103 protein-coding genes and 1 pseudogene (2 of these 104 only partly in view) are annotated in these 113,061 nt (G+C 58.9%); 58 read left to right on the top strand and 46 right to left on the bottom strand.

Features of this window, described 5'->3' with window-relative positions; genetic code table 11:
- On the bottom strand, positions 1-188 hold the 5' portion of the coding sequence (locus AC3IUE_RS21840; protein ID WP_008154823.1) for a hypothetical protein. It extends 61 nt beyond the left edge of the window; only the first 188 of its 249 coding nucleotides appear in the window; its start codon is at positions 186-188; its stop codon lies beyond the left edge, outside the window.
- Between the two features lie 161 nt (positions 189-349).
- Here AC3IUE_RS21840 and AC3IUE_RS21835 point away from each other — a divergent pair, with 161 nt between their 5' ends.
- Positions 350-700, top strand: a complete 351-nt coding sequence (locus AC3IUE_RS21835; protein ID WP_008154821.1) for a hypothetical protein — start codon at positions 350-352, stop codon at positions 698-700.
- Positions 701-860: 160 nt separating this feature from the next.
- On the opposite strand, the gene AC3IUE_RS21830 is transcribed toward AC3IUE_RS21835, so the two are convergent.
- Positions 861-1,292, bottom strand: coding sequence for a GNAT family N-acetyltransferase (locus tag AC3IUE_RS21830; RefSeq protein ID WP_489263738.1), 432 nt, complete (start codon positions 1,290-1,292; stop codon positions 861-863).
- A gap of 147 nt (positions 1,293-1,439) precedes the next feature.
- Between AC3IUE_RS21830 and AC3IUE_RS21825 the strand changes: the two genes are divergently transcribed.
- Positions 1,440-1,877 (top strand): hemerythrin domain-containing protein, encoded by a 438-nt coding sequence (locus tag AC3IUE_RS21825; RefSeq protein ID WP_046049422.1) that lies wholly within the window; start codon positions 1,440-1,442, stop codon positions 1,875-1,877.
- Positions 1,878-1,938: 61 nt separating this feature from the next.
- Positions 1,939-2,532, top strand: a complete 594-nt coding sequence (locus tag AC3IUE_RS21820; RefSeq protein ID WP_056743878.1) for an NUDIX domain-containing protein — start codon at positions 1,939-1,941, stop codon at positions 2,530-2,532.
- A 168-nt stretch (positions 2,533-2,700) separates the two neighbouring features.
- Here the strand turns inward: AC3IUE_RS21820 and AC3IUE_RS21815 are convergent, their stop codons facing one another.
- Complete coding sequence (locus AC3IUE_RS21815; protein ID WP_489263737.1) at positions 2,701-3,216, bottom strand: methylated-DNA--[protein]-cysteine S-methyltransferase; 516 nt, start codon at positions 3,214-3,216, stop codon at positions 2,701-2,703.
- Between the two features lie 150 nt (positions 3,217-3,366).
- On the opposite strand from AC3IUE_RS21815, the gene ggt reads away from it, so the two are divergent.
- Positions 3,367-5,094, top strand: coding sequence for a gamma-glutamyltransferase (ggt, locus tag AC3IUE_RS21810; protein WP_489263736.1), 1,728 nt, complete (start codon positions 3,367-3,369; stop codon positions 5,092-5,094).
- A gap of 255 nt (positions 5,095-5,349) precedes the next feature.
- On the top strand, positions 5,350-5,883 hold the full coding sequence (locus AC3IUE_RS21805) for a cysteine hydrolase family protein (RefSeq protein ID WP_489263735.1): 534 nt from the start codon (positions 5,350-5,352) through the stop codon (positions 5,881-5,883).
- Positions 5,884-5,954: 71 nt separating this feature from the next.
- Here AC3IUE_RS21805 and AC3IUE_RS21800 read toward each other — a convergent pair whose 3' ends face one another.
- The 4 genes from AC3IUE_RS21800 to AC3IUE_RS21785 all read right to left on the bottom strand — a co-directional run bounded on the left by AC3IUE_RS21800 (position 5,955) and on the right by AC3IUE_RS21785 (position 12,299).
- The gene (locus AC3IUE_RS21800; RefSeq protein ID WP_489263734.1) at positions 5,955-7,484 is read right to left on the bottom strand and encodes a multiheme c-type cytochrome; all 1,530 of its coding nucleotides are present in this window, start codon (positions 7,482-7,484) and stop codon (positions 5,955-5,957) included.
- Between the two features lie 401 nt (positions 7,485-7,885).
- Positions 7,886-9,214 carry a TolC family outer membrane protein gene (locus AC3IUE_RS21795; protein WP_056743870.1) on the bottom strand — a complete coding sequence of 443 codons (1,329 nt, stop codon included), beginning with the start codon at positions 9,212-9,214 and terminating at the stop codon, positions 7,886-7,888.
- Position 9,215: 1 nt separating this feature from the next.
- Positions 9,216-10,556 (bottom strand): HlyD family type I secretion periplasmic adaptor subunit, encoded by a 1,341-nt coding sequence (locus tag AC3IUE_RS21790; RefSeq protein WP_489263733.1) that lies wholly within the window; start codon positions 10,554-10,556, stop codon positions 9,216-9,218.
- Positions 10,557-10,562: 6 nt separating this feature from the next.
- Complete coding sequence (locus tag AC3IUE_RS21785; protein WP_056743866.1) at positions 10,563-12,299, bottom strand: type I secretion system permease/ATPase; 1,737 nt, start codon at positions 12,297-12,299, stop codon at positions 10,563-10,565.
- Positions 12,300-12,981: 682 nt separating this feature from the next.
- On the opposite strand from AC3IUE_RS21785, the gene AC3IUE_RS21780 reads away from it, so the two are divergent.
- From AC3IUE_RS21780 to AC3IUE_RS21770, 3 genes are all read left to right on the top strand, one after another.
- A complete protein-coding gene (locus tag AC3IUE_RS21780) occupies positions 12,982-24,024 on the top strand; it encodes a peroxidase family protein (protein ID WP_489263732.1) in 11,043 nt (3,680 codons plus the stop codon).
- A gap of 430 nt (positions 24,025-24,454) precedes the next feature.
- Positions 24,455-25,921 (top strand): ArnT family glycosyltransferase, encoded by a 1,467-nt coding sequence (locus AC3IUE_RS21775; protein ID WP_489263731.1) that lies wholly within the window; start codon positions 24,455-24,457, stop codon positions 25,919-25,921.
- Positions 25,922-26,449: 528 nt separating this feature from the next.
- The gene (locus AC3IUE_RS21770; RefSeq protein ID WP_489268920.1) at positions 26,450-27,145 is read left to right on the top strand and encodes a tRNA (adenine(22)-N(1))-methyltransferase; all 696 of its coding nucleotides are present in this window, start codon (positions 26,450-26,452) and stop codon (positions 27,143-27,145) included.
- Between the two features lie 46 nt (positions 27,146-27,191).
- Here AC3IUE_RS21770 and AC3IUE_RS21765 read toward each other — a convergent pair whose 3' ends face one another.
- Both AC3IUE_RS21765 and AC3IUE_RS21760 read right to left on the bottom strand, forming a co-directional pair.
- On the bottom strand, positions 27,192-27,614 hold the full coding sequence (locus tag AC3IUE_RS21765) for an MAPEG family protein (protein ID WP_489263730.1): 423 nt from the start codon (positions 27,612-27,614) through the stop codon (positions 27,192-27,194).
- Positions 27,615-27,695: 81 nt separating this feature from the next.
- Positions 27,696-28,649, bottom strand: a complete 954-nt coding sequence (locus AC3IUE_RS21760; protein ID WP_489263729.1) for a hypothetical protein — start codon at positions 28,647-28,649, stop codon at positions 27,696-27,698.
- Between the two features lie 199 nt (positions 28,650-28,848).
- On the opposite strand from AC3IUE_RS21760, the gene AC3IUE_RS21755 reads away from it, so the two are divergent.
- Positions 28,849-29,805 carry an AraC family transcriptional regulator gene (locus AC3IUE_RS21755; protein ID WP_489263728.1) on the top strand — a complete coding sequence of 319 codons (957 nt, stop codon included), beginning with the start codon at positions 28,849-28,851 and terminating at the stop codon, positions 29,803-29,805.
- Positions 29,806-29,849: 44 nt separating this feature from the next.
- Here AC3IUE_RS21755 and AC3IUE_RS21750 read toward each other — a convergent pair whose 3' ends face one another.
- On the bottom strand, positions 29,850-31,133 hold the full coding sequence (locus tag AC3IUE_RS21750; protein ID WP_489263726.1) for an MFS transporter: 1,284 nt from the start codon (positions 31,131-31,133) through the stop codon (positions 29,850-29,852).
- A 138-nt stretch (positions 31,134-31,271) separates the two neighbouring features.
- Here AC3IUE_RS21750 and AC3IUE_RS21745 point away from each other — a divergent pair, with 138 nt between their 5' ends.
- Together AC3IUE_RS21745 and AC3IUE_RS21740 are read left to right on the top strand one after the other, a co-directional pair.
- Positions 31,272-31,730 carry a winged helix-turn-helix transcriptional regulator gene (locus tag AC3IUE_RS21745; protein ID WP_489263724.1) on the top strand — a complete coding sequence of 153 codons (459 nt, stop codon included), beginning with the start codon at positions 31,272-31,274 and terminating at the stop codon, positions 31,728-31,730.
- 195 nt (positions 31,731-31,925) lie between these two features.
- Positions 31,926-32,672 (top strand): tetratricopeptide repeat protein, encoded by a 747-nt coding sequence (locus AC3IUE_RS21740; protein ID WP_489263723.1) that lies wholly within the window; start codon positions 31,926-31,928, stop codon positions 32,670-32,672.
- Between the two features lie 67 nt (positions 32,673-32,739).
- Here AC3IUE_RS21740 and AC3IUE_RS21735 read toward each other — a convergent pair whose 3' ends face one another.
- Together AC3IUE_RS21735 and AC3IUE_RS21730 are read right to left on the bottom strand one after the other, a co-directional pair.
- Positions 32,740-33,135, bottom strand: a complete 396-nt coding sequence (locus tag AC3IUE_RS21735) for a hypothetical protein (protein WP_489263722.1) — start codon at positions 33,133-33,135, stop codon at positions 32,740-32,742.
- A gap of 362 nt (positions 33,136-33,497) precedes the next feature.
- Complete coding sequence (locus tag AC3IUE_RS21730; protein WP_047882404.1) at positions 33,498-34,415, bottom strand: LysR family transcriptional regulator; 918 nt, start codon at positions 34,413-34,415, stop codon at positions 33,498-33,500.
- Between the two features lie 125 nt (positions 34,416-34,540).
- Here AC3IUE_RS21730 and AC3IUE_RS21725 point away from each other — a divergent pair, with 125 nt between their 5' ends.
- The 8 genes from AC3IUE_RS21725 (at position 34,541) to AC3IUE_RS21690 (ending at position 41,584) form a co-directional block, all read left to right on the top strand.
- On the top strand, positions 34,541-35,299 hold the full coding sequence (locus AC3IUE_RS21725; protein ID WP_489263721.1) for a 5-oxoprolinase subunit PxpA: 759 nt from the start codon (positions 34,541-34,543) through the stop codon (positions 35,297-35,299).
- Between the two features lie 94 nt (positions 35,300-35,393).
- Positions 35,394-35,639, top strand: a complete 246-nt coding sequence (locus AC3IUE_RS21720; protein ID WP_095079351.1) for an acetyl-CoA carboxylase — start codon at positions 35,394-35,396, stop codon at positions 35,637-35,639.
- Between the two features lie 10 nt (positions 35,640-35,649).
- The gene (locus tag AC3IUE_RS21715) at positions 35,650-37,023 is read left to right on the top strand and encodes an acetyl-CoA carboxylase biotin carboxylase subunit (protein WP_489263720.1); all 1,374 of its coding nucleotides are present in this window, start codon (positions 35,650-35,652) and stop codon (positions 37,021-37,023) included.
- Positions 37,020-37,892 (top strand): 5-oxoprolinase subunit B family protein, encoded by an 873-nt coding sequence (locus AC3IUE_RS21710; RefSeq protein ID WP_415757034.1) that lies wholly within the window; start codon positions 37,020-37,022, stop codon positions 37,890-37,892. Before AC3IUE_RS21715 ends, AC3IUE_RS21710 begins: the two co-directional genes overlap by 4 nt.
- Positions 37,889-38,863 (top strand): 5-oxoprolinase subunit C family protein, encoded by a 975-nt coding sequence (locus AC3IUE_RS21705; RefSeq protein WP_489263719.1) that lies wholly within the window; start codon positions 37,889-37,891, stop codon positions 38,861-38,863. Before AC3IUE_RS21710 ends, AC3IUE_RS21705 begins: the two co-directional genes overlap by 4 nt.
- Before the next feature lie 111 nt (positions 38,864-38,974).
- Positions 38,975-40,297 carry a purine-cytosine permease family protein gene (locus tag AC3IUE_RS21700; RefSeq protein ID WP_489263718.1) on the top strand — a complete coding sequence of 441 codons (1,323 nt, stop codon included), beginning with the start codon at positions 38,975-38,977 and terminating at the stop codon, positions 40,295-40,297.
- Between the two features lie 288 nt (positions 40,298-40,585).
- Positions 40,586-40,915 (top strand): DHCW motif cupin fold protein, encoded by a 330-nt coding sequence (locus AC3IUE_RS21695; RefSeq protein WP_056744797.1) that lies wholly within the window; start codon positions 40,586-40,588, stop codon positions 40,913-40,915.
- A 96-nt stretch (positions 40,916-41,011) separates the two neighbouring features.
- Positions 41,012-41,584 (top strand): eCIS core domain-containing protein, encoded by a 573-nt coding sequence (locus tag AC3IUE_RS21690; protein WP_489263717.1) that lies wholly within the window; start codon positions 41,012-41,014, stop codon positions 41,582-41,584.
- A gap of 4 nt (positions 41,585-41,588) precedes the next feature.
- Here AC3IUE_RS21690 and AC3IUE_RS21685 read toward each other — a convergent pair whose 3' ends face one another.
- The 11 genes from AC3IUE_RS21685 to AC3IUE_RS21635 all read right to left on the bottom strand — a co-directional run bounded on the left by AC3IUE_RS21685 (position 41,589) and on the right by AC3IUE_RS21635 (position 49,880).
- Entirely contained in the window at positions 41,589-42,263 is a 675-nt protein-coding gene (locus AC3IUE_RS21685) for a class I SAM-dependent methyltransferase (RefSeq protein WP_489263716.1), read from the bottom strand.
- A 64-nt stretch (positions 42,264-42,327) separates the two neighbouring features.
- Positions 42,328-42,924: a cytochrome c3 family protein gene (locus tag AC3IUE_RS21680; RefSeq protein ID WP_033059988.1), complete on the bottom strand. Its 597-nt coding sequence runs from the start codon at positions 42,922-42,924 to the stop codon at positions 42,328-42,330.
- Between the two features lie 9 nt (positions 42,925-42,933).
- Entirely contained in the window at positions 42,934-43,419 is a 486-nt protein-coding gene (locus AC3IUE_RS21675; RefSeq protein WP_046046763.1) for a nitrate reductase cytochrome c-type subunit, read from the bottom strand.
- 11 nt (positions 43,420-43,430) lie between these two features.
- Entirely contained in the window at positions 43,431-45,935 is a 2,505-nt protein-coding gene (gene napA, locus AC3IUE_RS21670; protein WP_489263715.1) for a nitrate reductase catalytic subunit NapA, read from the bottom strand.
- Positions 45,932-46,192 carry a chaperone NapD gene (locus AC3IUE_RS21665; protein ID WP_056744788.1) on the bottom strand — a complete coding sequence of 87 codons (261 nt, stop codon included), beginning with the start codon at positions 46,190-46,192 and terminating at the stop codon, positions 45,932-45,934. The genes napA and AC3IUE_RS21665 overlap by 4 nt, the downstream gene beginning before the upstream one ends.
- Before the next feature lie 37 nt (positions 46,193-46,229).
- On the bottom strand, positions 46,230-46,397 hold the full coding sequence (gene napE, locus AC3IUE_RS21660) for a periplasmic nitrate reductase, NapE protein (RefSeq protein ID WP_223430521.1): 168 nt from the start codon (positions 46,395-46,397) through the stop codon (positions 46,230-46,232).
- Between the two features lie 170 nt (positions 46,398-46,567).
- Entirely contained in the window at positions 46,568-47,260 is a 693-nt protein-coding gene (arsH, locus tag AC3IUE_RS21655; RefSeq protein WP_489263714.1) for an arsenical resistance protein ArsH, read from the bottom strand.
- 11 nt (positions 47,261-47,271) lie between these two features.
- Positions 47,272-47,742 (bottom strand): arsenate reductase ArsC, encoded by a 471-nt coding sequence (locus AC3IUE_RS21650; RefSeq protein ID WP_008154752.1) that lies wholly within the window; start codon positions 47,740-47,742, stop codon positions 47,272-47,274.
- 29 nt (positions 47,743-47,771) lie between these two features.
- Positions 47,772-49,055 carry an arsenic transporter gene (locus tag AC3IUE_RS21645; protein ID WP_489263713.1) on the bottom strand — a complete coding sequence of 428 codons (1,284 nt, stop codon included), beginning with the start codon at positions 49,053-49,055 and terminating at the stop codon, positions 47,772-47,774.
- Positions 49,056-49,078: 23 nt separating this feature from the next.
- Complete coding sequence (locus tag AC3IUE_RS21640) at positions 49,079-49,426, bottom strand: metalloregulator ArsR/SmtB family transcription factor (RefSeq protein ID WP_489263712.1); 348 nt, start codon at positions 49,424-49,426, stop codon at positions 49,079-49,081.
- A 154-nt stretch (positions 49,427-49,580) separates the two neighbouring features.
- Positions 49,581-49,880, bottom strand: coding sequence for a hypothetical protein (locus AC3IUE_RS21635; RefSeq protein WP_489263711.1), 300 nt, complete (start codon positions 49,878-49,880; stop codon positions 49,581-49,583).
- Between the two features lie 191 nt (positions 49,881-50,071).
- Between AC3IUE_RS21635 and AC3IUE_RS21630 the strand changes: the two genes are divergently transcribed.
- From AC3IUE_RS21630 to AC3IUE_RS21605, 6 genes are all read left to right on the top strand, one after another.
- On the top strand, positions 50,072-51,094 hold the full coding sequence (locus tag AC3IUE_RS21630) for a helix-turn-helix transcriptional regulator (RefSeq protein ID WP_489263710.1): 1,023 nt from the start codon (positions 50,072-50,074) through the stop codon (positions 51,092-51,094).
- A 324-nt stretch (positions 51,095-51,418) separates the two neighbouring features.
- Positions 51,419-53,287 carry an amidohydrolase gene (locus AC3IUE_RS21625; protein ID WP_489263709.1) on the top strand — a complete coding sequence of 623 codons (1,869 nt, stop codon included), beginning with the start codon at positions 51,419-51,421 and terminating at the stop codon, positions 53,285-53,287.
- Between the two features lie 18 nt (positions 53,288-53,305).
- Positions 53,306-55,048: an amidohydrolase gene (locus AC3IUE_RS21620; RefSeq protein ID WP_489263708.1), complete on the top strand. Its 1,743-nt coding sequence runs from the start codon at positions 53,306-53,308 to the stop codon at positions 55,046-55,048.
- 111 nt (positions 55,049-55,159) lie between these two features.
- The gene (locus AC3IUE_RS21615) at positions 55,160-55,900 is read left to right on the top strand and encodes a TorF family putative porin (protein ID WP_489263707.1); all 741 of its coding nucleotides are present in this window, start codon (positions 55,160-55,162) and stop codon (positions 55,898-55,900) included.
- 50 nt (positions 55,901-55,950) lie between these two features.
- A complete protein-coding gene (locus tag AC3IUE_RS21610) occupies positions 55,951-57,354 on the top strand; it encodes a purine-cytosine permease family protein (protein WP_489263705.1) in 1,404 nt (467 codons plus the stop codon).
- A 143-nt stretch (positions 57,355-57,497) separates the two neighbouring features.
- The gene (locus tag AC3IUE_RS21605; protein WP_489263704.1) at positions 57,498-57,956 is read left to right on the top strand and encodes a GNAT family N-acetyltransferase; all 459 of its coding nucleotides are present in this window, start codon (positions 57,498-57,500) and stop codon (positions 57,954-57,956) included.
- Positions 57,957-57,971: 15 nt separating this feature from the next.
- Here AC3IUE_RS21605 and AC3IUE_RS21600 read toward each other — a convergent pair whose 3' ends face one another.
- On the bottom strand, positions 57,972-58,832 hold the full coding sequence (locus AC3IUE_RS21600) for a phosphotransferase (protein WP_489263703.1): 861 nt from the start codon (positions 58,830-58,832) through the stop codon (positions 57,972-57,974).
- A 552-nt stretch (positions 58,833-59,384) separates the two neighbouring features.
- On the opposite strand from AC3IUE_RS21600, the gene AC3IUE_RS21595 reads away from it, so the two are divergent.
- Positions 59,385-59,744, top strand: a complete 360-nt coding sequence (locus AC3IUE_RS21595; RefSeq protein WP_489263702.1) for a DUF6124 family protein — start codon at positions 59,385-59,387, stop codon at positions 59,742-59,744.
- A gap of 212 nt (positions 59,745-59,956) precedes the next feature.
- Positions 59,957-60,298 (top strand): annotated as a pseudogene (locus AC3IUE_RS21590) (cysteine hydrolase family protein); the annotation flags it as partial.
- A gap of 242 nt (positions 60,299-60,540) precedes the next feature.
- Here AC3IUE_RS21590 and AC3IUE_RS21585 read toward each other — a convergent pair.
- Positions 60,541-61,101 carry a lipid-binding SYLF domain-containing protein gene (locus AC3IUE_RS21585; RefSeq protein ID WP_489263701.1) on the bottom strand — a complete coding sequence of 187 codons (561 nt, stop codon included), beginning with the start codon at positions 61,099-61,101 and terminating at the stop codon, positions 60,541-60,543.
- A gap of 583 nt (positions 61,102-61,684) precedes the next feature.
- Between AC3IUE_RS21585 and yiaY the strand changes: the two genes are divergently transcribed.
- Positions 61,685-62,833: an L-threonine dehydrogenase gene (yiaY, locus tag AC3IUE_RS21580; protein ID WP_489263700.1), complete on the top strand. Its 1,149-nt coding sequence runs from the start codon at positions 61,685-61,687 to the stop codon at positions 62,831-62,833.
- A gap of 154 nt (positions 62,834-62,987) precedes the next feature.
- Here the strand turns inward: yiaY and AC3IUE_RS21575 are convergent, their stop codons facing one another.
- The 4 genes from AC3IUE_RS21575 to AC3IUE_RS21560 form a co-directional block, all read right to left on the bottom strand.
- Positions 62,988-63,449: a hypothetical protein gene (locus AC3IUE_RS21575; protein ID WP_489263699.1), complete on the bottom strand. Its 462-nt coding sequence runs from the start codon at positions 63,447-63,449 to the stop codon at positions 62,988-62,990.
- 134 nt (positions 63,450-63,583) lie between these two features.
- Entirely contained in the window at positions 63,584-64,054 is a 471-nt protein-coding gene (locus AC3IUE_RS21570) for a hypothetical protein (RefSeq protein WP_489263698.1), read from the bottom strand.
- Between the two features lie 356 nt (positions 64,055-64,410).
- Complete coding sequence (locus tag AC3IUE_RS21565) at positions 64,411-64,698, bottom strand: hypothetical protein (RefSeq protein ID WP_489263697.1); 288 nt, start codon at positions 64,696-64,698, stop codon at positions 64,411-64,413.
- A 211-nt stretch (positions 64,699-64,909) separates the two neighbouring features.
- A complete protein-coding gene (locus AC3IUE_RS21560) occupies positions 64,910-65,812 on the bottom strand; it encodes a LysR family transcriptional regulator (protein WP_489263696.1) in 903 nt (300 codons plus the stop codon).
- A gap of 106 nt (positions 65,813-65,918) precedes the next feature.
- On the opposite strand from AC3IUE_RS21560, the gene AC3IUE_RS21555 reads away from it, so the two are divergent.
- From AC3IUE_RS21555 to solA, 3 genes are all read left to right on the top strand, one after another.
- Positions 65,919-67,316: an MFS transporter gene (locus AC3IUE_RS21555; protein WP_489263695.1), complete on the top strand. Its 1,398-nt coding sequence runs from the start codon at positions 65,919-65,921 to the stop codon at positions 67,314-67,316.
- Positions 67,313-68,587 (top strand): glucarate dehydratase family protein, encoded by a 1,275-nt coding sequence (locus tag AC3IUE_RS21550; protein WP_056743766.1) that lies wholly within the window; start codon positions 67,313-67,315, stop codon positions 68,585-68,587. The genes AC3IUE_RS21555 and AC3IUE_RS21550 overlap by 4 nt, the downstream gene beginning before the upstream one ends.
- 109 nt (positions 68,588-68,696) lie before the next feature.
- Positions 68,697-69,875 carry an N-methyl-L-tryptophan oxidase gene (gene solA / locus AC3IUE_RS21545; protein WP_489263694.1) on the top strand — a complete coding sequence of 393 codons (1,179 nt, stop codon included), beginning with the start codon at positions 68,697-68,699 and terminating at the stop codon, positions 69,873-69,875.
- Here solA and AC3IUE_RS21540 read toward each other — a convergent pair.
- Positions 69,865-70,167, bottom strand: a complete 303-nt coding sequence (locus AC3IUE_RS21540; protein ID WP_489263693.1) for a DUF7693 family protein — start codon at positions 70,165-70,167, stop codon at positions 69,865-69,867. The genes solA and AC3IUE_RS21540 overlap by 11 nt on opposite strands.
- Positions 70,168-70,262: 95 nt before the next feature.
- Positions 70,263-70,832 carry an acyl-CoA thioesterase gene (locus AC3IUE_RS21535; RefSeq protein WP_489263692.1) on the bottom strand — a complete coding sequence of 190 codons (570 nt, stop codon included), beginning with the start codon at positions 70,830-70,832 and terminating at the stop codon, positions 70,263-70,265.
- Positions 70,833-70,937: 105 nt separating this feature from the next.
- On the opposite strand from AC3IUE_RS21535, the gene AC3IUE_RS21530 reads away from it, so the two are divergent.
- The 3 genes from AC3IUE_RS21530 (at position 70,938) to AC3IUE_RS21520 (ending at position 73,570) form a co-directional block, all read left to right on the top strand.
- Positions 70,938-71,903 carry a GlxA family transcriptional regulator gene (locus tag AC3IUE_RS21530; protein ID WP_489263691.1) on the top strand — a complete coding sequence of 322 codons (966 nt, stop codon included), beginning with the start codon at positions 70,938-70,940 and terminating at the stop codon, positions 71,901-71,903.
- Between the two features lie 38 nt (positions 71,904-71,941).
- A complete protein-coding gene (locus AC3IUE_RS21525; RefSeq protein ID WP_046046740.1) occupies positions 71,942-72,331 on the top strand; it encodes a c-type cytochrome in 390 nt (129 codons plus the stop codon).
- Between the two features lie 96 nt (positions 72,332-72,427).
- Positions 72,428-73,570, top strand: coding sequence for a sterol desaturase family protein (locus tag AC3IUE_RS21520; protein WP_489263690.1), 1,143 nt, complete (start codon positions 72,428-72,430; stop codon positions 73,568-73,570).
- Here the strand turns inward: AC3IUE_RS21520 and AC3IUE_RS21515 are convergent.
- Entirely contained in the window at positions 73,465-75,180 is a 1,716-nt protein-coding gene (locus AC3IUE_RS21515; protein WP_489263689.1) for an amidase, read from the bottom strand. The genes AC3IUE_RS21520 and AC3IUE_RS21515 overlap by 106 nt on opposite strands.
- Before the next feature lie 171 nt (positions 75,181-75,351).
- Complete coding sequence (locus tag AC3IUE_RS21510; RefSeq protein WP_489263688.1) at positions 75,352-76,287, bottom strand: LysR family transcriptional regulator; 936 nt, start codon at positions 76,285-76,287, stop codon at positions 75,352-75,354.
- 93 nt (positions 76,288-76,380) lie between these two features.
- Here AC3IUE_RS21510 and AC3IUE_RS21505 point away from each other — a divergent pair, with 93 nt between their 5' ends.
- Positions 76,381-77,391 (top strand): MBL fold metallo-hydrolase, encoded by a 1,011-nt coding sequence (locus AC3IUE_RS21505; protein WP_489263687.1) that lies wholly within the window; start codon positions 76,381-76,383, stop codon positions 77,389-77,391.
- Positions 77,392-77,463: 72 nt separating this feature from the next.
- Here the strand turns inward: AC3IUE_RS21505 and AC3IUE_RS21500 are convergent, their stop codons facing one another.
- The 3 genes from AC3IUE_RS21500 to AC3IUE_RS21490 form a co-directional block, all read right to left on the bottom strand.
- A complete protein-coding gene (locus AC3IUE_RS21500) occupies positions 77,464-77,892 on the bottom strand; it encodes a nuclear transport factor 2 family protein (RefSeq protein WP_056743778.1) in 429 nt (142 codons plus the stop codon).
- A 36-nt stretch (positions 77,893-77,928) separates the two neighbouring features.
- Complete coding sequence (locus AC3IUE_RS21495) at positions 77,929-78,501, bottom strand: chorismate mutase (protein WP_489263686.1); 573 nt, start codon at positions 78,499-78,501, stop codon at positions 77,929-77,931.
- A 153-nt stretch (positions 78,502-78,654) separates the two neighbouring features.
- Positions 78,655-79,056, bottom strand: coding sequence for a hypothetical protein (locus AC3IUE_RS21490; protein ID WP_461999099.1), 402 nt, complete (start codon positions 79,054-79,056; stop codon positions 78,655-78,657).
- A gap of 184 nt (positions 79,057-79,240) precedes the next feature.
- On the opposite strand from AC3IUE_RS21490, the gene AC3IUE_RS21485 reads away from it, so the two are divergent.
- From AC3IUE_RS21485 to AC3IUE_RS21475, 3 genes are all read left to right on the top strand, one after another.
- Entirely contained in the window at positions 79,241-80,914 is a 1,674-nt protein-coding gene (locus AC3IUE_RS21485) for a hypothetical protein (protein WP_489263685.1), read from the top strand.
- 24 nt (positions 80,915-80,938) lie between these two features.
- On the top strand, positions 80,939-81,127 hold the full coding sequence (locus tag AC3IUE_RS21480) for a hypothetical protein (RefSeq protein WP_489263683.1): 189 nt from the start codon (positions 80,939-80,941) through the stop codon (positions 81,125-81,127).
- A gap of 180 nt (positions 81,128-81,307) precedes the next feature.
- The gene (locus tag AC3IUE_RS21475) at positions 81,308-81,748 is read left to right on the top strand and encodes a hypothetical protein (RefSeq protein WP_489263682.1); all 441 of its coding nucleotides are present in this window, start codon (positions 81,308-81,310) and stop codon (positions 81,746-81,748) included.
- 193 nt (positions 81,749-81,941) lie between these two features.
- Here the strand turns inward: AC3IUE_RS21475 and AC3IUE_RS21470 are convergent, their stop codons facing one another.
- A complete protein-coding gene (locus tag AC3IUE_RS21470; RefSeq protein WP_489263681.1) occupies positions 81,942-82,268 on the bottom strand; it encodes a barstar family protein in 327 nt (108 codons plus the stop codon).
- 426 nt (positions 82,269-82,694) lie between these two features.
- Here AC3IUE_RS21470 and AC3IUE_RS21465 point away from each other — a divergent pair, with 426 nt between their 5' ends.
- Both AC3IUE_RS21465 and AC3IUE_RS21460 read left to right on the top strand, forming a co-directional pair.
- Positions 82,695-83,393, top strand: a complete 699-nt coding sequence (locus AC3IUE_RS21465; protein WP_489263680.1) for a hypothetical protein — start codon at positions 82,695-82,697, stop codon at positions 83,391-83,393.
- A gap of 32 nt (positions 83,394-83,425) precedes the next feature.
- On the top strand, positions 83,426-83,965 hold the full coding sequence (locus AC3IUE_RS21460) for a hypothetical protein (RefSeq protein WP_489263679.1): 540 nt from the start codon (positions 83,426-83,428) through the stop codon (positions 83,963-83,965).
- 438 nt (positions 83,966-84,403) lie between these two features.
- Here the strand turns inward: AC3IUE_RS21460 and AC3IUE_RS21455 are convergent, their stop codons facing one another.
- Entirely contained in the window at positions 84,404-85,750 is a 1,347-nt protein-coding gene (locus AC3IUE_RS21455) for a 2-hydroxycarboxylate transporter family protein (protein ID WP_489263678.1), read from the bottom strand.
- Between the two features lie 129 nt (positions 85,751-85,879).
- On the opposite strand from AC3IUE_RS21455, the gene AC3IUE_RS21450 reads away from it, so the two are divergent.
- On the top strand, positions 85,880-86,797 hold the full coding sequence (locus AC3IUE_RS21450) for a LysR substrate-binding domain-containing protein (RefSeq protein WP_489263677.1): 918 nt from the start codon (positions 85,880-85,882) through the stop codon (positions 86,795-86,797).
- 52 nt (positions 86,798-86,849) lie between these two features.
- Here AC3IUE_RS21450 and leuD read toward each other — a convergent pair whose 3' ends face one another.
- From leuD to AC3IUE_RS21430, 4 genes are all read right to left on the bottom strand, one after another.
- Positions 86,850-87,455, bottom strand: a complete 606-nt coding sequence (gene leuD, locus AC3IUE_RS21445) for a 3-isopropylmalate dehydratase small subunit (protein WP_489263676.1) — start codon at positions 87,453-87,455, stop codon at positions 86,850-86,852.
- Between the two features lie 3 nt (positions 87,456-87,458).
- Positions 87,459-88,880, bottom strand: a complete 1,422-nt coding sequence (gene leuC / locus AC3IUE_RS21440; protein WP_489263674.1) for a 3-isopropylmalate dehydratase large subunit — start codon at positions 88,878-88,880, stop codon at positions 87,459-87,461.
- A 154-nt stretch (positions 88,881-89,034) separates the two neighbouring features.
- Positions 89,035-89,529 carry a PaaI family thioesterase gene (locus tag AC3IUE_RS21435; protein WP_489263673.1) on the bottom strand — a complete coding sequence of 165 codons (495 nt, stop codon included), beginning with the start codon at positions 89,527-89,529 and terminating at the stop codon, positions 89,035-89,037.
- A gap of 65 nt (positions 89,530-89,594) precedes the next feature.
- Complete coding sequence (locus AC3IUE_RS21430; RefSeq protein ID WP_489263672.1) at positions 89,595-91,193, bottom strand: winged helix-turn-helix domain-containing protein; 1,599 nt, start codon at positions 91,191-91,193, stop codon at positions 89,595-89,597.
- Positions 91,194-91,451: 258 nt separating this feature from the next.
- Between AC3IUE_RS21430 and AC3IUE_RS21425 the strand changes: the two genes are divergently transcribed.
- From AC3IUE_RS21425 to AC3IUE_RS21410, 4 genes are all read left to right on the top strand, one after another.
- Complete coding sequence (locus tag AC3IUE_RS21425) at positions 91,452-92,204, top strand: SDR family oxidoreductase (protein ID WP_489263671.1); 753 nt, start codon at positions 91,452-91,454, stop codon at positions 92,202-92,204.
- 42 nt (positions 92,205-92,246) lie between these two features.
- Positions 92,247-92,660: a cupin domain-containing protein gene (locus AC3IUE_RS21420; protein WP_489263670.1), complete on the top strand. Its 414-nt coding sequence runs from the start codon at positions 92,247-92,249 to the stop codon at positions 92,658-92,660.
- A gap of 95 nt (positions 92,661-92,755) precedes the next feature.
- Positions 92,756-93,853 (top strand): HlyD family secretion protein, encoded by a 1,098-nt coding sequence (locus AC3IUE_RS21415; protein ID WP_489263669.1) that lies wholly within the window; start codon positions 92,756-92,758, stop codon positions 93,851-93,853.
- Entirely contained in the window at positions 93,850-95,445 is a 1,596-nt protein-coding gene (locus tag AC3IUE_RS21410; RefSeq protein ID WP_489263668.1) for an MFS transporter, read from the top strand. The genes AC3IUE_RS21415 and AC3IUE_RS21410 overlap by 4 nt, the downstream gene beginning before the upstream one ends.
- Positions 95,446-95,520: 75 nt before the next feature.
- Here AC3IUE_RS21410 and AC3IUE_RS21405 read toward each other — a convergent pair whose 3' ends face one another.
- Positions 95,521-96,282, bottom strand: coding sequence for a helix-turn-helix domain-containing protein (locus AC3IUE_RS21405; protein ID WP_489263667.1), 762 nt, complete (start codon positions 96,280-96,282; stop codon positions 95,521-95,523).
- Between the two features lie 133 nt (positions 96,283-96,415).
- Positions 96,416-97,006 carry a helix-turn-helix domain-containing protein gene (locus AC3IUE_RS21400; RefSeq protein WP_489263666.1) on the bottom strand — a complete coding sequence of 197 codons (591 nt, stop codon included), beginning with the start codon at positions 97,004-97,006 and terminating at the stop codon, positions 96,416-96,418.
- 248 nt (positions 97,007-97,254) lie between these two features.
- On the opposite strand from AC3IUE_RS21400, the gene AC3IUE_RS21395 reads away from it, so the two are divergent.
- From AC3IUE_RS21395 to AC3IUE_RS21360, 8 genes are all read left to right on the top strand, one after another.
- The gene (locus AC3IUE_RS21395) at positions 97,255-97,908 is read left to right on the top strand and encodes a hydrolase (RefSeq protein ID WP_489263665.1); all 654 of its coding nucleotides are present in this window, start codon (positions 97,255-97,257) and stop codon (positions 97,906-97,908) included.
- Positions 97,909-98,031: 123 nt separating this feature from the next.
- Positions 98,032-98,616 (top strand): antibiotic biosynthesis monooxygenase, encoded by a 585-nt coding sequence (locus AC3IUE_RS21390; protein WP_489263664.1) that lies wholly within the window; start codon positions 98,032-98,034, stop codon positions 98,614-98,616.
- 136 nt (positions 98,617-98,752) lie between these two features.
- The gene (locus AC3IUE_RS21385) at positions 98,753-100,591 is read left to right on the top strand and encodes an amidohydrolase (RefSeq protein ID WP_489263663.1); all 1,839 of its coding nucleotides are present in this window, start codon (positions 98,753-98,755) and stop codon (positions 100,589-100,591) included.
- 192 nt (positions 100,592-100,783) lie between these two features.
- On the top strand, positions 100,784-101,215 hold the full coding sequence (locus tag AC3IUE_RS21380) for a DoxX family protein (RefSeq protein WP_489263662.1): 432 nt from the start codon (positions 100,784-100,786) through the stop codon (positions 101,213-101,215).
- 25 nt (positions 101,216-101,240) lie between these two features.
- Positions 101,241-101,522, top strand: a complete 282-nt coding sequence (locus AC3IUE_RS21375; RefSeq protein WP_489263661.1) for a YtcA family lipoprotein — start codon at positions 101,241-101,243, stop codon at positions 101,520-101,522.
- A 16-nt stretch (positions 101,523-101,538) separates the two neighbouring features.
- A complete protein-coding gene (mdtN, locus tag AC3IUE_RS21370) occupies positions 101,539-102,591 on the top strand; it encodes a multidrug transporter subunit MdtN (RefSeq protein WP_489263660.1) in 1,053 nt (350 codons plus the stop codon).
- The gene (locus tag AC3IUE_RS21365) at positions 102,588-104,630 is read left to right on the top strand and encodes an FUSC family protein (RefSeq protein ID WP_489263659.1); all 2,043 of its coding nucleotides are present in this window, start codon (positions 102,588-102,590) and stop codon (positions 104,628-104,630) included. The genes mdtN and AC3IUE_RS21365 overlap by 4 nt, the downstream gene beginning before the upstream one ends.
- Positions 104,627-106,141 (top strand): efflux transporter outer membrane subunit, encoded by a 1,515-nt coding sequence (locus AC3IUE_RS21360; protein WP_489263658.1) that lies wholly within the window; start codon positions 104,627-104,629, stop codon positions 106,139-106,141. The genes AC3IUE_RS21365 and AC3IUE_RS21360 overlap by 4 nt, the downstream gene beginning before the upstream one ends.
- Here AC3IUE_RS21360 and AC3IUE_RS21355 read toward each other — a convergent pair.
- Entirely contained in the window at positions 106,071-106,982 is a 912-nt protein-coding gene (locus AC3IUE_RS21355; RefSeq protein WP_489263657.1) for a LysR family transcriptional regulator, read from the bottom strand. The two genes, AC3IUE_RS21360 and AC3IUE_RS21355, sit on opposite strands and share 71 nt — an antisense overlap.
- Before the next feature lie 146 nt (positions 106,983-107,128).
- On the opposite strand from AC3IUE_RS21355, the gene AC3IUE_RS21350 reads away from it, so the two are divergent.
- Positions 107,129-108,013, top strand: coding sequence for a pirin family protein (locus AC3IUE_RS21350; protein ID WP_489263656.1), 885 nt, complete (start codon positions 107,129-107,131; stop codon positions 108,011-108,013).
- Between the two features lie 107 nt (positions 108,014-108,120).
- On the opposite strand, the gene AC3IUE_RS21345 is transcribed toward AC3IUE_RS21350, so the two are convergent.
- A complete protein-coding gene (locus tag AC3IUE_RS21345) occupies positions 108,121-108,999 on the bottom strand; it encodes a LysR substrate-binding domain-containing protein (RefSeq protein ID WP_461999069.1) in 879 nt (292 codons plus the stop codon).
- Positions 109,000-109,146: 147 nt separating this feature from the next.
- On the opposite strand from AC3IUE_RS21345, the gene AC3IUE_RS21340 reads away from it, so the two are divergent.
- The 4 genes in view from AC3IUE_RS21340 to AC3IUE_RS21325 are tightly spaced (at most 29 nt apart) and all read left to right on the top strand, a layout consistent with a single transcriptional unit that may run on beyond the window.
- Entirely contained in the window at positions 109,147-110,199 is a 1,053-nt protein-coding gene (locus AC3IUE_RS21340) for an agmatine deiminase family protein (RefSeq protein WP_489263655.1), read from the top strand.
- A gap of 4 nt (positions 110,200-110,203) precedes the next feature.
- The gene (gene aguB, locus AC3IUE_RS21335; protein WP_489263654.1) at positions 110,204-111,112 is read left to right on the top strand and encodes an N-carbamoylputrescine amidase; all 909 of its coding nucleotides are present in this window, start codon (positions 110,204-110,206) and stop codon (positions 111,110-111,112) included.
- A gap of 1 nt (position 111,113) precedes the next feature.
- Positions 111,114-112,217: an extracellular solute-binding protein gene (locus AC3IUE_RS21330; RefSeq protein ID WP_489263653.1), complete on the top strand. Its 1,104-nt coding sequence runs from the start codon at positions 111,114-111,116 to the stop codon at positions 112,215-112,217.
- 29 nt (positions 112,218-112,246) lie between these two features.
- Positions 112,247-113,061, top strand: partial view of an agmatine deiminase family protein gene (locus AC3IUE_RS21325; protein WP_489263652.1) — the 5' portion only. 310 nt of this gene lie beyond the right edge of the window; only the first 815 of its 1,125 coding nucleotides appear in the window; it begins with the start codon at positions 112,247-112,249; its stop codon lies off the right edge, out of view.

Here is a 113,061-nt window from a genome sequence, read left to right as displayed (position 1 = left end):
TCGGGGTAGGTCATTTGAATCGGCGTGGTTTCACCTTTGACGGTTCTTTCGCCGTCGAGGATGTAACGAATCCGCTTGTCGGTGACGCCAATTCGCTTGGCAATCCAGGACGGCGTCTGACCGATCTGGCTGATCAGCTTGTCGGCATATTCAGCGGTCGGTTTGTAATATTCGGCGTTGGGTGTCATGACCTTTCCAGAAAATGAGCCCGGAAAAACGGGCGATGCGGTGTTATTGGCGCGACAGGGTGCGCGAATCGTCACTCGGTGTCGCGGTATAAATGAAGTAAAGCAGAACGATACGCCGTGCCGCGGTGATACAGTCCGCTTTTTCTTGATGAGCGAACGCAATGCGAATTCTGATGGTGGCGCTGGCCGTAACGTTGCTGGCGGGCTGCGCGGGCTCGGCGATGAACGACGCCCGCACTGGAACCCCCTACAAAACCCTGACGTCGGACAAGCCGGAAAAAGTCGTCGCCCAGTGTGTGCAGTTTTCCTGGCAGGATGAGGCAGTGTTCGGTGTCGATGCTGGCGCGTATTTGCAGCCTGGCGAGAAGGGCGGCACCACCGTTTACACGCGCTCGGCGGAGTCCTTTGTGGACGTGAAGACTGACGCTTCCGCCACCGTGCTGAATTATTACGCGCAGCACGACGACTTTGTCGCCAAGCGCCGACTGGCGGCATTGGCAACCTGCTTGTAAGCAGGCTGATGAGCTGCACAGTCCCCTGTGGGAGCGAGCTTGCTCGCGATAGCGGCGGGTCAGTCGACATCAATGTTGAATGGAAAACCGCCATCGCGAGCAAGCTCGCTCCCACAGTTGTTCTGTGTCGATCATGAAAATGGGGTCTGCTCCCACCGGGTTATGTGTTGTTGATCAGGCGCTTCTGGAAAAAGAAGCGCTTGTGGCCAGGCGGGTAGTCAGCGATCTCGCCCAGTTCGCTGTAGCCGTGCTTCTTGTAGAACTCCGGCGCCTGGAAGTCGAAGGTGTCGAGCCAGATCCCCACGCATTCCTTCTCCCGTGCCAGGTCTTCGGCCATCTGCATCAGCTTCGAGCCCATGCCTTGTCCCCGAGCCTGTTCAGGCACCGAAAGCAATTCGATGAATAACCACCGGTAAAACACCCGTCCATAGAGCCCGCCGAGAATCTCGTCGTTGTCATCGCGCACCAGTAAGGCAATCGGCTGCGAGTTCGCCTCTCCCGCCTGCGCGGCGTTATAGGCGCGCAACGGCGTGAGGATCGCTTCGCGGTCTTCATTCGTGGGGTTTTGCGACAACTCGATTCGCAGGGTCATGGCTATATCCTTATGGCGGTGAAGTGGCAGCCTATCTCGGTTGCACGTCTTGTTCTATCCCCCCCGAGAACAAGTGGAACCGTCGCCATCGCGCAGATGTCTAGCCTAAACAGCGTCATTCCAGAACACGGCCTATGAGGACACTCCGTGAATATTTTCGAAGCCTTGCGCGAAAGCCACGACCGCCAACGCACCTACGCCGATGCGCTGATCCAGACCAGCGGCGACACCCCCGAGCGGGTCGAGGCTTACAAGCAGCTCAAGTCCGAACTTCAGGCCCACGAAACCGCTGAAGAGCGGCATTTCTACATCCCGCTGATGGAGTTTGATAATGGCGTCGACCTCAGCCGCCATGCCATTTCAGAACATCACGAGATGGACGAAATGATGGAGGAACTGGACGAGACCGAGATGTCCAGCCCGGCCTGGCTGGCGGTCGCGAAGAAGCTCGCCGAGAAGGTTAATCACCATCTGGAAGAGGAAGAGCAGAAGTTCTTCCAGATGGCCGGCAAGTTGCTCGACGACAAACAGAAAGAAGCGCTGGCGGGGCAATATGTGAAGGAATACAAGGCTCAGCTTTCTTAGCGCCAGGCTTTCGTTTTCGCCTAACATATGCACCTTCTGACGAAAAAAGGGATGCGTTGTCATGTCGAACACAGCCGAGCGGGTCAACCTCATCGAGTCCCAGGTGTTGTCCCACGACTGGTACCTGCTCAAGAAAATTACCTTCGATTACCTGCGCAACAATGGCGAATGGCAACGCCAGACCCGCGAGGTCTATGACCGTGGCAACGGCGCGGCGATTCTGCTGTTCAACCGTGAAAAGAAAACCGTGGTGCTGACCCGGCAATTCCGGCTGCCGGTGTTCGTCAATGGCCACGATGGGTTGCTGATCGAAGTGGCGGCGGGGCTGCTCGAAGGTGCGGCGCCTGAAGAGCGCATCCGCGAAGAAGCCGAGGAAGAAACCGGTTATCGCGTGCACCACGTGCACAAGGTGTTCGAGGCTTACATGAGCCCCGGTTCGGTGACTGAAAAACTGCACTTCTTCATCGCTGAGTACGATGCCGCTTCCAAGGTCAGTGATGGTGGCGGACTGGAGGAGGAGACTGAAGAACTGGAGGTGCTGGAGTGGAAGTTCGACGACGCGCTTGAGGCGTTTTATCGCGGGGAGATCTGCGATGCGAAGACCATCATGCTGTTGCAGTATGCGGCGATGAAAAACATCTTCACCGCGGGCTAATCGATGTAGCAGCTGTCGAGCCTGCGAGGCTGCGTCCGGCTGCGCAGCAGTCGTAAAACCATTCACTGCGCTGTTCCGGATAAACCATGGCGCCTGGGTTTGCGACTGCTGCGCAGCCGGACGCAGCCTCGCAGGCTCGGCAGCTGCTACAGATCGTGTTGCGGCTGATCAGAACAATTGGCCTGTCCTGACGGCCCCTGACCATTCGCATCCTTCCAGCGTCAGCAGCTGCTCCTTCGCCTCAAGCCCACCGGCAAACCCGGTCAACTTCCCCGAAGCGCCAATCACCCGATGACACGGCGCAACAATCGATATCGGGTTTTTGCCGTTGGCCGCACCCACCGCCCTCACTGCACTGGGATTACCGATCTGCCGGGCAATCTCGCTATAGCTGCGGGTCTCGCCAAACGGAATGGTCAGCAACGCCGCCCAGACCTTCTTCTGAAATTCCGTCCCGACAAAATCCAGTTCCAGCTCGAAACGATCGCGCGTGCCCGCAAAGTATTCTCGCAGCTGCTGAGCGGTGCGCATCAGGATCGGATTATCCGGCGCCTCGCGCATCGGCCCAAGTCGCACCCGTCCCGGTTTGTCGTTTTCCCAGAGGATGGCTGCCAGTCGTGAGCCGTTCGCGACCAGCTTCAGCTCGCCCACCGGCGTGGCGAGGGTGATGAAGGTGTAACTCATGCCGGTGGACTCCGTAAAAGTGCTGAGCAGAGGGCAAGCATACTGCCTCGACGGGGAGGCGCAATACGCAATCCCAGCCATACTTGCCTCTGCTCTTGAAGCCTTCCCTCTGTTTGTGTACAGAGCCTAAAAACAAAAAGAGACCGACTCATGAAGTTCGAACCTTTTGCCAAATCGCTGATTGCGACCTCATTGGCGCTCAGCTGCCTCAGTGCTTACGCGGCCTCCGTGGCGCCGGTTGCGGCCGAAAACGGCATGGTCGTCACCGCCCAGCATCTGGCCAGTCACGTGGGCGTCGATGTACTCAAGAACGGCGGCAATGCCGTCGATGCCGCGGTAGCGGTCGGTTATGCGCTGGCGGTGGTTTATCCCGCGGCGGGCAACCTGGGCGGCGGCGGTTTCATGACCATTCAGTTGGCGGACGGGCGCAAGACCTTCCTCGACTTCCGTGAAAAAGCACCGCTGGCCGCCACCGCCGACATGTACCTCGACAAGGCGGGCAACGTCGTCCCTGACCTGAGCACCCGTGGCCATCTGGCCGTTGGCGTGCCGGGCACCGTGTCCGGCATGGAACTGGCGCTGAAGAAATACGGCACCAAACCGCGTAAGGAAGTGATCGCCCCGGCCATCAAGCTCGCCGAAGACGGTTTTATGCTGGAGCAGGGCGATGTCGAATTACTGGAATACGCCACCGACGTGTTCAAGAAGGACATCAAGGATTCCGGCTCGATATTCCTGAGCAACGGCGAGCCGATGAAAGTCGGTCAGAAACTGGTGCAAAAAGACCTCGGCAAGACCCTGCGGGAAATCTCCGAGAACGGCGCCGACGGCTTCTATAAAGGCTGGGTGGCCGATGCCATCGTCACCTCCAGCCAGGCCAACAAGGGCATCATCACCCAGGCCGATCTCGACAAATACAAGACCCGCGAACTGGCCCCGATTGAATGCGATTACCGCGGCTACCACGTGGTTTCAGCGCCACCGCCAAGCTCTGGCGGCGTGGTGATTTGCGAGATCATGAATATTCTCGAAGGCTATCCGATGAAAGACCTGGGCTATCACTCAGCCCAGAGCATGCACTACCAGATCGAAGCGATGCGTCACGCCTATGTGGACCGCAACAGCTACCTGGGCGACCCGGATTTCGTGAAGAACCCGATCGCCCATCTGCTGGATAAAAATTACGCCACCAAAATCCGCACTGCCATTGACCCGAAAAAGGCCGGTGTGTCCCGCGAGCTGAAACCCGGCGTAGCGCCCCATGAAGGCAGCAACACCACCCATTACTCCATCGTCGATAAATGGGGCAACGCGGTCTCGGTGACCTACACCTTGAACGACTGGTTCGGCGCCGGCGTCATGGCCAGCAAAACCGGGGTCATCCTCAACGACGAAATGGATGACTTCACCTCGAAAATCGGCGTGCCAAACATGTACGGTCTGGTTCAAGGGGAGGCCAATGCCATCGCGCCCGGCAAGGCACCGCTGTCGTCCATGAGCCCGACCATCGTCACCAAGGACGGCAAAGTGGTGATGGTTGTCGGCACCCCCGGCGGCAGTCGCATCATCACCGCCACCTTGCTGACCATGCTCAACGTGATCGACTACGGCATGAACATCCAGGAAGCGGTCGATGCACCGCGTTTCCACCAGCAGTGGTTGCCGGAAGAGACCAACCTTGAGACCTTCACTACCAGTCCTGATACGGTGAAGATGCTCGAAAGTTGGGGGCACAAGTTTGCCGGGCCACAGGACGCCAACCATGTGGCGGCGATTCTGGTCGGTGCACCTTCCCTGGAAGGCAAACCGGTGGGCAAAAACCGCTTCTATGGGGCGAACGATCCACGTCGTAACACCGGGTTATCGCTCGGTTATTGAGGCAGATCCGAGGCCATTCCAACTCTTGAGGGTGGCCCCCGATCCCGTAGCAGCTGTCGAGCCTGCGAGGCTGCGTTCGACTGCGTAGCCGTCGTAAATCGGTTGGCCGCGTTCATTCAGGTAGACCGCGTTTGCTGGATTACGACCGCTTCGCGCTCGAACGCAGCCTCGCAGGCTCGGCAGCTGCTACAAGTTAAAAGGGGAACGGATTCGAAATCCGTTGCCGATTCACCGACCCATCCAGGAAGGAAGCTCATGGCTACCGCACTGCTGATCATCGACGTCCAGCGCGCCCTGTGCACTGGCGAGTACGCCTGCTTTGAGATCAAGCGAGTTATCGAGAACATCAATGGCCTCAGTGCCAAGGCTCGCGCAGCAGGCATCCCGGTCATCCTCATCCAGCACGAAGAAAAGGGCGACCTGCTGCAACACGGTTCCGAAGGCTGGCAACTGGCCGAAAGCCTGAAGACTTCGCCGCAAGACCTTCGCGTGCGAAAAACCACTCGAGACTCGTTCTACCAGACCCACTTGCAAGCCCAACTGCAAGATTTTGGCACTGACCGCCTGATTATCTGCGGCCTGCAAACCGACTACTGCGTCAATGCCACCGTCCGCCAGGCCCTTAAGCTGAGCTATGACGTGGTGCTCGCCGCCGATGCACATTCCACCGTCGACAACGGCAACCTCGCCGCCGAAGACATCATCGCCGAGCACAACGCAGACCTGGCGCACTTGACGGGGCCCGTGGCGCGGATCGACGTTATCGCGACCAGCGAAATCCATATCTGAAACTACCCCGAACATGTCGCGGGAGGCCGCGCCCGTTTTGACGTCTTCACCTCGACGTCGACACTGCGCAGCTAAAAGTGCGCAGTGTTTGCACCGACGACTGGCAGACTTGTCGACAGGGGTACGCTCTGTGTGACTTTGGCCATCTGGGTGATTTCCACCTGCAACTTATCATTGCCAAGCAGGTAGTCGGCCAGCTTCTGCGAAAACGGCCAGTAGTTCAGTTCGGCAGTCAAGGAGAGCGGCCCGACGGCGTCGGCCGGCACCAGGAAAGTGAACTCCCCAATATCGTAGCCCTTGGGCAGAATGCGGTTGTCCGAGAGAATTTGCGTAGCATTCCAGACCTCGACATCCAACGGATTGCCGTCCTTGTCGCCTATGTGCACTTTGAAGTTTCGCGTATTGACCTCGGTCTTGCCGTCCTTGATCGAACCCAGCCGATAGAGCTCGCGACCACTGGCATCCAGCACCCGGAAGTCGATCCACATCTCCCGTCCCTCCGGAAATCCGGTCGGCAGCTTGTGCCCGGCGCCAACATTGGCAACTTTCACGGCTACCGAGGTGTATTGCCCGGGAATGATGGCTGTCGGCAGTTGCTGGAACGTTATTTCCCCTGCGCGCGCGAGCATGTCGCGCCCGCGTTGCGCGCCTGCTTCCTGACCGAGATGCTTGAGCATCATGGCGTTGGCTCCGCTGAACCAATGCGAGGAGACCTGCTCGCGGTCTGGCCCCATGATCGCGGCCTTACCCGCAAAAACCGGCATATGGCAGCTCTGGCAGGTTATATCGTTAAGGCTGTAGGCGCTCTCCTGCCATTCGTCATAGGTGCGCTCGACCGCCACACCGCTGAACGGGTGCGTGACGTTGTGGCAGGTGCCGCAAAAGTCCGAGCGCGTGTGCAGAGCGGAATACACGGTGTCGTGATAAGGCGAAACGGCATCTTTACGCGGGCCGAACTTGGTCGGTTTACCGTGCGCTCGAGGGCTCAGGACATAGGCGCCGTTATCGAGGCCCGTGCGGGCACTAATGTTGTGGCAGGTTTCGCAATCGACCCCAGGCATCGGATGATTTTTCGTGCTGTCTTCAATCGAGGAGCGGTTGATTTCCGAATTGATTTGCCCGGTCGTGAGACCGATCGGGGTATGGCAGCCGGTGCAAAAGTTATCGACCTTCCCCTCGGTGGCCGAACTCGCACGCTTGAGCAAGGCCCGATAGATGGGTTCATCCCAGGCTTGGGACATCATTGACGAGCGCCACTGCTTGTAGATCTCCGTATGGCAAGCGCCACATACCTGGGCGTTGTCGAAGTCTTTTACATTCAAAACCAGGTTGCCGGGGGTATTGGCCCGATGCGGAAAGAACGGCATCCCGCCAATCACATGCATGAGCCTGGAGCGTGCCGGCTCCAGCCACTTCTCATTATCCTGATTGTCATTGCCCTGAGGTTCGTCGGCCGCCACCAGCGTTACCGTAAGCAGGCAGGCGACAAAGCATAAAAAACGGCGAACGAAAGGTTTGATCCCCAGGTAGATCAGGTTGTCGACAAAGGCTGCCAGTAATTCACCCGGCCTGGGCGCGTGTTTGCATGTGGGGTGGTTCATAAACGTTTCCCCGAGGGAGAAGCTCACTCGGTTATTACGTTGCAAGGACTGTGACAAAACATGTGCAATGACCTGAAGGTCCAGCAAACATTGGTCATAGGCTGAAATTTTGTGCTAATCGAGACGCGAATACTGCGGGGGAACGACACCCATTAGTGGGGGAGTTCACTCCGAAATCGGGGGGGGCAATGCCGATCAGTTAAGCCGTAACACGATCTGTAGCAGCTGGCGAAGCCTGCGTTCGGCTGCGAAGCAGTCGTGAAATCAGACGACAAGGTGCTTCAGGAAGACCTCGCGCTCAGGTTTTACGACTGCTCCGCCCGAGCGCGGACCGAGCCGAACGCAGGCTTCGCCAGCTGCTACAAGGTTTGCGTTGCGGCTGAGTGCCGCGCAGGTGACCGTCAGTTGGTGACCAACAGTTCCGGGCCGAGGTAGTCGTTGATGTGGTCGATATCGTCGTCACCCAGACTGCCCACTGAAGAGGCCAGGCGCAGGCGCGACATCAAGTAGCGCAGCTTGGCTTCGAACAGATCGTGGCGCGCAACGAAGAGCAGCTCTTCGGCATTGAGGACGTCCGCATTGGTGCTGGTGCCCCCCTCTTTGAAGCCCTTGCGTGTCGAATTCAGTGAGCGTTCGTTGGACTCCACTGCCTTCTCCAGCGCGTGAATACGTTGGGCGCCGCTCTCTACGCCGCGATACTCACGGGTGGTACCGGTGATGACTTCCTGGCGTGTGGCGTCGAGCTCGTCCAGGGCCTTATAGCTATTGGCACTGGCCTGGCGGGTCAACGCGCTGGTGCCGCCACCGCTGTACAACGGGAAGTTCACTTCCAGCCCGATTGAGCCGTAGTGGTTGCGTTGATTCAACTCGGAGATTGATTGGCTCTGACCCGCGGTGTAGCCGGCAACGAAATCCAGTGTTGGCCAGTGGCCGGCCTTGGCGCGCTTCACTTCTTCTTCGGCGAGGTCGCTGCTATGACGGCGCGCATGGATCAGCGGGCTGTCGGCCTGGGCTTTGACCAACCAGTCTTGCAGGTTGCTCGGTAGCAGCGGTGGTGTATCGAAGCTCGGACGCAAGGTGGTCAGCGATTCGGGGGTTTCACCGATAAATTCTTCAAGCTTGCGGCGCGAGTTGACCAGGTTGTCCTGCGCTTCGATCAGCTCAACCGCGGCGAGGTCGCGGCGAGCGGCCGACTCGTCGATGTCGGTGACGGTGCCGGCCCCCAACTCCATGCGCCGTTTCGCCGAGGCGAGTTGCTCGTCGAAGGCGCTCAGCTTGGACTTGGCAAGGGTGATGGTTTCGCTGGCCAGGAGCACGTCGAAATAGCTTTCAGCCAGGCGTACTGCGGCGTCCTGACTCTTGGCATCGAACACCGCGATGCTGTAGTCGACACGCTGCTTGCCTTGGCGGTACTCGGCCATCTTCTGTTTGTTGAACAGCGGCTGGCGCAGGCGCACGTTAGCGCCCTTGGAGGTGTAGTCGAGATCTCTTTCGACGCCGCTCTGGCGTTGGGTGCCATTGACCTTGTTGTCGTAGGCCGAGGCATTGATCTGCGGTAGCAGGCCGGCCAGGCCGATGTCGCGGTTTTGCGCACCGGCCTCTTTTTCATGCACGGCGGCGCGATAGACGGGGCCTTGGTATTGCAACAGATCCCAGGCTTGTTTGAGGTCCATGGCGCAGGTCGGGAGGGACAGCGCCAGCAGGCTGAAGAACAGGCAATGACGGTCCATTTCATTGTTCCTTGAAGGAGCTGTCAACACGCTCAAGCATTGGTTTGAGAAGATAGCTCATCATGTTGCGCTCGCCAGTCTTGATGGTGACGCTGGCGGGCATACCGGGACGAATGTGATTGCTGCCTAGAAGGCTCATGCCATCGGGCGTGACTTCCACCTGAGCCAGATAGAACGGTTGCTTGCTTTCCTCGTCGAGCAGGCGGTCGGCGGAGACGGTCTTCACGCGGCCGGGAATGTTGGGCGTCCGGGCATGGTTGAAGGCCGGGAAGGCGATGTCCACGGGCAGGCCGGGGACCATCTTGTCGATGGCCTGCACGGGAATCATCGCGTCGACCTGCAGCGGTTCGTTGTCCGGAACGATTTCCATGATCTTGAAGCCGGGCTGAATGATCCCGCCGATGGTGGCGATGCTCAGGGACTGGACCATGCCATCGATGGGCGATCGAATCACCGTGTGGGTCACTTCATAGTCCAGCGCACGCAAGCGGTCGGCCAGGGTGGTGTTTTCCTTGGCGGTGTCGGTGAGCTGCGATTCGACTTCCTTCAGGTAATCGTGCTGGCGCTGCAGGATGCGCAGCTTGATTTCGGTGGTCTGGCTACGCACGCGAGCGATGTTGTTGAGGTTCTCGGCCTGGCCGGCGGAGAGGTCGGCATTGCTGCGTTCCAGCTCAAGCAGGCGGTTGCGCGGGACATAGCCTTCGGCCGCCAGCGCGCGGGTGCCTTTCAGTTCCTGGTTGAGGAAGTTGATCTGCGAGGAGCGGGCGCCATAGACCTGCTGCAGACCCTTGAGCTGCACTGCCGACGCCGCGAGGTTTTCCTGCAGGATGCTGATTTCGCCAGCGAGGCCGGCACGCCGGGTGTCCAGCAGGCGTTGTTGCAGATCCATGGCGGCCAACAGGCGCTGGTCATTCCCGAAGCGCTTGAACAATTCGGGATCGTAGTTCACCACATCGCGGCCGTCACGTTCCGCTTCCAGGCGGTTTTCCACCGTCTTGCTGACGATGTACTGGGCGCTGACCGCACCTTGTTCGGCAGCGGCACGCAGCGAGTCGAGGCGGACCACCTCCTGGCCTTTTTTCACTGCATCGCCTTCGTGAACAAGAATGGCCTCCACGGTACCGCCGCTCAGATGCTGCACGGCTTTGCGATTGCTGGTGATTTTTACCGTGCCTGTCGCTACCACACCGGCATCCAGCGGCGCCAGCCAGGACCACAGGAGGAAGCCGCCGAAGCCGGCGAGCATCAGCATCATGCCCCAGCGCACGGGTTTACCGACGTCCAGATCCACCACGTTCCTGGGGTCGGTGAGAATCATGTCGGTGTGTTGGCTCATTTGCATGATCGGTTACTCCCGTGCTTTGACGGAGGCCAGCGGAGTTGATGCGCCGGCAGGCATCACACTGGCCTTGCGCAGCGCTGCGAATACTTCGTCGCGGGTGCCGAGCATCTGCACGCCGCCGTCTCGCAGCATCAGCACCTTATCGACGGCGCAGAGCACATTGGGACGGTGGGAAATCAGAATGACGGTGGCGCCGCGATTTTTGAGTTGGGCCAGCGCATCGACCAAGGCCTTTTCCCCGACGTCGTCGAGGTTGGCGTTCGGCTCGTCCAGCACAATCAGATTGGGTTCTCCATACAGCGCTCGGGCCAAGGCGATGCGTTGCTTCTGGCCACCGGAAAGCGGGCTGCCATCGGTGCCCAGACGGGTCTCATAACCCTGCGCCAAACGCAGGATCATCTCGTGCACCCCAGTAGTCCTGGCGGCGCGGATGACCGCGTCGCTGTCCACTTCGCCAAAGCGCGCAATGTTGTCGGCGATGGTGCCCTCGAACAGCTCCACGTCCTGTGGCAGGTAACCGAGCCAGGGGCCAAGTTCGCCCTTGTTCCAGGTGAATATGTCTGCGCCGTCCAGGCGCACTTTGCCGGCCTGTGCCGGCCACACGCCGACCAACAGGCGGGCGAGGGTGGATTTGCCCGAGGCGGATGGACCGATAATGCCAAGGCTTTCGCCGGGGGAAAGGTTGAAGCTCACCCCGCGCAAAATCGTGTTGCCGGTGCCGGGGGCGCCGGCAAACACATTCTCCACCGCCAGCATGCCCAGCGGCCGCTGCAGCGACATGCTCGGTGGCCGGCGGGGATAGTCGTTCAGCATCTCGTTCAACCGGCCCCAAGCCGAACGGCAGCCAAGCAGCTGCTTCCACGACGCGATGACTTGTTCCACCGGGCCCAGCGCGCGGCCGGTGAGGATCGAGCAAGCAATCATCATCCCGGGGGTGATCTTGCCTTCGATCGCCAGCAGCGCGCCGGCGCCGAGGATCAGCGACTGCAAAGTGATCCGCACGAAGCGCCCGGTGCTGCTGATCAGGGCGGCACGGTCGGAGGCCAGGGTCTGCATTTCCAGAATGCGCAAATGGCTTTGGTACCAGCGCTTGCCGATCGCCGGCAGCATGCCCATGGCCTCGATGACCTCGGCGTTGCGCAGGTTGTTGTTGGCGTAGCTGGCGGAGGAGAGGGCGGCCTGATTGGCTTCGGCCAGCGGCTTTTGCGTCGCCTTCTCGGTGAGATAAGCCAGGCCCACCAGAATCAGCGAGCCGATCAGCGTGACCAGTCCGAGCAGCGGGTGGATCAGATAGGCGACCAGCAGGTAGATCGGCGTCCATGGCGCATCAAAGAAAGCGAACAGGCCATTGCCGGTGAGGAACTGTCGCACCTGCGCGAGATCCTGCAGGGCCTGGGCCGGATTACCTCCGGCGCGGCTCAGGTTGCGCTCGAATGCTGCGGTGAAAATGCGTCGATTGAGGTCCATGTCGAGGTTGTTGCCGACCCGGATCAGCACGCGGGTGCGGAACATTTCCAGCGTGGCCATCAGCAAGAACAGGCCTATCACCAGAATGGTCAACATCGTCAACGTTGTGACGTTGCGACTGACCAAGGCCCGATCGTAGACCTGCAGCATATAAATAGCTGGCGTCAACATCATGACGTTGATGACGCCGCTGAACCCTGCCAGCGAGTAAAAACTACGGCGAAGTCGAAAAAGCGCGTCAGCCAGTTCTGATCGAGTGCTCGATTGTTTGTGCATTTTGGGTGACCCCTCTTCAAAAAGCCGTTTGCCCTTGCGGCGCAACAACTAACAAATGCAGTTCCGCAGGCAGCTGGTTGATACGCAGGTTGGTCGCTCTAGGGGCGCATCACCTGCAAATCACTGCGTCGCTCTCATGGCTAGCAGCGTAGGTGTCGTCGAAACAATCTGAAATAACATTTCGCTCTAATGTCGCAATGAACTTTCTATAAGTCCTATAAAAACAGCTAGTTGAGAGCTCAGTTACCAATCGTCAGGTTTATACGTCGTAAAATTGACAATTTTTTACTATGCAACTTTAGTCTCACTCAATTGAGGGAGCCGCCCGCCTGAAGCCTGTCAACTTTTTGGCAACGCAAGACGTGGTGATTTTCCCGAGGGAGCGCACCATGTCGATGATTTCGTTCTGCGGAGTGAAGGGGCTATTCAAGAAATTCGCCGTTACTTCAAGTTTCCATGGCCCACCCAGGGCTAGGACTCGCTCTGCCTAATCGCTCAGCGAGCCATTCTTTCGCGAATTCCAGGCGCGCATCCCGGGGGGCCGTGTAACGGCTCTGCCATCCCGCGCCAGCGCTCGCCAAAAAAAAAGAACCAACACACTCCGCAAGCCAGCACCGGACTGGGCGTGGGAGGATTCTTATCGTCCCGTGTCCTTTCCCCAAAGAGATCGAGGGCAATCAAAATGGCCAATTTCAACAAGTCGGACCTGGAATTCATCCTCAAACAAATCTTCATCGCAGAAGCGCATGCCGACGGCGCCAGCCTCATAGATTTGCTACCCAACAGTCAGGTGCCATTCGGCCTGCGAACCGTCGATGGCAGCTACAACAACCTGGTCGCCGGGCAAAGCGAGTTTGGCGCTGCGGACAATTCCTTCCTGCGCCTGCTTGATGCCCAGTATCGAGCGGCCTATGCCGCGTCAGGGAATGTGACCGACCCGCAGCCACGGATTATCAGTAACCTGATCGTCGACCAGACCGCCAACAACCCGGCCGCAGTAGCGGCGAACGGCGGTGCAGACCCGGTGATCAGCCCCGGCCTGGATGGCGTGTTCGGCACGGCCGACGACAAGGAAGTGTTCTTCATCCCCAACGTGTCGCCGGACGTCGGTCTGACCGCCGGCTTCAACTCGTGGATGACCTTCTTTGGCCAGTTCTTCGACCATGGCCTCGACCTGGTCACCAAGAGCAGTACCGACTTCGTGTTTATTCCGTTGCAGTCGGACGATCCGTTGTTCGTACCGAACAGCCCGACCAACTTCATGGTGTTGCCACGTGCAGTGCATACCCCCGGCGCGGACGGAATACTCGGCACTGCCGATGATGGCCAGCCCAACACCACCTCACCGTTCGTGGACCAAAGCCAGACTTACAGCTCGCACCCCTCGCATCAGGTATTCCTGCGCGAGTACGTTCTCAACGCGGCAGGTGACCCTGTTGCAACGGGGCGCTTGATCACCAACCGCGATCTCGGCGCCGACGGCAAGTTCGGCACGGCCGATGATGGCGACGGCGAAAATGGCGGCATGGCGACCTGGGCAGTGGTCAAGGCCCAGGCCCGTGACATTCTTGGTATCAACCTGACTGACGCCGATGTGCACAGCGTGCCGCTGCTGGCAACCGATGCGTATGGCAACTTCATCCGGGGGGCGAGCGGCATGCCGCAGGTGGTGATGCGCGTCAGTAACGGTGCTGACGGGATCGCCGGGACAGCTGATGACGTCACTCAACTGGTCGAAGGCAACCGGGATGCTCCGATCAGCCTGGCCAGCGCCGTGAGCGCCGGGCATGGCTTCCTTGACGACATCGCCCACAATGCCGCGCCGGTAGTCGTCGGCGGGGTTCTGCAGGCGGATGCTGACACTGATATCGGTAATGCGCAGCCGGTTGGTGCGGGCGGCAACAACCTGACCTACGACAACGAACTGCTCGACGCTCACTACATTGCCGGCGACGGCCGGGTGAACGAGAACATCGGCCTGACCACCGTGCACCATGTGTTCCACTCCGAACACAATCGCCTGGTCCAGCAAACCAAGGACACCCTCCTTGCTGCCGGCGATCTGGCCTTCCTCAATGAGTGGCTGGTGGACGACGTGGCCGCGATACCGACTACACCTGCCGAAATCGCGGCGTTGGTGTGGGACGGCGAACGCCTGTTCCAGGCCGCCAAGTTCGGCACCGAGATGCAGTACCAGCACCTGGTGTTCGAGGAGTTCGCGCGGACCGTTCAGCCGCAGATCGACGGATTCCTTGCACCCAACGGGTATGACACCTCGATCAACCCGGCAATCCTCGCCGAGTTCGCCCACGTGGTGTACCGCTTCGGTCACTCGATGTTGACCGAGACCGTCGATCGCTTCGACCCCGAGTTCAATCCGCTCCTCACTGACCCGAACAACCCGGACTCGCAAATGGGCCTGATCGCGGCCTTCCTCAACCCGCTGGCGTTTGCCGGCAGCGGGGCGACTGCGGACGAAGCGGCAGGGGCGATCATTCGCGGTGTGACCCGTCAGCTCGGCAACGAGATCGACGAGTTCGTCACCGAAGCGTTGCGCAACAATCTGCTCGGCCTGCCGCTCGATTTGCCGGCCCTGAACATGGCGCGTGGTCGCGACACGGGCATCCCCACGTTGAATGAAGCGCGCCGTGAGATGTACGCATCAACCGGCGACAGCCAACTCAAGCCGTACATCAGTTGGGCTGACTTTGCGGACCACCTCAAGCACCCCGAGTCGTTGGTCAACTTCATCGCTGCCTTTGGCACGCATGACACGATTACGGCGGCGACCACACTGGCAGACAAACGCGCTGCAGCCTTGGCGCTGGTATTCGGCGGTGCGGGTTCACCGGCTGACCGCCTGGCCTTCCTCAACAGCACCGGTGACTATGCCAACGTAACGCTGGCCGGCAAGGATGGGCTGATGGGGACTGCCGACGACGTGACGGGTGTGACGATCACAGGCCTCGACGACATCGACTTCTGGGTCGGTGGCCTCGCCGAGCAGAAAATGCCGTTCGGCGGCATGCTCGGCTCGACGTTCAACTTCGTGTTTGAAACCCAGCTGGAGGCGTTGCAGAACGGCGACCGCTTCTACTACCTGTCGCGTACCGCGGGCCTGCACTTCGGCACCGAGTTGGAGAACAACTCCTTTGCCAAGCTGATCATGCTCAACACCGATGTCACTCACCTGTCGAACACCGTGTTCCTGACGCCGACGTTCAGCCTCGAAGTGAATCAGGCCAATCAGTTCACTAACCTTGGCGTGGACGGCAAAGCCGATCCAACGGGCGGCATCATGATCAACGGCGTGGAAATCGTGCCGCTGGTGATCCGCGACAACCCCGACACCCCTGGTCTGGACAGTAATTATTTGCAGTACACCGGTGAAGACCATGTCGTCCTGGGTGGTACCGCCGGTAATGACATCATCATCTCCGGTGACGGCGATGACACCCTTTACGGCGACGGCGGTAACGATCGCCTCGAAGGCGGCGCCGGCAACGATGCGGTACTGGGTGGCGCGGGCGATGACATCATCACCGACTCGTTTGGCGACAACCGTCTGGAAGGTAATGCCGGTAACGACGTGATCGTGGCCGGTAGCATGCTGGCTGCAGGCAACCTGATCCTGGGTGGCGATGGGCAGGACTTTATCGTTACCACCGAAGACATCACCACGACCTTCGGCGGTCAGGGTGACGACTTCATCCTCGGCGCCAAGACCAACCTGCCACCTACCGGCAACGAAGGTGATGACTGGATCGAGAAGGGCACCCAGGACGGTGCGCCTGGCGATAACTTCGCGCCGTTGCTCACTGACGATGTGGTCGGCAACGACATCTTTGTCGGTGGTGGTGGCTTCGACGAAATGATCGGCGAGGGTGGCGATGACATCTTTGTCGGCAGCGATGCCCAGGACAAGATGGACGGCATGTCCGGTTTCGACTGGGTGACCTACAAAAATGACAGGGTCGGCGTGACCGTTGACCTGTCCTTGGCCGCGCTGGCGCAACCACACGGCAATGCGCCAAACCAGAACGCCGGGGTGTTCAATCCGGTCGGCGCCTCGCCGGCCTCGATTCTCGACCGTTTTGCCGAGGTCGAAGGCTTGTCCGGTTCGAAATACGGCGATGTGCTCAAGGGCGATGATGTTGATGCGGTCACTCTCATCAACCACGGTGGTGCCACGGGCGGTGCACTGACCAATGTGGCGTTGATCCACGGACTGGAGCAGTTCCTGGCCGATGCCGGTTTGCCGACCACCGGCTTTGCCACGGGCAACATCATCCTCGGTGGCAATGGCAGTGACCTGATCGAGGGGCGCGGTGGCGATGATCTGATCGATGGCGACAAATGGATCAACGTCAGAATTGCGGTGTATGCCGCCGACGACGTCAACCATACCGGTCCCGAGATCGCCTCCTTCGACAGCATGGTCGATATGATCCCGCTCATGCTGGACCGCACCTATAACCCGGGTCAGCTCAAGGCTGTGCGGGAAATCCTGCCCGGCACCTCGACGGGCGGGGCGGCCTTCGACACCGCCATTTTCTCCGGGCTTCAGTCCGAGTATGTGGTGACTCAGAACACCCGCGGCACGGCCGATCTGGCGGACGATGTCTGGACGGTGACGGATACCGTAGTGGCTCGCGACGGCACCGATACCTTGCTGCATGTCGAACGCCTGCAGTTCGCCGATAGCCAGCGAGTGCTGGTCACGGGGCTGAACGCACAACCGGTGGGCAGGCCGACCGTCACGGACGGAAACGGCGGCGCGATAACAGTGGGCGACACACTGACGGTGAGCATGGCCGGTGTGCGCGATGCCAACAACATCGCGGTGGGTAATCTGCAGGGTACTGTCAACAACACCTCGGTGTCCTACTATTGGCAGTTCGAAGCCAATCCAGGCACCGGCGTATTCGAGGACATCATCCTGTTGCCGGCCGGCGACCTGGCGTTCCAAAGTGCCGACGGCACCTCGTTCAAGGTCTCCCCGGATCTTGCCGGGCTGTCACTGCGGGTCAAGGCGATCTACCAGGATGGTCATGGCACGACTGAAATAGTGTTCTCGCAGCCGACGACCGTGGTGGTTCCCGGCGCGCCGGTTGTGCCGACGGCGCCAACACCTGTAGTCGATGCCACTGCGGGTGGCGAAGGCCTTCACATGGTCCGCTCCGACCTCAACTTCATTCTTGATCAAATCAAGATTGCCGAGGCCGACGCGGCCGGTCAGGACATCCTCTCGCTGATCCCGAATATCCGCGCGCCGTTGGGCCTGCGTGCGGTCGATGGCTCGAACAACAACCTGATGAACCTCAACGGCATTAACAACACCGAGTTTGGTGCCGCCGATAACACCTTCCCTCGTTTGAGCGATCCGGTTTTCAATCCGGCGGAAGGTGCTCCTGCCGGGTTCTTTGGCCCCGGCTCGCCGGCCATCCCGGGATCGTCGTACCAGCAGAACAGCGGCAATGTGTTTGACTCGCAGCCGCGCACCATCAGTAATCTGATCGTCGACCAGACGTCGAACAACCCGGCGGCCTATGCCACGGCTTACGACCCGGGTGCGGACGGTGAGCTCAACTTTGGCGCGGTGGGTAACGACGACGTGCTCAAGGATGGCGTACGGATAGTCGCCAGCCCTGGCATGGATGGTCAGTTCGGTACTGCCGACGACCACGATGTGTACCTGTTCGAGAACACCGCGGCGGATGCGGGGTTGTCCGCGCCGTTCAACGCCTGGATGACCTTCTTCGGGCAGTTCTTCGATCACGGTCTGGACCTGGTGACCAAAGGCGGTTCGGGCACCGTCTACATCCCTCTGCAACCGGATGATCCGCTGTATGTGCCTGGTGGCCACACTAACTTCATGGTGCTGACCCGCGCGACCAACCTGCCAGGGGCGGATGGCGTTCTCGGCACGGCCGACGACATCCATGAGCACACCAACACCACCTCGCCGTTCGTGGACCAAAACCAGACCTACAGCTCGCACCCATCACACCAGGTTTTCCTGCGCGGTTATGAGCTGACCGACAACGGCCCCATCGCGACCGGCAGGCTGATCACTAACGTTGACCTGGGATTGGATGGCAAGTATGGCACCGCAGACGACACCGAAATCGGTGGTATGGCGACCTGGAAAGTGGTCAAGGCGCAGGCCAACGACATTCTGGGTATCCACCTTACCGATGCCGACGTCGATAACGCGCCGTTGTTGGCGACTGATGCCTATGGCAATTTCATCAAGGGGCCGAACGGCTTCCCGATGGTCGTGATGAAGGGTGCTGACGGTCTTGGTGGCACGGCTGATGACGTCCTTGTCGAAGGCAATCCGCTTTCCCCCATTAGCCTGACCAATGCTGTGCGCACCGGTCACCAGTTCCTCGTCGACATTAACAACAATGCAGCGCCGGTGTTCAGCGGTGGCGTGCTCGTGCCTGACGCGGATACCGACATTGGCAACGCAGTGCCGTTCAATCCGCAGACCGGGGCCAACCTGGCCTACGACAACGAACTGTTGGATGCGCACTACATCGCTGGCGACGGCCGGGTCAACGAGAACATCGGCCTGACCACGGTGCATGCGATCTTCCACTCCGAGCACAATCGGCTGGTCGCGCAGACCAAGGACACCGTGCTCGATTCGGGTGACGTGGCCTTCCTCAATGAGTGGCTGCTCAATCCGGTGAACGCGTTGCCAGCCAACCAGGCTGAGATCGATGCGCTGGTGTGGAATGGCGAGCGCTTGTTCCAGGCTGCCAAGTTCGGCACCGAGATGCAGTATCAGCATCTGGTGTTCGAGGAATTTGCGCGGACCATCCAGCCAAGGGTCGACCTGTTCTTTGCACCGACCCAGGTCTATGACGTTGACCTCGATGCCTCGATCGTCGCCGAGTTCGCCCACACCGTGTACCGGTTTGGCCACTCGATGCTGACCGAGACCGTCGATCGCTTCGACGTTAATTTCAACGTGGTGGGCGATCCGAACAGCGCTGATCCGAATCAGCAAATCGGCTTGATCGCGGCGTTCCTCAACCCGTTGGAGTACGCCGCCAGTGGTGTGACGCCAGAGGATGCGACCAGTGCGATCATTCGTGGGGTGACTCGCCAGGCCGGTAACGAAATCGATGAGTTCGTCACCGAAGCGCTGCGCAATAACCTGCTCGGTCTGCCGCTCGACCTGCCGGCGCTCAACCTCGCCCGTGGCCGCGACGTGGGGATTCCCTCGCTCAATGCGATCCGCCGCGACATCTTCAGCCAAACCGGTGATACCCAACTCAAGCCGTACAGCAGCTGGGTCGACCTGGTGCAGCACCTCAAACATCCGGAGTCATTGATCAACTTCATCGCGGCCTATGGCACGCATGAGACGATCACGGCGGCGGACACGCTGGCAGAAAAACGCGCTGCAGCCATGGCGCTGGTATTTGGTGGTGCTGATGCGCCGTCTGACCGCTTGGCCTTCCTCAACGGCAGCGGTGACTGGGCCAACGTGACGCTGGCCGGCAAGGATGGGGTGCTGGGGACTGCCGATGATCTGAGGGGAGTGACGATCACGGGCGTCGATGCCATCGACCTCTGGATCGGCGGCCTGGCCGAAGAGAAAACTCCGTTCGGCGGCATGCTCGGCACGACCTTCAACTTCGTGTTCGAGAACCAGCTGGAAAAACTGCAGGACGGTGACCGCTTCTACTACCTGGAGCGTACTGCTGGCCTGTCGATGAACGCCGAACTGGAAAGCAACTCGTTCGCCAAGCTGATCATGGCTAACACCTCGGTCACGCACTTGCCGGGCCTGGTGTTCTCGGACCCCGCGTTCTATCTGGAAAGGGACCAGAGCAAGCAGTACAACGATGGCCTGGGCAACGCCGATCCGCTTAGCGACAACAACGAGCAGGTGGTGTTCCGCGACAACCCGCTGACGGCGGGGCCGGACGCCAACTACATCCGGTACTCGGGTGACGAGCACATCGTGCTGGGCGGCACCAACGGCGCAGACATCCTCGTTTCGGGTGGTGGCGATGACACGGTCTGGGGTGATGCCGGCAACGATCGCATCGAAGGCGGTAACGGCAACGATCAACTGCGCGGTGGCGCCGGCGACGACATCATCACCGACCTCGGTGGCGACGATAACATCCAGGGTGGCGACGGCAACGACGTGCTGCACGGAGGCAACGGCATCAACCTGATCATTGGCGGGTTCGGCAATGACTTCATCGTGACCGGTGAGGACGCTTCCGAGGCCATTGGTGGCCAGGGCAACGACTTCATCCTGGGCAGCAAAGCCAACGAACAGGACATGGGTAACGAAGGCGACGACTGGATCGAGAAGGGCACTTCGGACGGTGCACCTGGCGACAACTTCGACCCGGCTGGCAATGACCCGGTGATCGGCAACGATGTGTTCATCGGCGGTAACGAGAACGATAAGTTCAATGCCGAAGGCGGCGACGACATCATGGTCGGCAGTCTTGGCATGGGTGACCGCTATATCGGCGGCTCCGGCTATGACTGGGCAACCTTCAAGGACCTCGCCCAGGGCGTGACCATCGATTACAGCGACCGCTTTTTCGATGTTCCGCCGGTGCCGGGTTCGGGTGCTTCGGCGCTGGTGCGTTTTGACATCGTGGAAGGTCTGTCGGGTTCATCGCACGGTGACTTCTTGCGCGGTGACAACGAAGATGCGACATCGCTGCCCACTGCGGGGGCAACCGGCAGTGTGCTGACCAACATCAGCCTGATCAACGGCCTGTCCGATCTGCTGGCAGCCGGAGCGACGTTCTACGACGGCGGCAACATCATCCTCGGCGGTAGTGGTAGCGACCTGATCGAAGGTCGCGGTGGTGACGACATCATCGATGGTGACAAGTGGCTGAACGTACGCATCAGCGTACGGGAAAACGCTGATGGCACTGGCCCGGAAATCGCCACGTTCAACAGCATGGAGCCGATGGTGCAGCTGATGCTGAACGGTACTTACAACCCAGGTCAGTTGGTCATCGTGCGGGAGATTCTGACCGGCGATAACAGCTTCGACACTGCGTTGTTCTCCGGTAATTTGGGGGAATACGGTATCGAGATCGATGGCGACACTGTCATTGTGACCGACTCGGTGGCGGGGCGTGATGGTGTCGATCGCTTGACGGGTATCGAGCGTCTGCAGTTCGCTGACGTGTCGCAATCGTCCGGAGTGGGCACCGCCCAAAACAGCGACCCATTGGGTCATCTGGCAATCATCGATGCTGCCACCGGTGTGCGTGATGAAACGCCTGTCGCCGGCCAGTTGCTGCGCGTCAGTGATCGGGGGGTACATGACGCGGACAACCAAAGCGTGGCCAACCCGACCGGCGCTGTGACCGGTGGGGTGGCTTACTACTGGCAGGTGGAAAACATTCCAGGTACGGGTGTTTATGAAGACATCACCTTTGTCGCCGCCGGCGAGGTATCGCGGGCGATCGGCGCCACCTACCGGGTGGCGGACGATGTGGCGGGTCTGAACATCCGCGTCCGTGCGGTGTATCAGGATGCCAAGGGCACGCTGGAGATCGTCGACTCGTCCGGGAACAGTACTCCGACCGAAGGGCCGACCGTTATCGGGCTTGCCGTGCAGAACCAGGTGTTGACCGCTGACCCGTCGAGCATCATCGACCTCGATGGCCTGAGCAATCCGCAGTTCACCTACCAGTGGCAGGCGAACGACGGGCTTGGCTTCGTCAACATCGCCGGCGCTACCGGTAGCACGTTCGCGCTTGGCCAGACTCAGGTCGGCCAGGAAGTGCGCGTGGTGATGGGTTACGTGGATAACTTCGGTGTGGCCGAAAGCGTTTCGTCCAACATCCTGGGGCCGGTGGACAACGTCAACGATGCACCGACTGCAGGGCCGACCGTAACCGGGCTTGCAGTGCAGAACCAGGTGTTGACCGCTAACCCGGCGAGCATCATCGACATTGATGGCCTCAGCAATCCGCAGTTCACCTACCAATGGCAGGCGAACAACGGGCCTGGCTTCGTCAACATCGCCGGCGCTACCGGTAGCACGTTCGCGCTTGGCCAGGCTCAGGTCGGCCAGGCAGTGCGCGTGGTGGTCGGTTACGTGGATGACTTCGGTGCGGCCGAAAGCGCTTCGTCCAACATTCTGGGGCCGGTGGCCAACGTCAACGATGCACCGACAGGCGTGTTGCTGATCAGCGATACGACACCGGATCAAGGGCAGGTGCTGACCGCGCTGACGGGTGGGATTGCCGATCCGGATGGGCTGGGCACCTTCAGCTTCCAGTGGCAGCAAGGTGTCGGCGCGTCCTTCACTAACATCAACGGCGCGACGGCTGCGACCTTCACCCCTGGTGCGGCGCAGGTCAATCTGCAACTGCGAGTGATCGTGCGCTACACCGATGGCTTCGGCACGCTGGAGTCAGTGACCTCGGCGGCGACGGCGGCGGTTGTGGTACAGGGCGTGGTACTGCAGGGCAATGCTTTGGCGAACACCCTCACCGGCACCGCGGGTAACGATGTGCTGCTTGGCCTGGGCGGGAACGATACGCTGAATGGCCTGGCCGGTACCGACCAGTTGTTTGGCGGCACTGGCAACGACATCCTCAACGGCGGAGACGATAACGACGTCCTCAATGGCGAGGACGGCAACGACGTCCTCAACGGTGGGCTCGGCGCGGATGCCATGAACGGCGGTGCCGGCAACGACACCTTTGTGGTCGACAACGTCGGTGACGTTGTCACCGAGGCGCTGGGTGGTGGTACCGATCTGGTGCAAACCAGCCTGACGAACTACCTGCTCGGTGCCAACGTCGAGAACCTGACCTATACAGGAGCCGGTAACTTCACCGGCACCGGTAACGCGCTAGCCAACACCATCACCGGCGGGGTGGGTAACGACTTCCTCAATGGCGGTGCAGGTGCTGACCGGTTGGTGGGGGGAGCCGGCAACGATACCTACGTCGTCGATGCAGCCTTGGACGTGGTGGTCGAGGTGGCGGGTGGCGGTACGGACACCGTGCAGACTTCGCTGGCCAGCTACACGCTGGGCGCTAATGTCGAGAACCTGACCTATACCGGAGTCGGCAACTTCGTCGGCAACGGTAACGGGTTGAATAACGTCATCACCGGCGGGGTGGGTAATGACATCCTCAGTGGTGGCGACGGCAACGACATCCTCACCGGCAACGGCGGCAATGACACACTGAATGGCGACGCCGGTAACGACCAACTGTTCGGTGGCATTGGCACGGATACCCTGAACGGCGGCACTGGCGATGACAGCCTCGACGGCGGTGATGGGGCGGATGTCTTGAATGGTGGAACAGGCAACGACACGCTGCTCGGTGGTGAGGGTAACGACACATTGTTGGGTGGTGCCGGCAATGACTCTATCGATGGCGGTACTGGCAACAATACAGTCACTGGCGGTGCCGGCAACGACGTGATGGTTGCCAGCAGTGGCAACGATATCTTCATGTTCGCAGCGGGCTTCGGGACCGATCAGATCATCGGCTTCGATGCCAACGCGGTGGGCGGCCAGGACCTGCTCGATATTTCCGCGTTCGGCGTCACTGCTGCGACCTTTGCCGGCAGCGTCATCATCACCGATCTCGGTGCGGATACCTTGATCAGCTCCGCAGGAATAGCTGACTCCATCCGCCTGGTCGGTGTGGCCGATGCAACAACCGTCACTGCCGCAGACTTCATTCTCGCCACTTGAGGTCCTGATCAGTACTGTCGCAGACGCGTGAAAAGCGGAGGGGAGGGCATGGATGCCCTCCCTTTTTCTTTTTAAAAAAACTGGCCGTTTTTGTATCCGTCCGGCCAAGTCACCTACCCAGCCCCGCAACGCTGTAGCAGCTGCCGAGCCCGCGAGGCTGCGTTCGGCTGCGTAGCAGTCGTGAGTCCGGCTACAGATCGCGTTATTGCTTAACTGACTGGCATTAGTCGGCGAAACCCAAGTTTGCAAAGTGTGATTAGCGCACGCTAACTTTTCTACAGCCTTGGCTACACTTCGTGTCCCGTTGGAAACCAGCGGGAACTTACGTGAAGGCGCAATACGTTGTTATTAGTTCACGAAAACACGATGAGCTGACCTGTTGGGCAGACTCACGTATTTTCGTGCATCTTGGGGAAGGAGTAAGGCGTGTATGAGTAGAGAAGGCGTGGCATTCCTGCCGATGCAAACCGCGCGGCGCGCGCTGGACTGGCCAACCCTGGGTGTGGCGGTGTTGCTCCTGCTGCTGTTTTATTGGGGGCTGGGGAGTTTGCCGTTCATGAGCGTCAATGAAGCCCGGCGCGCCGTTACGACACGGGAAATGCACGAGGCTGGCCAATGGCTGTTGCCGTACATGAACGGCGAGCTGTACCTGTCCAAACCGCCGCTGTTCTATTGGCTGGCCCTGGTCAGCACGTCACTGTTGGGCAGCCTCTCCGAATGGAGCGTGCGCCTGCCTTCGGCGCTGTTTGCGACGCTGTGTTGTCTGACCTTGTATCGCCAGGCGAGTGCATTCGCCGGGCGACAAGTGGCGCTGCTGGCTGTGGTGTTCCTGGCGGCGAATGCCGGGTTCAGCCTGTTTGCCCGCCGGGCAGAAATCGAAATGCCTTTGACCAGCCTGTGTCTGCTGGCGCTGTTTTGTGCTGGGCGCTTTCTGTTCGCGCAAGGCGGTCGCAGCTGGGTCTGGCTCAGTTACGGGCTGCTCGGCTGTGCCTTGCTGACCAAGGGGCCGGTCTGTCTGTTGTGGGTGACCGCACCGATACTGGTCTATGCGTTGATCAGCCGCGATCGTCTGGCCCGAGCTTTTCTGTGTGACGGCTGGGGCTGGATGCTTGCGGTGCTGGTCGGGATTTCCTGGTATCTGGCGGTGTCGATGCAGGAGGGCTGGGGCGTCTGGTCGGCCATCCTCAACGAAGACATCGTCAAGAAAATCAATGGCCAGGGGGCAGAAGCCTGGTATGCCTATCTGTTGTATCTGGCTGGGGATTTCTTTCCCTTCTGGCTGATATTACTGGTACGGCCACGGCAACTCTGGCACGCCATCCGCCTGAGCCCGCAGCTGACCCTGTTGCTGTGCTGCATTCTGGTGCCTCTGCTGCTGTTCTCGCTGTTCACCGAAAAGCACGCCAAGTACCTGTTGCCTATCTACCCGGCCATCGCCCTGCTGTTGGCCTGGCACTGGAGCCAACTGCTGACCCAGGCCCGGCACCCTTGGCAGCGCTGGAGTCTGCGCGTTGTTCCGGCCGTGGTACTGGCGGGATACACGCTGTTCTACTTGGGTCTTGAAGGGCGGGTGTTCGCCCATCGGATCGACGGATTTGCGCAGATAAAGGCCGCCACCGACGCGTACCCAAACTTCCCGACCTATAGCTTGGGAGCTGCTGACATTCGCCTGGTCTATTACATGGGGCGGCCCGTCAGTTCGATCACCGAGTCGCAGGCCGGCAACGTAGTCCATACGCCGGGCCTGCTGTTTGTCCAGGAACCGCTTCCAGCGGCATTACAAGCCCTGGCGCCTTGCACCCTGACACGGATCGAGTCGTACCTGAAACCCAAGCGTTCGGCCCTGCTGCTCGGGCTGGGCTCTTTGTGCGCCAATCAGGGCCAGATCAAGCCTTGAAACTGCGACATTGAAGCTCTGCATGACTGGATGTCGGCCCGGCGTGATCTTGTGCCCAACGGGCCCTGCACATTGCGGGGCTTGTCGTTTCTGTCCCCCGCCTGTCCATGAATGCTTCCCACTGACTCTTAACTGCTGAACAAGTTGATAAGACTCCAGGCTGTCCCTATCGTAAAAATGAAAAGGATGAGTACCAGCGTGAGGATTAGCGGCTCGATGCGCATGAAAGTGACTCCTCGGAAGGGCTGGCATTGCTCGCCTGATCTGCGGCGCAGGTGTTTTTCAAGGCAACTAGTGAACACACAGCATTCTCTGTGCCAAAAAAATTAACAGCCTATAATCCCCCGCCGACGGGGCAGCCTGATTCTGTGGTCAGTTCTCCATCGAAAAAGTTGAAACTGGATGCGGGTAATACAGCCCATTTATGGGGAATTTCTCTCAACGTGGGTATGGCAATACCACAGGTGCTTGCGCCTTTCGCTACCTGCTGATATCGACCTGACGCGGACACTGAAAAAGGAACGGCGGTTGAACGAACAGACATTGTCCCAGCGCCTGGAGCGCGTGGCGGCGCATGTGCCAGCAGATGCGCGCCTGGCCGATATCGGCTCGGATCACGGCTACCTGCCGGTGGCGTTGATGCGCCGTGGCGCGATCGCGGCGGCGGTGGCCGGCGAGGTGGCATTGACGCCGTTCCACTCGGCCGAACGCACCGTGCGCGAGAACGACCTGGACCAGCGGATCACCGTGCGCCTGGCCAATGGTCTGGCGGCGATCGAGCCGGGAGACGGGATCACGGCGATCAGCATCTGCGGCATGGGCGGCGAGACGATCCGCGACATCCTCGACAGCGGCAAGACACGCCTGAGCGGCCAGGAGCGCCTGATTCTGCAGCCCAACGGCGGCGAGCAGCCACTGCGCCAATGGCTGATGGAAAATGGCTACCGCATCCTCTGCGAGGAACTGTTGCGGGAAAATCGCTTCGACTATGAAATCATCGTCGCCGAGCGCGCCGGGCCGGTGACGTACACCGCCGAGGAGCTGTACTTCGGCCCGCTGCAGATGCAGGCACGCAGCCCGGCGTTCCTGATCAAGTGGCAGCGCATACTGCGCGAGAAGCAGAAGACCCTGACCCACTTCGCCCGTGCGCGGCAGGCCGTGCCCGAGGAGAAGGTGCAAGACGTCGCCCGGCAGGCCCGGTGGATCACCGAGCTGCTGGCTTGAGCGCGGTCCAGGGTTTGTACGAAAAAATCGCCCCTGGTTTGTGTCTTCATACGCCGTAACAAGCGGCTATAACAATGAGTGCGAGAAAGCAGACCAACTGCACGCAAAAGAAGGTAAACCGAACCGTCACGAACGTATCGGTTTGCACATGCGATACGTGAACCAGAGACTGACACACGCGAGCGATCAGGATGATTATCGACAAGTAGTTCACTGCAGGGCCGCCGACCCCAAGGGCTGAAATCACCAACACGATGACGCCAAAGACAGGCAGGTTTTCCACACAGTTCGCGTGTGCTCTTGTCCCGCGCCGATACCAATCCTCGCCTTCGAGCTGATCGCTTCGGAAAGAAGCAATCGGAACATTCGAGAACAGGATTCTGACCCAGCGATACACCCCGACGGTTGCCATCAACAGCAGCAAAGTCCAGGTCGCAAATCCAAGCAGCATCCACATCGGAATCGTCATGGCTGCCTTCCTCAATCAATCATTTTCAGCACGTCATCGCACCGTAGCGCGACCGACGCGCGGTCGGTCGCCCCCTTTCGATCAATTACTCATGATGGGTGCCAGTGCGGTCTGAATCCTGGACATCTGTGCTGGAGTTGTCATGCGCGTCAGCAGCCGGCCAAAGTGTGGATGCTGCACGCCCGAGATAATGTATTGCCAGCGGTAGGCGCTCAGCACGGAGGCTTTGATTTGCGCTGTCTCATCGACACTGAACGATCGTGAAACATTTCGAATGAAGTAGTCGGCATCGGATGCCGATTGTGCCTGCAGGATTGCGTCGACGGCCGCCACCAGCGCAATCAGATCGTTCACTGCCTGGTCGCGCTCGGTTAGCGAGAGTTTCGCGTGCTCCGCCTCCCACTCGAGTTCATCGAGTACGACGTGCCGGCTTTCATCCTTCCAGTGAAATTTGAAGACATCCTTGAAGAGTGGGCACAACTCCTCGTGCGGGGCGATGCTTTGCACGTAGTGCGTCTGAACAAACAGCTCGATATGACAGGTCAGCGCCAGAACCGACCAGGTGCTGGCCGCCAGTACCGCGCGCGCCACATCGTTTGGATCAGCAACTTGACGATATCCCGCTGGCAATTGCGTACCCATCATCGTCTCAATGCGCCGGAACAGCTCCTGATGCTTGATCTCGTCGTTGGAAAAACGCACCAGCGCTTCGAGTGCGAGCTGATCGTCAAATACGTGGGCCCGACCTTGATCGAGCATTTTGGCACTGATAAAACGCTCGACCAGGCCAAAGATATACGCATAGGTTCGACCCTGAATCTGGCTAAGCAGGCGCGCCTCGTCCGCGGCGAGAAAGGTCAGGCGGTCGATCCGCGATAGTCCGTCGGGCAAGAATTTGCGCGAGAAGTCGAACCTGCGGTCCTGTAGCAAATCGCGATCGATCTGCCATTCCGCTTTCTTCGATGATCTGACAAGTTGAGCATAACGGGCGGCGTTGCCCGAATCTGAGCTGGGTAGGGTCGCTGCGGTGTTCATATTGATCTCCGGCTTCCGTGGTCGAGTTGGAGTGGGCCAATTACGGTTAACGCGGGAGTCAATGACCAGTGGCGAAGCATCTGGGGATCGCCTCGATCACTGTGTCCGCGTTGGTGCTAATCTGGGCCTCGCAGTTCAGGCAGTGAATGACCAGTGCGCCTGATTACATGCTCCGGACTCCGGAAAGGAGGGCTGGCAATTGTTGGATGCGCTTTCTGATGTCTTGCGTGTGATTCGGCTGTCTGGAGGGGTCTTCCTCGAGGCGGAGTTCACTGCGCCCTGGTGCGTCAGTGGAAGAATCTCAGCGGACGATTGCAAACCGTTCCTGGCGGCACCTCGACATATCATTGCGTCGCATTTTGTCGCGGCGGGGCACATGCAATTGCGAATCGACGATGGCGCCACCCTCGACGTACGGGCAGGCGAACTCATTCTGCTTCCTCGCAATGACGTTCACACTTTTGGCAGTGATCTAAGCATTGCGCCCATGTCGGCGCGCGAGGTTATTCAGCCGCCGGAAGTCGGCGGCATTTCACGAATCAAGTACGGCGGGGACGGCGAGGCCACACAGTTATTGTGCGGATTCCTCGGCTCTGAAACACCGTTCAGTCCGTTGCTTTCGTCGCTGCCATCCTTATTGAAGTTAGACGTACGCGCGACGGCTTCGGGGGCCTGGATTGAAAGCTCATTCCGTTTCGCTGTCAGTGAGATCGCGGCGGGGCGCGTCGGCTCGACAACGGTCATCGCCAAGTTATCCGAATTGCTGTTCGTCGAAGCCGTCAGCCAGTATGTCGCGAACCTCCCCGTTGAACGGCGCGGGTGGCTGGCGGGTTTGCGGGATCCGCATATCGGGCGCGCACTGGCGCTGCTCCATGCCCGACCAACCGAGGGCTGGACGGCAGAAGCCCTGGCGCTTGAAGTGGGCATGTCGCGCTCGGTATTCGCGGAGCGATTCACGGCATTGGTCGGACAGCCACCGATGCAATACCTGACGCTCTGGCGTATGCACGTGGCGGCTCAACACCTGCGCGAAGGTCGCGGTAATGTGGCGCAAATCGGCTTTGCAGTTGGCTACGAATCCGAAGCTGCGTTCAGTCGCGCATTCAAACGCCAGTTCGGCACATCACCCGGCACCTGGCGCAGACAATCAGCATGAGAAGGTCCGGTTCCCGCGTACTGAAAGTAGGAGGTGCCTGGCTTTCATGCTGATCTTCCTTGATGGGTCGTTGAAAAATGAGACGTGAGAAACCACAGAATCAAGGCAGTAGCGCTGATCAAGGCGCCCAGCAGACTTACTGCCATCCAGCCCCAAAGCGCATAAACCTGGGTCGCGGCTGCGGCTCCCAGCGCGCTACCGACCGAGTAGAAGCACATGTATGCGCCGACCATGCGACTTTGGGCGTCGGGTCGTGCAGCAAAAATGAGGCTCTGGTTGGTGACGTGTACTGCTTGCACCGCGAAGTCGAGCAAGACCACTCCGCAGACCAGCGCGATCAAGGACGTCTCGGCAAAAGTGATGGGCAACCAGGAAAGCGTCAGGAGCCCCAGCGAAATGCCGGTAACCCGTTGTCCCAAACCTTGATCGGCCCAGCGACCGGCACTTCTGGCAGCAAGGGCACCGGCGACGCCGGCCAATCCAAACATGCCGATGGCCGTGTGTGAAAGCGACAGCGGCGGGGCGCTCAACGGCAGCACCATGGATGTCCACAGCACGGAAAAAGCGGCAAAGATCAGTAAGGCCAGAAGGCCCCTGGCGCGTAAAGTGCGTTCGGTGATGAAGAGTTTGAAGACCGACTTTATGAGCGCCAGGTAGGAGTCTTGGTGCCTTGGCGGCGCCGTGACAGGAACCACTTTCCACAGCACCGCCGCGATGGTCAGCATCAATCCTGAGGACACGAAGTAAACGGCGCGCCAGCCCGCGATGTCCGCAATAAGGCCAGAGGTAAACCGCGCCAGAAGAATGCCCAGGACAATTCCACTGGTGACGGTTCCCACTGTCTGCCCCCGTTGTGATGGCGTTGCCAACACGGCGGCGTATGCCACAAGCACTTGAACAACCACTGCCAGTAAGCCCATCACGATCATGGCACCCAACAGGGCCAGCCATTGCTGTGCTGCGCCGACCGCCGCGAGTGCAACCGCAGACAGCACTACCTGAGTCAGAATCAGCCGTTTACGGTTTACCAAATCGCCCAGTGGGACGATGAACAGCAACCCCAGCGCGTAACCAACCTGAGTAGCAGTCACGACAACTCCGATCATTGATGAGGCCACGCCCAGGCTCTGAGCCATTGAATCGAGTAACGGTTGCGCGAAGTAAACGTTGGCTACTGCAAGTGCGCAGGTGACAGAAAACAATAACGTGAGCGACGGAGAAAGCCCCGGAGACCGGTCGGTCCTGCTGCTTTCTCCGGTATCCGAATGCAGCAGTCCCGAAGGCTGCTTGGAGAACCGTTTGGTGGCTGAGTCGGCATCTGCTGTCATGTACACCTCCATGGCGTTAAACTGGTTTCAATTGAAAACTAGATTCAATTGTTGTCGTATCAGGTTTTAAATTGCAACCACATTGCGCCAGCCTGGTGGACATACTTGGCAAATCCACATTCCGGAAGGTCAAAAAAGATGGTCGAAGACGCTTCACCGCAACGCAGTGAATGCCCGGTAGCAAGGACACTGGAGGCAATTGGGGATCGATGGTCGCTCATGATCATCCGCGACGCTTTTGATGACATTCGCCGATTCAGCGAATTTCAAAAGAGCTTGGGCGTGGCCAAAAATATTCTGGCATCGCGGCTGAAAGCGTTGGTCGAGGTCGGGGTATTCGACGTTCGACCGGCGTCAGATGGAAGCGCCTACAAGGAGTACGTCCTTACGGACAAAGGACGGGAGATCTTTCCGGTTGTGGTCAGCATGAGGCAGTGGGGCGAACGTTTTCTGTTCGAGCCGCAGGAGACGCGTTCTGCGCTGATAGACAACGAGTCCGGCCAGCCCCTGATGCCGATTGATGTTCGCTCATCAAGCGGTCAAAAACTTGGACCGTCTGACTGCCACAGAGTGAGACTTGTTGACGGCGAGTCGTGAATCGACTGGGTGGGGTGGTAAAAAATCAGACTGGTTGCGGTGGCCTGCGAATTCCACGCCATCCGCAATGGCCGTTGCAGCGGGAACTTCAGGGTACTGGCCAGGTCAACAGGGGCCCTGTATCGGCGATGCCGAGCAGCGCTGGTGGCCTGTTTTACGGCAGTGCCGTCCGAGATCATCCGAGTCCGCCCCCTGATGCCAACCAAGAGTTTTCTGCCGGGTCTCCTCCTGGCGTTCTGCGCCGTCGCGTCGCTTTGCTCGGTTGCTGCCGAGCGAAGAGCGCCCTCGCAAAGTAACAGCGCATCAACCACGCTAATCGAAACTGCCTCGCGGCAGTACGAAAATGGCCAGTTGGACCAAGCCGCTGCCACGCTGGAGCGTGCCCTGCATATCCAGCCGAACAATCCCGCGACGCTGCATTACCTTGGTGTGTTGCGTCTTCAGCAGGGGCAGTACCAGCAGGCAGAAACGTTGGCGGCGCGCTCGAACATGCGGGTTGGCCCTAACGTCGAGTTACGCAACCGCAACTTCCAATTGATTCAGGCGGCGCAGCAGGCCAAGGCTTCGAATACCTCACCCAACGCCAAAGAGGACCTGGTCGCCGTACAGAAAGGGCTCGAAGAAGAGGCCAAAAGGCGCCGCGAAGCAGAAATGGCCGCTGCTGAACAATCCAACGCTGGCAACTTCGTTAGCGCAAAGGCAGAGACCGTACCGGATTCGCCGACGGCTGGCAGGTCACTGCCTGAAGGAGAATTGCCAGTGGCTTCCGTCGAGCCAGAGCCCGCGTACGATGAGGTTCAGATCCCCCGCGGCCATTGGCCGCCACCGGGTAAATGCCGAATCTGGTTTCCTGATCGCCCACCCGGGCATCAGCCCGCACCCGGCAAGTGCAAGAAGCTGCGACATCGGGTTCCGTCAGGAGCCTACCTGATACGCGGTTGAGTTTTTGAGTGTCCTTCTGGCCGGATAAGTCGCAGGTGTTGCAGGCGGATAATCCCGTGGCTTCGCACTAGCGACGATAGTAGCGGTGATCATCCTCGTAGCGGTGCCGCATGGCCCGATCCTGGTGGCGCTCCCAATCACGACGTTCAGCTTCTCGGCGGGCTTGCTCTCTACGCCACTGATCTCTACGCCAGTCGTCTCGGCGCCAATCGTCTCTACGATCGTGCCAACGGCCGTCATGCCAGTATCGGTCGTCATGGGCAAGCAACGGCCCTGGCTGCTTGCCGGCCATACTGGCCAAGGTCGGCCAAGGGTTGCCGGCGGCCTGGACAGGAGCCTGAACGGCTGTGACTTCAGTTGCGAAATCAGGGGTTGAGGTCTTCATCTGTGTTGCTGATGCCGAGCCCACTGCCGCGAACGCGAACAGGCCGATGAGCAGCATCCGTGGGTCATGGAATTTCATGAGCGAAGACAACCTCTGACTGACAATTGGACGTATGGCCATCTGGGTGCGGGAATCCTGCGGGTTCGCGCTTACCGAGCGGATGTGCCTATCCACATAGACAGATAAATAGGGAAAAGTTCTAGGGAGCGGCTGCTTAAATAGCCAACGGCCTCAGTGTTCGGTGCCTTTGAGGTTTGCTATCTCGATGTCCGCTTTTGGGCCGATTGCCGTCTGTGGCGAAGGGCAGCAATCGACTGTGGATTCAACCGGTCATTCGTGACGGGCGGAAAACGGCCAAAATCTTCCCGTCACAACAGACCGGGAATGGCCCAAAGCTCTCATCGTAAATCCACAAAAGGAGGACATGGTTTTCGCTGTTTTCAGCGTCGCGCAGACAGCTGTTGCGGCGCCAAAAATGCATCGTGGAAATAGTTACGAAACGCCTGCATCGCCGGGCTGAATTCGCGCTCGCGATGCCACGCCAGTCCGACACTCATCGGCGTCACCTTGTCGGTGACTGTCAGGGTTTCGATGCGTTTTCCTTCCAGTGACCAGGGGCGGTGCACCAAGTCCGAGAGGATTGCCACGCCGCTGCCATTGGCGACCATGCTGCGCACCGCTTCGACTGAACTGGTACGCACCCGCACGTTTGGCTGCTGATGAGCATGTTCCCAGTAGCGCATGGCGCTTTGTTCGGCTTCGTCGACGGTCAGCAGGATGTAGGGTTCTTTTGCGACGTCGGCGAGGCTGACCGCCGAGCGTTCGCACAACGGATGGTGGCTGGGCAGCCATAACCGCCGTTCGGAGTTGAAGAGAATCTCTGAAACGATGTCCGGGTGCGTGAGGTTGGCGGTGAGCACCACGGCCATATCAAAACGACCTTCCAACAAGCCTTGTTCAATCGCTTGGCGTTCCTGTTCATGGACTTCAATGGCCACGTCCGGATGCCAGTGTTCCAGGCGCTGCAAATGGTGCGGCAGGAAATAACCGATCACCGTGTAGCTCGCCGCCAAGCGCAACACGCCACTGGCGCGGATATCCGGCAACGGGCTGTTCAACGCGTCATCGACACTGCGCAAAATCACGTAGGCCCGATTCAAAAAGTGCCGCCCGGCGTCGGTCAGGCTCATGCCCTGGGCCGAGCGCTGGAACAACAGCGTGCCGAGGATGCCTTCCAGTTCCTTGATCGCCGTGGTCACCGCCGACTGGGAAATATTCAGATGAATCGCGGCTTGAGAGATTTGCCCGATCTCGGCGGTGGCGACGAAATAGCGGACTTGGCGCAGGGTCAGGGACATGAGCACTCCGGGCGACGAGGTATCTGTTTTTCAGAAGATGGCCTATCTGATAATAGATCTTCCCAAGGGGTTGGGAGGAATCTAACTTGGCCTGCATGAAGTCACAAGCGTCGGGAGCAAGCGTCATGCAGGCAGTAGATTTCAACTCGGACATGGGCGAAGGCTTTGGCCCCTGGACCATCGGCGATGGCGTCGACAATGAGCTGATGGGCTTTATCAGTTCGGCCAACATCGCCACCGGTTTTCATGCCGGCGACCCTAGCACCATGCGCCGCACCGTCGAGCAGGCCAAGCGCCTGGGCGTGGCCATCGGCGCGCATCCGGGGTTTCGCGACCTGGTTGGTTTTGGCCGTCGGCACATCAATGCGCCGGCCCAGGAACTGGTCGACGACATGCTCTATCAGTTGGGCGCCCTGCGTGAACTCGCCCGGGTTCAAGGCGTGGCCCTGCAACACATCAAACCCCACGGCGCGCTCTACATGCACCTGGCCCGAGACGAAGAGGCCGCCCGTTTGCTGGTGGAAAACCTCCAGCGCCTGGAGCCGGAGTTGCTGTTGTATTGCATGCCCGATTCGGTGATCTGGCGGGTTGCCACGGAACTCGGCCAACCGGTGATCCGCGAGTTCTACGCCGACCGCGAATACGACCTCAGCGGCTCCATCGTCTTCACCCGCAACGTGCGGGCTTACGACCCGGCCCACGTCGCCGAGCGAGTGCTGCGTGCTTGCCAACAAGGCGTTGTGCGCACCGTCGAGGGCGAAGACCTGGCGATTGAATTCGATTCCATCTGTTTGCACAGCGACACGCCGGGTGCCCTGGCGTTGGTCGAAGCCACGCGTCATGCACTTGATGGCGCCGGCATAGAGGTCCGAGCACCGCGCTGAGACCGAACGAAAACACCTGGCACACAGACGCCAGGGTTTGCCCACCGATTCACTTTTTGCCTGCCTTTCTACAACTATTCCAAGAGGAACAGACATGGCCGAACACACTGTAATCACCCCGTTGCCGGGGACCTTCTACCGCAAAGCTACCCCGGAATCGGCGAACTTCGTCGAGGTCGGCGCGCAGGTCAGCGCCGACACGGTGATTGGCCTGATCGAGGTCATGAAGCAGTTCTCCGAACTGACCGCCGGGACGGCCGGTCGCCTCAGTGCCTTTTTGGTAGAAGACGGTGATCCGGTGGAGCCGGGTCAAGTCGTCGCAACACTCGACGACGAGTGAGGGCGCGATCATGACCCAAGCCATTCATAAACTGCTGGTCGCCAACCGTGGCGAGATCGCCGTGCGGATTATCCGCGCCGCCAAAGAACTGGGCATTCCCACCGTTGCTGCGTGCAGCGAGGCGGACGTCGATTCCCAGGCCGCGCGCATGGCCGATGAGGTGCACATTCTTGGCCCGGCCCGTGCCGACAAAAGTTACCTGAACGTTGAGGCCTTGCTCGGCGCCTTGAAAGTCACGGGCGCCAACGCGGTGCCTCCCGGTTACGGCTTTCTGTCGGAGAACGCCGATTTCGCCGAAGCGGTGGTGGCTGCCGGCGCCATTTTCGTCGGCCCGAGCGCGGAGACGATCCGGCGCATGGGCGATAAAGCCGAGGCACGGCGTACCGCACAAGCCGCTGGCGTACCGGTGGTGCCGGGTTCGCCGGGTGAACTGTTCGACGTCGAGTCGGCGCTCAAGGCTGCTGAATCCGTTGGCTTCCCGTTGTTGATCAAAGCTTCGGCCGGTGGTGGCGGGCGCGGTATTCGGCTGGCGGAAAACGTCGAGCAACTGAGCGAAGAATTTCCCCGTTCCCAGCGCGAAGCCCAAGCGGCGTTTGGCAATGGCGCGGTGTATCTGGAGCGGTTTATCAGCCGGGCCCGGCATATTGAAGTGCAGGTGTTGGGCGACGGTCAGCACGCGGTGCATTTGTTTGAGCGCGAGTGTTCGCTGCAACGGCGCCGGCAGAAAATCTTCGAAGAAGCTCCGTCGCCAGTCCTCAGCCAACAGCAACGGGAAACCCTCTGCGAAAGCGCCGTGCGCCTGACCGAATCTTTGGGCTACAAGGGCGCCGGCACCCTGGAATACCTGTATGACGACGCCACTGGCGAGTTCTTCTTTATCGAGATGAACACGCGGATTCAGGTGGAGCACCCGGTCAGCGAACTGATCACCGGCATCGACCTGGTCCAGGCCATGTTGCGCATCGCTGGCGGCGAGCCGCTGGGCTTCAAGCAAAGTGACATCCGACTCAACGGCGCCGCCCTGCAAATGCGCCTGAACGCTGAAGACCCGGCGCGGGATTTCTTCCCGAGTCCAGGCCTGGTCGAGGAACTGATCTGGCCGAACGGCGAGGGCATTCGCGTCGATACGCATCTGTATCAAGGCTACCGTGTGCCGCCGTACTATGACTCGCTGCTGGCCAAACTGATTATTCACGGTGCGGATCGCGCCGAAGCCCTGGCCCGAGCGCGAGTGGCGGTGGCGCACACCACGCTCACTGGCATGGCCAACACCTTGGCGTTGCACGGTGAATTGCTGGAACAACCGTGGCTGCACAGCGCCGACTTTCACACCGGCACCCTGGAAACCTGGCTGGCCGAGCGCCGCAGCGGAGGTGAAGCATGAGTACTCCCATCCGCTACAGCTTTGGCGCCGATGAGCATTTGTTTGCCGAAGTCAGCGACAGCATGTCCCTGGACGCGTTCTTCAAAGGCCTGGCCGTCACCCGCGCCGTGGAACGGCTGGCGCTGGATGGCGTGCTCGATATCTGCCTGGCCAACGCGTCATTCCAGATTCGTTTCGACCCGGATCGCATCGCCCCTCACACCTTGCTTGAAGCGGTAAAAATCGCCGAGGCCGGAGCCGTTGCCGAGCGCACGTTGCAGACGCGGATTATCGAGATTCCGGTGCTCTACAACGATCCCTGGACCCACGAAACCTTGATGCGTTTTCGCGACCGCCATCAAGACCCGAGCGCCACGGACCTGGAATACGCCGCACGAATCAACGGTCTGGCCGACGTCGATGCATTCATCGCGGCCCACAGTGGCGCGCCGTGGTTTGTCTCGATGGTCGGCTTCGTTGCCGGGCTGCCGTTCATGTTCCAGATGGTCGAGCGCGAGCGTCAGTTGCAGGTGCCCAAGTACCTGCGCCCGCGCACCGACACACCGAAATTGACCCTTGGTCACGGCGGTTGCTTTGGTTGCATTTACTCGGTGCGCGGCGCCGGCGGTTATCAGATGTTTGGCGTCACCCCCGCGCCGATCTACGACCCGCAACAGAACCTCGCGTACCTGAAAGAACACATGGTGTTTTTCCGTCCAGGCGACATCGTGCAGTTCAAACCGATGGACCGTGAAGCCTACGACCACGCGGTGGCCGAAGTGGAAGCCGGTTGCTTTGATCTGCGGATTCGGCCGGTGGAGTTTTCGCTGGACGCGTTCCTCGCCGATCCCGTTGGCTATCCCAAGTCGTTGCAGGAGGTGTTGGCATGATCAAGGTCCTCAAACCCGGCCTCGCCACTTCGGTACAAGACCTGGGCCGCGAAGGGTATTACCACTTGGGCATTCCGCCGTCCGGCGCGCTTGATCAATACGCCTTGAGCGCGGCCAATCAATTGGTCGGCAACCCGGCAGGTTTGGCGGCGCTGGAATGCACGCTGCTCGGGCCTGAGTTGGAGTTTCAGCAGGATGCATTGGTGGCGGTCAGCGGCGCGCACATGACGTCACGGGTCGATGGCGTGGAAATGCACCACGACACCGCGTTCACCGTGAAGGCCGGGCAAGTGCTGCGCTTTGACTTTCCCAAGGCTGGTGCCCGCGCTTATGTGGCGGTGGCCGGCGGCATTGATGTGCCGGTGGTACTCGGCAGTCGCTCCACCTATGCGCTGGGCGCGCTCGGCGGTTTTCAGGGGCGACGCCTGATTGCAGGCGACGAATTGCCGGTGGGCATCGCCAGTGGCAAGAGCCGCGCCGGGGCCAGTTTGCCCATGGCGTTACGGCAATCATTGGGTGGCGAAATCACCCTGCGGGTGGTGCCCGGTTTGTACTACCACCGCTTGACCGAATCGGCGGCGAAGAGCTTTTTCGTCGAGCCGTGGACGGTCGGTTCGGAAGCCGATCGCATCGGCTATCGCTTCAAGGGCGGCAGCGCGCTGAGCTTTCAGCCCCGGGAGCAGCCGTTCGGCGCCGGTTCCGATCCGTCGAACATCGTCGACAGTTGCTACCCGATCGGCTCGATCCAGGTGCCCGCCGGGCTCGAACCCATCGTGCTGCACCGTGATGCGGTGTCCGGTGGCGGCTACGCGATGATTGGCACGGTGATCAGCGCCGACCTCGATTTGATCGGCCAGATGCAACCCAACCAGAAGGCCCGCTTTGTCGCGGTAACCCTCGAAGAGGCGCTGGAAGCGCGACGTTCCTATAAGAAAAAACTCAGCTGCCTGAGCAAGCTGTTCCCTTCCTGATTCTGCCCGCCGTCTAGCGCGGGCCATGCCAAACGGTACGCCAACGCCGCACTTCGGTGCGGTGACGGCTGCCCGCGCTTCAACCTTTGACTGGTTTTGGAGTTCACGCATATGGCTGCTTTATCGCAATCGAGTCAAACCGGGCAAGACCCGGCGCATCATCCTGTGCCCACCGAAGCGCGCATGGGTCGACTGTCCCTGACCATGGCCTGGTGGGCGGTGTGCAGTGCGATGTTTTACATCGTGGTGGGTGCTTCATTGGCGTTGTCGTTCGGTGCGCGCAATGCGCTGATCGGCATGGTCCTGTCGGTGATCAGTTATGGACTGGTCAACAGCGTGCTCAGCCGCTTTGCGATTCGCAGCGGTTTGTCGGTGGCGTTGTTTTCACGGCTGTTGTTCGGCAGCACCGGGGCGTGCCTGGCGACGTTGATTTTCTTCTCGACCGCGATCTATTACGCGGTGTTCGAAGGTTCGGTGATCGCCGTCGCGCTCAATCACCTGTACCCGGAACTGGTCTATCCGCTGGCGGCATTGGCGGTGGTGCTCTACAGCGTGCCGATGATCCTGGGCAGCGTGCAGCACTGGCTGGACAAGCTCAACGGCGTATTGCTGCCGGTGTACCTCGGTGGTTTGCTGGTGGCGGTGGGGCTATCGATCAGCCGTTATGGCTACCAGCCGCAATGGCTGGATTTCGGCCCGGCAACGCCTAGTGCATTCGGCTGGTGGGATTGTTTTGTCGCCTACATGGGTGTCTGGGTGTTGATGCTGTTCACCTTCGACTATGCGCGTTTCGGCAAGCCTGAAGACGCCGAGTACCACGGTCGCTGGAACTTCGGCATGCCGTTCTACGCGGTGACGTTTCTGCTCAACGGCGCGGCAGGCATTTACCTGGTCAGCAGCATTCCCCACGAAGGCGCGCTGAACGAAGTCTCGGTGGTGATGGCGATTTTGCAGTTAATGGGCCTGTGGGGATTGCTGTTTGTCTGGGCCACGCAAACCCGGATCAACACCGCCAACTATTACTTGGCGACCCTGAACATGCAGGCGTTCTTTGGTCGATTTGGCCTTCGCGGTTCGTACCTGATGTGGGCAGTGGCGGTGGGGGTGATCGTCTACGGCTTGATGCTCGCGGACGTGTTTGCCTACATCCTCAAGGCGTTGGCCTATCAGGGGATTTTCGTGGTGGCCTGGGTGGGTGTGGCGTTGGCGCAGATTGTCCACGGACGCAATGACGTGGCAGCGCTCGAACGGGTGGTCGCGTTTAACCCGGTGGGCTTGATGGCCTGGTTTGGCGCCACCGCATTGGGTCTTGCGTTGATGTTTTCCGGCGGCGGCCTGAGCAGCTTTTCCGCGCCATCTACCGTGATAGTTGCATTTGCCTTGCAAGCAGGCTTATCCCATCGAAGCCGGTTGCGGTTACGGTTGGCAGAGTAGAGTTTTGCAGTCACTCATCCCGTACCCGCCTGCTCTGCGTCTACGTTCAATCTGAAATTTATTGGCCCGTCAGCAGATGTGGATTTCGCATAGAAGCGCGATTTCCAGTCCGGTTTTGAGTACCTGTTGCGCTGAAAAACGTTTTTACACAGCCTGGGCCGAAAGCTGCCTCTGACTATCATGCTTGAGTGGGTCGCCTGTATCTCATAAATGCGGCGCATCTGTGTCTATCGAAAGTAGTAGTGGATGGTTACGGTCCACAGACACTCCTTCATTGATGAGGCAACGATGGATCTGACGGCTGTTCCCTTTGGTACGACCGATTGGTCGACTGTCGAACCTGTTCAGTATGCTGGACAGACGGGTACCGCCTATTGGCGAACCTGCCAGTTTGGTTCAACGCGTGTGCGGATGGTTGAATACAGTCCCGGGTATCTGGCCGATCACTGGTGCTGGAGAGGTCATATCCTGTTGTGTCTGGAAGGCGAGTTGCACACGGAGCTGGAGGATGGTCGTCAGTTCACGCTCACCGCCGGGATGAGCTATCAGGTGGGCAGCAACGCTGAGGGGCATCGATCTTTCAGCACCACCGGTGCCAAGTTGTTCGTCGTGGATTAACGCTGGGGCGTTTGGTTCGGGACTACGCTAAAGCCATGCGGATCGTCGATCAATGGTGACCCACTGTTCGCGCTGCGTCCGTCCCTGGAGCGCCCAATGCCGCCCATCATCACGCGCCTCGTGGCGCTGTTGGTTCTTTGCCTGACGCTTGACGTGCCAGCCCAGACCAACGCCTGTCCAGCTGGCGAGACACAAGTGTGCCTGGACGGCTGCATCTGCCTGCCAGTGCCTGATGGCATCTACCAGATCGCGGCACCTGCCCTGGCGCTGTGGCTGACCCAAGCCCGCGCTGAAGCAGCCACCGCCGACATCCAACCCATTCCACCGCACGTCCGGGAACAACTGCTGCGCTGGTACGACCCCGGCGTCCTCGATGCCGCGCGCTACAAAGTCAGCGACAACGGCCAATTCAGCGCCGCCACGGCCATGCTGCAAAACCCCGATGTCGGTGCCGTGACGCTGATCGATATCATCCTCTTCCGGGACGCTCAAAACGCAGAACAGAACGTCGCGCTCTGGGCTCACGAGTTAAAGCATGTGCAGCAGTATCAGGAATGGGGGGTAGAAGGATTTGCCCAGCGGTATACACAGGATTTCAATGCTGTGGAGGCGCCGGCTTATGCCATACAGGCTGAGGTCAGGCGGTGGGTGCGGGAAGGGACTTACTGAAGAGTCACGAACCCCGCTGCTCGGCCACCAACAGCAACGACTGCGGCACAGGACTTTGCGGGTGCTGCGGTTCCTGCAGGACGGCCAGCTGAAAACCGGCCATGTCCAGTGCATTGAGCCAACTGGACAAGGAGCGGAAATACCACGGCATGGGTTGCCATTGCCCCTTGAACCCAGTGAAGGTCTCTTCCCGCCAACCATCCTGATAGTCGCCCGCGGCCGCGGTCCACGGATGCAGCGTCTGGATCACCAGCGCGCCGCCAGTGGCGAGCAGGGCGTTCATGGCGGCGAGCAGCGGGATGATGTCCTGGTGCAGCAGGGCGAAGTTGGCGCAGATCAGGTCGTAGTCGCGGCCGATGTCCACCTTTGCCTCCACCAACGCTTCATAGCTCGCCAGATGCACCGGCGAAGAGCCCGCCGCCTGGGCTGCCTCGACCAGCGTCGCATCGCCATCTACACCGACCGCCTTGATGCCCCGTTCAGCCAGCGCGCGCAACAGCCAGCCCTCGCCGCAGCCCAGGTCGAGCACGCGCTCGGGCTGGCGGCCCAGCACCGCCAGCAGGATTGCCTGGTCGGTGACCTTGAGGCGGCTTTCGATGGCGCCGGTGCGGATGGCGTCGATCCAGGATTGGGCGTTGTGGTGCCAGCTGTCGAGGAGGGTGGATTCGGGGGCGGGCATGTCGGTGACCGGCGTTGTTGGTTGGATAAAAGGATAGGACAAGCGCGGGCGGATCGAAAAATCCTTACCAGCCTTTCACTCCGCTCATATCGGGCAGCTTGTGAGCGATGCCCTTGTGGCAGTCGATACAGGTAGCCTCACCGTTGGCCAGAGAAGTTGAGTGCATGGCCGAAGCGCGCTTGCTCTGGCGGGTAAAATCCATGAACTCGAAGTTGTGGCAATTACGGCATTCGCGAGAGTCGTTGGCCTTGAGCCTTGCCCACTCATGTTCGGCCAGTTCGCGACGCAGAGTGAGGAATTTGTCGCGTGTATCGATGGTGCCGAAAATCTTGCCCCACACCTCCTTTGAAGCCTGCATCTTGCGCGCGATCTTGTGTGTCCATTCGTGGGGCACGTGGCAGTCCGGGCAACTGGCGCGCACGCCGGATCGGTTGGTGTAGTGAATCGTGTCCTTGAGCTCGACGAAAACGTTGTCACGCATCTCATGACAGGAGATGCAGAATTTCTCGGTATTGCTCAGCTCCAGTGCGGTGTTGAAGCCACCCCAGAAAATGATCCCGGCGATAAAGCCCCCCAGCGTCAGAAAACCCAGGCTGTAGTAGAGGCTCGGACGACGCAGAATGCCCCAGTAATCCTTAAGCAGGGCGAACAGTGCTTTCATGCTGCCTCCTCAGGGTTTCTGCGCAGCGTTGGCGTCGTCTTGCAGTATTTTGTCGATCGTCTCGAAACTGTTGCCCACCAAGGGTTGCACTTCTGTTTGCGGCACGTGGCATTGGTTACAGAAGTACCGGCGCGGTGACACCGCCGCCAGCGCCTGGCCGTCGCGGTCCATGTAGTGGGTGATGCTGATCATCGTTGCCTGGGTCCGCGCGCTGTTGGCACGGCTGTGACACGACAGGCACTTGTTGCCGTTTTGGTCGATCTGATAACCGCGAATGGTATGGGGGATGGTGGGAGGCTGGTCCGGGTAATTGCGTTCGCGCTTCAGGTCCTTGTTTTCTTCATTGGCAATGGGCGGAGCCGGCATGGTCTGGGTCAAGGTACCACCGGGCCGGCGCCCATCCGGCCCCGGTGCATCGAGGGGGTAATTGACTTCTGCAGCCATCACCACGCCAATCGCAGCGAGCAGGAGCAACGGCAGGATTCGCAAAGGCATGACGGTTCTCCTCAGGCCACGCTGATCAACTCGATTCGTATCGCGCATTTTTTATAGTCGGTCTGCTTGGAGATCGGGTCGGTGGCATCGAGCGTGACTTTGTTGATCAGCTTGTTGGCATCGAAAAACGGCACGAACACCAATCCTTGAGGCGGTTTGTTACGCCCGCGGGTCTCGATGCGCGCACGGATTTCACCGCGTCGGCTGATCAACTTCACTTCACTGCCACGCCTCGCCTTCAAGGCCTTGGCATCGTCGGGGTGCATGTAGACCAACGCGTCCGGCACCGCTTTGTACAGTTCCTCGACGCGTTGGGTCATGGTGCCGGTGTGCCAGTGTTCGAGGACGCGTCCGGTGCTCAGCCAGAACGGGTAATCGGCATCCGGGGCTTCGGCTGGCGGCTCGTAGGGGAGGGCGAAGATGATCGCCTTCTTGTCCGGGTAGCCGTAGAACTGCACCTCGCTGCCTTTCTCCACATAGGGGTCGAGCCCCTCGCGGTAACGCCAGCGGGTTTCCTTGCCGTCGACTACTGGCCAGCGCAGGCCTCGTTCGCTGTGGTAGCGGTCGAACGTGGCAAGGTCATGCCCGTGGCCGCGACCGAACTGGGCGTACTCCTCGAACAAACCTTTTTGCAGGTAGAAGCCAAAGGCTTTGGCTTCATCATTTTTGTATCCGGCTTCCATTTGCTCGACCGGGAACTGGTCTACCTGGCCATTCTTGTAAAGCACTTCAAACAGGGTTTTGCCCTTGTGCTCAGGAGACTTGGCCAGTAACTCGGCGGGCCAGGTTTCATCGGTGGTGAAACGCTTGGAAAACTCCAGCAACTGCCACAGGTCCGACTTGGCGTCCCCCGGCGCGGTCACCAACTGATGCCAGAATTGCGTACGCCGCTCGGCGTTGCCGAAGGCACCTTCCTTTTCCACCCACATGGCGCTGGGCAGGATCAGGTCGGCGGCTTGCGCGGAAACGGTGGGGTAGACATCCGAGACAATCACGAAATTATCCGGGTTGCGCCAGCCCGGCAGAACTTCCTGCATGATGTTCGGCCCGGCGTGCATGTTGTTGCTGGCCTGGGTCCAGTAAACGTTGAGTACGCCGTCCTTGAGCATGCGGCTCTGTTCCACCGCGTGAAAACCAGGCTTCTCCTGAATGGTGCCGGCGGGCAGCTTCCAGATTTTTTCGGCGATGGCGCGATGCTTGGGGTTGGTGACGACAAGATCGGCGGGCAAGCGGTGGGAGAAGGTCCCGACTTCGCGTGCCGTACCACAGGCCGATGGCTGGCCGGTCAACGAGAAGGGGCTGTTGCCCGGCTCGCTGATTTTGCCGGTGAGCAGATGGATGTTGTAGATCAGGTTGTTGGCCCAGACGCCGCGAGTGTGCTGGTTGAAACCCATGGTCCAGAACGACACGACCTTGCGCTTGGGGTCGGCATACAACTCGGCCAGGGCCTTGAGCCTTTCAGCCGGAACGCCCGTCTCCTTGGCAGTTTTTTCCAGCGTGTAAGGTTTGACGAACGCTGCGTATTGTTCGAAGGAAATATCCGTCCAGGTGTTGGCCTTGTCCGCGTTTTTTGCCTTCATTTCCCGAGGGTCGTCGGGGCGCAGGCCGTATCCGATGTCGTCGGCACCTTTGGCAAATCGGGTGTGTTTAGTAATGAAATCCTGGTTCACTGCGCCGCTTTCAATGATGTGGTTGGCGATGTAGTTAAGGATCATCAGGTCGGTTTGCGGCTTGAACACCATGGGGATGTCGGCGAGCTCGAAACTGCGATGTTCGAAGGTCGACAGCACGGCCACTTTCACGTGAGGCTGGCTCAGGCGGCGGTCGGTGACCCGGCTCCAGAGCACCGGGTGCATCTCGGCCATGTTCGAGCCCCAGAGCACGAAAGCGTCGGTGGCTTCGATGTCGTCGTAGCACCCCATCGGCTCATCCATGCCAAAGGTGCGCATAAAACCCATCACCGCCGAGGCCATGCAATGGCGGGCGTTGGGGTCGATGTTGTTGCTGCGAAAGCCTGCTTTCATCAGCTTGTTGGCGGCATAGCCTTCCCACACGGTCCATTGCCCGGAGCCGAACATACCGACCGACCCGGGACCTTTGCTCTTCAAGGCTTCCTTGAATTTCAGTTCCATGATGTCGAAGGCCTTCTCCCAACTGATCGGCTGGAATTCGCCTTGCTTGTCGTACTGGCCATTCGTCATGCGCAAAAGCGGTTGGGTCAGGCGATCAACGCCGTACATGATCTTCGAAAGGAAATAGCCCTTCACGCAGTTCAGTCCGCGGTTGACCTCTGCCTTGACGTCGCCGTGGGTGGCGACCACCCGGTTGTCCTTGGTCGCAACCATCACGCTGCACCCGGTGCCGCAGAAACGGCAGGGCGCCTTGTTCCAGTCCAGGGTGACCATGTCCGCTTCGGTCACCAGATTACTGGCGTCGGTAATAATCGGCAGGCCAGCAGCGGCGGCTGCAATGGCGGCGGCCTGGGCCTTGACGAATGCTCGGCGCGACATGCTCATTCGATATCTCCTTCGGGTTCGAGGAGTTCGTGATAGATCAACGCCGCGTTGAGTACGCCGGGCAAGTTGTTGATCTGTTCGATGCGTTGAAGGATCTGGCTTTCGTGTACGGCTTCAAGGACCACCACCAGTTTTCCCGCCGCACTTTCCTGATGCAGTTCCAGGCCGTCCAACAGACGCAGGTTGGCTTTAACGGCGTCGAACATTTCAGGTCGGGCAAGTACGACAAGACTGGCAATATGCAAAGCTTCGTCCATGCGCTGGCTCCAATAGGCTTTCAGAAAAAGCTATTAGTTAGTTGGGTGGTCCCGGTGGGCCGTACAGCATCTGGAAAAACCAGACGATAAAACCGTAACCGCCGACGAAAGCGACCGACAGCAGCGGAAAGAGGCAGACGACAAGAAAGAGAAAGAGCCGGGTTTCCTTGCGGCGCTGAGGTTTTCGTTCTTCAGCCAATGACATGAGTAATCTCCTGCCGAACGTGCAGTCAGACTAGATCACGAAGTTTTCGCAGGTTTTCTGGCAGGGGTTTTATAGACCGACGGTTGTTAACCCGTGCTCCGGTGTCGCAACGGGTTATAACGCTTTAATTCATTACTTCATTTAGTTACCAAGGTGCGGACACCCTGTTTTCAAATCGAGCGTTGATTCACACGCTGAGTCAGTTCTTCCGCTGACTCCTTGCGTTCGGAGTAGCGGTCAACCAGATCCGGGCGCTCGCGCAGCAGCAACGTGAACTTCACCAGTTCTTCCATGACGTCGACCACCCGGTCATACAGCGAGGACGGTTTCATGCGGTTGCCTTCGTCAAACTCCAGAAAAGCCTTCGGCACGGACGATTGATTAGGGATCGTGAACATCCGCATCCAGCGTCCCAGCACGCGAAGCTGATTCACCACGTTAAAGGATTGGGAACCGCCGCTGACCTGCATGACGGCGAGCGTTTTCCCTTGGGTCGGGCGAACGGCGCCCAAGGCCAGCGGCACCCAGTCAATCTGGGCCTTGAATACGGCAGACATGGAACCGTGGCGCTCGGGTGAGCACCAGACCTGTCCTTCAGACCATTGCATCAGCTCAAGCAACTCCTGAACTTTCGGGTGATCGCCGGGTGCGTCATCCGGTAGCGGTAGTCCCGATGGATTGAAGATCCGCGTTTCTGCACCGAAGTGTTCGAGCAGGCGGGCTGCTTCTTCGACCAGCAGCCGACTGAATGACCGTGCGCGGGTCGACCCGTACAGCAGGAGGATTCGTGGCTTGTGTTGGCCGTCGTCACTGGCAATGGGCTGAATCAATGACGCGTCGAGATTAGGCAGTGGGTTGGTCATGGGGGCTCCGGTTACAGCGTGCTGATGCGGTCGAGTTCGCGCTTCAGCGCATCGCGATCAAGTTGGGCGAAGGGCAGGGCGAGGAACGCCCGGCAGCGTGTTTCGATGCGTGCCAGGGTCGAGTGAAATGCAGCGGCGACGACGGTCTCATCACCCTTCACCTCTGATGGATCTTCCAGTCCCCAGTGGGCCTTGAGGGCCGGTCCGAAGTAGACCGGGCACGCCTCACCGGCGGCCTTGTCGCAGACGGTGATGACAATGTCCGGCGGGTTGGCCTCGAAGGCGTCGTTGCCTTTGCTGCTTAACCCGTCGATCGCAATCCCGGCCTCTTGCAACGTGGTCAGGCTGCGCGGCAGAACCTGTCCTTTGGGGAAGCTGCCGGCGCTGATCGCCTGGAAACCTTGTGGTGCGAGATGATTGAACATCGCTTCGGACAGAATGCTGCGACAGCTATTGGCGGTACACATGAACAGAACGCGCATGGCGACTCCTCTTTCCAGACGGGCAGGTGCTAAACGCCCAGGCGCAAGGCCAGGGCAGATAAGGTGATGAACAGAATCGGCAGCGTCAGAACGACACCCACCTTGAAGTAGTAACCCCAGGTGATGCGGATGCCCTTGCGCTTCAGAACATGCAGCCAGAGCAGTGTTGCCAGGCTACCGATAGGCGTGATTTTCGGGCCCAGATCAGAGCCGATGACATTGGAGTAGATCATGGCCTCACGCACCACGCCGGTGGCGTCACTGGCCTGGATCGACAGCGCACCCACCAACACCGTAGGCATGTTGTTCATGCCGGATGACAGCAACGCGGTGAGAAAACCGGTCCCCAACGCGGCGCCCCAGATGCCGAATTCGGCAAAGTAGTTCAGGGCTACCGTCAGATAGGTTGTCAGGCCCGCGTTTTTCAGCCCATAAACCACCAGGTACATGCCCAGCGAAAAGGTCACGACCTGCCATGGCGCTTCACGCAACACACGTCGGGTTGAAATCACATGCCCACGCGCCGCAACGGCGAACAGCATCGCGGCGCAGACCGCCGCAATGACACTGATAGGAATGCCCAGTGGCTCCAGTGCAAACAGCCCAATCAGCAACAAACCCAGGACAATCCAGCCGACGCGAAAGGTCAGTGGGTCTCGCACGGCACGTCGTGGATCTTGTAGATCATCCAGTGAATAGCGTTCGGGTATGTCGCGACGGAAAAACCAGTACAGCACCCCGAGAGTGGAGCCCACGGCAACGAAATTGACCGGGACCATGACCGACGCGTACTCGCTGAAACCCAGGCCGAAGTAGTCGGCTGAAACGATATTGACGAGATTCGACACCACCAGGGGCAGGCTGGCGGTGTCGGCAATAAAGCCCGCCGCCATGACAAACGCCAGGGTAGATGCTGGGGAAAAGCGCAAGGCAAGCAAAATCGAAATGACGATGGGGGTCAGTATCAGCGCCGCACCGTCATTGGCAAACAGGGCGGAAACGGCTGCGCCCAGTAGCACCGTGAAAGCGAACAGGCGACGACCATCGCCCTTGGCCCAGCGTGCCACATGCAGGGCGGCCCACTGAAAGAAGCCTGCCTCATCAAGCAACAAGCTAATGATGATGACCGCGATAAACGTAGCGGTGGCGTTCCAGACAATGCCCCACACCAATGGAATATCGTCCAGCGTCACGACGCCTGCAATCAGTGCCAGAACGGCCCCCAAGGAGGCGCTCCAGCCGACACCCAATCCCTTGGGCTGCCAGATGACCAACACAATGGTGACGAGAAAAATGGCGAACGCAGTAAACATGAGCAGTCTCGACAGGTGATGGGTCAGCAGCAGGCGGCAGTGTTGATAGGGCGGTCGCCCATCGCTTTGAGTCGAGTGCTGTTTTCCTCAAGCCAGTCGGCGTTGGCGTCCAGGGTTGTCTCAAGAATGGTGCGAACCCACTTTGGCAGTTCGGGGTTGAGCCGGTAATACACCCACTGACCCTGGCGGCGGTCCAGCAGCAGGCCACATGCTCGGAGCTGCGCGAGGTGACGGGAGATTTTCGGCTGACTGTCGTCCAGGGCGCAGACCAGTTCGCAGACGCATAACTCTCCCTCACGGGTGATCAGCAAGGTGGCCCGTGTGCGAGTTTCGTCGGACAGGCATTTGAATACGGCGGCAGGGTTCAGCATGGAGGCGTCTTCAATACATATGGTTGTCCGAATATACGGTTATCCATATGTTTCGAGCAAGCCAAAATCAGATCGACGTCAGAAAGACGACCTGTCGGAAGTGACTTTGCAAAGGGGCTTGAATCAGTGAATGGCTGCTTCTGGGCCTAAAGCTTCAATTTTTGCACTCCGCCAACACCACTTTGCAGGTATTGGGCGTGCCACCGGATTGGCCGGCATAGCGTATGCAATTATCCAGGGATTTTTGGCGAGCCATGTTCAAGGTGGTGCCCCAAGCCAGACCGCCCTCGCCGGCAGTGGGCAGCGCTTTTGCATAGCAGCTGTCACCTATGTTTGAGGCCGTATAGCGAGCTGTCGCAGCTTTGCCTGCACATCCCGCTGTCAGCGCCAGGTTGATGGCGAGCAGGGAGGGCAGGATCCATGACGAGCACTGGCGCGCTGTTTTTCCGGTCATCCCGTTTCCCCTGTATCAAGAGGCTAGAGGCATGTTTGTGGTCGTACTCTATTCAGATTAGACGGTGTTGCGCCTGCCCTTGGGTCTGTTTAAACCAGAATTCTCCCGCAACAACAGCGCTCGCTGGACGCCATAACCGCGCCTATGGCATCGTCGAAAAAATACGCCATGTAGTAAACAGGATAAAAACAATGGAGGAGGGTGATGAGATCGGCGCCAAGGCGTCGATGGCCACGCTGACCGCGTTCAATCGGTGCGTGTTGCACCTGGGTCGGCTTGCTCGAGACCGCGGCGCATCCCAATTCATCGCAGACGGCCTGCAGGCCTTCCGTCAACTGGTGCCCTTCGCTTCGGCATGGTGGGGCGAGATGTCGACGTCAGACGCCAGTACTCCCCCCCAAAGCTGGATGCACGGGCGGATCAATCTGCCCGAGTCGTTTGCCGTCGAATGGCACAAAGTGGCGGTCAGCGACAGATTTTCCCAGGAGACCTTAAGTCAACCCGGGGAAGTTGTGCGCGACAGTGGGTTCACCGACCCCTGCGAGGAGGTGAACGACTTCGCACGGCGGCACGACCTCTACCACCTGATGTGCATCACGTTCGAACTCCCTGAAAGCGGCTTGATGTTCTTCGTCTGTCTCTACCGTGGCCTTCATGCACCGGTTTTCAATGACAGCGAGGACGGGTTGTTCTCGGCGTTCTGCGACCATCTGTTGCAGTTGTGGCGCTTTCAGGTGCAGGACATGATTCGCTGCGACACGGGCAACGGGGCGAGTGACTTCGGGGTCGCCCGGATGGACGGCAGTCTGCTGTACGTCGGCGCAAGTCTGTGCGCCGCCATTCAGCGCGAGTTGCCCGGGTGGAGCGGTTCAATGCTTCCCGTTGATGTCATCGCGCAACTGCAAAAGGCGCCGTGTGTGATTCGCCTGGGTCGCACTGCAATGACACTGAGCCCCAACGCCGAGCACGTCATCCTGTCACTCGAAACACAGTCGCGCGGGGCGGTGCTGGCGCCACGCGAGCGCACGGCGGCGATGCTGTTCGCCGCCGGTCACTCCTATAAGGAAATCGCCAAAATCCTTGCTCTGAGTCCGGCCACAGTGCGCACCTATCTGCGCAACTGCTACTTGCAGCTCGGCGTGAAGAGCAAAGTGGAGCTGGGTTCTGTCCTGCGCTCATCGACCTCGCTTGCGGAAACTGCACGTCGTAATTAAGCCCAGCGCCTTAAGCCATAACGCAGTCCTTGTAGCAGCTGCCGAAGGCTGCGTCCGGCTGCGCAGCAGTCGTGAAGTCAGACGATGCGGTGCACCAGACTCACCGCGCACTCAGGGTTTACGACTGCTGCGCAGCCGGACGCAGTCTTCGGCAGCTGCTACAAGGACTGCGTTGCTGCTCAACTGACCGGTATTTGCCTTACCCCTCCTCATTTGTGGAGGTCCATCCGACCGTCGCGCTCTATAGGGTATGCCCTGCATATCAGGGGCTTGCGACCGTCCGTTCGGGCCACTTCAAAAACTATAAAAACAGAGGTGAGGCAGTTGAAATTTTCCAGGCTATTTATCGCCGTTGCCGCGACAACGACATTTTCCTGCGCGGCGCTGGTGGGGTGTCAGACACACGCTTCGACAGGCGCCGACATGGTCATGCGCAACGGCTATGTCTACACCGTCGACGGCAAGAATTCCGTGCAGCAGGCGATCGCCGTCACGGGCGGGAAGATCGTTTACGTCGGCAGCGATGCAGGGGTTGCCTCGTACATCGGCACGCAGACACAGCTGATCGATCTGGCCGGCCGCATGCTGATGCCGGGCTTCATTGATGCGCACATGCATCCGGGGGATGGCGGCCGCGCCATGACCTTGTGCGACCTGAAATACCAGACGATGACCCGCAAGGCTTTCCAGGAAACCATTCAGGCATGCCTGGATGCCGATAAAGACAAAGGCCCCGACGTCTGGCTCGAAGTGGGCAGCTGGGACCGCATTGGCATGACCGGACTCGACGGCGACCCCGACAAATCGACACTGGATGCGCTCAAGACCAACCGTCCAATTCAAGTCCGTTCCACCGACTTCCATACGGTGCTGACCAACTCCCGCGGCCTGGCGGTCGCCGGCATCAACAAGCACACGGCCAATCCCGGTGATGGCAAGTACATGCGCGACAGCGCCGGCAACCCGAACGGCATCTGCGAAGACGGAGCCGCCGAGGCCATGGCCGCCGTGGTGCCGCCCGCCACCGACGCAGAGAAACTCAATCAGACCCGCGCGGCGCTCGACGCCATGCGCCAGCAAGGCATCACCAGTTTCTTCGATGCCTTGTCGGGGCCGGAAAACGGCAAAGCGTTTACCACCCTGCAGCAGTCGGGTGAACTGACGGCCCGGGCCTTGCTGGCGATCAAACTCGACCCTGCCGCCGCGGCTGCCGACCCGGACAAAACCATCGCCGAGGCCAAGGCAATGGCCACCACCTACGATCAGGGCGAAGCGAAACCGGCGCCGGGCGTGAGCATGCGCCACGTCAAATTGTTCATGGACGGCATCATCAACGCGCCGGCGGACACGGGGGCAATGTTGACGCCGTACCTGCGCAATGCCGGCACCGATACAGCGCCGAAGTGGACACCCGGCAAGAACACCGGTGAGCTGTACTTCCCGCCGCAAGTGCTCAACCCGCTGCTGCTGAAAGCCGTTCAGGCCGGCCTCGATCCGCACCTTCACGCTACTGGAGACCGCGCGGTGCGTGACTCACTGAACGGCATCGAATACGTGCGCCAGCAACTGCCCGGCAATGGCTTCCGCCCGGCCATTACTCACAACGAGTCGGTGGACCCTGCCGACTATGCGCGCTTCAAGGCGCTCGACGTGACCGCCAACATGTCCTTCCAGTGGGCCCAGCAAGCGCCGTCCACGGTCGACGGTACCAACGAACATCTAGGGGCGGCGCGATTTGCCCGCATGGAACCCTCCGGCAGCATCGCTCGTGCCGGCGGCCGTGTGGCGTATGGCAGCGACTGGCCGGTCGACCCGCTCGACGAGTTCCTGGCGCTGAAGATCGGTGTCACCCGCTCAGGTGATCCGCTGAACCCGCACAGCTATGGCCCCAAGTATGCGGGCAGGCTGAATGCCGACCCGGCGCTGTCGCGGACTGAAGTGCTGCGCACCATCACCATGAACGCCGCCGAGCAGCTGAAACTGGATGCTGTCGTCGGTTCGGTCGAGGTGGGCAAGTTCGCGGACCTGATCGTTCTGGACAAGAACTTTATGCAGGTCCCCGAGGAGGAGTTGGCTCGAAACAACGTGCTGCTGACGGTCGTGGGCGGCCAGGTCGTGTGGGCCAAGGCGCCGTTCGTTGGCCTTGATCCGAAGGCATTGTCCCAGGCATCAGCCGCCCGCCCAGCCCAATAAAAACAAGAGAGTGTTCCGATGCAGCGATTTATTCCAAACCTGTTGGCCGCAGCCCTGGCCTTTTCTTCGGTGCAAGCCATGGCCGCCGCTGACCTGGTGTTGTTCAACGGCAAGGTCTTCACCGCCGAACCCGGTCAGGGGCTGGTCCAGGCAGTGGCCGTGCAAGACGGCAAGATTCTCAAGGTGGGCAGCAATGCCGAGATCAACGCCTTGGCCGACACCGGCACGCAACGGATCGATCTGGCGGGCAAGGTGCTGATGCCGGGAATGATTGATACCCACAGTCACCCGGTGGTTGCGGCCTTCGACAGCATGGGGGCCAACCTGCTGGATGAGGTCAAGCCATTGCCGGAGCTTGAACAGTGGATCATCGAACAGGATCAGGCGGGCATTGCCCGGGCCGGTGACGTGATCAGCATCGCCGGGGTCAGTTCGGCCTATTGGGACAAGAGCCGTGAGCTGGGCCAGCGCTTCAATCAGGGACGCTGGGCGGATCAACCGGTGGTCCTCAGCGGGATCGACGGGCACACCGGCTGGGCCAACAACGCCATGCTCAAGCGTCTGAAAATCGACGCGACACTGGTAAAGGGCCTCTCGGAACAGGATCGCAGCTATGTGGGTCATGACGCGGATTTCATACCCAACGGCTATTTTGCCGAGTCGCGCTGGGACCAGGTACGCAGCCAGATCCCCGCGCCCAGCGACGAGACCATGTTGAAAGCCGCCCGCGAGGCCGTGAAGGTCAATAATCAATACGGCGTCACCGCCTGGATGGACGCCGCCGCGAACGCCGGCAGTGGCGATTCGTTGTTCGATTTCAAGGCAACCGAGCAGAGTTACGGCGTGCTTCCGCTTTACCGCGAATTGGCAGAGAAGGGTGAACTCAGTGCCCACGTCGCTGCGCTGCTGTTGACCAACCCGAAAAGTCGGCCGGCCGACCTGGAAGTGCTGGCCAAGGTCATGAAGAAATTCGAGGGTGTGCCCAACCTGAGTTTTCCTGGCATCAAGGTATTCGCCGATGGCGTTCTGGAGTTTCCGGGGCAGACCGCCGCGGTCATCGTTCCCTTCAAGAACAGCCATAAAAACGGACAACTGCTGATCGACCCCGCGCACTTCGGTGAGTTGGTCGTGGCAGCGGAGAAGCGCGACTGGATTGTGCACATGCATGCGGTCGGCGACCGTGCAGTGCGTGAATCACTCAATGGTTTTGCCTACGCGCGCAAACTCAACCCGACACCGGTGGCTCATAGCATCAGCCACCTGCAACTGGTCAACCCCAAAGAGTTTCCGCGCTTCAAGCAACTTGGCGTGATCGCTTCCATGCAATTGCTGTGGGCCACCGGCGAGAGTTACACCGTCGAGCTTGTCAAACCCTATATCAGCGCGTTTGCTTACGGTTATCAGTATCCCGCCAAGTCCCTGCATAACGCCGGTGCGGTCATCGCCGGTGGCAGTGACTGGCCGGTGTCCAGCCCCAATCCATGGAATGCCATCGCTCAGGCCAGCACGCGCAAAGGGCCGCTGGGTGTGTTGAATGCCAAGGAAAGCATCGATCGCCAGACCATGTTCTACGCCTACACGCTCAATGCCGCCAAGGCGCTGCGCCTGGAGCAGCAGATTGGTTCGCTGACACCCGGCAAACAGGCCGATCTGATCATCCTCGACCGCGATGTCTTCAAGGTCAGCGATGACGAACTGTTCGACACCAAGGTCCTGAAGACCTTCTTCGCCGGCAAAGAGGTGTACGCGCCCGCGTCCTGACCCTCCGTTCACCCGCACCACGCAAAAGGCTGCCTGGCTCCTCGTGTGACGAGGGGCTCGGCATCGCCATGCCTGAAATAACCCGCACCTCCATAAAAATAAGAGACTTGTATGAACGCACGCTCAGTATTGACCCTTGCCACGCTTGTATTGGCACCCCTGACCACCCAGGCATTGACACTCAACGATGACTTCAACCTGGACATGACCCTGGGAGTCTTCAGCGACTACCGCACCCGTGGCATTTCGCAAACCCTGGGTGATCCGGCGGCTCAGGCCGGCGCCACGCTGATGCACAGCAGCGGCTTGTACATTGGCGCCTGGACCTCGAACGTCGATTTCGGCGGCGAGTTCAAGACGCGGCAGGAACTCGAGTATTACGCGGGCTACTACTGGCAGGCGACCGAGGCCATCAGCCTCGATCTGGGGTACATCAAGTACGACTATCCAAAGGAGAGCCAATTCAACCTGAGTGAGGTCTACGCCGTCCTTGACGTGTATGGCGTGAAGCTTGGCGCTTACTACTCAAACGATACGCCGAACTTCTTTGGCGAGGACCAGGACACCCTTTACACCTACCTCAGCTACAAAATCGAATTGCCGGCCGAGATCGGCCTGGACCTGCGCGTGGGTCGCAACGATGTCAAAGACCCGGCTTTCTGGTCCGCCAACGGTGAAAGCCGCGATGCCTACACCGAGTGGGAAGCCAAGTTGACCCGTGACTTCGTGGGCGTGACCTGGGGCCTCAGCTACATTGATACCGACCTGTCGAAAAGCGAATGCACGAGCTGGTACGGCTATGGTGATTTGTGCTCCGCCACGGTGGTTGCCAGTGTCAGCAAGGCGTTCTAAGCGTTCGAGCCCACACAATAAAAACAAGCGCCTCAAAGGAAAACAACGTAATGACCAAGGTCAGCGATAGTCAGCAGCGAAGTCCCCTGATCGAGACACGTTCGATCGATTACATCCCCGAGGCCGAGCGTCATGGCAGCCTCTACAGCCAGTTCACCCTGTGGCTTGGCGCCAACCTGCAGATCACGGCGATCGTCACCGGCGCCCTGGCCGTGGTGCTGGGCGGCGATGTGTTCTGGTCGCTCATCGGCTTGTTGATCGGCCAAGTGCTGGGCGGGGCAGTGGTTGCCCTGCACGCGGCGCAAGGACCGAAGCTTGGGCTGCCGCAGATGATCTCCAGTCGTGTGCAGTTCGGGGTCTATGGGGCGGCTATCCCGATTGTCCTGGTGTGCCTGATGTACCTCGGTTTCAGCGCCACCGGTGCGGTGTTGTCGGGGCAGGCGATTGCCCAGTTGATTCATGTCAGCGACAGCGCCGGCATCCTGATTTTCGCCTCGTGCATCGCGTTTCTGACGATCTTCGGTTACCGGGTCATCCACCTGGTCGGCCGGGTGGCCAGCGTGCTGGGCATTATCGCCTTCGTCTATCTGTTTACCCGGTTGATGACCCTCAACGATATCGGCCTGTTGCTGGAAAACCGTCACTTCGGCTGGAGTACTTTCCTGCTGGCGGTGTCGTTGTCCGCCTCCTGGCAGATCGCCTTTGGCCCTTATGTGGCTGACTACTCACGCTACCTGCCGAGCAAGACCTCGTCGTGGAAGACGTTCGCTGCCGTCGGCCTTGGAACGGTGCTGGGCGCTCAGGCGTCCATGGTGCTGGGGGTGTTCGCCGCGGCGTTGGCCGGTGCGAACTTCCGCGGTCACGAGGTGGCGACCATCGTCGGGTTGGGCAGCACCGGTGTGATGGCGTCCCTGCTGTACTTGAGCGTGGTGTTCGGCAAGGTCACGGTGTCCACGCTCAACGCTTATGGCAGCTTCATGTGCGTGGCCACCATCATCAGTGGTTTCCGCAGTCGTCTGGAGATATCCGCCCGCCAGCGCATGGTGTTTGTGTTGTTGATTGTCGCGGCGTCCACCACGCTCGCGCTGCTGGGCCAGTACTCATTTCTCAACACCTTCAAGTACTTCATCCTGTTTTTGCTGACCTTCTTCACACCGTGGAGCGCGATCAATCTGGTGGATTACTACTTCATCAACAAAGAGCGCTATGACATCCCGGCATTGTCCGACCCGGCGGGTCGTTATGGCCGCTGGAACATGCGCGGGATCAGCGTGTATGTCATCGGTGTATTGATCCAGTTGCCTTTCGTCGATACTCACTTCTACTCCGGGCCGATGGTCGCGCAGCTCGGCGGTGTCGATATTTCCTGGATCGTTGGTCTGGTGGTGCCGGGGATTTTGTATTACGGGCTGGCCAGGACATCAATGCCGGCGGTGGCCCCTGCACGGAACTGAAAGGCCTTAAGGAGGAAAGCGGAACCCAAAAAGATCGCAGCCTGCGTACGCCGTCCCTTGTAGGAGCTGCCGCAGGCTGCGATCTTTTGATCTACATTTCCCTTTTCCCGATCATCACATCAATCCGCAAGGAGACGATCAACATGGACATCCAGGCCCTGCGCGCCGACGCATCCCACCTCGATAAAATCGCCGGCCTGTTCGACGCCTATCGAGGTTTCTACGGTCAGCCGTCGAACCTGCCGCAGTCTCGCGACTTCATCGCCGAGCGCATTGCCCGGGACGAATCCGCGATCTTCTTCGCCCAGGCCCCCAGCGGCGAGGCGCTGGGTTTCGTGCAGTTGTTCCCGACGTTCTCCTCCATCGACGCGCACCGCACCTGGCTGCTCGGCGACCTGTTCACAACACCCGCCGCCCGAGGGCAAGGGGTCGGCACGTTGCTGATGAACACCGCGCGAGCCTTTGCAGTGTTGACCGGTGCCAAAGGCATGGTGCTGGAAACGGCCACGGACAATGTCGGCGCGCAACGGTTGTATGAATCCCTGGGTTATGTGCGCGACACGGGTTACTACACCTACTGCCTCGATTTGAAACAAGGCTGAGCCAACCGCTGCCGGTTACCTCAACTCGTGCAGGAATGCAGCTTGGGCCTTGGGGCACGTGAGGATGCGGTAACGCGTGCTACGGGAAACATCACGGTCACGAAAGCGCTCATACACCGCCTGGAAAACTTCACGGTTCAATGCTGGGTGCTGATGCTTCAGGTAGCGTTCACAGCACGCGTTGTAGTGTTCAACCGATATGAACCTGTTGAACCAGAAACGATAGAAGTAACCCAGCAGAAAACCCAGGCTGAAGTCGTGATCCAGCACCGAATGCGCGCAGCATTCGAAGTCGATCAGGCGCAGCCTGCCATCGGGGCCAATCAGGATGTTCTTGGGGTGCGGGTCCATGTGCACAAATCCCTCGACCAGCGTCTGCCCAAACAGTTGGAAAATATCCAACAGCAGCGTTTGCGCCTGCTCGGGTTGGGCGATCAGTCGATCATCGACGCTGCAGTGATTGTCGAAAAAATTGACCAGCAAATACTCTTCCTTGAGAAACGGAAAACGTCCGACGTGGCCGAATGCAGCCACTCTGGGCGATGACTCCGACTTGGCGGACACAACGGACAGGTTGATGAATTCGTTGGTCAGGTCATGCAGCCCGAACACACGCTTGAGGCCCAGGAAATTCTGCAGCTGCTTTTTCCAGTGGGTCAGGCGGTTGTGTTTCAACACCCATTTGCGCTCACCTTCGAGCAGGAACACGCTGCGGGTTTCCTCGGGAATATCCAGCAACGCATGTTGATCCGGCTCGGCAAAAAAACGCTGAAGCACCGTCACCAGTTCGTTCTGATCGGACGGATCGAAATGGAAGGTGACGCCAGCAATCTTTTGCTGATTCAGAGGGGAAGTAAGGTGTCTGAGGTGACGCATGTAAAGTCCCTGCTAATGCTTTGCGGTCCATAAAACGCCGGCAATCAAGTGCGACGCTTTGTCGTTATCGGCAGGACGCTGCAGACCCTTACACGCAGAGTTGATTTTTTATCGTTGGGTTGGCTTTCCGTTGTCGAGACATGGAACAAGGTTTCACCTCGTGTAAGAAGCGTGTGTCAGATTTCTAAACATCTCCACAGGATGCTTGTTTAAGATCCATCAAGGTTACTTCCTGAAAGCCACAAGACCTTGCGCCGTTGCCTACGGCTGCGCCAGAATCCGCCGGCTTGTGTGTCGTGGGCCTTGGTTCTATCGTTTCCGTGTCGCTGATCATTCAGCGGTCGGGCTTGGAAACTCGACGGGTAAACGACACGAAAGCACCTCTTCATAACGTAATTTTTCGCACTATGTGCATTCCGTTATGGCGGCTGTGCGTGGGAGACCTTATAGGTCTGCCGGGCTCGTTTACCCTGGTTTTCCAACCTGCGTACAGCTGCCACCCCTTCGCTTGGAAACGAACGTGGCAGCTCCACCAGTAAACGAGGATTTACCATGTTCAAGGTCACACCCAATCCGCCGGACACCGATCCGGTCTCCCCGTACGATCCCGATTCAAAAAAACTCAACGAAGCCGCCGAGCGGGCTCTCAATTACCACTTCCCGTCGATTGCCGACATCAAAGCCACCCCGCGCACTATCAGCACCCTGTTTTCCGTGAACGCAGAGGCCACGACCGAGACCCTAGCGGTGCATCTGGTCGAAACCCTGGCCTCGGTTGATGTGATGGTCCACGAGTTGGTGGACCGCCTGGATGGTGGCTCGCGCTATTCCCTGTTGGGCATTGCCAATAACGTCATGCTGGCTGAAATCACGGCAAACCGATTGCTGGATAAAATTGATCCACCTGCGTAAGTGCGGTCTGCTGTGGTGAGTGGGTAACTGACGTTGGGTTGGGCAGTTGTCCCCTTTTGGGGGCCGCTGCGCGGCCCAGCGGAAGTACGGTCCTTCGCCACAGGTTCCCGGTGTTTGTTGCCGCTGCTGGCCGGTGATTGGTTTTTGTGTCAGGTCCGGGATTCCGCGTCATCGTTCATCGCGAGCAAGCTCGCTCCCACAGGTATTGCGGCGACTACATGCCCGAATACAAGCCCTACATCCTCGACGGCAAAACCATCATTGCTTCACCGCATAAGGTTTACGGCCCGGAAACCAATGACCTGGCGCTGCAGCTGCGCAAGCACGGTGTGTCGCAAATCATACTGGCGGGCATGGCGGCGAACCTGTGCGTCGAGTCGCATCTGCGCGAACTGCTGGAGCTTGGCTTTGAAGTGGCGGTGGTTCGGGGCGCGACCGCCGGCCCGACGACCCCCGAGGGTGATGGCTACCTGGCCGCACTGATCAACTATCGCTACATCGCCAATGCCCTGTGGAGCACGGCGCAAACGGTTGAGTTGCTAAAGGCCAGATAGGTCAAGCGAGAGCAGGCTGTACCTCGCGATGCGAGGTACAGCCTTGCTAACACGAGACGCTCTTCGATTCTATGCAAGCCCGAGAAACGACAGAATAACCACGACAATCACAACTAACCCGACGATATAGATGATGTTGTTCATGAATTTCACCTCTCAATTTGAATCCCACGCGTTGGAGCGTTTTTAAACGGCGCAGACGCGGCACGCTTCAAAAGACAGACCCCTTGAAGGGCAGGCTTTCAGCGCTTGATCAGGGAAATCTTGGTTCCCTCGATGCTGACCCCGGCCATTAACCCTTGCTGGTCGAATATGAACGCGTAGGCATCGTCCTTGAGTGTCGAACTCGACAGATTCTTCGCGACCCCTTCGTCAACCACGACAACGGTTGGCCCCACGCCGACTTCCCAGCCCTTGGTCTCACGGACATAATTCACGGCTTTGTCAGTCATCAGGAACAACGCATAACCGTACGATTGGGCGCCTGCCTGCAGCCCCCATGACCCCGTTACGGAGTTGTAATAACTATCCACTTTCGAGCCCTTCATCAGCACGCCTTCGCCATAGCTACCACCAAACACAAGGCCGGCCTTGATGATTTTCGGGAAGACCAGCACCGCTTTGGCATTCTGCGAAATGGTTTTGGCAAATGGGGTGGACTTGTAAAGCGTTTGCAACGCTTGGTGGGAGTCGGCATTCAGGTCCTCGGCGGTTGCCGCACCTGCATTGTTCAGGAGGCTCGCTGATGCCAATGAGGCTGTCGCGAGGAAGATCGATAGGAGGAAGCGCATTGACTGAGTCATTTTCGTACTCCGGTAAGGGAGCAGGGGATGGGAGCAGCAGTCAGCGCCTGCACCAGACAGGATCCGAACCTACTGAACGTTATCCGGCGCACCCTGATGTGTGTGAATTGCAAAGCGTCGCTTTTGAATGAACCAGGCCCAAGGCCTTTGATCAATCGCGCCGCCATCAGTTGGTTGGACCACTGCGCAAGGGCCGGGTTCGTCGTCAGAAGCTGCTTTTGGCTGTGGATTCAATCGGTCGATTGATCCGTATGCGTCGGCCAGATCTGCCCGGCTCCCACAGGTCTCGCGCCGGCCTTGTCGCGGCGCATTACCTCCCAGTACTAAAGGAGGTGCCAATGAAAGCTAAAGGACCATTCCAGTCTGGCGTCATAGGTTTAGGCTCAATCCCATGATCAAAAGATACCGGCTGCGATGGCCCATCCACCTCTGCATCTTAAAACACTGTTCGCCTGAACACTTGATGCAGCACGTCTCCCGCTGAACTTCATCAATGATGACAATCAGACCCGCCTCACAGCCTGCGATATGAGTAGAAGACCTCACCTGATTTCCGGGTTTCCAGAATAAAAGAGGAATTATCATGAGCAGCACCTTCTTCATTCCATCCGTGAACATGATGGGCATTGGCAGTCTCGACGAAGCGATGCTCGCCATCCGCAAATATGGTTTCCGTAAAGCCTTGATCGTCACTGATGCAGGCTTGGCCAAAGCTGGCGTGGCTGCCAAAGTAGCCAGCCTTCTGGCCCAGCAGGACATCAACTCCACCCTGTTTGATGGTGCCAAACCGAATCCGACGGTCAGCAATGTCGAGAAAGGTCTTGAGCTGCTTGGTCGCAGCGACTGTGATTTCATTATTTCCCTGGGCGGCGGTTCACCCCATGACTGCGCCAAGGGCATTGCCCTGTGCGCCGCCAACGGCGGGCACATCAGTGATTACGAAGGCGTGGATCAATCCGCCAAGCCACAGATGCCGTTGATCGCGATCAATACCACCGCCGGCACGGCGAGTGAAATGACCCGTTTCTGCATCATTACCGACGAAGTCCGGCACGTGAAAATGGCCATCGTCGACCGTAACGTCACCCCGCTGTTGTCGGTCAACGATCCTTCGCTGATGGCAGGCATGCCCAAAGGCCTGACCGCCGCCACCGGCATGGACGCGCTGACCCACGCTATCGAAGCCTACGTGTCGACTGCGGCAACGCCGATCACCGACGCCTGTGCACTCAAGGCCGTGGAATTGATTTCGGCCAACCTGCGCACTGCCGTTGCCCAGGGTGACGACATGGCCGCCCGGGAAAATATGGCCTACGCGCAATTTCTTGCCGGCATGGCCTTCAACAATGCTTCGCTGGGCTATGTCCACGCCATGGCGCACCAACTGGGTGGGTTCTACGACCTGCCACACGGCGTCTGTAATGCGATCCTGCTGCCCCATGTCGCCAGCTTCAACGCCAGCGTATGCCCGGCCCGGTTTAAAGACATCGCCAACGCAATGGGGGTCGACACCCAGCATCTGGATGCGGAAAAAGGTGCCGCCGCGGCCATCACCGCCATCCGTAAACTGTCTTCGGATGTCGGTATTCCGAGCGGTCTCGCCGAACTGGGCGCCAAGGCCGACGATATCCCGATCCTGGCAGCCAATGCCATGAAGGACGCCTGCGGCTTCACCAATCCGCGCCCTGCCAATCAGGACGAGATCGAGCAGATTTTCCATACCGCGATGTAACCGATGTGAAGTGACGCCAGCCAGATCAAAAGCCCCGCCTTCGGTTGAAGTGCGGGGCTTTTTTTGGTTCTTCACGAGGTACTCGACTTTGAACTCCGGCAAGCCCTGGTAGCTCGCCATTCCTTGGAGCTAAGGTCGACCGTCCGCTCTTGAGTCACGCACTACCCATTTCCTCGTACGAAGCATCGACGACCGTGATGCGCTCATCCCAAGCCGTTTCAGCGACATCGCGGATAATTTCCGCTAGCGTCTCAACATCCACACCCTTAGCCCTGATGCAGGCCAAGCGTCCGGGCGACCAATCGATAACGGTGCACTGTGGGTACTTCCCTAGCAGTGCGGACAGGGCTTCCTGAGGTGGCTCTTTGCGGGTGTACATGAAGTCAAAGTACGGGGCACTGGCATCCTGAAGCGAGTACACCAGAGCCCAAGCATTTGATGGCCCGGAAAACCAAATGGTGACGTTACGATGCGCCCATTCTGGCCCACCGTTTTTGATGCGGCGAAGTACTTCGATGATCGAATTACAACCGAGTATTCGGATCATGCGATCAGAATCAAACGTCCAGTCAGGCACAGGCTGGGAGGCTGCTTTACTGGCCAGAAGTGCAGTCATGCTTGCTTTTCTCTTCATCGCATTACCTTTGGTTTGAACGTCCGCTTCAGGCTGATTGCCGTCTGTGGCGAAGGGCAGCGATCGACCCAAAGCTGTCCTTCAAACCATCTCATTTAAAGTAAAGGTATGGTCCATCAAGCCTTTTTCTTAATAGCGCGAATGGCTGCCATGTAAGCGCTGTTTCCGATTCCGATCTGACCCCAGACCTCGCGGCTTTCTCCTTCCTGGCGGTCGTATTGTTCATCCGCATCCCACAGTGAGAGGATTTGGTTTGGAAACCAGTATTCATATGAGGTGAAATCATGAGGGCCAGAATTATCTGAAGCAGCCATCAATGAAAACACTTCGGTGGCAGAGCGCGCGAAGACATCGATGCCCTTGAACACGAACGTGAAATTCGGGTTTCCGCAGACACCAATAAACCAGACTTCATCGCTTGGCCCGTAGGAAAACTGCATGCAGGATTCGCAAAAATAATCAACGCCGTCGTGGGAGTTCTCGAGTGGGAATCCAATGGCAGCCATTGTTTGCCTCGCTACAGCGCGTGGTACGCCAAGCCGCACGGGACCAATGGCTTCGAGTGGTGAGATTTCAAAAACAGGCATCTACTGCGCTCCATAAAAGCGAAAAGCCTAGCTAATAGTTCAGTGCCATTACCAGTACTAACGCAACCTTCTCAACGACTGCTTTTGGCCGAGGCTGTGTAAAAACGTTTTCGAGCGCGACAGGTACTCAAAACCGGACTGGAAATCGCGCTTCTGCGCGAAATCCACATCTGCTGACGTGCCGATAAATTTCAGATTTAACGTAGACGCGCGCACTTCAATTTTGACGAAGCGTTTTTACACACTCTGGGCCGATTGCTGGCTATCGCGACCAGCTGAAAACGACCCTTTGCAGCCATCCGCAAACGCTCAGACACGCACTCCCAATCTGCTGTTTGGATGACGTGAGCCGCCTGTCAGGCGCGGACCTGGTCGAATAGCTTTTGCAGAAATACATCACCCGCCACAGAGTCTGAAAGCAAGTAATGTCCAGACCAATTGTCCCAGCCGGCCGCCAGGTTGAACTCAGCACACTGGAAATTTTGGTGAATTTGTTCACTGATACCTATGACGGGTGAACCCACCCGTTTGAACCCTCGAAGTTTGATCAGATCTTCAGCTATCGATGGCCAACAAGCGTCTGACAACTCGTTGAAATCAAGTGCCAGATGACCATTAGCTGCCTTATGGAGAGTTGGGTTCATTCGTTTCCGTCCAAGATGTGACGCGAAGGGAATGCACAAGCGCGGTTGAAAACGGACCTAGATTACACATCAGTTCTCGCTTGCTGCATAAGCTACTGTTTCGCCAGTAGAGTGTCCACGGACCGGTCTTGGCCGATAGTTGTAGATCACGAAGGGCCGCTACTGACCAACGTGGTCGATGACCCCAAAGAAACACCAGGCAACGCCAAACTCAAACGCCCCATCCCTCCCGCACAGCCCTTCGAATGCCTTCCAGCAACATCGCAAACGCCGGGTTGTCATTGTTCTCGCGCCAGATCAGATGCAGCTCGCTCTGCACACCTTCGCCCAAATCGATATCGCGAAACACCACGTTCTTGAACACCACGCTGGTGGCGCAGCGAGGCACCAGGGCCAGGCCCATTCCGGCGTTGACCAGCGCCAGGATGGTCAACGATGAGCCCAGCCATTGCACGTATTCCGGGGCGACGCGGGCAGAGCGGAGCATGCCGGTCAGCAGTTCGTTGAACGGCGGGTAGGCGGCGTGGGAGTACATCAGGAACGGTTGCGCATCGAGGTCTTTGACCGACACGGTTTCTGCACTCGCCAGCCGATGACTGCTCGGCACCGCCAATACAAACGGCTCGCGCACCAGGCATTCGGTGGCGAATCCCGGCTCCAGCAACGGCGCTCGAACGATGCCCAGATCGATACGCCGCGCACGCAGGGCTTCATGTTGCTGGTAGGTGTTCATCTCCGTCAGGTCGATTTTCACATGCGGCTGCTTGAGCCGTGCTTCGGCTATGACCTTGGGCAGGAATTCATACACCGCGCTGCCAACGAAGCTGATGTTGACCGAGCCAATGTCGCCCTCGGCAAAACGGCGGGCGGTGACGGCGGCTTGCTGGGCGCGCTCCAGCAGGTTCTGCGCTTCGATGAAGAAGGCGCGGCCGGCGGCGGTCAGGGCGACGCTGCGGGTGGTGCGGGTGAACAGCTCGACGCCTAGGTGATGTTCCAGCAGTTGAATCTGTCGGCTGAGGGGCGGTTGGGTCATGTTCAACCGTTCGGCGGCACGGCGGAAATTCAGTTCGGTCGCCACGGTGGTGAAGCAGCGCAGTTGAGTCAGTTCGAACATTGATCTAATCCAGGTATCAATCGAATGCCAAGTTAGATTAGACGGGATCAATACCTGCGTCCATCATCGGCCTGTCCCTAAAAAAACAATGATTGGGAGTTGCCCCTTGAATACCGTCCAGAGTCCGCCGGACCCGAATGTACTCGCCCGCGCCGCGGCCAAGGTGAAGCGCCATGTGCTGCCGCTGTTCGTGGTGATGTTCATCGTCAACTACATCGACCGCGTCAACATCGGCTTCGTGCGCAGCCACATGGAAACCGACCTTGGCATTGGCGCGGCAGCCTACGGCCTGGGCGCCGGGTTGTTCTTTATCGGTTACGCGATCTTCGAAGTCCCCTCCAATATGTTGCTGCAACGCTACGGCGCTCGCGCCTGGCTGACGCGCATCATGTTCACCTGGGGGGCGGCGGCGATGGCCATGGCGTTTGTGCGCGGCGAAACCAGCTTCTATGTGCTGCGTTTTGTTCTCGGTGCCGCCGAAGCGGGCTTCTTTCCCGGCATCATTTACTACTTCACCCAATGGCTGCCGTCGACCGAACGCGGCAAGGCCATGGCGATTTTCCTCAGCGGTTCGGCCATTGCCTCGGTGATCTCCGGTCCTGTCTCCGGCGCATTGTTGAACGTCAGCGGTTTCAGCCTGCATGGCTGGCAGTGGATGTTCTTGATCGAAGGCTTTGCCTCGATCGTGCTCTGTGGATTTGTGTGGTTCTGGCTGCAATCCCATCCGCGCGAGGCGAAATGGCTGAGCGCCGAAGAAAAGGACGCACTGGTTGACGCCATCGCGCTGGAACAACAGGCCCGCGAAGCCACACAAACCGTCAAGCCGTCGATGTTCAAGCTGCTGGCCGACAAGCAGATCGCGCTGTTCTGCTTTATCTACTTTTCCATCGCCCTGACCATCTACGGCGCCACGTTCTGGCTGCCGAGCATGATCAAGAAAATGGGCAACCTCGGCGACTTCCAGGTGGGCCTGTTCAACTCGATTCCGTGGATCATTTCGATCATCGCGATGTATGGCTTCGCCGCCATGGCCAGCAAATGGAAACACCAGCAAGCCTGGGTTGCGTTGACCCTGGTGATCGCCGCGTTCGGCATGTTCATGTCCACCACCGGCGGGCCGATCTTCGCCTTCGTTGCCATCTGTTTTGCCGCCATTGGTTTCAAGGCCGCCTCGGCATTGTTCTGGCCGATACCGCAAGGCTATCTGGACGCTCGCATCGCCGCCGCGGTGATTGCCTTGATCAACTCCATCGGCAACCTCGGCGGTTTCGTTGCCCCGACAGCGTTCGGTTTCCTGGAGCAAAAAACCGGCTCCATCGAAGGCGGCCTCTACGGTTTGGCGGCCACGTCACTGGTCGCGGCCGTGGTGATCTTTTTCGCCCGCACTGCACCGCGTGGCGATGCGCACCGCGCGCTGACCGACAAACCTGCCGTCGACACAGCAGCCAAAAAATCCATCCGCCATCAAGCCTTGAGTTCAGGTTCAAAGGGAGCAGCTTCTTGAAAATCAAACGAGTCACCGTCACCCCAATCGCTTTCCGTGATCCGCCGCTGCTGAATGCCAGTGGTATCCACGAACCTTTTGCGCTGCGCTCGATCATCGAGATTGAAAGCGACAACGGCTACATTGGCCTGGGTGAAAGCTACGGCGATGCCCCGGCGCTGCTGATCCAGCAGCAACTGCAAGACCAGTTGATCGGCCTCGACCCGTTCAACCTCAATCAGCTGCGCCGCATCGTGCAGGCCACGGTGGCAGCGAACAAACCCGCGAGCATTGCCGGTGCGGAACTGGCGCCGGGTTCCCATGCCAGCAAAGCGGTGAGCAACGCGTATTCGGCGTTCGAAGTGGCGTTCCTGGATTTGCAGGCGCACTCGTTGAACGTGCCATTGGTGGACTTGCTGGGCGGGGCGATTCGCGACGAGATTCCGTTCAGCGCCTACCTGTTCTTCAAGTACGCGCAGCATGTCGATTCACCCTACAAACCCGACAGTTGGGGTGAAGCGCTGAACGAGGAACAGATCGTCGCCCAGGCGCGGCGCATGATCGAGGCCAACGGTTTCAAGAGCATCAAGCTCAAGGCCGGCACGCTGCCGCCGGAGCACGAAGTGTCGTGCATCAAGGCGCTGAAAAAGGCTTTCCCCGGTTACCCGTTGCGCATCGACCCGAACGGCAACTGGTCGCTGGAAACCTCGATCCGCATGGCCGAACTGCTGGGCGATGACCTGCAATATTACGAAGACCCGACGCCGGGCCTCGACGGCATGTCCGAACTGCACAAGCGCACCGGCCTGCCGCTGGCGACCAACATGGTGGTCACCGACTTCGATGAGTTCCGCCGCAGCGTGGCGTTGAACAGCGTGCAGATCGTCCTCGCCGATCACCATTACTGGGGCGGCCTGCGCGACACCCAGGCGCTGGCGAAAATGTGCGACACCTTTGGCCTTGGCGTATCGATGCATTCCAATTCGCACTTGGGCATCAGCCTGATGGCGATGGCGCATGTCGCCGCCGCGGTGCCCAATCTGGATTACGCCTGCGACACGCATTACCCGTGGCAGGAACCGGATGAAGAGGTGATCAAGGGCGGCAAAATACCCATCGTCGATGGCTGCGTGAAAATCACCCGTGCGCCCGGGTTGGGCCTGGAGCTGGATCACGATCAACTGGGCAAGCTGCACGACCAGTACCTGACTTGCGGCATTCGTCAGCGCGATGACGTGAAACAGATGCAGCGTTACAAACCGGAGTGGAAGGCGGTCAAACCGCGTTTTTGATCACCTGAGTTGTGCCCCCGAGAATACTGAAAAGCCCTGGCAACCCAAAGGAGCAATCCTTGGCCTATGCTGGTGGCTTTTCAACGAGCCGGTTTCGGCGGGGGCATAGATGGATCTTCGATGTGAAGTAGCGGTTCTCGGCATGGGCGCAATGGGCGCAGCCACCCTGTATCAGCTGGCGAAATCCGGCGTCAAGGTGGTGGGTGTCGACCGCCACCATCCTCCCCACGATCAAGGTTCAAGTCATGGCGATACGCGCATCACCCGGCTCTCGGTCGGGGAAGGCGCCGAGTATCTGCCCATCGTCCGCAATTCCCACAAAATCTGGCGCGAGCTCGAAGCGCTGTCCGGTGAGTCATTGTTCGAGCAGTGTGGTGTGCTGGTCATGACCTCCAGCCCCACGTATGACGCTGACGATGAACGTGACTTCACCCACAGCACCCTTCATCTCGCGAACACCTATGACATTGAGCACGAGGTGTTGTCGGCGGGACAGATTCGTCAGCGATTCCCGCAGTTTTCACCGGTGCTGGACACGGCAGTCGGCTATTTCGAACCGGGCGGCGGTTATCTCCGGCCCGAACGCTGCATCGCGGTACAGCTCAAGCTCGCCGAGGAACTGGGCGCGACGCTGCTGAAGGGCGAAACCGTCATGCAAATCACCTCGGACGAGCAGGGCGTCACCGTCATTACCGATCAGCGAACCCTCCTTGCCGACAAGGTCGTGATCAGCGCCGGCATGTGGTCGCAGGGCTTGCTCGGCGAGCCTTTCGATCGGTTGCTGCGGGTGTGTCGTCAGAAGCTGTTCTGGTTCGAGCTGGAGGAAAATGCCCGGTTCGCACCGCTGTCACCGACCTTTATTTGTTCTCACGGGCCAGGCGATGAAGACTCTGTCTATGGTTTCCCACCGTTGCCCGGCGAGGGCAGCCTGAAGGTCGGCACCGAGCAATACAGCGAAGAGACTTCACCCGACACGCTGGACAGAACCGTCAGCGACGCCGAAGCACGCGAGATGTTCGACACCCATGTGCGCGGCAAGATTGCGGGCGTCAGCTCGCGGGTCGTCAAGTCGGCGGTGTGTGCCTACACCGTCACGCCGGACGGCAATTTCATCATCGACGAGCACCCGACACTGAAAAATACCCTGGTGGTGTCCGCCTGTTCGGGGCATGGCTTCAAGCATTCCTCTGCGCTGGGCGAGGCGCTGGCACAGTGGTGCGCGCGGGGCAGCAGTGACCTGGACTTGTCAGCGTTTTCGTTGAAGCGGTTTGAGGGCGTTATTGAGTGAGTGCAGTGCTCAGGCGCTCGATCTGCGCCAGCTCCCAAGTGCTGAGCAAACTGACCGGATCAGTGCCGTAACGTTGCCAACTGTCGAGCGCGCCCTCGCGACCGTCCGGGCTTTGGCAACGTTGGCAGTGGCGCAGGCGAGTGCCGTCGAAGTCGAGGGTCAGACGCCAGCCCTCGATATCGACCTGTACCTGGCCGGGCTCGGGTTGTTCGTCGAGGCGCTTCAGAAGCCGAACTTCCAGCGCGGCGTCGCGCAATTGCTGGTAAACCTCGCGGGCGGTCAGGGGCGGCACTGATGTCTCCGATGAAATCGTGGCAAGCGTAGATTCGGGGTGCACAGGATAGAGTGTGCGCTTGAGGCTGTCAGCGGATAGCGGGCGCGTCGAATTTATTCGACGGTCTGCGGGCGCCGTGCAGGCTGTCCTTCTTCCTCTCGAAGCTCACGGCTCATGTCATTGCAGCTTTGCGACCAGTCTGTCAGCCACGTCGGCATCGGCGGCGACTGTTCAGCCAAGCCCAGTTCCCGGGCGTACTCGCCAGGTGGAACGGTGCCTTTGGCAGAGCGGAACAGACCCCGCATCACCACCACACCGACCACGCGTCCCTTGCTCACGAAGCGGTGCTCCATAAAGCTCCACTTATCGTCCCAGCCAAGCATCCTGGTGTGAATCTCGAACGCTTCGAACAATTTCAGCTCACGCCGGAACTTGCCCCAGGTGTCCCCGACGATAGGCACGGCCTTATTGCGAAGCGCCACCCGGAATGCGCCGCTGCGCAGCACATAGTCCATGCGTCCGATATCGGCCAGGGTGAAATACCGGCCATTGGTAACGTGCCGGTTGAGGTCGAGATCAAGCGGCCAGACGCGCATGTGGACGATGGTGGTGGCCAAGGCGTCAACGGGCTTGCGCCATGGACGACGAAACAGCATGAGGAAAAGTCGGAACCAGAGATTCATAAGTACGCCGATGATTGAATGACCGGTGCACTTTAGGGCGGAAGGATCGGGTAAGGTAGGTGCGCAAATGACTTTTTTCATGCGAAAAGCGCAATAGGATCATATATGCACGTCACGCTTTTACTGGCGGATCAATGTTCCGCCGCCAGCGCCACGATGGCCGTGGAAGTGCTCAGAGCCGCCAACCTGTTTGCAGACACTGCCGGCGCGCCTTTTGAAGTGGTCATCGCCTCGCTTGAGGGTGGTGATGTCGCCGCGTGGGGAGGGCAGATGTTGCGCGTGGACCTGTCCACCGCCGAGATCCCGCGAACCGACCTGGTGCTGATCCCCGGATTCCTCTTCACCTTGAAGGATGCCTTGCCGGCCTTTTCAGCTTATGGGCCGTGGCTGCGTCAACAGCATGCGCAGGGTGCCGTGGTGGCGTCGATGTGCACGGCGGCGTTCATGCTGGCCGAAACGGGCCTGCTGGATGGCGTTCGTGCTACCACGCACTGGGCCTTTGCAGACCTGTTTCGTCGTCGGTATGCCGAGGTCCGTCTGGAGGAGACGCAGATCCTCTGCGAGGACAATCGCGTGATCACGTGCGGGGGCGCGAGTGCCGCCATGGATCTTTTGCTGCACCTCGTGCGCCGGTTCGCTTCACTGGAACTGGCGCAAAAGTGCAGCAAGTACTTGCTGGTCGACGCTGTGCGCAGCGAGCAATCGGTGTACGTCATGTGGTCATTGCCGAAGAACCATGGGGATGGCGACATCCTGCGGGTTCAACACTGGCTGGAGGAGCACTTCGAACAGCCGCTGCTGATTGATGACGTCGCCCAGCGATTCGGGTTCGGCGTCAGGAACTTCAAAAGGCGTTTCAAGGAGGCCACCGGTTACACGCCCATTACCTACCTGCAAACCCTGCGTCTGGAGAAGGCCAAACAGCTTCTTGAATCCACCCGCATGACACTCGACAGCATCACTTACGCCGTGGGCTACGAAGACGGTAATTCGTTCCGTAGACTGTTCCGCCAGCGAGTGGGTTTGCTGCCAGCGGCGTACAGGAAGAAGTTTCAACCGGGTGCGAGTTGATTCACTTGCGCCAAGCCACAGATGATTGGGAGCAGAACATGCAGAAAACCGCCGTACTCACCTTCGCCCTGATGCTCAATGCAGGGGTGTTCAGCACGCAAGTACACGCGGCCGGCGATGCTGAAGCGGGTGCGACACTGTTCAAGCGGATATGCGGCGGCTGCCATCAGGTCGGGGAGTCGGCGCGCGGTTCATTCGGGCCGCAGCTCAATGGCATTTTTGGACGCCCTTCGGGCAGCACCACGGATTACCAGTATTCCGATGCGATGAAATCCGCCGGTATCGTCTGGACCCGCGAAACACTGACCGCGTACCTGGAAGCTCCAAAAGAAGTGGTGCCCGGCACCCGCATGATTTTCTGGGGGCTCAGTGACCCGGAAAAGATCGACAACCTGTTGGCGTACCTTCAGACGTTTCAGCCGCAGTAGGACTTCGCGACTTTCGAGGGCATTCGCCAGGCGCGGAGCACCCGGTGGTTCTGATCTGATTTACAATCCCCCCCTTTTGACGGGGGGGAGCCGTTAATGGATGTTTTCGCGCTTCTGTATGACGGCCTGATCAAGTGGGTGATCGAGCCTGTCACGGATCAGTTCCTTGGCATTTTCGATCTGAACGGCCGCTTCAGCGTCGTGTTTCTCTGCGTGTCCTACAGCATCGCCTACACCCTGTACCGCTTCAGAAAATATCGCGGGCTGACCGACGCACGTTCTTTCTGGCAGTTCATCGGCGGGCACCGGGTTCATTTTCATCCCTCGGCGTTGCTGGATTACCGGTACTACTTCGTGCGGGCCATCCTGAAGGTCGCGCTGGTGCTGCCCATTGTTGGCCTGGTCGATCCGTACGTCCTGCGTTCCGGCGACTACATCTCGTTTTTCAACAATCTTTGGGGCGCGCGCGTGCAGGTGGGGGAGAACCTCTTACTTTCCTTGCTCTACGGGCTGGGCGTGTTTCTGGTGCAAGACTTCATCCATTACTGGGGCCATCGCGCCTTTCATTCCCGGTATCTGTGGGCGTTCCACAAAGTCCATCATTCCGCGCCCGTCCTGGTGCCGGCAACGGCAAGCCGGATTCACTTTGTGGAAAAAATGGTCGAGAGACTGACTGACACCGTCTTCCTCGGCGCTTTTGCCGGTGTCTTCTGGTACGCCTGTGGCGGGGAGATCAGCCGGTACACCTTGTTCGGCGTGACTTATATGGTCCTGATCCTCAATGCCTTGGCTGCCAATCTGCGTCACAGCCATGTCTGGCTGTCTTTCGGGCCTGTGGTCGAGCATGTACTGAACAGCCCGGCGCAACACCAGATTCATCACAGTGACGCGCCCCGACATTTCAACAAGAACTTCGGTATCAACCTGTCACTCTGGGACTGGATGTTCGGCACGCTCTACGTCACACACTCGACGCCCGAGCCTATTCAGTTCGGCACCGGCAAACAGGACCACGACCGTTACCTGACGCTCTATAGCCTGATCGTCACGCCCTTTGTGGACATCGCCCGCAAGATCTCCACGTTCAACCAGTGGACGGGATTGGAGCGTGTAAAGCTCCAATCCCGCCCTTTCTATTGTTGGCCAACCGGCAAGGGTGGGGTTCGAGGCGGGATCAATCGTTTTGACCCGATCGATTCGAACGCCGACGCCAGGCGCAGCAGCGTCGAATCGTCATAGGCACGACCGGCGAATGTCAGCCCGACGGGCATGCCGATGTCGGGCATGACGCCCATCGGCACCGTGACCGTGGGAACGCCCAGGTGCCGGATGGCAAGATTGCCGTTGGCGACCCAGACGCCGTTGCTCCACGCGATATCCGCAGACTTCGGATTGACATCGGCATTCGCCGGACCCACGTCGGCCACCGTCGGGAACAGCACCGCATCGAGTCCCAGCCGATCCATCCAGTGCTCAAGATCGATTCGACGTGTCTGCTCAAGTCCGCGCAGTCCGTCAGGCACGGTGGTGATCTGGTCCCACGGTGTGATGCCGCGCTTGGCCATCTTCACGTACTCGTCCATGCCTGCGGCAAGGTCGTCCTCCCGATTGGGGAGAGTGCCCGGGTCGTGGGGGAAAATCAGCGGTCCGTCGACATCGGCCAAGCGGTTCAACTTGGGATCGCCATTGGCCCGCAGAAAATCATCGAACGCCCAGGCCGACAGGTCCCACAACTCATGATGCAAGAACTCTTTGGACACCAGGCCTCGCGTAAATACGGTCGGTGCACCCGGGCGATCACCCTCGCAATTGGAGACCAGCGGGAAATCGACTTCGATGACTTCGACGCCAGCGGCTTCGAGTGCTTTGCGTGCCACTTCCCAGAGCCCGATCACGGAAGGACGGGTGATGATTCGCTGCCCTGTCGGACCACCGATGCCTGGCGCATCGCTCGTGCCCGCATCGGGATCCGCGTTGATGTACATGCGCGGCACGCCGAAGCGCTTTCCTGCCAGTGCATCGGACTTCACGGCCAACTCGGCATAGGAAGCGGGACGCACTGAGGCGACACTCGGAATCGGCACCCAGGGTTGCATGCGCCACAGATCGCCACGGGTGTCGGGATCATCCGCCACCACCACGTCGAGCACCTCGAGCAGGTCGGCCATGGTTCTGGCAAACGGCACGACAACGTCCATCGTCGGCGTCAACGGCCAGTTGCCTCGCACCGAAATCACCCCGCGCGAAGGCGTGTAGGCACACAAACCATTGTTCGATGCAGGGCCGCGTCCGCTCGACCAGGTTTCTTCCGCGAGGCCGAATGCCGCGAAGCTGGCGGCAGTTGCGGTACCGGCGCCGTTCGATGAACCCGAGGCGAAGGGAGCGGTGAGATAGTCAGCGTTGTACGGGCTCTCCGCACGGCCATAGACCCCGCGTTGCATGCCGCCGTTTGCCATCGGCGGCATGTTGGTCTTGCCCAGGCAGATCGCACCAGCAGCGCGAAGCCGTTCGATCGTGAACGCATCGCGATAAGCAATCAGGTTCGCGAAGGCCGGACTGCCAGAGGCGGCAGTGAGCCCTTTCACCAGATAACTGTCCTTGGCCGAATAGGGAATGCCGTCGAGCGGACCTAGCGTTTCGCCCTTGGCCCGACGGGCATCGGACGCCTGCGCCTCGTTCAGCGCCTCGGGGTTTCGAACCACCACCGCGTTGAGGGCGGTGGGCGTGTCGGGACCGTCGTAGGCATCAATCCTGGCGAGATAGGCCTGGACCAGCTCAACTGCAGTGGTTCGACCTGACTCGAGCGCAGCACGCAGTTCGGCAATGGAAACTTCGGTGACCTCGATCATGCTGTTACCACCGTCTGCTGATGGGGGAGGGGGTGAATGTTTCCATCTCGCTGGGTCTTTGGATCAAGGGCATCACTTATCTCAAAATGGGTATTCATAGATGTTCTCGTTGCGCAGCTTTACGCGCTCTATTTAACACCAAGCCGGGAGCCGAGGCATCGGTGTAACGGTTCACCCGTTCTCCGGTGGCCGCACAGCAGCAGGTTGCTCGGCCGCACGAATGAAATGCTCGCGAAGCCATTGATGCGCCGGGTCTTCATGCGACCTGGGATGCCAGGCCATGGCAACGTCAAAGGCGGGCAGATGAAAAGGCAGGGGCAAAATATCCAGACCGCCAGCATAACGTTGCAGCAGTCGACTGGGCAGCGTCGCTACACAGTCGGTATCGCCCAGTACGAGGGCTATCTGGTTGTAGCCGGAGACGGTCAACGCCACGTGGCGTTGATGCCCCAAACCTTCCAGCGCGTTGTCCACACTGCTTTTGAATTTACCCTCCTGGGAAACCATGACATGAGCAAGCTTGCAGTACTCCTCGACGCCAGGGTTTTGCGTGCCTCGGGGATGCCCCTTGCGTTGCGCCAATCGAAACTCGTCTTTGAGCAAGAATCTGGACTTCAATGCCTCAGGCACTTGTCGCGCAAGGCCGACATACAGATCAATCTCACCTCGTTCCATCCTGTACGTCAGGTTCGCTTCTATCGGCGTAATAAAGCTCAGGCGTATGCCTGGCGCCTGATGCGCCAACACCGACTGCGCGACGGACAGTCCCACCAGCGTGAAGATATTGTCGTTCACGGCAACGACAAAATCGCGCTTGGCAGTGAGCGGCTTGAAGTCTTCACTCGACGCCACTGCGCCCTGAAGATCCAGCAACGCCTGATGCAGGCGCGACTGAATCGCCAGTGCGCGGTCAGTGGGCGCCATGCCCCGACCCGCTTGCGAGGGGACCAGCAGCGGATCATTAAACAGGTCTCTTAACCGACTTAGCTGCGTTGATAGCGCTGGCTGGCTGATGTTCAGTCGTTTGGCGGCGCGTGTGACGTTTCGCTCTTCAAGGAGTGCGTCCAGGGAAATGAGCAACGGGAGATCCGAACGCCGGATATCCATATTCGATATACCTCGTATAGGGAAAGGTAACTCACTGCCGCGACGATGAAGCTTTAGAGTCTGGACTGTACCGATTTCGGCAAGGAGAGACCTATGCGAGTGAACAGTTTTTTTATTTCGAGTGCGCTGGCGGCTTCGATAGCGCTCGCTGGCACTTTTTCTTCGGGTGCCAATGCGGCAACCGATACTCAGGCGACGCCCGCGGTGGCTGCCGCACAAATTCATGCTCAAGCTCCCGGTGTTTATCGTTACCGCGTCGGCGATTTTCAGGTGACCGCTCTGTCCGATGGTACGGTGCCACAGGATCTGCATGCGCTGCTGACCAACACAACCCCGGCTGAAACGGACGGCTTGCTCAAGCATGCATTCCTGGCCAGTCCGGTTGAGGTATCGATCAATGTCTTCCTGATCGATACCGGCAGCAGACTTGTGTTGGTCGATACCGGCTCCGGTGCGCTCTTCGGTCCAGGGAAGGGCGGCAAGCTGCTCGGTAGTTTGAAATCGGCGGGCTATGCGCCTGAGCAGATTGACGACATCTTGCTCACCCATATCCACAGTGACCATAGCGGTGGTCTGGTGAACGAGGGGCAGCGGGTCTTCCCGAATGCAACCGTTCATGTGGGCAAGCCTGACATGGACCTGTTCCTTGATCCGGCGAACATCCACGGCGTCAATGGCTACGACAAGAAGTACTTCGAGCAAGCGGTGAAGACGGTCGAACCCTACGTTAAAGCGGGCAAAGTCGTTGCGTTCACCGGCGTGACCCAGCTGTTCCCGGGCGTCAAGGCGATTCCAACGCCTGGGCATACGCCTGGCCATAGCTTCTATCAGTTCGAGAGCAAGGGTGAGTCGATCGAGTTCATCGGTGACATTGTTCACGTCGCGTCGGTGCAATTCCCTAAACCGAAGATCACGATTGTGTACGACGTATCGCCCAAAGAAGCGGCGGCCCAGCGCGAGAAACAGTTCGCTATTGCCGCTTCTCAGCGTGAACTGGTGGCGGGCGCTCACTTGCCTTTCCCAGGCTTGGGTCATGTTCGGGCTGAACGCGACGGTGGTTTCACGTTTGTGCCGGTCGATTATCGCGATCGTGATGGACGCTGAGTTTCTTCTGCGAGGGTGGCCGAGCTTCCTGTCGGCCACCTGCAGCACCCCGCGCAAGGCGAGGTATTGTCATCAGGCTTTGCTGGCCGCCAGGTAAGCGCCAAGGCGTTGTCCCATTTGCTCGCCCAAGGCTTGCAGGCCACTCAAGGGACGGACCATCACTTCAAACTCGACGATTTTTCCTTGTTCATTGAAGCGAATCATGTCGATGCCCTTTAACGCTTTCCCGCCGACGTTGGCGCTGAACTCCAGGACAACGCTCAACCCGTCTGCGGTCGACAGTTCCCGGTGGTAGACAAAGTCCTCAAATACCTCGATGACCGTGTTGAGAATCATCGATACCACGGCCGCACCCGGGTAAGGCGTGTGAGCCATCGGGGAGCGGAATATCGCCTGTGGGTCCAACAAACCGGGCAAGGCGCTCAAGTCACCCTTGCTGATCATGTCGTGCCACTGGTTCAGGGATTCTGCGGCCTTGGGATGCAGTTTCAGTTCAGACATTTTCAACTCCTGTATTTTTGTTGTTTGGTTACCTTGTCATCGATCAGCGACACACAGTTCCCCGGTGGCGCGGATCAGTGCCTGACCATGCAGACCGTCCTTGATCAGGCTGGATCGTTCTTTGGCTAGCCAGTCCGCGCATTGCGGGTCATTGCGATAGGGCGCGAAGGCGGCGTATTGCTGCAACAGGCGGTTTTGTAGCTCATCGAGCTGTGGCCGGATTTGATTGGCGAGGTCTGGCCGCGGCGTGTCAGGCGCCTTGCCAGCCGCTCGCCATTGGGCCACCAACCCGTACTGCACCAGCTTGTTGGCTTCAATCTGTGCGGCGATCAATTCGGCTATTTCGTCCGGGTCCTGTTTGTGCTCAACGGCCAGCTTCCTGGCGTTGGCGATGACTTGTGCTTCCCGGGCACTGTCCTGGATCGGTTTGCCACTGTCCCACTTGGTCAGCGCCACAAGATCAGCAATGCTCAGGCGTTCGTTCAACGTTACCAGCAGCGGTTGCAAGCTATCGGGTGCCGGGGATGGTGCACCGGCCTGCGCGCTGCCGGCGAGTAAACCGAGGACGGCGCAGGTCAGCAGTTGTGGTAAGCGTGGGGAGTGGAGCATGGGCAAACCTCATTGGGTACGGGACTCACAATCAGGTGTTATGTATCACAGGTGCGGCGGCGGCATTAAGCAGGGATCGATTTATTTTGTGCACGAAAAAGCCCGGCTTGTCAGGCCGGGCTTTTCGTTGAGTGCTTCGGTAAAGCTATTCATTTATGCAGCGCGGTTTTCGATCAGACGGTCGGAACCACCTTCGGCAACGCGGTTCTCGATCAGACGGTCGGAACCACCTTCGGCAACGCGGTTTTCGATCAGACGATCGGAGCCACCTTCAGCGACGCGGTTCTCGATCAGACGATCCGAACCACCTTCGGCAACGCGGTTTTCGATCAGACGATCCGAACCACCTTCGGCAACACGTTTCTCGATCAGACGGTCGGAACCACCTTCAGCCACACGATTTTCGATCAAACGATCCGAGCCACCCTCAGCCACACGACTTTCAATCAGACGATCCGAGCCGCCTTCAGCGACAACTGGGTGAGCAGAGGTAGCAGCGAAAGCGTTAACTGCAAAAACCGAGAAAGCGATGCTGAGAAGGATTTGGCGTTTCATGATGGTGTGCTCCGGGGTGTAGTTGTTGGGTATGGGGCTGATGTTACGCCGCAGATTTTTTATGAGAACTTCATTGAGGTGATGGTGACTATCGACGCCGGCAATGATCCTCCTGTCGTCGGCTCTACCGCTCAGCCAGAACCGCGGGGGTATGCTGGACCTCTCTGGTCGAGAGGATAAATCGATGCACGACTATTACGATTTGGGCACCTACAGCCGCCCGGTGACGACCCACTCGTCCCAGGCCCAGCGCTGGTTCGATCGTGGCTTGTTGTGGTGCTACGGCTACAACCACGACGAATCCATACGCTGTTTCCACAAGGCGATCGAACACGACCGCGATTGCGCGATGGCCTACTGGGGCATCGCTTACGCTTCGGGCCCCAACTACAACAAGCGTTGGGATGCCTTCATCGAACAGGAGTTGAAAGAGGCCGTGGCCCAGGCCCGACTGGCGACGCAAACCGCGCTGGCGCATATCGACGGCGCAACACCGGTGGAACAGGCGCTGATCCACACGCTGGAGCAACGCTACCAGGCCGATCAGGCCACCAGCCTCGACCAACTCTTCACCTGGAACGATGCCTACGCCGCGTCCATGCGCGATGTCTACAACGCCTTTCCCGAAGATCCCGATGTCGTTGCGCTGTTTGCCGAAGCGTTGATCGACCGCACTCCCTGGCAATTGTGGGACCTGAAAACCGGTAAACCGGCGCCGGGCGCCGACACGCTTGAAACGGTAGACGTACTGGAACGGGCGCTACGGCGGATGGAGCAGCACGGCGATGCGCCGCACCCCGGCGTGCTGCACATGTACGTCCACACCCTGGAAATGTCGCCCTACCCGGAACGGGCATTGCGCGCCGGTGATGTCCTGCGTGACCTGGTGCCGGATGCAGGACATTTGCGCCATATGCCGTCGCACATCGACGTGCTCTGCGGTGATTACCGTGGGGCCATGGTCACCAATAGCCGGGCGATTCTGGCTGACAGCAAATACCTGGAACGGGAAGGACCGCTCAACTTCTATACCTTGTATCGATGCCACAACTACCACTTCAAACTCTATTCGGCGATGTTCCTCGGGCAGTACCAACCGGCCCTGGAAGCCGCCGATCAACTGATGTCGACCATCAGGGAAGAACTGCTGCGCGTGGAGCAGCCGCCCATGGCCGACTGGCTGGAAGGCTTCGTGTCGATGAAGGTCCACGTGCAGATTCGCTTCGGCAAATGGCAAGACATCCTCGCCACGCCGCTGCCGAACGACCAGGCGCTGTACTGCGTCACCACAGCGATGCTGCATTACGCCAGAGGCGTGACGCATGCGGCCACCGGGTATATCGCCGCCGCAGAAGCCGAACAACGTCTACTCCTCGAAGCCTGGACCCGAGTGCCGGACACCCGCTACCTCTTCAACAATAAATGCACCGACATTCTGGCGGTTGCCGCCGGCATGCTGCGCGGGGAATTCGAGTACCGTAAAGGCAATTACGACGACGCCTTCGCCCACTTGCGCCAGGCACTGTCTCTGGACGACAACCTGCCTTACGACGAGCCATGGGGCTGGATGCAACCGGTCAGGCATGCACTGGGCGCGTTGCTTCTGGAGCAGGGCAGGGTAGAAGAAGCGTTGCAGGTCTATCGAGCCGATCTGGGACTGGACAACACACTCAGCCGTGCGTCCTGGCATCTGGACAATGTGTGGAGCCTGCACGGCTATGTGGAATGCCTGAAACGACTGGGTCTGGATGCCGAAGCGGCCGCCGCCAAGACGCGCCTTGATCTGGCCATGGCCCGGGCGGATGTGGAGATTAAGGCCTCGTGTTTTTGCCGTGTTGGGGCGGGGTGTTGTCAGTGATGCACGAAGCGCCGGAGATTGCCTATGGATCGCTTGTCTACGTTGTTGTCGCAGTTCGGCGTGTGCGCAAGCCTGTTTTACAACGGCAATCTTTGCGGCATGGCGTCATACGATGGCGCTGACCAGCGCGGGCATATTCACCTGCTGCGGGCAGGTAGCGTCACGTTGCAGGGGGCTGATCGCTATTGGTGCGCTCCATCGCAATCCCGGTAAAACTGCTGTGGCATCTTTGAGGATGCTGGCCGGTGAGAATGCGCAGTGGGGCCGGCCGGGCAGAAGAGGGGCGGCTTTCAACCCCATAGCGGACAAGGATTATGTAACGCGAACTCAATTGGCATCGATTAAAATCCGCATCGTCTTTTCGACAATGCCGACTTCAAACGAAGGAGTTCCATGACAAGGATGGCCGCAGTTTTCATTTTACTGAGTTGCATGACTTCGACATCGGTATTGGGTGCTTCTGGTTGCCCGTTTCCGGAGGGGATGCAGGCGTCGATCGGCGCATCGAAGCAGGTTATTGGGGCGAGGCAGGCGGGCGTCGCTAAGGACGATCTACTCACCAGGATTTCCCCCGAGGCCAACGTGCAGATGTCCCGGATGCTGAAGAGTATCGTCGACGAAGTTTACGATCATCCGGCTCTACAGCCCGAGGTGTATGCCGCCTATCGGTTCGAACACTGTTTCGTTTCGCAGCAACACGCTGAAAAGGTGGCGGCGATGAAGTTTGCCGATGCTTACCCGCTGCTAAAGAAATGCGAACAGCTTAACCCTGAAGGAGCGCGACCTGCTTGTGCGATGCGTGTAGTGCATACGGTGACGGGGATTCCCGAATAATCGATCCGGAGCATTCGATCTATCGACGAGTACGCGGGAACGAATTTTGTGTTGATACAGCACGCGCCCTGAAGCTGAGAACGGGTCGTCGCTAATCCGTATTGAACATCCGCTTCTGGCCGTTTTCTGCCTGTCAGGACATTCAAATTTTCGCCTTATCACAGTCGTTGATAACACCCCTATGGACGAGCACTTAAACATTGAAAGCAAGTGCCAGGAGTTGGGGGGCGCCAGCAACGACGACTCGCCAGTTCACAAAAGCTGCGCATTCCACAAGCGCTTCAAACTGTTCAGGACAGCGGTGCTTGAAATTCTGGGCATTGTCGATGATCAATGAAAGCGTTTGTCCGCTTTGAACGTGGATAGACGACATTTCTGCGCTGGGGTCATCGAGGTATGAAAGACAATCAATCCAAGCGTCCATATTGCGGCCGTAGAAGCTAGGAAAGCCGAACTCTTCTGCGAAAACACTGTGGAATGTTTGCCAGTCAGTTATCAGGTTTGCATCCACTCGCACCATTGTCAGCTTAACCTCCGCTACATTGGAAAAAACAGGTATGGCGGTCTCGCAAGATGAAGTCAATTGCTGACTGCATATTTGTGCGGCCCTGGGCTTAATCTTCTACAAACGACGTTCCAGTGGCCGCTTTTGGCCGTTCTCTGCCGGTCACAAAGGGCTACCATCGGCCAGTATCGGTCATGCACAGCGATTGGATTGCTTGAGTCAGCCCATTGAGGCTGGGTTCCATCGGTGTCGGAGAAGTCGAAACCGCGTCAAATCGGTACTTGAATACTCTGCCCCATCAGGTAGCACCAGCGCAGCACAACGTGTCGCAGCGGACGCCAGATATCAAGTGCTACCGACTCGCCCCCAGTGTTTCGACGCTCCCCCTGACAACGCCGACATATGCTTGTACCTTATCCTCCAAAGAGGAGGAATTTCAGAATGGATTCAGTAGATTTAGCGGGGCTGGACCCTACAGTTGAACCTGTCGCCGAGAAGTTTCACCGTGCTGGAAGGATCGCGATTGGTGCGATCCCCGTTGTTGGCTCTGTCTGCCTAGAAGTCTTTAACTCAGTGCTTGAAGCGCCCTTGAATAAGCGCCGCACCGATGTCATGCGGGACATCGGCGAAGCCATCAATCATCTCATCGAGCAGGGGGTGGTTACGCAAGAAGGGCTTCAAGAAAACGAAGCGTTCATTAGCACCGTTGCCGAGGTTTGTAATATATCCCTCAGAAATCACCAGGAAGAAAAGCTTGAAGCCCTGCGCAATGCGGCGATCAACGCTGCATTACCCGCCTGTCCGAGTGACGACTACCGCCAAATTTTCCTGAGTTTTGTGGATGTTTGCACGGTTACTCACATCCGGTTACTAAAACTATTTGAAGCTCCTTCCGTCTGGTTTGCGGAAAACAATCTCCCCGAGCCATACCCCACAGCGATCTCCCTATCGCAGATCATTCATTCGGCTATGCCAGATCTGGCGGGGCGGCGCGAAATCCTAGATACCGTATGGACCGATCTATATCAGAAAGGGCTGGTTGAGATAAGGCAGCTGGAGATGATCTTAAGCCGCGAAAGTTGCCTGTCCAAACAAACTACAGAGTTCGGCAGCAAGCTTGTGGCATTTCTAAGCAACTAGCGCTTTTACGCCATTTTTCGACGAGAGCCTATGTGAAACAGATTATTTATGCAGGCAACCATTCCCAACCCTTCGTTGCTGAATATGCCGTTGTCATGGACGACTCGGGCTGGACACAACACGCCGATATCGTGGTTGTTCAATCCTCTCAGAAAGGCTTGGGAACCAGCCTCTACAATACAGACCGAGGTCGTGACAATGTCTTGAACCGAATTCTGACCACTGACCTTCCTGATGTAAGAATCCAATACATTTCTTTCAATATCGTCCTCGATCTGGCCGATCACATGGAAGGTCTGCGACTCCCCATACGGTTGGATCTGGATGACTATATTGCCAAGGGCAATCCCCATACCGTAGCTATCTCTCGAGCAGTAACACTCAAACAGATCCTTCGCCGGATAATCGGTAGAGCAGATAGAGAGATTTCGTACTGGAGCGGTCATGTTGTTGGTGGCTGTGCCCTTTTTTATACGGATCTCATGGATCCAGAGCGTCAGCGGCTCGACATCACCGAGGCTAGTCGACTGCTCGAACGAGCTGGATACAGTCGCCCTTCCAGCAGGTTTTAACCTACCTCAACCTCTCACTGTAGTGGTCGAGTTGTTACCGCAAGATTGACCCACCATTCGAAACATCATTGATCCAAGATGCAGCGGTTACTGGTAGTGGGTCAACGCTGCGCCGGCAATTGGCCCAATCTCGCAAGCAACGCTCAATGAGGTGGCAAGGCAGCTAAATAGCCGCCCTCGGAAAACACTAAACTACGAAACGCCCGTTGAACGATTTAGCCAGTCTGTTGCATCGACCGGTTGAATCCACAACCCAAAGCTGACATTCGGCTCGGGGTTTTCAATCGCGTCGAATGCTATATCTACTTGCAACACCGTGTACCGCCGAGACGAATTCTTCGATGCCATTTTTGCCGGGTAAAAAAAATGGTGTTCACCGGAAAGTGAACACCATTGTATTAATTGAAGGGTTAAGGAATGAGTCCTATGGACTCGCTATTAAACAAACATCCGCAAAAGAATAGTCGCCAGGATCACCGTCGAAGCACCGCCAATGCGCGTAGAGATCTGTGCAAACGGCATCAGCGACATACGATTGGACGCCGACAGGATCGCAACATCCCCGGTGCCGCCAAGGCCGCTGTGGCAGCAGGTCACGATGGCTGATTCGATGGGGTACATTTTCATCAAGTTGCCGATGAAAAAACCTGCGACGGTCATTGAGACCACGACGGATACGCAGACCAATACATAGCCGATAGAAAAGACTTTTACGACGCTATCAAGTGGGACATACAGCATGCCCAGGCCGATCATTACCGGCCAGATGAAGGCGGCGGAAACCAGCTTATAGAAAGTGTTTGCGCCTTTTTCCAGTTTTTCGGGCAGAACGCGGACGTACTTAAAGAGTACGGCTGCCAGAATCATCATGACAGGGCCAGGAATACCCACGACTTTCTCAAGCAGACCGCCAAGGACGAAGAAAGCGCAGATGACCAAAACGCCTGCCCCCATCACTCTGAAATCCATAACCGAGCCGCTCTCTTCTTTGACCTGGAATTTGTCATTTTCGTCTTTGGCACGAATCAGTGAACCCTCTCCATTCAGATGCGGGCGTTTAAGCGCCAGACGAGCCAGATATCCAGCGCAGATAATCGCCGCGATGTTGCCGACTACAGCGGCTGGCGCCAATTGAGCAACGTAGATGTCCGGTGTGCCACCGAGGATCGCTGAGTAGGCTAGCGACAGCGGCAGAATCCCTTCACCGATACCCCCGCCAATGATTGGAACAATGATAAAGAAGAAAGTGTGGTGGAAGCTGTAGCCCACAAGTTTGCCTACGATCAGTCCACTCCCCACGGCAGCCAGGGTTCCGACGAGCAGAGGGATGAACATCCTTATCATGCCTTGAACCAGGATAAAGCGACTCATCCCCAGAATGCTGCCGACGACCAGGCTAGCAATCACGAAGTACAAAAAGTTGGCTTCCTTCATCAGCATTTTTGTAGCGTCAATCGTGGCAGGTCCGAAGAAGCCGTAAAACACCAGAATCGATGGCAGCATCAAGCATAAAATGGCGCCTCCGCCGATGTCCTTCAAAATTGGCAGGCGCGAACCCAGTTGGCCGAAGAACACGCCCATCGTCATGATGACGGCGAGACCTCCGATCATGTTTTTCGGTAAGAAGCCCAAGTGAGCCGACAGATAAACGATCACGGCGATGCCGAGAAATATCGGTAGTGGAATTACACCAATTTCATAGGCACACAGGCTGCGTAGACGCTGACGAAACCCACTATCACGGGTGTCATCGATTTTCAGAGACGGCTCATAAGACTTGTTCATGTCGCTATTTCCTCATGTTGTTTTTATCGAGGATTCAGGAACTCACGGTTAACCAGGCGCTGGTTACCACTCGGTAATTCGATGCTATCCTTCGCAAATAGCGAGATAAATAGCGGAACTATGAGGCGTATGAACACGAAACGTGATCAATTTCCCTTGCCCGAAGACCTGAAAGTCTTTCTGACAGTCATTCGAAAAAATGGCTTCGCGAGCGCCGCAGAAGAGCTGGGGTACTCACCTGCCTACATCAGCAAACGTATTTCGGTACTTGAGTCGACTCTTTCTACAAAGCTGCTGCACCGCACGACAAGACGTATCGCGTTGACCGACGACGGTGAGCGAGTCCGGATGTGGGCAGAGAAGTTGCTGGGTGACTTCGACGATTTTGTTGGTGAAATATCCGAGGCGCGGCAACAACCTACGGGTTCGCTGCATATTTGCAGCAGCTTCGGTTTTGGACGCAACCATGTAGCGCCAGCCATCTGCAAGTTGTCGCAGACCTACCCAAAACTCGATATCCGCCTGGACGTATTTGACCGTGTCGTCGATATCGTCGGTGAGGGGTTCGACCTGGAAATACGAGTGGGGGATGACCTGCCGGGACAGCACCTGGGCCGAAAACTTGTGAGTAATCGACGAGTGTTGTGTGCGACTCCGGAGTACCTGGAGCGACGAGGCATGCCTCACTCGCTGGATGACTTGAAAGGCCATGATTGTCTGGTACTGAAAGAGCGCAATAACGCATTCGGCGTCTGGAACCTGACAAAGGATGGACAGGAAGAGTCGGTGCGCGTCAGCGGCCCTTTGTCCTCTAACAGTGGTGAGATCGTTCTGGAATGGGCCTTGAGTGGCGGCGGGATCTTGTTGCGGTCGATGTGGGACGTCAAACCGATGCTGGAACAAGGGCGACTGGTGCAAGTGCTTCACGAATACACTCAGAGTGCGAACGTATGGGCTGTGTACCCCACCAGGCTCAGCCAGTCGGCGAAACTGAGGGTTTGTGTCGAGTTTCTCGAAGAGTATTTTCGCGATCTATCAGTCGAGTAATGCACTGGCGGTGGCTCAACCGGGCTATCCACCGCCAACGCATACCTTGCTGTTACAACCAGGGATTTTCCGACAGGTGCCGAGCTTCAAAACTTCGAATTTGCTCGGCACGTTGGAGCGTGGTGCCAATGGCATCAAGCCCCAGCAGCAACGATTGCTTGCGCAACTGATCGATCTGGAAGGGAATGACCGCGCCGTCAGCTAGCTCGATTTTTTGCTCTGGCAGATTCACGCTGATCTTCGCTGTTTCTGCGTTGCTGATAATGCCCGCAATTTGTTTCAGCTGAGCCTCAGACACTTGAATGGCAAGTACGCCATTGCGCTGGCAGTTGTCGTAGAAAATACCGGCAAAACGGGTGCCGATCAGCGCGCGGATACCCACCTGCTTCAAACCCCAAACGGCGTGCTCGCGACTTGAGCCGCAACCAAAGTTGGGCCCGACCACCAAAAACGCCGCATCGCTCCACGCCGGTTGGTTGAGGATGAACGCTGGGTTTGGCTCTCCGGATTCAAGGAGCCTCAGATCGAAAAACAGTCCTCTGTCCAACCCCTTGCGATCAATTCCCTTAAGGAATTGCTTGGGCATGATCACGTCGGTGTCGATGTTGGAAGCTAAAAACGGGGCGGCGCTGCCACTCACGATATCGAAAGGTTGCATGCTTCAAGCCTCCAAAGCGAAAGAACGAACGTCGGTCAAATGCCCGGTTATCGCAGCAGCGGCAACCATGGCAGGGCTCATCAAGTGAGTACGTGCACCCGCGCCCTGACGTCCTTCGAAATTACGATTGGTGCTGGATGCGCACCGATCACCGGGGGCGAGCACGTCGTCATTCATGGCCAGGCACATCGAGCAACCTGATTGGCGCCACTCAAAACCGGCATCCAGGAAAATTTGCGCAAGCCCCTCTGCTTCAGCCTGGTTACGTACCAGGGTTGAACCGGGAACAATCATTGCCCGGACATGAGGAGCAACACGCTTGCCGCGCACAACACGGGCTACATCACGCAAGTCTTCGATTCGTGCATTGGTGCATGACCCAATGAATGCATGACTGATCACTACGTCGCGCAGTGGCATTCCTGGTTCCAGGCCCATGTAGTCCAATGCGCGTTGCATACCTTGGCGCAGAATAAGGTCTGGCTGTGTGGCTGGATCCGGCACATAACCGCCAACCGGTGCGGCCTGATCAGGGCTGGTCCCCCATGTCACCATGGGCTCCAACGCGTCGACGTCGAGCGTGACTTCGCAATCAAACAGAGCGCCTTCGTCGCTATGCAGTCCTCTCCATTTAGCGACTGCCTGCTTCCACATTTCACCTTGAGGTGCACGGGGCTTAAGTTGCAGATAGGCAAAGACCTTGTCGTCCGGCGCCATGAATGCGCCCCTGGCTCCTGCCTCCACGGCCATGTTGCAGATGGTCATTCGGGCTTCGACGCTGAGGTCATTGATCGCCGGCCCTGCAAACTCAATCGCGTAGCCCGTCGCGCCCGAAGCACCGATGTTTTCAATCAGCGCCATGATGATGTCTTTGGACGTCACACCTGTCCCAAGTGTCCCATTCACGGTGACTCGCATGGTCTTCAGGCGCTTGTAGACCAGCGTCTGCGATGCCAGCAGATGCTCTATTTCAGAAGTGCCAATGCCAAAACCGAACGCGCCTAATGCACCATAGGTCGTGGTGTGACTGTCACCCGCGGCGACGACCATTCCCGGCATGATAAAGCCTTGCTCGGGAGCCACGACGTGTTCGATACCCTGGCGCTTGTCGAGCACGTCAAACAGTTCGATACCGAAGTCACGGCAGTTTTCTTCGAAGTACGACACCTGCAGTGCGCCGCCGGCGTCCGGCATGGTGGCGATGCGAATAGGCGCAGTCGGGTTAACGTGGTCGACAACCGCTAGCGTTGCACTTGGGCGCCAGACTTTGCGGCCGGCTTCACGCATACCACTGAATGCTTGCGGACTGGTGTATTCATTAGCGACTTGTCGGTCAATGTACAAAAGCACATGGCCTTGGTCATCGAGAGGACAAACAGTGTGACTGTCGATGTGCTTCTGGTAGAGCGTTCTAGGGCTGTTCATGGAGTGGGCTCTTTCTCTGTCTTATGCGAGATCACGGGTTCAACCTATGAACAGCATATTCATCGCAGATTCTGCATCAAGAGCACTAAAGTAAAGGCGTTGCGCACGAATTGTGAATAATCGGTCGCGTTTAGAAGTGATGGGTAGAAGCAACCTACCGACTATGAGCAACCGCAGCCAGTTGCTCAGTATCCACACGAACAAAAACGGAGTCTCCAATAGCTGTCAGCACATCCCCCGCGTAGACCTCACAGATAACGCGAGTTTTGCGTCCAACCTCACCTTCGACTTTCGCACGCAGGGTCAGCGGTACACCCATCGGTGTCGGTTTGATGAACTTGATGCCGAGGTTGCCAGTGACGCAATTGATGCGGGGGAGGCTTGCGACTTCGCGGTGTTCCGTGCGGTAGTGATAAGCCATCGCCGTCCAGTTCGAATGGCAGTCAACCAGCATCGCTATCAGCCCGCCGTAAACCAGATCCGGCCAGCCGCAATACTTGGCGTCAGGCAAGTGTTCGGCCATGACATGCACACCGTCGTCATGCCAGAAGCTCTTGATGTGAAGCCCGTGCGGATTACTGCTGCCGCAGCCGTAACAAACGCCTTCAGGTGCGGCGGTGTCTTGCAGGGAGGTGTCGAGCCTGGACATACGGTGGTCATCCTCAAAAATGTGAACCAAATCTGTCGAATTTTAACGCTGCAATTGAGCTTCGGTCACTCGGGCAACCCGGCCAGCCGCAGTCCATCCGCGAACCGCGCGAGATCCTCGGGCCGTTGGATTGGCAGCCAGTCTTTCAGGTTGGAGACGCGCAACGAGGGTTCCAGCTCGTGCAGGCGCTGTATCGCCTGCTTCGCTTTATCCATTTGCCCGGTGAGCGCATGACTGGCCGCCATCAGGGCAACCGAGGGCAGGAGGGTGGGCAGGTTCCCCAGCGCCTTCTCTGCCCAGGCCGAAGCGGCGTCGAAGCGCCCGGCGAAGAAATACGCGAGCGCCATTCCCACCTGCATCCGGAACATTTCCGGGTCCAGCGGACTCAAGCGAACGGCATGGGTCAAATGCTCAATCGCTTCATCTGTTTCACCGCGCAGTGCGCGCAGGATACCGCCCAGGAACCAGGCGGGGGCGAGGTTGGGATTGAGCAGGCGTGCCCTGTCGAGCAGGGCAATGCCGCCATCGACATCGCCAGCGAGATGGGCAAGCGCATGTCCGCCTCGCGTCAGCGCCACCGCATCATCCCGGCCGAGTGCCACCGCCAGCCGCGCAAGCCGTATGCCTTCGGCGATCTCTTGAGTCCGATCGATCATCCAACCATTCAATTTGCGCCAGAAGTGACACCAGGATGCCATGCCATAGGCCGATGCAAATTCCGGGTCGAGCTCGATGGCCTTGTAGAACAACGGCAGCGCCACCTCGATGGCTTCCCGGGTGCCGCTGTGCAGTTTTGCCATGCCGCGCAGGTAATAGTCGTAGGCGTCCAGGCTTTCCGTCGGTTTGCGCTTGGCGCGCTCGATTTCCGCTCGCTCCAGCTGCGGCGCGATGGCGCCAACGACGCTTTCGGCGATTTGATCCTGCAGTTCAAAGATGTCGTCGAGCAGGCCTTCAAAGCGCTCCGCCCAGATATGCATCCCGGTTGTTGCGTCGATGAGTTGCCCGGTGATGCGTACCTTGTTTCCGGACTTGCGCACGCTACCCTCGAGCACGTAACGCACGCCGAGCTCCTGGCCGATGCCCTTGATGTCCACCGCGCGGCCCTTGTAGGTGAAGCTCGAATTGCGCGCGATGACGAACAGCCAGCGGATTCGCGACAGGGCGGCGATGATGTCCTCGACCATGCCGTCGGCGAAATACTCCTGCTCCGGGTCACCGCTCAGGTTGTGGAAGGGCAGGACGGTAATGGAGGGTTTGTCCGGGAGGACGAGCGAGGAGGGCGGTGTTTGCTTCGGATCCACGGGCGCAATTTCGCCGGTGCCAGGCCCGTCAGGTTGTCGTGCTCCGTCGATCTCGCCGACCTTGATCTCGCCGACGAAGCGGTAGCCCTTTCGGGCGACCGTGCGCACCAGTCGTTGTTCTTCGCCGCTATCGCCGATGGCCTTGCGCACCGCATTGATGTGGCTGGTGATCGTCGATTCCGAAACGATCCGACCGCACCACACCGTCTTGAGCAGGTCGTCCTTGCTGACGACGCGATCGCGGTTGCTGACGAGCTGCAGCAATAAGTCGAAGACTTGCGGCCCGATGTCCACGACGTGTCCGCGCAAGGTGAGTTCCCGGCGCTCCTGATCGAGCACGTAGTCTTCAAACACGAATGGCAAAGTGAGGTTCCCCTGGCGAGCGCCCTCAACTCCGTGTTCCAGGCGACTGGCGATTAGTATTTGAAATTGATGATACGGCAGCGCTAAACCCGCCGCACCGTCCGCAGCGATGACGACGTCGGGCAGCGGCCTCTTTGGACGTAAAACCAAGCGTTCATGGAGGGAAACCCACAGCAGGCACAAGGACTTCGCTGACGCGCGCAGGCAATCTCCCTTTACACCGACGCAATGGTTGCAGTCGACACGTGGAGAAAGCCCATGAAGATCGTCGTCATCGGAGGCTCCGGCCTCATCGGATCGAAACTTGTGAACAACCTCCGCGAGCGCGGTCATGACGTGCTCGCAGCCAGCCCCAGCACGGGCGTAAACAGCATTACCCGCGAGGGTTTGGCCCAGGCGATGGATGGTGCTGACATCGTCGTCGACGTGGCGAACGCGCCGTCGTGGGAGGACCAGGCCGTCCTCGATTTCTTCGAAACGTCAAGCCGTAACCTGCTCGCCGCCGAAGCGGCCGCCGGTGTTCGGCATCACGTTGCCCTGTCGATCGTCGGTAGCGAACGGCTTCCCGAGAACGGCTATTTCCGGGCCAAGGTCGCGCAGGAAAACCTCATCAAGGCGTCCGGCATTCCTTACTCCATTTTGCGTGCGACGCAGTTCTTCGAATTTGTCGGCGGCATTGCCCATTCGTTTACCGTCGGCGAAGAGCTTTGCGTTTCGCCGGCGCTGATCCAACCGTTGGCGTCCGACGACGTGGTGGCGGCGCTCACCGACGTCGTGCTGGCAGCGCCGGTCAATGGCACGGTCGAAGTCGCGGGGCCCGAAGCCATGCCGCTAGACGAGCTGATCAGGCGCTTTCTGCGGGCCACTCAGGATACTCGCCAGGTCGTACCGGACGTACACGCGCGCTACTACGGCGCCGTGCTTGACGATCAATCGCTGACACCCGGCAAGAACCCGCGTCTGGGCGCGATCCGCTTCGAAGACTGGCTCAGTCAGTCGACGGCCGGGTAACAGGCCGCGACGTCACAACTCACACCAAGAAGGAGAATTGCCATGTTTACCCGATACCTCTTGGCCGCTGCCTTCGCAGCGCTCTCGATCAGCGCAGTGTCGGCCGCTGAGCCGCCCTCCGGCAAGGTGACGGTCGTGTTTGACCGTCCCATTCCCAACATCCCTGGCAAGAGCATGAAAGGCGTAGTCGTCGAGTATGGGCCGGGCGCCGCGTCGCCGTCCCACACCCATCCGAAAACGGCTTTCATTTATGCAACGGTCCTGGAGGGCTCGTTTCGCATCAAAGTCAAAGGCGAGCCGGAAAAGATCTACAACGTCGGCGAAAACTTCGTAGAGGAGCCGGGCTCCGTGCACGAAGTCAGCGCCAACGCCAGCGACACCCAACCCGCACGCCTGTTGGCCGTGTTCGTCCTCGACACCGATGAAAAGACGCTCGTTACACCGATCAAAAAGTGAGCCGATGACGCGCACATGAATGCTCGACAGCCGGGCGGCAGGCCACTGCCGCCCGTGGCTGCTGTAGTCCCAGGCATTGAACAGGAAATGACAACATGAACGCGCTTCAGGACAAGGCCGCCATTGCCACCGGCGCAAGCGCCGAGATCCCTGTCGTGGTGGTGCGGCAAAGCAAGAGAAAGAAGATCGGCATCTTGCTGTGCATCGGTGCCGTGGTGGTCCTGGCTGGCGGATGGGCCCTGGCGCTTTCGAGCGGTGCGACCTCCACCGATAACGCTTACGTGCGCGGCGACGTCACGTCGCTCGCCGCCAAGGTTGCCGGCTATGTCACTGCGGTCGAGGTCGAGGACAACCAAACCGTCCGGGCCGGTGACGTCCTGTTCCGTATCGATGATCGGGACTACCGCGCACGGCTGGCGCAAGCCGTGGCCAATGTCAGCGCTGCCCAGGCTCGCCTGACCCATGTCGACGCGCAAACCCAGCTTCAGCGTGCCCTGATTCGACAGGCCGAAGCCCAGAGACGCTCGGGCGTGGCCGAGATGAATCTGGCGACCAAAACCCACGATCGCAGCCGCAAACTTATCGTCAGCAACGCGGTCAGCCAAGCGCTGGTCGATGAAACCGGCGCGGCACAATCCAGAGCCGAAGCGACGGTATCGGCCGCTTCGGCATCGGTGGAGGCGCAACAGCAACACATCGCCGTCCTTGTGGCCGAGCGGGAAGCTGCCGTGGCTGCGGTGACGCAGGCGCAGGCCGCACGAGATCTTGCCCAGATCGATCTCGACAGCACCGTGGTACGCGCGCCGGTTGATGGCGTGGTCGGTAACCGTCAGGTTCGCATCGGCCGCTTTGTTACGACGGGCGTTGCCTTGCTCGATATCGTGCCGGTCAATGATGTGTGGATCGTGGCGAACTTCAAGGAAACCCAGCTCGAACAAATCCGCCCCGGTCAGCGCGTGCGCATCACAGTCGACGGCTACCCCAGCGGGGCACTTGAAGGCGTGGTCGACAGCTTTGCACCGGGTAGCGGGTCGGCGTTCAGCCTGCTCCCCACCGACAACGCGACCGGCAACTTTGTGCGTGTCGTGCAGCGTGTTCCGGTGAAGATCCGGCTTGTCCACAACTCATTGCCGGGCCGCATCGTGCCGGGCCTGTCCGCCCGAGTTGAGGTTGCGCACGGGGAGGGATCATGAACGCGGATGCCAGCGCGACGCGGAGCAACACCCGCGCTACGACCGGTGCCTTGCTCATGGTGGGCATCGTGCTTGCCACGCTGACGGAAGCGATCGCCAGCACCGTTCTGTCGCTCGGACGCGGCGACATCATCGGCGACACCTATGCAACGCCTGATGAGTTCGCCTGGCTGGATATCGGCTACACCGCGCTCAAGCTGATCGGGTTCATGACCGCGCCTTGGCTGCTGACGCGTTTTAATCCGCGTCATGTGATCATCGGCTCAACCTTGGTCATGGGCACGGCATGCGGCATTGCCGCCATCACCGCTCGGCTGGACCTGCTGATCGCGCTTCGAATTATTCAGGGCTTCGCTGGCGGCACCCTGCTGGTCGGGGGGCAGGCGATCATATTTCGCGCCTTTGCGCGATCTCGCCAACCCATCCTTCAAGCCCTGTTTGCCATGGGCGCCGTTGTCGCGTCCGCGACGCTCGCCCCGGCCCTTCAAGGGTGGTTGATCGATAGCCAATCCTGGACATGGATTTTCTTCAGCGTCGTTCCGGTGGCCCTGGCGGCGACCGGACTTCTGCTGATCGCAGACGGCCCGATGCCAGCCAAGGCCCGGCGCCGTCCGTTTGACTGGGTCGGCTTCGCGCTGATCGCTGCCACGCTGTTCTGCTTCACCTACGCTCTCAGCCAGGGCAGTCGATGGGACTGGTTCGAGGAACCACGCATCCTCTGGCTAACTGTGATCGGCACAGCCGCGCTGCTGGCATTTCTCGGCCAACAAGTGTTGGCCAAAGGCCAAGGTCTGCTCGACTTCACCCTGTTCAAATCGAGCGATTTTTCCTTCGCCTTTATCGTCAGTTTTGTCGCCGGCGCCGCCTTGTTTGGCAGCGCGTTTTTGATCCCGGCGTTCGCCCTGTCGGTCCTCGCGTTCACGCCTACCGATGCCGGCCTGCTCCTGTTGCCCAGTGGCGGGTTGTTTATCGGCGGACTCCTCATTTCTGCTTATCTCATGCAGGTCCGCCGCGTTCCGCCGGTCGCCACAGTGCCCTTTGGAATCCTGATGATCATGGTTGCGATGTGGATGCTGTCCGGTTCGACCGGCGAAAGCGGCACGGACGACATGATGGCGGCCATCCTGTTGCGCGGTCTGGGCCTTGGCTTCCTGTTTCTGTCGATCACGCTGATCGCGTTCAGCGACCTCAACAGCCGAAACCTCGCCTGCGGGATAGGCCTCTTCAATACGGGGCGCCAGTTGGGTGGTCTGATGGGCGTCGCAGGGCTCCAGACACTGATCGACCATAACGTCTTCGCCAATGCCGTGGTCCTCGGCGCCAATGTCACCCCCGGAGGAGCTGCGCTCATCGAACGGCTGACGACCACGACAACCATGCTGACGGTGAAAGGGATGGATGCAGCGGCCGCTGGCCGGGCAGCGGTGAGCCTACTGGGCCGGGTCGTGTCAGGTCAGGCCACTGTGATTGCCTTCGACACAGCGTTCATCGCTGTTGCCCTGCTTTTTGTAGTGGCCGCGCCCATGCTGGTTGGCATCAAAATCGGATTCTCGCGACACGCGAAAGTGCGCGCTGCGCGAACCGTGGGGTGAGGCAGCTCACGCCAGCGAGCCCCTGCGGATACTCAGCCAAACAACATCCGACCAGGCGCTTCGCTTGGCCCGACTTCATCGATACAGGAAGACGCTTGCATCACGTTGCCGCCTCCAGGCTACGGGAGGGACCCCGAGCAACCGGGTGAACACGCGAGTCAGGTGGGATTGGTCTGAAAATCCACATTCGCGGGCGATAGAAGAGATGGGTTTCGAGGGTTGGGACAGTATCAGTTCTTTGGCTTTTTCGACGCGCATTTGCGTCAACCAGGCATGAGGTGTCATCCCTGTGGTCTGCTTGAATGCCCGGGAGAAATGGCTCCGTGACAGGGAGCATTCCCTGGCAATGGTGTCGACCGAGAGATCACCCGCCAAGTGGGTGGCGATGATTTCCTTTGCCAGCACGAGCTGCCAGGTTGTCAGCTTGCAATTGGCATCAGCGCTGTTCGTCCCGCCACGAACGTAACGACGCAGCACATGATCACAGGTAGCGAAAAAAATGTGGTCAAGGAGCAGTTGGTTCCGTGTGTTCGATTGGTTGAGGGTCGGCAACAGGGCACAGGCGAGATGATGGAGGGTTTCGTCCTTGCCACCCTGATCGTATTGGAAACGGTCAAAGCGCCTGATTCCATTTTCCTGCTGAAGATCATCAAAGGTTGAGCGTGGAATATTGAAACGGACATTGTCATAGGGGGCCCGGTGCTGGCACCTCAACTCGTCTCCCATAAAGGGTAACGATGCACTGGCTTTTCTGTAACCGCCGGAGTAAGCAAGCCGTCCCCCGCGCCAAAGTCGATGATCAGCGAAGTCCTCCAGCTGAACAATGATTGAAAACATGTCAAGGCACGGTATGTCCACAAGCCTTTCTACGTCAGGATCTTTTTGCTGTGTCCTTACCACAGTGAATTTATCGGTGGTGAGTTGAGAGATCCATGGTGTGGTCACAGAGGAGCCCTCAGGGCTAAGGGGATTATCGAAAGCCAGTGTTGAGCTGACGCCAGTAAGACGGCGAGAACCCGGTACATCGACTGAATACCTTGGTGAAATGCGAGCTATCGGAAAATCCGCAATCAATAGCGACATCGGTAATTTTCAACAAGGGGTTCAGGAGCAGTTTTTTGGCTTTGTCCACGCGTAGTTGCAGAAGGTACTGATGAGGGCTCGATCCGAGACTGAGCTTGAACGCCCGGCTGAAATGGCAGCGAGAGAAGGAGCACTCACGGGCCAGTTTTTCAACAGATACACCATCGGCAATATGGGCGCATAACATTTCCTTTGCTCGTCTCTGCTGCCAGGGCGCCAGGCCTCGATCCTTCGAAGACACTGCAACGCTTCTCTGACCCTGATGGAGGGAAAGGTGCGCCTGCATGGCCATCATGATTTGATCGATAAAAAAGCGATTGGCTTCATCAGGCTGGTTGAGCATGGGCATCACCGCACAGGCCAAGTGATAGATGACGGGGTCAGACGCCTCGATACTGTGTTTGAAATGGATGAGCAAGAACTCATCAATGGTCGGTGTATAGGCAGAGGGCATGGCTTTATCGGACATCGGACGCATGCTCGAGCTTCCTCATTTTCGGGGTACAGGCTTTTTCGTGGAGCAAAGCCGTTTTTACAGGCGAATCGCTCAGAAAACATCTGGGATCGCGTAAAAAAGGCGTATGTCCAGACATGCGGTCTGCTCCGATCCGGATCCGGAAACAGCAATTATCTCAGCACAAACCTTCCAAAATCGCACATCCATACAATCGCCTGCTCCAGCACACCATGAGAATGCACACTCCCAAACGTATCTGGAGAAGTGTCATGGCAACTGCAAAAGCAGCACCCGGTAAAGGCCTGTTGGATCCTTCCAACCACGCTCTGATCCTCATCGACTTCCAATCTCAGATGTCATTTGCCACCAAATCCATAGACGCCGTCACCCTTCGAAACAACGCTGCACTGATCTCCAAAGCAGCAAAGGAATTTGGTGTTCCGGCCATTCTTACCACGGTCGCTGAGAAAAGTTTTTCAGGCCCTATGTTTGAAGAAATCACCTCGACTTTTGCTGGTCAGGCACTCATTGATCGAACCAGCATGAATACCTGGGAAGATGAGCGAATCGCCGTCGAAGTGAACAAGATCGGCCGCAATAGAATCGTTCTTGCCGGTCTCTGGACGTCGGTCTGCATCGTGGGCCCTGCGATATCGGCGCTCGAACAAGGGTTCGAGGTCTACATCATTTGTGACGCCTGCGGTGACGTTTCAGATGAGGCTCACGAACGCGCCATCAGCCGTATGATCCAGGCAGGCGCGCGTCCAATGACTTCGCTTCAGTACCTGCTGGAACTGCAACGCGACTGGGCTCGGAGCGACACCTACAACGAGACGGTCAAAACCTCCATTGCCCATGGTGGCGCTTATGGTCTTGGTTTGATTTACGCCAAAACGATGTTCAACGCCTCTGAAAGTCACTGATCTGTTTTGCGCCTCATTCCGAAGGGGAATAAGGCGCTCTCAGGCGAGTGCGGATGGACGGGCAGGTTCCAACTTGCCTGACGACCGTATTGACTCACGGGACGGGCAGCCCAGGAGGTCGCAATGAGCATTTACAATGCCAATGAAGTGGCCACGTTAGTCGTTCGGCACCGAACCCGGCAGGGCAGTGAGGGCGCCTATGAAGCCTGGCTTCGAAAAACAGTCGATACCGCCAAGGGTTATGAGGGGCACTTGGGCGTGGATGTTTTTCGCAGCCGCCGTGACGGTATTCATCTCTTCACCAGCGTTCTGCGCTTCTCCTGCACGGAGAAACTTCAGGCCTGGCTGGACTCCGAGGACCGTCGTTTGCTGGTGGTTGAGGTGCAAGACCTGCTGGCCGATGGTGATCAACTCGAGGTCAGCCAGGGCCGCGAGTTCTGGTTCACTCCCGAGACATCCCAGGCGTCACCGCCGCCCCGGTGGAAACAGGCTTGCATCACCTTTTTGGTCATCCTTCCGCTGTCATTGGCTGTCCCTTTGTGCTGGGGCCCGGTGTTCGCACGGGTGCCGTGGCTGGGAGGGTACTTGCAGAGCAATGTGGTGATCACGCTGACCATCGTATTGCTGGTGGTTTACCTGTTCATGCCGCCTGTGACCCGGCTATTCGCACCTTGGCTCAATGGTGATAAAGGCGGGGAGCGTCCATGAAAAGGACTCTACCGATAGCAGTTGCAGACGATTTCTTGCCGAAAGCTCAGTTCTCGCAGGCGTGGGCGCGCTGTGGTGCGCACTACCGTTTGCCCTATCAGCAGGTTCATCAGCATCGAGTATTCGAGGAGGCACAATGAACGCCGATTTGATCATGATCAATGGCCGCTTTCACACCGTTGATCGCGAGAAACCCACGGCCAGTGCCGTGGCTATCAAGGACGGGAAATTTATTGCGGTTGGCAGTGACGAAGAAATCATGGCCACGCGTGGCAGTGCCACTCAGGTCATTGACTTGAACAAACGCACAGCGATTCCCGGGCTGAACGACTCCCACCTCCATCTGATTCGAGGTGGATTGAATTTCAATCTGGAACTGCGTTGGGAAGGCGTACCTTCGCTGGCGGATGCCCTGCGTATGCTCAAGGCACAAGCTGATCGTACGCCTGCGCCACAGTGGGTGAGGGTAGTGGGCGGCTGGACGGAGTTCCAGTTCGCCGAAAAGAGAATGCCTACGCTGGACGAACTGAACAAAGCCGCCCCCGACACGCCGGTGTTCGTATTGCATTTGTATGATCGTGCGCTGTTGAACCGGGCAGCGTTGAAAGTAGTCGGTTACACCCGCGATACGCCCAATCCGCCTGGCGGGGAAATTCAGCGCGATGCCAATGGTGATCCTACCGGCATGCTGATCGCCCGCCCCAACGCGATGATCCTTTACTCGACGTTGGCCAAAGGCCCGACGTTGCCGCTGGAGTATCAGGTCAACTCAACACGCCAGTTCATGCGCGAGCTCAATCGGTTGGGCGTCACCAGCGCCATTGATGCGGGGGGCGGCTTCCAGAACTACCCCGACGACTACGAGGTCATTCGCGAGCTGGCCGATAAAAATCAATTGAGCGTACGCATCGCTTACAACCTGTTCACTCAAAAGCCAACGCAGGAACTGTCGGACTTCAAGAGCTGGACAAGCATGGTCAAGCCGGGCGACGGCAACGACTTCTTCCGTCACAACGGTGCCGGTGAAATGCTGGTGTTCTCTGCTGCCGACTTCGAGGACTTTCTTGAGCCGCGCCCCGATCTTTCCCAGAGCATGGAACAAGAGCTGGAGCCCGTGGTTCGTCATCTGGTCGAGCATCGTTGGCCTTTCCGGCTTCATGCGACCTATAACGAATCCATCACGCGGATGCTCAACGTTTTTGAGAAGGTCGACAGAGATATTCCCTTCAATGGCCTCCCTTGGTTTTTCGATCACGCCGAAACCATCACCCCTGAAAATATTGAGCGCGTCCGGGCGTTGGGTGGCGGAATCGCTATTCAGGACCGGATGGCGTTCCAGGGGGAATATTTTGTCGAGCGCTATGGCAACAAGGCCGCCGAGCAGACACCGCCCATCCAGCGGATGCTGTCCGAAGGCGTGCCCGTGGGGGCAGGCACCGACGCAACCCGGGTTTCCAGCTATAACCCGTGGACATCGTTGTACTGGCTGGTCAGTGGAAAAACGGTGGGCGGGATGACGCTCTATCCACAAGGTCTTTCACGGGATACGGCGTTGCAGCTGTATACCCATGGCAGTGCCTGGTTCTCATCGGAGCAGGGCAAGAAAGGGCAGATCAAGGTCGGTCAGTTGGCTGACGTGGTGGCCTTGAGCGCCGATTTTTTCAGCGTCGATGAAGAGGCGATCAAGTGGATCGAGTCCGTGTTGACGGTGGTGGGGGGCAAGGTCGTTTATGGCGCCGGTGAATTCGATCAGTTGGCTCCCCCCGCGCTTCCGGTCATGCCGGATTGGTCACCTGTCATTAACGTTCCCGGGCACTGGAAACCCAATGCGGTGGTCGCTGCCCGCACGCATCAGTGCAGCGGCCCTTGCGCCGTCCACTCACACAGTCACGACAGGGCCCGGTTGTCGTCAGTGCCGGTCAATGATTTCACAGGTTTTTGGGGAGCCTTTGGTTGTTCCTGTTTTGCATTCTAGGGGCAGGCGGTGTCGCCCCGGATGGCCGCAATATCCTGGAGTTGTTCGCTGAAGACGCACAGGTTTATTTTCCCAAGTGGGGGATTGCGACAGGGCATACGCAGATCAGTGAATTGTTTGCGGACTTGGGTGAGCGGCTGATTTCAATCACCCATGACTACGCTCATTTCAATTCTATGGAGACCAGGGAACATGTCTACGACTGATATTGAGACGACAACGACCGCCGCCGATGTCGCACTGTGCTGGCTACGAATCACTGGGTGTCTGATGCTGGTGTCAGTGCATGGAATCCCCAAATTGCTCCATTTTGACCACGAATTGGGATTGATCGAAGACCCATTTGGCATGGGGAGTTTGTTGACCTTGTCGCTGGCGATTTTCGCCGAAGTACTGTGTCCGGTATTCATCGTATTGGGCGTTCTGACGCGCCTTGCGACGTTGCCGGTTCTATTTTTGCTCGCGGTATCGGTGATCTGGGTGCATCCGGAGTGGAGCCTGGCCGAAGGGCAGTTCGCCTGGCTGTTACTGATCGTCTTCTCGACGATTTTTGTCGCGGGCCCCGGGCGATTGGCATTGGGAGCCCGCTTGGCGCGTCGCTGGCCGTTTTTGCGTGAACTATAGTAGTCCCTTTAGTGGAGGGGACTTGATGAGCTCCATGAAGGAGGGAGAGAGAACCTGGCGCAAGGGCTTTCTGCTGCTGACTTTGACGCTATCAGCCTGTTCCAGCTCGCCATCAGTGCCCGTGCTGGGGGCTTATTTTCCCGACTGGCTGTTCTGCATCTTTGGCGCTGTGCTGCTGGCGTTGCTGGTCCATACTTTTCTGGCTCGGCGCGGTTTGGGGGCCTGGCTGACGCCACCGGCGCTGGCTTACCCCGTGCTGACCGCGTTGTTCGCCTTGAGTGCCTGGTTGCTGTTCTTCCAGACCTGACCGGGAGTCGCCCACCATGAGCGAAAATGTTGTGAAAACACTGCCCCGGCGCGTCCTGATCCTGGTGTTGCTGGGGCTGACTCTGGCATTGCTGTTGTGGGTCGTCTGGCGACTCGACAACGCTCCGCGTACCGATGACGCCTATGCCTATGCCGATACCATCAACGTCACCCCCGAGGTGAGCGGCAGCATCGTCGAGCTGCCAGTGCGCGAGAGCCAGCAGGTGCAGCAGGGGGATGTGCTTCTGCGTATTGATGCTCGTCCGTATCAGGACGTGCTGGATCAGACCCTGGCGTCACTGCAAGCGCTGAACCAGGAAATCATCCTCAGCCAGCGCCAGGTCGATGCCCAACAATTCAACTCTGATGCCGTAAAAGCCAGCATCGAACGGGCCAAGGCGGCTGCTGTGCAGACGGCGGACACCTTGCGACGCATGGAACCACTGCTGTCGCGCGGCTATGTTTCCGAGGAGCAGGTGGACCAGGCGCGCACCGCCGCCAAAAGCGCCCGTGCCGAATTGAATGCAGCGCAGCTACAGGTCAAGCAAGCCGCCGCTGCCGTCAGCGGGGTTGACGCGTTGGTCGCCAAGCGCGCAGTGATCCAGGCGCAGATCGCCCGCGCCGAGCTGGATCTGGAGCACAGTGTTGTGCGCGCACCCTTCGACGGACGTATCGTTGGCCTGACGACTTCTGACGGCCAGTTCGCGGCAGCAGGGCATCCGCTGTTCAGCCTGATCGATACGCGGCGCTGGTACGTGGTGGCGAACTTTCGCGAGACCGAGCTGGACCATATCCATACCGGCAGCCGCAGTACGCTGTACCTGATGAGCGACAGCCAGCGAGCTTTCAGCGGGACCGTGGACTCCATTGGCTTCGGTGTCTTCCCCGACGATGGCGGCACCCAGGTCAGCGGGTTGCCGAAGGTCGCACGGACCATCAATTGGGTGCGGGTGGCGCAACGCTTCCCGGTACGCATCCGTGTCGATCAACCCGACCCGCAACTGTTCCGCATCGGCGCATCGGCGGTAGCCGTGATCCATGCCGACGGTGACAAAGGTAAGCCGCAATGACGGCCGTGGATGGCTGGCCTGAGCGTCTATGGCGCTTCGTCGTCGCCGAGTTGGCGGAGTTTCCCGGGCGCGGCAACGCGCTGTTGCGCAATCTGGTGGCTTGCACGCTGGTCATCATTCTCTCGATGAGTCTGGAGGTGCCATTACTGGCACTGTCGCTGATCATGGTGTTCTTCGTGAGCCAGACCAACGTGGTCCTGACACGTATGGCCGGCATCCTGTTCATCGTCAGCGCCACGCTCGCCATCGGTATCGCTATCCTCCTGCTCAAGTTCACCTACGGCTATCCACTGCTGCGTATCGTCTGCGCAAGCGTGGTGTTTCTGGTCAGTATGTTCGGCATGCGTGCCACGCGCCTTGGCCCGCTGTTTTTCGTGGTGGCTATCGTCACCATCTACGTGCAGAGCCTGGTGGATCTCGTTGCGCAACCCGAGTTGCTGTTACGTGGCTGCCTTTGGGTGTGGATGGCTGTGGTTTACCCGACGCTGGTCACCCTGCTGGTCAACACGTTGCTGCTGCCGCAAGAACCGCAGCAGTTGTTGCGCGAAGCGATGCAGCGTCAACTGGCTCAGGTCGAGGCGTGTCTGGGGGAGGTGGGAGAGGGGCGAACAAAGCCCCTGGAAATCAGCCCGATTGATGTCCAGCAGGGCGTGCTCAGCCTGCATAAACTGCTGAAGTTCACCAGCATGCGCGATACCGGCTATCGAGCTCACGAGGTGCAGCATCTCGCGCTGATCACGTGCATCTCGCGACTGTATGCCGCCGTAGCATCCCTTAACGCGCCAGTCTCGGATGTCGAAGCGCTGGCGGCTCTACGTCAGGATTGTGTGGCGCTGGCCAAGGCCATCGAGGGCGGCCCCATGCCATCGCCATTGCACAGCGAGGCGCTGATGCGGCCGCTGATGCCTGCGGCACTGGAGGAGATGCGTGAGGCGTTGCGCGCCCTGGCCCCCCGCGAGGCCTTGATCCCGTCCGCCAACATCCCGGTGAAGGAGCCTCTGCTGGCAAGCGACGCCTTCAGCAATCCCAACTACCTGCTTTTTGCCTTCAAGAGCTGGCTGGCCGCGCTGTTGTGCTATGTGTTCTACAACGCCGTGGACTGGCCGGGCATCCACACGGTGATGCTGACTTGCGTGATCGTCGCCTTACCCAGTCTCGGTGCGTCGACCCAGAAAGGCCTGCTGCGCATCGGCGGTTGTCTGGTGGGAAGTGCCTTGGCACTGCTGTGCATGGTCTTCGTCATTCCGCAAATCGAGACGCTGGTCGGCCTGTTGGTCATGAGCCTGCCGGTAATCGGTCTCGGGGCGTGGGTTGCGGCGGGCTCCGAGCGCATCAGCTATGCCGGCTTGCAAATCATGTTCTGCTTCGCCCTGGCTTTGCTCGAACAGTTTGGCCCGAGCACCGACATGACCGAAATCCGCGACCGTCTGGTCGGTATCATTCTCGGCGTTCTGGTCAGCACTCTGGTGCATGGTCTGCTGTGGCCGGAAAGCGAAGGTGACGGTTTGCGGCGGCGCCTGTCTTCAATCCTGCACAGCATCGCCGGAGTATTGGGTGCGCCCAAATATGATGCATCAGTCGATCATTTGCACGAACTGAGCTTGCGCAGCTGGGGGCAGCTCGCCGAATGCGAGGCGATGCTTGCGCGCGTGGCCCTGGAGCCCGGTTGGCAACAGGGGGAGCATGAAGTGCTGACACTGTTTACCCAGACGCTGCTGGCCAAGGCCCGGGAGATCCTTCTATTGACCGGCCAGTTGCAGCGCAACCGTGCTGCGCTCGAAGCCGAATTGCCAATGCCGCTGCGCATCTGGCTGGACGAGCATCAGCCGCGGTTGGGTGCGTGGCTGGTCAGCTACGCGGCGCGATTGAATGATCAGGCGGTTGCGCTGGATGGCTTGCCGCCATTCGATCCGCCAGCGGAAGGGGGGCGGGGCGACTTCGGACTGCTGCGGGAGTTACATGAGCTACGTCGTCTGTTGGGTTCGCTTCCAGACTGGCAGTCTTTTGAAAACGGCACGCTGGTGGAGCTGCGCCCATGAACGGCGGCACCCGGTTGTGCGCGGTTCTCGGCCTGTGCCTGACCTTGGGCGGATGCGCGTTGATCCGCGAAGAGGGCAGCCTGGCGCCGCAGCTTGACCCCGCCAGCATCCGCCTCGCCGACGATCTGCACCTGGCCCGCGAGGGTTGGCCCGAAGCGCGTTGGTGGGCACGCTATCGGGACCCGCAGCTCAATCAGTTGATCGACATCGCCTTCGCTCAGGCTCCGAGCATCGCCATCGCTCGCAGTCATATCGACCAGGCCCGCGCCCAGGCAGCCTCGGTGAAATCTCTGACTGGCGTGCAGGTCGATCTGGTCGCCCTGGTCAACCGCCAGCACGTTTCCGCCAATGGTTTTCTTGGCCCTTTCGCCCAAAACGAACCGGCTCTCGGCCTCACCGGTCCCTGGTACACCGAGGGTGTGGTGGGCCTCGGTGGCGCGTACCAAATCGATCTCTGGGGACGGCAGCGCGCGCAAATCGACAGTGCCTTGGGCATACGCAACGCGCGTCAGGCGGAAGCGGCCTGGGTCGAGCTGGAGGTGGCCAGCGGCGTGACCCTGCTGTATTTCCAGATCCAGACTGCACAACAACTACTCGCCGACTTGCAGCGCATGTCGGCCATTGCTGCCGAAGTGGTGGCCGCGCATCAGGCGCTCATCGAACGTGGCCTGGAGGCGCAGCCACTGAAGCAACAGGCGCTGAGCAACCAGGCACTGATCGAGCGGCAGATCGTCTCCCTGCGCAGTCAGACGCAACAACTGCGTGAAGCCATGCGCGCGTTACTCGGTGTTGGCGCTGAAGTTGCGCTGCCACTGGCGCCGCGATCCCTGCCGACACATGCCTATGGGGTGCCGCAGAGTCTGGGCTATGAATTGCTGGCGCGACGTCCGGACCTACAGGCCATGCGCTGGCTGGTCCAATCATCCTATTCGAACATCGATGCGGCCAAGGCCGCCTTCTACCCGAGTTTCGACATCAAGGCCTTCTTCGGCGCCGACGCACTGCACATGGGAGACCTGTGGGACCATGGCAGCCGACAGATCAATCTGATCCCCGGGATGACCCTGCCGATCTTCGACGGTGGCCGCCTCAATGCCGAACTGGCCAATGCCCGCAGCCTGAGCAACGGCCTTGTGCAACAGTACAATCAAGCGGTGCTTGACGCCGTGCGTGACGTCGCTGTGGCCGGCAGCAAGCTGCAGGGACTGGAAGTACAGGAGACGTTACAGCAGGCGCGCATCGGCAACATGCGCTTCAACCGTGACAGTGCCGATGCGCACTACCAGCGTGGCCTGTTGAATCGGGTGGCGGCACTGGAAGCAAACCTGCCGCTGCTGGCCGAACAGAGTGGCCTGGCCTTGTTGCAGGGGCAGCGCCTGGAAAGCGAGGTGGCGCTGATCAAGGCTTTGGGTGGTGGCTATCGCGCGGACAAGAAGAACGTTACGCAGGATCGAAGAGGTGAGGGTCTTGTTCCTGTAGATGAGCAACCGCTTGCGTCACGAACACGCTAACCGCTAATGGGATCTGCTTTCGGCTGGGATAAACAATGGATAAGTCGCTATTTTGCTGGCTATAGTCCGGTAACAATTGGACAAGATGTCCGGCGTTCAAGCTTGAACGCAGAATGGGTTCCGGCAGCAGGCAGATGCCCAGGCCCGCCATGGCGGCTTTCAACTGGGACTGTGCAGTGTTCGCGCAAAATCGTCCGCTGACCCCGACCTGGATCGCACCCTGAGGGCCGATCAAATTCCAATGGGTCTGCGTGGAGGAATGGGATGGCCTGATACAGGCGTGTTCGCCCAACGCACGGACATCCTCTGGCGTGCCGTAAAGGTCAAGATACCTTTGGCTGGCGGCAAGAATGCGGCGACCGGTACTGACTTTTCGCGCAACGAGACTTGAGTCAGGAAGCGCGCCCGACCTGAATGCCAGGTCGATGCCTTCGGCGATCAGGTCAGTTCGCAAATCGCTCAACACAAAGTCCAGCTCCACTTTTGGATATCGACTGAGGAAGTCAGCGACAAAATCCATCTGGAACACCTCAAAAAAATCTGCGGGGGCTGCGACCCTGATCCTTCCGGTCGGTTCCTGGCTGCCTTGCGCAAGCTGGCGACTGACCTCGATCAATTCGATGACTTGACTGGCGCTTCGCTCATATAGGGTCTCACCGGCGCCCGTGAGTACCAACTTGCGGGTGGATCGATGCAGCAGACGCACCCCCATAGCTTCCTCCAGCAGCTTCATGCGCCGACTGAGTGTGTTGGAGGGCGCCCCTGTGCGTCGGGCTGCTCCTGCAAAGCTCCCCGCGTCGACGATTTGAACAAAAAGAGCCACGTCATTGAGGTCAAACACTTGATTGCGCCAAAAATGGATGAGTGAAAAGCAACTATAGCTACTAATCAAATTAATCCCCAATCCCTAACATGAGCCCACACCAATCGCCACCGCAGCCTGGCTCGAGCGCTTGACGAGGGCATTCACGGTTAGAGGAAAAAGACATGCGTACTGCAACGCTGGGTGAAACCATTGCTCACCGCGAAATCGTCTACCGCACCACAGGAAGCCGGCATGGCCCGATTGTCCGGCTGATGAGTCCTTCAGATCTGGGCCACTTGATCAAGCCGTTCGTTTTTCTTGATCTGTTTGAAGGTGAGAGTTCATTCATTAACGGTATGCAAATGCACCCGCACTCGGGAATCGCCACTGTCACAGTCATTACCGAAGGTAATTTGCACTTTGAAGATGTCGAAGCCGGTTCGGGGACTATTGACTACGGTGGCGTCGAATGGATGCGTGCGGGAGGCGGGGTGTGGCATGGGAAGGAAATGTCAGTTGGTACATCGAAGCGGATTCAAGGTTTTCAACTTTGGGTTGCACTACCACCCGAGTTGGAAAACGCGAGTGTCGATAGCCAGTACCTGGAGGCAGACGTGATGCTTGAAGTGGGGCCTGCGCGTGTGATTCTTGGTACGCACCAGGGTGTCCAGAGCCCGGTCCGCGCCCCGGATGGAATGAATTATTTGCTGGTCACCCTACGAGCCGGGGAATCCTGGACATATGTGCCGCCACCGGGGCATGAGTCGTTGTGGCTGAGTGTCAGCCGAGGATCCCTTTATGCGCCTGACCTGATCACCGCGGGAGAAATGGCTATCTTCGCGCCAGGTAGCGATGCCGTCACGCTGAAGGCCGAGCAAAAAGATGCAGTCTTCGTGATCGGTTCAGCAGCACCTCACCCCTATGATCTAGCGCTGGGAAACTACTCCGTGCATACCAACCCAAAAGCATTGCAAGCGGGAGAGGCAAAGATTGCCGAGATTGGCCTCCGGTTGCGAGAGTACTTGCGCGCGCCCAACCAATCCGCTTCCGTTCCGGTTTTCAAGTAATTCAGGCGGCCGGTTACTCAGGCCCGCAACCTTATTCAGGACGAGACAGTGCGCGTAAAAAAGCCCGGTGATGCGGCAGGCCTGATCGCTGGACGCACCCCATTTTTCTAGCCGTTCAACTCTGTTGGGCGATCTTCCAGGTTACCCAACAGCCACTCACTGAAGCTTCGCGCCAACGCATTATTCTCACTGTCACGATGGGTCAGCATGGCCCAGTTCGGGCCGCGAATGGTTTGCTCCACCAAGGGTTGCAACAATCCTTGGATACGCGCCTGCCGACTCAATAACTGGCTGACCAGGGCGATACCGAGCCCCGCGCACGCGGCGTCCAGCAGCAGGCCGGGGTCGGAGAAATTCAGCCCCTGATCTTTCTGGCCTACATCGATGCCAGCCTCCACCGCCCAGTGACTCCAATCCATTTCCCGCTCACCGTGAAGGGTGGTGCGCTGTTCCTGTGGCAACGCCAAAAGGCTCGGGTGACACGCCGGATAGAGGCGGTCGGCGTGCAGCACCTTGAAGCTGCACTCGGCTTGGGAGCTGATGTCATCGCGCACTGCGAGGTCGATGGTCTGGGTGGTCATGTCCGGGACTTCATCGGTACTGAAAATCCACAGATCAACGTCCGGATGCTCGCGGCGAAAATCCCCCAAGCGTGGCAGCAACCAGTGACGGGCGAACGCCGGAGTGGTGTTGAGGACCAGTTGGTTGGGTTTCTGGTATTGCCCGAGGCGGCGAATACCGACGGCCAGTTGTTGCAGCAATGCCTGGGTGGTGCTGAGCAGGTCGTGCCCGGCATCGGTCAGGCTGACGCTGCGTCCATTGCGAAAGAACAAGGGTTGTTCGAGGTACGCCTCAAGGCTGCGGATCTGCTGACTGATCGCCGATTGGGTGAGGTGCAACTCGGCGGCCGCCTTGTGAAAACTGCCCAGCCGGGCGGCGGCTTCAAAGCCGCGAAGGGTGCTGAGTGGCGGCCAGTGCTTGAGCATGTTGATAAGTTCCTCTAATCATTTGTCTGCAAAATCCATCGTTTGTTTGCCCGATTTTAAGGCCGTAGCATGCATGCCAGGACCACCCAAGCAGTTTTGTTGAACACAATGGCTTAACTTAAAGGGCTTTTTATCATGCAGCATGTCATGCAGCAGAATGAAATTCGAAACAGCGGTTGGATGATGCCGGCCGAGTGGGTCAGGCACGCCGCCACCTGGATGGTCTGGCCGCACAATACGGCACTCTGGGAGTCCGGTTGGGGCGTGACATTGCCACGGGTGCAAGAGGACTTCGCTCGCGTCGCCAACGCCATCGCCCGTTTCGAACCGGTGAAACTGGTCGTCGACCCTTCTGCTATCGCCAGCGCCAAAGCGTTATGTGGGCCGAACATCGAATTGATCGAGCTGTCGGTGAACGACAGCTGGTGCCGGGACTCCGGTCCGAGTTTCGTCTGCCATCCGCAACAAGGCCTGGCCGGGGTGAGCTGGCGTTTCAACGCGTGGGGCGGAAAGTCGGCTCATGATCTGGACGAAAGCCTGGCTCGTCGCGCACTCAATCACTTGGGCGTGGAGTGCTTTGGTACCGCGCTGAGCAATGAAGGCGGGGCCATCCATGTGGACGGCGAGGGCACGCTGATCACCACCGAGTCGGTGTTGCTCAACCCCAATCGCAACCCGGGCATGAACAAGGCGGAGATGGAGGAAATCTTCACGCGTCTGCTGGGCGTGAAAAAAACGATCTGGCTGCCAGGCGATCCGGACTATGTGACCGGCGACATGACTGACGGCCACGTCGATGGCGTGTGCGCGTTCGCCCGCCCTGGCGTGTTGCTGGTGGACGCCACCCACGACCAGCACTCGGTGTATGCCGAAGTTGCCCTCGAGAACCGGCGTGCCCTGGAGCTGGCCACCGATGCCCAAGGTCGACAGTTCGAGCTGATCGAGTTGTATGAAGCCAGCGATGCCGTGGACATCGAAGCTGAAGTGTTCTGTGCCTCCTACACCAATTTCTACATCGCCAACGACGCCATCATCATGCCGGCCTACGGCATTGATGCCGACAACGTGGCGGCCGCCGTGCTGGGACAGGCGTTCCCCGGGCGAGAAGTGGTGCCGGTGCGGATCAATCACCTGGCCCACGGCGGTGGCGGTGTGCATTGCATCACCCAGCAACAGCCCGCCTGGCCGGTGGAGGGTTGATGCCATGACGCTTCTGACCATCGCTACCACCCAGATGCCCTGCACCTGGGACCTGCAACACAACCTCAATCAGGCTGAACAACTGGTGCGCGAAGCCGCGGCCAAAGGCGCTCAGGTCATCCTGTTGCAGGAGCTGTTTGCCACGCCGTATTTCTGCATCGAGCAAAGCCACAAGCACCTGGAGCTGGCCGCCGAATATCGATACAGCCCTGTGCTCAAGCGCTTTGCCGCATTGGCCAAAGAGTTGGGAGTGGTGCTGCCGCTGAGCTGGTTCGAGAAGGCCGGCAATGCCTACTTCAACTCCTTGAGCGTGGCCGATGCCGATGGGCGCTTGCTGGGTGTGTATCGCAAGACCCACATTCCCAACGCCATCGGCTATCAGGAGAAGGAATACTTCAGTCCCGGCGATACCGGTTTTCGTGTCTGGGACACGGCGTTCGGGCGCCTGGGTGTGGGGATCTGCTGGGATCAGTGGTTCCCCGAGACCGCGCGCTGCCTGGCGTTGATGGGCGCTGAAGTCTTGCTGTTTCCCACCGCCATCGGTTCTGAGCCTGGCTGCGCGGCGCTGGATTCCCGTGACCACTGGCAGATGACCATGCGCGGCCACGCCGCCGCCAACCTGCTGCCGGTGGTGGCCGCCAATCGCGTCGGCCGAGAGGCGGCGACCACTGATCCGACCTTGCAGATGAGCTTCTACGGCTCGTCGTTTATCTGCAATCACAAGGGCAAGTTGCTCGCCGAGGCCGACCGCGACAGCACCGGCGTGCTGGTGCAAAGCCTGGACCTGGCCGCGATGCGCGAAGAGCGCTTGAGCTGGGGCATTTACCGCGATCGCCGTCCGGACATGTACGGCGCGCTGTTGACTCAGGACGGTCGTCACACCCATGCACGCTGGAAGACTCAGGAGGTTTGATATGCACACGATCAAAATGCTGTTGAGCGGTGCCTTGGGCCTGGCGCTGGGTTGTGCCTTGCCGGCGCTGCACGCGGAAGAGAAAACCCTCCGGCTGTACAACTGGGCCGACTATTTTGCCGAGGACACGCTGGCCAAATTCACCGCCGAAACCGGGATCAAAGTGATCTACGACGTCATGGATGGCAGTGAGACGCTGGAAGCCAAAATGCTCGCCGGTGGCAGCGGTTATGACCTGATCTTCCCGGGCGACACCGTCGCTGAACGCTTGATGCGCGCCGGCAGCCTGCAACCGCTGGACCGGTCAAAACTCACGGCGCTGGATGACATCGAACCCGGCTTGCAGAAGTTGCGAACGCATTACGAGTATTCCCGCCAGGCCACCGTCCCTTACACCTGGGGCACTATCGGCCTGACCTACAATGCCGAACAGATCAAACAGCGTTTGCCGGATGCTCCGGTCAACAGCCTCGACATGTTGTTCAAACCGGAGCTGGCTGCCAAATTTGCCGACTGCGGCATTTCGATGATCGACTCGCCGGACGAAGTGCTGGCAGTCGTGCTCAATTATCTGGGCCGGGAGCCACGCAGCGCCAAGCCTGAAGATTTGGCCGCAGCGAGTGAGTTGCTGCTGAAACTTCGGCCGTACATCCGCAAGTTCCAGTCGCAGCCGGTCACCGATTTGGTGAACGGCAACCTGTGCCTGTCGCTCGGTTACAGCGGGGACATGACACAGGCGCAACGGACGGCGGATTCCGCCGGCAAGAACACCATGTTCCAATACCGTGTTCCCCGTGAAGGCACCACGGTGTGGATGGACGCCATGGCGATTCCGGTCGACGCCAAACATCCGGAGTACGCTTATGCGTTCATCAACTTCGTCATGCGCCCGGACAACATGGCCGCCATCAGTAACTTCACCGGCTACCCCACCTCCAATGCCAAGGCACGTGCGAGCGTCGATGCGACCATGCGCAACAACCCAGATATTTACCTCGATGAAGCTACTTATGCGCGGCTGATTCCCGGCAAGGACATTCCGCAGCCCGATATGCGGGCGCGCATGCGCACCTGGACCAAGTTCAAGACGGCCACCGCGAAATGACTTCAGACAAACACTCCAGGGATCAACACATGTCGACGCGTCGTGAGTTCATCAAGCAAGTATCGGTAGTCGCCGGTTTGGGCGCGGCAGCGTCTATCGGGCTTGGCCTGACGCCCCTGCACGCGCAAGCGGCTACCTCCGGCAGTTGGCGTATGCCGGATGAGGGCGACAGGCATCAGCGGGCCTTCATCGCCTTTGGCGCACAGGAAGCGATCTGGGAGGATTTCACTCCCGACGTACAAGCCGCCATTGGCCTGATCGCTCGCACCCTCGCACGATATGAACCGGTGACCGTGTTCTGTCGTGAGCGTGAACGGGAGCTGGCCGAAGAACATTGCGGTACGGCTAACATCACCTACGTCACCAGCGAACTCGACGACATCTGGATGCGCGATACCGGCGCCAACTTCGTCATCGATGAGAAAGGCGAGCTCGGCGCCGTGGATTTCAACTTCAACGGCTGGGGCAACAAACAGCAGCATGGCGAGGATGCGCAACTGGCCGCTCTGGTTGCGAGTACCGTGGAAGCCCGTCATATCCGCAGTGAGTTGGTGGGCGAGGGCGGTGGTATCGAAGTGGATGGTCATGGCACGGGGATCATGACCGAAAGCAGCTGGATCAATGCCAACCGCAACCCCGATTGGAGCAAGGCCGAGATCGAGCAAGAGCTGAAAGCGCGCTTGGGCTTGCGCAAGATCATCTGGCTGCCGGGTATCAAAGGTAAGGACATCACGGATGCCCATGTCGATTTCTACGCCCGTTTCGTCAAGCCAGGCGTTGTGATCGCCAACCTCGACAACGACCCTCAGTCATACGATTACAGCGTCACGCGTGCCCATTTGGA

The sequence above is a fragment of the Pseudomonas sp. GL_093 genome, assembly GCF_057837605.1.
Note: the sequence above shows the minus strand (reverse complement) of the source record. Positions and strands in the feature narration are given on the sequence as shown.

What these genes read in the sequence shown, in the direction of transcription:
- AC3IUE_RS21340 (WP_489263655.1), top strand. Translation starts at nt 109,147, where the DNA reads ATGCAGCAGAATGAAATTCGAAACAGCGGTTGGATGATGCCGGCCGAG.
- AC3IUE_RS21455 (WP_489263678.1), bottom strand. Translation starts at nt 85,750, where the DNA reads ATGAACAAGTCTTATGAGCCGTCTCTGAAAATCGATGACACCCGTGAT.
- AC3IUE_RS21805 (WP_489263735.1), top strand. Translation starts at nt 5,350, where the DNA reads ATGGCTACCGCACTGCTGATCATCGACGTCCAGCGCGCCCTGTGCACT.
- AC3IUE_RS21520 (WP_489263690.1), top strand. Translation starts at nt 72,428, where the DNA reads ATGGATGTTTTCGCGCTTCTGTATGACGGCCTGATCAAGTGGGTGATC.
- AC3IUE_RS21405 (WP_489263667.1), bottom strand. Translation starts at nt 96,282, where the DNA reads ATGTTTTCAATCATTGTTCAGCTGGAGGACTTCGCTGATCATCGACTT.
- AC3IUE_RS21595 (WP_489263702.1), top strand. Translation starts at nt 59,385, where the DNA reads ATGTTCAAGGTCACACCCAATCCGCCGGACACCGATCCGGTCTCCCCG.
- AC3IUE_RS21350 (WP_489263656.1), top strand. Translation starts at nt 107,129, where the DNA reads ATGCGTACTGCAACGCTGGGTGAAACCATTGCTCACCGCGAAATCGTC.
- AC3IUE_RS21425 (WP_489263671.1), top strand. Translation starts at nt 91,452, where the DNA reads ATGAAGATCGTCGTCATCGGAGGCTCCGGCCTCATCGGATCGAAACTT.
- AC3IUE_RS21505 (WP_489263687.1), top strand. Translation starts at nt 76,381, where the DNA reads ATGCGAGTGAACAGTTTTTTTATTTCGAGTGCGCTGGCGGCTTCGATA.
- AC3IUE_RS21665 (WP_056744788.1), bottom strand. Translation starts at nt 46,192, where the DNA reads ATGGACGAAGCTTTGCATATTGCCAGTCTTGTCGTACTTGCCCGACCT.
- AC3IUE_RS21600 (WP_489263703.1), bottom strand. Translation starts at nt 58,832, where the DNA reads ATGCGTCACCTCAGACACCTTACTTCCCCTCTGAATCAGCAAAAGATT.
- AC3IUE_RS21385 (WP_489263663.1), top strand. Translation starts at nt 98,753, where the DNA reads ATGAACGCCGATTTGATCATGATCAATGGCCGCTTTCACACCGTTGAT.
- aguB (WP_489263654.1), top strand. Translation starts at nt 110,204, where the DNA reads ATGACGCTTCTGACCATCGCTACCACCCAGATGCCCTGCACCTGGGAC.
- AC3IUE_RS21410 (WP_489263668.1), top strand. Translation starts at nt 93,850, where the DNA reads ATGAACGCGGATGCCAGCGCGACGCGGAGCAACACCCGCGCTACGACC.
- AC3IUE_RS21795 (WP_056743870.1), bottom strand. Translation starts at nt 9,214, where the DNA reads ATGGACCGTCATTGCCTGTTCTTCAGCCTGCTGGCGCTGTCCCTCCCG.
- AC3IUE_RS21465 (WP_489263680.1), top strand. Translation starts at nt 82,695, where the DNA reads ATGGATTCAGTAGATTTAGCGGGGCTGGACCCTACAGTTGAACCTGTC.
- AC3IUE_RS21630 (WP_489263710.1), top strand. Translation starts at nt 50,072, where the DNA reads ATGGAGGAGGGTGATGAGATCGGCGCCAAGGCGTCGATGGCCACGCTG.
- AC3IUE_RS21605 (WP_489263704.1), top strand. Translation starts at nt 57,498, where the DNA reads ATGGACATCCAGGCCCTGCGCGCCGACGCATCCCACCTCGATAAAATC.
- AC3IUE_RS21790 (WP_489263733.1), bottom strand. Translation starts at nt 10,556, where the DNA reads ATGCAAATGAGCCAACACACCGACATGATTCTCACCGACCCCAGGAAC.
- AC3IUE_RS21620 (WP_489263708.1), top strand. Translation starts at nt 53,306, where the DNA reads ATGCAGCGATTTATTCCAAACCTGTTGGCCGCAGCCCTGGCCTTTTCT.
- AC3IUE_RS21650 (WP_008154752.1), bottom strand. Translation starts at nt 47,742, where the DNA reads ATGCGCGTTCTGTTCATGTGTACCGCCAATAGCTGTCGCAGCATTCTG.
- AC3IUE_RS21710 (WP_415757034.1), top strand. Translation starts at nt 37,020, where the DNA reads ATGAGTACTCCCATCCGCTACAGCTTTGGCGCCGATGAGCATTTGTTT.
- AC3IUE_RS21775 (WP_489263731.1), top strand. Translation starts at nt 24,455, where the DNA reads ATGAGTAGAGAAGGCGTGGCATTCCTGCCGATGCAAACCGCGCGGCGC.
- AC3IUE_RS21470 (WP_489263681.1), bottom strand. Translation starts at nt 82,268, where the DNA reads ATGGTGCGAGTGGATGCAAACCTGATAACTGACTGGCAAACATTCCAC.
- AC3IUE_RS21610 (WP_489263705.1), top strand. Translation starts at nt 55,951, where the DNA reads ATGACCAAGGTCAGCGATAGTCAGCAGCGAAGTCCCCTGATCGAGACA.
- AC3IUE_RS21760 (WP_489263729.1), bottom strand. Translation starts at nt 28,649, where the DNA reads ATGAACACCGCAGCGACCCTACCCAGCTCAGATTCGGGCAACGCCGCC.
- yiaY (WP_489263700.1), top strand. Translation starts at nt 61,685, where the DNA reads ATGAGCAGCACCTTCTTCATTCCATCCGTGAACATGATGGGCATTGGC.
- AC3IUE_RS21685 (WP_489263716.1), bottom strand. Translation starts at nt 42,263, where the DNA reads ATGCCCGCCCCCGAATCCACCCTCCTCGACAGCTGGCACCACAACGCC.
- AC3IUE_RS21635 (WP_489263711.1), bottom strand. Translation starts at nt 49,880, where the DNA reads ATGACCGGAAAAACAGCGCGCCAGTGCTCGTCATGGATCCTGCCCTCC.
- AC3IUE_RS21715 (WP_489263720.1), top strand. Translation starts at nt 35,650, where the DNA reads ATGACCCAAGCCATTCATAAACTGCTGGTCGCCAACCGTGGCGAGATC.
- leuC (WP_489263674.1), bottom strand. Translation starts at nt 88,880, where the DNA reads ATGAACAGCCCTAGAACGCTCTACCAGAAGCACATCGACAGTCACACT.
- AC3IUE_RS21720 (WP_095079351.1), top strand. Translation starts at nt 35,394, where the DNA reads ATGGCCGAACACACTGTAATCACCCCGTTGCCGGGGACCTTCTACCGC.
- AC3IUE_RS21615 (WP_489263707.1), top strand. Translation starts at nt 55,160, where the DNA reads ATGAACGCACGCTCAGTATTGACCCTTGCCACGCTTGTATTGGCACCC.
- AC3IUE_RS21415 (WP_489263669.1), top strand. Translation starts at nt 92,756, where the DNA reads ATGAACGCGCTTCAGGACAAGGCCGCCATTGCCACCGGCGCAAGCGCC.
- mdtN (WP_489263660.1), top strand. Translation starts at nt 101,539, where the DNA reads ATGAGCGAAAATGTTGTGAAAACACTGCCCCGGCGCGTCCTGATCCTG.
- AC3IUE_RS21725 (WP_489263721.1), top strand. Translation starts at nt 34,541, where the DNA reads ATGCAGGCAGTAGATTTCAACTCGGACATGGGCGAAGGCTTTGGCCCC.
- AC3IUE_RS21395 (WP_489263665.1), top strand. Translation starts at nt 97,255, where the DNA reads ATGGCAACTGCAAAAGCAGCACCCGGTAAAGGCCTGTTGGATCCTTCC.
- AC3IUE_RS21800 (WP_489263734.1), bottom strand. Translation starts at nt 7,484, where the DNA reads ATGAACCACCCCACATGCAAACACGCGCCCAGGCCGGGTGAATTACTG.
- AC3IUE_RS21360 (WP_489263658.1), top strand. Translation starts at nt 104,627, where the DNA reads ATGAACGGCGGCACCCGGTTGTGCGCGGTTCTCGGCCTGTGCCTGACC.
- AC3IUE_RS21695 (WP_056744797.1), top strand. Translation starts at nt 40,586, where the DNA reads ATGGATCTGACGGCTGTTCCCTTTGGTACGACCGATTGGTCGACTGTC.
- AC3IUE_RS21510 (WP_489263688.1), bottom strand. Translation starts at nt 76,287, where the DNA reads ATGGATATCCGGCGTTCGGATCTCCCGTTGCTCATTTCCCTGGACGCA.
- ggt (WP_489263736.1), top strand. Translation starts at nt 3,367, where the DNA reads ATGAAGTTCGAACCTTTTGCCAAATCGCTGATTGCGACCTCATTGGCG.
- AC3IUE_RS21530 (WP_489263691.1), top strand. Translation starts at nt 70,938, where the DNA reads ATGCACGTCACGCTTTTACTGGCGGATCAATGTTCCGCCGCCAGCGCC.
- AC3IUE_RS21735 (WP_489263722.1), bottom strand. Translation starts at nt 33,135, where the DNA reads ATGAAATTCCATGACCCACGGATGCTGCTCATCGGCCTGTTCGCGTTC.
- AC3IUE_RS21515 (WP_489263689.1), bottom strand. Translation starts at nt 75,180, where the DNA reads ATGATCGAGGTCACCGAAGTTTCCATTGCCGAACTGCGTGCTGCGCTC.
- AC3IUE_RS21815 (WP_489263737.1), bottom strand. Translation starts at nt 3,216, where the DNA reads ATGAGTTACACCTTCATCACCCTCGCCACGCCGGTGGGCGAGCTGAAG.
- AC3IUE_RS21835 (WP_008154821.1), top strand. Translation starts at nt 350, where the DNA reads ATGCGAATTCTGATGGTGGCGCTGGCCGTAACGTTGCTGGCGGGCTGC.
- AC3IUE_RS21705 (WP_489263719.1), top strand. Translation starts at nt 37,889, where the DNA reads ATGATCAAGGTCCTCAAACCCGGCCTCGCCACTTCGGTACAAGACCTG.
- AC3IUE_RS21645 (WP_489263713.1), bottom strand. Translation starts at nt 49,055, where the DNA reads ATGTTTACTGCGTTCGCCATTTTTCTCGTCACCATTGTGTTGGTCATC.
- AC3IUE_RS21490 (WP_461999099.1), bottom strand. Translation starts at nt 79,056, where the DNA reads ATGAAACGCCAAATCCTTCTCAGCATCGCTTTCTCGGTTTTTGCAGTT.
- AC3IUE_RS21495 (WP_489263686.1), bottom strand. Translation starts at nt 78,501, where the DNA reads ATGCTCCACTCCCCACGCTTACCACAACTGCTGACCTGCGCCGTCCTC.
- AC3IUE_RS21560 (WP_489263696.1), bottom strand. Translation starts at nt 65,812, where the DNA reads ATGTTCGAACTGACTCAACTGCGCTGCTTCACCACCGTGGCGACCGAA.
- AC3IUE_RS21750 (WP_489263726.1), bottom strand. Translation starts at nt 31,133, where the DNA reads ATGACAGCAGATGCCGACTCAGCCACCAAACGGTTCTCCAAGCAGCCT.
- AC3IUE_RS21525 (WP_046046740.1), top strand. Translation starts at nt 71,942, where the DNA reads ATGCAGAAAACCGCCGTACTCACCTTCGCCCTGATGCTCAATGCAGGG.
- AC3IUE_RS21390 (WP_489263664.1), top strand. Translation starts at nt 98,032, where the DNA reads ATGAGCATTTACAATGCCAATGAAGTGGCCACGTTAGTCGTTCGGCAC.
- AC3IUE_RS21535 (WP_489263692.1), bottom strand. Translation starts at nt 70,832, where the DNA reads ATGAATCTCTGGTTCCGACTTTTCCTCATGCTGTTTCGTCGTCCATGG.
- AC3IUE_RS21585 (WP_489263701.1), bottom strand. Translation starts at nt 61,101, where the DNA reads ATGACTCAGTCAATGCGCTTCCTCCTATCGATCTTCCTCGCGACAGCC.
- AC3IUE_RS21400 (WP_489263666.1), bottom strand. Translation starts at nt 97,006, where the DNA reads ATGCGTCCGATGTCCGATAAAGCCATGCCCTCTGCCTATACACCGACC.
- AC3IUE_RS21765 (WP_489263730.1), bottom strand. Translation starts at nt 27,614, where the DNA reads ATGACGATTCCGATGTGGATGCTGCTTGGATTTGCGACCTGGACTTTG.
- napA (WP_489263715.1), bottom strand. Translation starts at nt 45,935, where the DNA reads ATGAGCATGTCGCGCCGAGCATTCGTCAAGGCCCAGGCCGCCGCCATT.
- AC3IUE_RS21330 (WP_489263653.1), top strand. Translation starts at nt 111,114, where the DNA reads ATGCACACGATCAAAATGCTGTTGAGCGGTGCCTTGGGCCTGGCGCTG.
- solA (WP_489263694.1), top strand. Translation starts at nt 68,697, where the DNA reads ATGGATCTTCGATGTGAAGTAGCGGTTCTCGGCATGGGCGCAATGGGC.
- AC3IUE_RS21420 (WP_489263670.1), top strand. Translation starts at nt 92,247, where the DNA reads ATGTTTACCCGATACCTCTTGGCCGCTGCCTTCGCAGCGCTCTCGATC.
- AC3IUE_RS21475 (WP_489263682.1), top strand. Translation starts at nt 81,308, where the DNA reads ATGACAAGGATGGCCGCAGTTTTCATTTTACTGAGTTGCATGACTTCG.
- AC3IUE_RS21565 (WP_489263697.1), bottom strand. Translation starts at nt 64,698, where the DNA reads ATGAACCCAACTCTCCATAAGGCAGCTAATGGTCATCTGGCACTTGAT.
- AC3IUE_RS21690 (WP_489263717.1), top strand. Translation starts at nt 41,012, where the DNA reads ATGCCGCCCATCATCACGCGCCTCGTGGCGCTGTTGGTTCTTTGCCTG.
- AC3IUE_RS21830 (WP_489263738.1), bottom strand. Translation starts at nt 1,292, where the DNA reads ATGACCCTGCGAATCGAGTTGTCGCAAAACCCCACGAATGAAGACCGC.
- AC3IUE_RS21680 (WP_033059988.1), bottom strand. Translation starts at nt 42,924, where the DNA reads ATGAAAGCACTGTTCGCCCTGCTTAAGGATTACTGGGGCATTCTGCGT.
- AC3IUE_RS21780 (WP_489263732.1), top strand. Translation starts at nt 12,982, where the DNA reads ATGGCCAATTTCAACAAGTCGGACCTGGAATTCATCCTCAAACAAATC.
- AC3IUE_RS21675 (WP_046046763.1), bottom strand. Translation starts at nt 43,419, where the DNA reads ATGCCTTTGCGAATCCTGCCGTTGCTCCTGCTCGCTGCGATTGGCGTG.
- AC3IUE_RS21485 (WP_489263685.1), top strand. Translation starts at nt 79,241, where the DNA reads ATGCACGACTATTACGATTTGGGCACCTACAGCCGCCCGGTGACGACC.
- AC3IUE_RS21450 (WP_489263677.1), top strand. Translation starts at nt 85,880, where the DNA reads ATGAACACGAAACGTGATCAATTTCCCTTGCCCGAAGACCTGAAAGTC.
- AC3IUE_RS21500 (WP_056743778.1), bottom strand. Translation starts at nt 77,892, where the DNA reads ATGTCTGAACTGAAACTGCATCCCAAGGCCGCAGAATCCCTGAACCAG.
- arsH (WP_489263714.1), bottom strand. Translation starts at nt 47,260, where the DNA reads ATGACCAACCCACTGCCTAATCTCGACGCGTCATTGATTCAGCCCATT.
- AC3IUE_RS21575 (WP_489263699.1), bottom strand. Translation starts at nt 63,449, where the DNA reads ATGACTGCACTTCTGGCCAGTAAAGCAGCCTCCCAGCCTGTGCCTGAC.
- AC3IUE_RS21570 (WP_489263698.1), bottom strand. Translation starts at nt 64,054, where the DNA reads ATGCCTGTTTTTGAAATCTCACCACTCGAAGCCATTGGTCCCGTGCGG.
- AC3IUE_RS21365 (WP_489263659.1), top strand. Translation starts at nt 102,588, where the DNA reads ATGACGGCCGTGGATGGCTGGCCTGAGCGTCTATGGCGCTTCGTCGTC.
- leuD (WP_489263676.1), bottom strand. Translation starts at nt 87,455, where the DNA reads ATGCAACCTTTCGATATCGTGAGTGGCAGCGCCGCCCCGTTTTTAGCT.
- AC3IUE_RS21740 (WP_489263723.1), top strand. Translation starts at nt 31,926, where the DNA reads ATGCCAACCAAGAGTTTTCTGCCGGGTCTCCTCCTGGCGTTCTGCGCC.
- AC3IUE_RS21345 (WP_461999069.1), bottom strand. Translation starts at nt 108,999, where the DNA reads ATGCTCAAGCACTGGCCGCCACTCAGCACCCTTCGCGGCTTTGAAGCC.
- AC3IUE_RS21380 (WP_489263662.1), top strand. Translation starts at nt 100,784, where the DNA reads ATGTCTACGACTGATATTGAGACGACAACGACCGCCGCCGATGTCGCA.
- AC3IUE_RS21435 (WP_489263673.1), bottom strand. Translation starts at nt 89,529, where the DNA reads ATGTCCAGGCTCGACACCTCCCTGCAAGACACCGCCGCACCTGAAGGC.
- AC3IUE_RS21480 (WP_489263683.1), top strand. Translation starts at nt 80,939, where the DNA reads ATGGATCGCTTGTCTACGTTGTTGTCGCAGTTCGGCGTGTGCGCAAGC.
- AC3IUE_RS21640 (WP_489263712.1), bottom strand. Translation starts at nt 49,426, where the DNA reads ATGCTGAACCCTGCCGCCGTATTCAAATGCCTGTCCGACGAAACTCGC.
- AC3IUE_RS21820 (WP_056743878.1), top strand. Translation starts at nt 1,939, where the DNA reads ATGTCGAACACAGCCGAGCGGGTCAACCTCATCGAGTCCCAGGTGTTG.
- AC3IUE_RS21745 (WP_489263724.1), top strand. Translation starts at nt 31,272, where the DNA reads ATGGTCGAAGACGCTTCACCGCAACGCAGTGAATGCCCGGTAGCAAGG.
- AC3IUE_RS21700 (WP_489263718.1), top strand. Translation starts at nt 38,975, where the DNA reads ATGGCTGCTTTATCGCAATCGAGTCAAACCGGGCAAGACCCGGCGCAT.
- AC3IUE_RS21730 (WP_047882404.1), bottom strand. Translation starts at nt 34,415, where the DNA reads ATGTCCCTGACCCTGCGCCAAGTCCGCTATTTCGTCGCCACCGCCGAG.
- napE (WP_223430521.1), bottom strand. Translation starts at nt 46,397, where the DNA reads ATGTCATTGGCTGAAGAACGAAAACCTCAGCGCCGCAAGGAAACCCGG.
- AC3IUE_RS21375 (WP_489263661.1), top strand. Translation starts at nt 101,241, where the DNA reads ATGAGCTCCATGAAGGAGGGAGAGAGAACCTGGCGCAAGGGCTTTCTG.
- AC3IUE_RS21785 (WP_056743866.1), bottom strand. Translation starts at nt 12,299, where the DNA reads ATGCACAAACAATCGAGCACTCGATCAGAACTGGCTGACGCGCTTTTT.